Source organism: Streptomyces qaidamensis (assembly GCF_001611795.1).
In the GTDB taxonomy this organism is placed as follows: Bacteria; Actinomycetota; Actinomycetes; order Streptomycetales; family Streptomycetaceae; genus Streptomyces; species Streptomyces qaidamensis.
In genome coordinates this window covers 6,666,315-6,779,098 of record NZ_CP015098.1, presented here as the reverse complement: position 1 = coordinate 6,779,098, position 112,784 = coordinate 6,666,315, and the positions used below count along the sequence as shown (strand labels likewise).

The 112,784-nt window shown below is 69.8% G+C and carries 113 protein-coding genes, 3 pseudogenes and 1 riboswitch (1 of these 117 only partly in view); of the genes and pseudogenes, 57 read left to right on the top strand and 59 right to left on the bottom strand.

Translation table 11 applies throughout. From position 1 onward, the window contains the following. The 6 genes and pseudogenes from A4E84_RS30195 to A4E84_RS30170 form a co-directional block, all read right to left on the bottom strand. On the bottom strand, positions 1 to 562 hold the 5' portion of the coding sequence (locus A4E84_RS30195) for a TetR/AcrR family transcriptional regulator (protein WP_062929559.1). It extends 32 nt beyond the left edge of the window; 562 of the gene's 594 nt are visible here — the first part of the coding sequence; it begins with the start codon at positions 560 to 562; its stop codon lies beyond the left edge, outside the window. A gap of 322 nt (positions 563 to 884) precedes the next feature. Next, a complete protein-coding gene (locus tag A4E84_RS30190; protein ID WP_062929558.1) occupies positions 885 to 1,277 on the bottom strand; it encodes a type II toxin-antitoxin system death-on-curing family toxin in 393 nt (130 codons plus the stop codon). Continuing rightward, positions 1,274 to 1,468, bottom strand: coding sequence for a ribbon-helix-helix protein, CopG family (locus tag A4E84_RS30185; protein ID WP_062929557.1), 195 nt, complete (start codon positions 1,466 to 1,468; stop codon positions 1,274 to 1,276). The genes A4E84_RS30190 and A4E84_RS30185 overlap by 4 nt, the downstream gene beginning before the upstream one ends. 283 nt (positions 1,469 to 1,751) lie before the next feature. Further along, the gene (locus A4E84_RS30180) at positions 1,752 to 3,080 is read right to left on the bottom strand and encodes a class I SAM-dependent RNA methyltransferase (RefSeq protein ID WP_062929556.1); all 1,329 of its coding nucleotides are present in this window, start codon (positions 3,078 to 3,080) and stop codon (positions 1,752 to 1,754) included. A 122-nt stretch (positions 3,081 to 3,202) separates the two neighbouring features. Then, positions 3,203 to 5,254, bottom strand: a complete 2,052-nt coding sequence (locus A4E84_RS30175; RefSeq protein WP_062929555.1) for an APC family permease — start codon at positions 5,252 to 5,254, stop codon at positions 3,203 to 3,205. 264 nt (positions 5,255 to 5,518) lie between these two features. Further along, positions 5,519 to 6,016: pseudogene (locus A4E84_RS30170) on the bottom strand (PfkB family carbohydrate kinase); the annotation flags it as partial. 132 nt (positions 6,017 to 6,148) lie between these two features. Between A4E84_RS30170 and A4E84_RS41355 the strand changes: the two are divergent. The 3 genes from A4E84_RS41355 to A4E84_RS30160 all read left to right on the top strand — a co-directional run bounded on the left by A4E84_RS41355 (position 6,149) and on the right by A4E84_RS30160 (position 8,111). After that, positions 6,149 to 6,412, top strand: coding sequence for a hypothetical protein (locus tag A4E84_RS41355; protein WP_237305173.1), 264 nt, complete (start codon positions 6,149 to 6,151; stop codon positions 6,410 to 6,412). A gap of 353 nt (positions 6,413 to 6,765) precedes the next feature. Next, positions 6,766 to 7,437: a potassium channel family protein gene (locus tag A4E84_RS30165; RefSeq protein ID WP_062929554.1), complete on the top strand. Its 672-nt coding sequence runs from the start codon at positions 6,766 to 6,768 to the stop codon at positions 7,435 to 7,437. Beyond that, positions 7,437 to 8,111, top strand: a complete 675-nt coding sequence (locus A4E84_RS30160; protein WP_062929553.1) for a potassium channel family protein — start codon at positions 7,437 to 7,439, stop codon at positions 8,109 to 8,111. The genes A4E84_RS30165 and A4E84_RS30160 overlap by 1 nt, the downstream gene beginning before the upstream one ends. A 74-nt stretch (positions 8,112 to 8,185) precedes the next feature. Here A4E84_RS30160 and A4E84_RS30155 read toward each other — a convergent pair whose 3' ends face one another. The 8 genes from A4E84_RS30155 to A4E84_RS30120 form a co-directional block, all read right to left on the bottom strand. Next, positions 8,186 to 8,917, bottom strand: coding sequence for a DUF3159 domain-containing protein (locus tag A4E84_RS30155; RefSeq protein ID WP_062929552.1), 732 nt, complete (start codon positions 8,915 to 8,917; stop codon positions 8,186 to 8,188). A gap of 3 nt (positions 8,918 to 8,920) precedes the next feature. Continuing rightward, complete coding sequence (locus A4E84_RS30150; RefSeq protein WP_078899176.1) at positions 8,921 to 9,319, bottom strand: OB-fold nucleic acid binding domain-containing protein; 399 nt, start codon at positions 9,317 to 9,319, stop codon at positions 8,921 to 8,923. Between the two features lie 63 nt (positions 9,320 to 9,382). Then, positions 9,383 to 10,066 carry a response regulator gene (locus A4E84_RS30145; protein WP_062929551.1) on the bottom strand — a complete coding sequence of 228 codons (684 nt, stop codon included), beginning with the start codon at positions 10,064 to 10,066 and terminating at the stop codon, positions 9,383 to 9,385. After that, positions 10,063 to 12,606, bottom strand: coding sequence for a sensor histidine kinase (locus A4E84_RS30140; RefSeq protein WP_062929550.1), 2,544 nt, complete (start codon positions 12,604 to 12,606; stop codon positions 10,063 to 10,065). Before A4E84_RS30140 ends, A4E84_RS30145 begins: the two co-directional genes overlap by 4 nt. Positions 12,607 to 12,735: 129 nt before the next feature. After that, positions 12,736 to 13,911, bottom strand: a complete 1,176-nt coding sequence (locus tag A4E84_RS30135; RefSeq protein WP_062929549.1) for an alginate lyase family protein — start codon at positions 13,909 to 13,911, stop codon at positions 12,736 to 12,738. A 158-nt stretch (positions 13,912 to 14,069) separates the two neighbouring features. Next, positions 14,070 to 14,822 carry a DUF3710 domain-containing protein gene (locus A4E84_RS30130; RefSeq protein ID WP_062929548.1) on the bottom strand — a complete coding sequence of 251 codons (753 nt, stop codon included), beginning with the start codon at positions 14,820 to 14,822 and terminating at the stop codon, positions 14,070 to 14,072. Between the two features lies 1 nt (position 14,823). After that, positions 14,824 to 15,384, bottom strand: coding sequence for a dUTP diphosphatase (dut, locus tag A4E84_RS30125; RefSeq protein WP_062931663.1), 561 nt, complete (start codon positions 15,382 to 15,384; stop codon positions 14,824 to 14,826). Positions 15,385 to 15,470: 86 nt separating this feature from the next. Next, positions 15,471 to 16,055: a PaaI family thioesterase gene (locus A4E84_RS30120; protein WP_062929547.1), complete on the bottom strand. Its 585-nt coding sequence runs from the start codon at positions 16,053 to 16,055 to the stop codon at positions 15,471 to 15,473. A 57-nt stretch (positions 16,056 to 16,112) separates the two neighbouring features. On the opposite strand from A4E84_RS30120, the gene A4E84_RS30115 reads away from it, so the two are divergent. Beyond that, entirely contained in the window at positions 16,113 to 16,571 is a 459-nt protein-coding gene (locus A4E84_RS30115) for a DUF3093 domain-containing protein (RefSeq protein WP_062929546.1), read from the top strand. A gap of 45 nt (positions 16,572 to 16,616) precedes the next feature. On the opposite strand, the gene A4E84_RS30110 is transcribed toward A4E84_RS30115, so the two are convergent. The 4 genes from A4E84_RS30110 to A4E84_RS30095 all read right to left on the bottom strand — a co-directional run bounded on the left by A4E84_RS30110 (position 16,617) and on the right by A4E84_RS30095 (position 20,173). Further along, positions 16,617 to 17,564: a hypothetical protein gene (locus A4E84_RS30110; protein ID WP_062929545.1), complete on the bottom strand. Its 948-nt coding sequence runs from the start codon at positions 17,562 to 17,564 to the stop codon at positions 16,617 to 16,619. A 13-nt stretch (positions 17,565 to 17,577) separates the two neighbouring features. After that, positions 17,578 to 17,874: a DUF4193 domain-containing protein gene (locus tag A4E84_RS30105; protein WP_003993510.1), complete on the bottom strand. Its 297-nt coding sequence runs from the start codon at positions 17,872 to 17,874 to the stop codon at positions 17,578 to 17,580. A gap of 406 nt (positions 17,875 to 18,280) precedes the next feature. Further along, complete coding sequence (locus A4E84_RS30100; protein WP_062929544.1) at positions 18,281 to 19,513, bottom strand: sensor histidine kinase; 1,233 nt, start codon at positions 19,511 to 19,513, stop codon at positions 18,281 to 18,283. A gap of 6 nt (positions 19,514 to 19,519) precedes the next feature. Then, positions 19,520 to 20,173, bottom strand: a complete 654-nt coding sequence (locus A4E84_RS30095; protein WP_003993508.1) for a response regulator transcription factor — start codon at positions 20,171 to 20,173, stop codon at positions 19,520 to 19,522. Between the two features lie 415 nt (positions 20,174 to 20,588). Between A4E84_RS30095 and A4E84_RS43550 the strand changes: the two genes are divergently transcribed. Continuing rightward, entirely contained in the window at positions 20,589 to 20,762 is a 174-nt protein-coding gene (locus A4E84_RS43550; RefSeq protein ID WP_167455422.1) for a hypothetical protein, read from the top strand. Between the two features lie 62 nt (positions 20,763 to 20,824). Here A4E84_RS43550 and A4E84_RS30090 read toward each other — a convergent pair whose 3' ends face one another. Together A4E84_RS30090 and A4E84_RS30085 are read right to left on the bottom strand one after the other, a co-directional pair. Continuing rightward, positions 20,825 to 21,640, bottom strand: coding sequence for an inositol monophosphatase family protein (locus tag A4E84_RS30090; RefSeq protein ID WP_062929543.1), 816 nt, complete (start codon positions 21,638 to 21,640; stop codon positions 20,825 to 20,827). A gap of 8 nt (positions 21,641 to 21,648) precedes the next feature. Beyond that, positions 21,649 to 22,776, bottom strand: a complete 1,128-nt coding sequence (locus tag A4E84_RS30085; protein WP_062929542.1) for a ferrochelatase — start codon at positions 22,774 to 22,776, stop codon at positions 21,649 to 21,651. 155 nt (positions 22,777 to 22,931) lie between these two features. Here A4E84_RS30085 and A4E84_RS30080 point away from each other — a divergent pair, with 155 nt between their 5' ends. The 3 genes from A4E84_RS30080 (at position 22,932) to sepH (ending at position 26,984) form a co-directional block, all read left to right on the top strand. After that, on the top strand, positions 22,932 to 24,170 hold the full coding sequence (locus A4E84_RS30080) for an MFS transporter (protein ID WP_062929541.1): 1,239 nt from the start codon (positions 22,932 to 22,934) through the stop codon (positions 24,168 to 24,170). Beyond that, a complete protein-coding gene (locus A4E84_RS30075) occupies positions 24,130 to 25,449 on the top strand; it encodes a D-arabinono-1,4-lactone oxidase (RefSeq protein ID WP_062929540.1) in 1,320 nt (439 codons plus the stop codon). Before A4E84_RS30080 ends, A4E84_RS30075 begins: the two co-directional genes overlap by 41 nt. Positions 25,450 to 25,955: 506 nt before the next feature. After that, positions 25,956 to 26,984, top strand: coding sequence for a septation protein SepH (sepH, locus tag A4E84_RS30070; protein WP_062929539.1), 1,029 nt, complete (start codon positions 25,956 to 25,958; stop codon positions 26,982 to 26,984). A 64-nt stretch (positions 26,985 to 27,048) separates the two neighbouring features. On the opposite strand, the gene A4E84_RS30065 is transcribed toward sepH, so the two are convergent. Then, positions 27,049 to 27,900, bottom strand: a complete 852-nt coding sequence (locus A4E84_RS30065; protein WP_062929538.1) for a sulfurtransferase — start codon at positions 27,898 to 27,900, stop codon at positions 27,049 to 27,051. A 250-nt stretch (positions 27,901 to 28,150) separates the two neighbouring features. Between A4E84_RS30065 and A4E84_RS30060 the strand changes: the two genes are divergently transcribed. Next, positions 28,151 to 28,954 (top strand): VOC family protein, encoded by an 804-nt coding sequence (locus A4E84_RS30060; RefSeq protein ID WP_062929537.1) that lies wholly within the window; start codon positions 28,151 to 28,153, stop codon positions 28,952 to 28,954. Between the two features lie 22 nt (positions 28,955 to 28,976). Here the strand turns inward: A4E84_RS30060 and A4E84_RS30055 are convergent, their stop codons facing one another. From A4E84_RS30055 to A4E84_RS30040, 4 genes are read right to left on the bottom strand one after another with little or no spacing between them, the layout of a single operon-like run. Next, positions 28,977 to 29,627, bottom strand: coding sequence for a thymidine kinase (locus A4E84_RS30055; protein WP_062929536.1), 651 nt, complete (start codon positions 29,625 to 29,627; stop codon positions 28,977 to 28,979). 45 nt (positions 29,628 to 29,672) lie between these two features. Further along, positions 29,673 to 30,869, bottom strand: a complete 1,197-nt coding sequence (locus A4E84_RS30050) for an alkaline phosphatase family protein (protein WP_062929535.1) — start codon at positions 30,867 to 30,869, stop codon at positions 29,673 to 29,675. Beyond that, entirely contained in the window at positions 30,869 to 31,456 is a 588-nt protein-coding gene (locus A4E84_RS30045; protein WP_174569471.1) for a DUF5998 family protein, read from the bottom strand. Before A4E84_RS30045 ends, A4E84_RS30050 begins: the two co-directional genes overlap by 1 nt. A 51-nt stretch (positions 31,457 to 31,507) precedes the next feature. Further along, complete coding sequence (locus A4E84_RS30040) at positions 31,508 to 34,381, bottom strand: bifunctional acetate--CoA ligase family protein/GNAT family N-acetyltransferase (RefSeq protein WP_062929533.1); 2,874 nt, start codon at positions 34,379 to 34,381, stop codon at positions 31,508 to 31,510. A gap of 179 nt (positions 34,382 to 34,560) precedes the next feature. On the opposite strand from A4E84_RS30040, the gene A4E84_RS30035 reads away from it, so the two are divergent. Continuing rightward, positions 34,561 to 34,842: an HPr family phosphocarrier protein gene (locus tag A4E84_RS30035; protein ID WP_030235221.1), complete on the top strand. Its 282-nt coding sequence runs from the start codon at positions 34,561 to 34,563 to the stop codon at positions 34,840 to 34,842. A 168-nt stretch (positions 34,843 to 35,010) separates the two neighbouring features. On the opposite strand, the gene A4E84_RS30030 is transcribed toward A4E84_RS30035, so the two are convergent. The 4 genes from A4E84_RS30030 to A4E84_RS30015 form a co-directional block, all read right to left on the bottom strand. Next, complete coding sequence (locus A4E84_RS30030; RefSeq protein WP_062929532.1) at positions 35,011 to 35,706, bottom strand: GntR family transcriptional regulator; 696 nt, start codon at positions 35,704 to 35,706, stop codon at positions 35,011 to 35,013. Positions 35,707 to 35,894: 188 nt separating this feature from the next. Beyond that, entirely contained in the window at positions 35,895 to 36,683 is a 789-nt protein-coding gene (locus A4E84_RS30025; protein ID WP_062929531.1) for a M23 family metallopeptidase, read from the bottom strand. Between the two features lie 12 nt (positions 36,684 to 36,695). Next, a riboswitch (cyclic di-AMP (ydaO/yuaA leader) is annotated at positions 36,696 to 36,860 on the bottom strand. Positions 36,861 to 37,052: 192 nt separating this feature from the next. Next, complete coding sequence (locus A4E84_RS30020; protein ID WP_062929530.1) at positions 37,053 to 38,441, bottom strand: M16 family metallopeptidase; 1,389 nt, start codon at positions 38,439 to 38,441, stop codon at positions 37,053 to 37,055. Beyond that, positions 38,438 to 39,799, bottom strand: coding sequence for a M16 family metallopeptidase (locus A4E84_RS30015; protein WP_079129170.1), 1,362 nt, complete (start codon positions 39,797 to 39,799; stop codon positions 38,438 to 38,440). The genes A4E84_RS30020 and A4E84_RS30015 overlap by 4 nt, the downstream gene beginning before the upstream one ends. A 382-nt stretch (positions 39,800 to 40,181) precedes the next feature. Between A4E84_RS30015 and A4E84_RS30010 the strand changes: the two genes are divergently transcribed. Next, a complete protein-coding gene (locus tag A4E84_RS30010; protein WP_062929528.1) occupies positions 40,182 to 42,635 on the top strand; it encodes a DNA gyrase/topoisomerase IV subunit A in 2,454 nt (817 codons plus the stop codon). Here the strand turns inward: A4E84_RS30010 and A4E84_RS30005 are convergent. Next, entirely contained in the window at positions 42,632 to 43,696 is a 1,065-nt protein-coding gene (locus tag A4E84_RS30005; RefSeq protein WP_062929527.1) for a CobW family GTP-binding protein, read from the bottom strand. The genes A4E84_RS30010 and A4E84_RS30005 overlap by 4 nt on opposite strands. 294 nt (positions 43,697 to 43,990) lie before the next feature. Continuing rightward, a complete protein-coding gene (locus A4E84_RS30000; protein WP_062929526.1) occupies positions 43,991 to 45,151 on the bottom strand; it encodes a citrate synthase/methylcitrate synthase in 1,161 nt (386 codons plus the stop codon). Positions 45,152 to 45,260: 109 nt separating this feature from the next. On the opposite strand from A4E84_RS30000, the gene A4E84_RS29995 reads away from it, so the two are divergent. The 4 genes from A4E84_RS29995 (at position 45,261) to A4E84_RS29980 (ending at position 49,983) form a co-directional block, all read left to right on the top strand. Further along, on the top strand, positions 45,261 to 46,520 hold the full coding sequence (locus A4E84_RS29995) for a citrate synthase (RefSeq protein WP_062929525.1): 1,260 nt from the start codon (positions 45,261 to 45,263) through the stop codon (positions 46,518 to 46,520). Positions 46,521 to 46,573: 53 nt separating this feature from the next. Then, a complete protein-coding gene (locus A4E84_RS29990) occupies positions 46,574 to 47,518 on the top strand; it encodes a sucrase ferredoxin (protein ID WP_062929524.1) in 945 nt (314 codons plus the stop codon). Positions 47,519 to 47,629: 111 nt separating this feature from the next. Beyond that, positions 47,630 to 49,303, top strand: a complete 1,674-nt coding sequence (locus A4E84_RS29985; RefSeq protein WP_062929523.1) for an ATP-binding protein — start codon at positions 47,630 to 47,632, stop codon at positions 49,301 to 49,303. Further along, positions 49,303 to 49,983 (top strand): response regulator, encoded by a 681-nt coding sequence (locus A4E84_RS29980; protein ID WP_062929522.1) that lies wholly within the window; start codon positions 49,303 to 49,305, stop codon positions 49,981 to 49,983. The genes A4E84_RS29985 and A4E84_RS29980 overlap by 1 nt, the downstream gene beginning before the upstream one ends. A gap of 73 nt (positions 49,984 to 50,056) precedes the next feature. Here A4E84_RS29980 and A4E84_RS29975 read toward each other — a convergent pair whose 3' ends face one another. The 6 genes and pseudogenes from A4E84_RS29975 to A4E84_RS29965 form a co-directional block, all read right to left on the bottom strand. Continuing rightward, positions 50,057 to 51,649 (bottom strand): solute symporter family protein, encoded by a 1,593-nt coding sequence (locus tag A4E84_RS29975; protein WP_062929521.1) that lies wholly within the window; start codon positions 51,647 to 51,649, stop codon positions 50,057 to 50,059. Then, the gene (locus A4E84_RS29970) at positions 51,646 to 52,200 is read right to left on the bottom strand and encodes a DUF485 domain-containing protein (RefSeq protein WP_062931662.1); all 555 of its coding nucleotides are present in this window, start codon (positions 52,198 to 52,200) and stop codon (positions 51,646 to 51,648) included. The genes A4E84_RS29975 and A4E84_RS29970 overlap by 4 nt, the downstream gene beginning before the upstream one ends. Before the next feature lie 68 nt (positions 52,201 to 52,268). Continuing rightward, positions 52,269 to 52,346 (bottom strand): annotated as a pseudogene (locus A4E84_RS44785) (DNA-binding response regulator); the annotation flags it as partial. A 44-nt stretch (positions 52,347 to 52,390) separates the two neighbouring features. Then, positions 52,391 to 52,567, bottom strand: a complete 177-nt coding sequence (locus A4E84_RS43070) for a hypothetical protein (protein WP_159029637.1) — start codon at positions 52,565 to 52,567, stop codon at positions 52,391 to 52,393. Between the two features lie 138 nt (positions 52,568 to 52,705). Beyond that, positions 52,706 to 52,879, bottom strand: a complete 174-nt coding sequence (locus tag A4E84_RS41345) for a hypothetical protein (protein ID WP_335340839.1) — start codon at positions 52,877 to 52,879, stop codon at positions 52,706 to 52,708. 88 nt (positions 52,880 to 52,967) lie between these two features. Continuing rightward, positions 52,968 to 55,091 carry a DNA gyrase/topoisomerase IV subunit B gene (locus A4E84_RS29965; protein WP_062929520.1) on the bottom strand — a complete coding sequence of 708 codons (2,124 nt, stop codon included), beginning with the start codon at positions 55,089 to 55,091 and terminating at the stop codon, positions 52,968 to 52,970. Between the two features lie 442 nt (positions 55,092 to 55,533). Between A4E84_RS29965 and A4E84_RS29960 the strand changes: the two genes are divergently transcribed. Next, positions 55,534 to 55,764 (top strand): DUF7455 domain-containing protein, encoded by a 231-nt coding sequence (locus tag A4E84_RS29960; RefSeq protein ID WP_031134785.1) that lies wholly within the window; start codon positions 55,534 to 55,536, stop codon positions 55,762 to 55,764. 120 nt (positions 55,765 to 55,884) lie between these two features. On the opposite strand, the gene A4E84_RS29955 is transcribed toward A4E84_RS29960, so the two are convergent. From A4E84_RS29955 to A4E84_RS29925, 7 genes are all read right to left on the bottom strand, one after another. Next, positions 55,885 to 56,733: a serine protease gene (locus A4E84_RS29955; RefSeq protein WP_062929519.1), complete on the bottom strand. Its 849-nt coding sequence runs from the start codon at positions 56,731 to 56,733 to the stop codon at positions 55,885 to 55,887. Between the two features lie 137 nt (positions 56,734 to 56,870). Then, positions 56,871 to 58,409 carry an RNA polymerase sigma factor gene (locus tag A4E84_RS29950; RefSeq protein ID WP_062931661.1) on the bottom strand — a complete coding sequence of 513 codons (1,539 nt, stop codon included), beginning with the start codon at positions 58,407 to 58,409 and terminating at the stop codon, positions 56,871 to 56,873. A 426-nt stretch (positions 58,410 to 58,835) separates the two neighbouring features. Next, the gene (locus tag A4E84_RS29945) at positions 58,836 to 59,723 is read right to left on the bottom strand and encodes a FadR/GntR family transcriptional regulator (protein ID WP_079129169.1); all 888 of its coding nucleotides are present in this window, start codon (positions 59,721 to 59,723) and stop codon (positions 58,836 to 58,838) included. Between the two features lie 161 nt (positions 59,724 to 59,884). Continuing rightward, entirely contained in the window at positions 59,885 to 62,269 is a 2,385-nt protein-coding gene (locus A4E84_RS29940) for an ABC transporter ATP-binding protein (RefSeq protein WP_063827521.1), read from the bottom strand. A gap of 130 nt (positions 62,270 to 62,399) precedes the next feature. Beyond that, positions 62,400 to 63,158, bottom strand: a complete 759-nt coding sequence (locus tag A4E84_RS29935) for an NUDIX hydrolase (protein ID WP_062929516.1) — start codon at positions 63,156 to 63,158, stop codon at positions 62,400 to 62,402. Positions 63,159 to 63,287: 129 nt separating this feature from the next. Continuing rightward, positions 63,288 to 65,207 (bottom strand): glycogen debranching N-terminal domain-containing protein, encoded by a 1,920-nt coding sequence (locus tag A4E84_RS29930; protein WP_062929515.1) that lies wholly within the window; start codon positions 65,205 to 65,207, stop codon positions 63,288 to 63,290. Between the two features lie 622 nt (positions 65,208 to 65,829). Further along, positions 65,830 to 67,512 (bottom strand): DUF4192 domain-containing protein, encoded by a 1,683-nt coding sequence (locus A4E84_RS29925; protein ID WP_062929514.1) that lies wholly within the window; start codon positions 67,510 to 67,512, stop codon positions 65,830 to 65,832. A gap of 142 nt (positions 67,513 to 67,654) precedes the next feature. Between A4E84_RS29925 and A4E84_RS29920 the strand changes: the two genes are divergently transcribed. Next, positions 67,655 to 69,820 carry a RecQ family ATP-dependent DNA helicase gene (locus tag A4E84_RS29920; RefSeq protein WP_062929513.1) on the top strand — a complete coding sequence of 722 codons (2,166 nt, stop codon included), beginning with the start codon at positions 67,655 to 67,657 and terminating at the stop codon, positions 69,818 to 69,820. Positions 69,821 to 70,132: 312 nt separating this feature from the next. After that, positions 70,133 to 70,744 (top strand): hypothetical protein, encoded by a 612-nt coding sequence (locus A4E84_RS29915; protein ID WP_062929512.1) that lies wholly within the window; start codon positions 70,133 to 70,135, stop codon positions 70,742 to 70,744. Between the two features lie 295 nt (positions 70,745 to 71,039). Here A4E84_RS29915 and A4E84_RS29910 read toward each other — a convergent pair whose 3' ends face one another. From A4E84_RS29910 to A4E84_RS29900, 3 genes are all read right to left on the bottom strand, one after another. Further along, a complete protein-coding gene (locus A4E84_RS29910; protein ID WP_079129168.1) occupies positions 71,040 to 71,669 on the bottom strand; it encodes a hypothetical protein in 630 nt (209 codons plus the stop codon). 68 nt (positions 71,670 to 71,737) lie between these two features. Further along, positions 71,738 to 72,439 (bottom strand): ribonuclease HII, encoded by a 702-nt coding sequence (locus tag A4E84_RS29905; protein WP_062929510.1) that lies wholly within the window; start codon positions 72,437 to 72,439, stop codon positions 71,738 to 71,740. A gap of 139 nt (positions 72,440 to 72,578) precedes the next feature. Next, positions 72,579 to 73,199 carry a TetR/AcrR family transcriptional regulator gene (locus tag A4E84_RS29900; RefSeq protein ID WP_062929509.1) on the bottom strand — a complete coding sequence of 207 codons (621 nt, stop codon included), beginning with the start codon at positions 73,197 to 73,199 and terminating at the stop codon, positions 72,579 to 72,581. A 125-nt stretch (positions 73,200 to 73,324) separates the two neighbouring features. Here A4E84_RS29900 and A4E84_RS29895 point away from each other — a divergent pair. Then, positions 73,325 to 74,488: pseudogene (locus A4E84_RS29895) on the top strand (MFS transporter); the annotation flags it as partial. Between the two features lie 351 nt (positions 74,489 to 74,839). Here the strand turns inward: A4E84_RS29895 and A4E84_RS29890 are convergent. The 7 genes from A4E84_RS29890 to A4E84_RS29865 all read right to left on the bottom strand — a co-directional run bounded on the left by A4E84_RS29890 (position 74,840) and on the right by A4E84_RS29865 (position 81,209). Next, a complete protein-coding gene (locus A4E84_RS29890) occupies positions 74,840 to 75,745 on the bottom strand; it encodes an ADP-ribosylglycohydrolase family protein (protein WP_062929508.1) in 906 nt (301 codons plus the stop codon). Then, complete coding sequence (locus tag A4E84_RS29885; protein WP_062929507.1) at positions 75,742 to 77,856, bottom strand: recombinase family protein; 2,115 nt, start codon at positions 77,854 to 77,856, stop codon at positions 75,742 to 75,744. The genes A4E84_RS29890 and A4E84_RS29885 overlap by 4 nt, the downstream gene beginning before the upstream one ends. 25 nt (positions 77,857 to 77,881) lie before the next feature. Continuing rightward, on the bottom strand, positions 77,882 to 78,049 hold the full coding sequence (locus A4E84_RS43065) for a hypothetical protein (protein ID WP_159029636.1): 168 nt from the start codon (positions 78,047 to 78,049) through the stop codon (positions 77,882 to 77,884). A gap of 211 nt (positions 78,050 to 78,260) precedes the next feature. Continuing rightward, positions 78,261 to 78,866 carry a hypothetical protein gene (locus A4E84_RS29880; RefSeq protein ID WP_062929506.1) on the bottom strand — a complete coding sequence of 202 codons (606 nt, stop codon included), beginning with the start codon at positions 78,864 to 78,866 and terminating at the stop codon, positions 78,261 to 78,263. A gap of 196 nt (positions 78,867 to 79,062) precedes the next feature. Beyond that, positions 79,063 to 79,308 (bottom strand): hypothetical protein, encoded by a 246-nt coding sequence (locus A4E84_RS29875; RefSeq protein ID WP_062929505.1) that lies wholly within the window; start codon positions 79,306 to 79,308, stop codon positions 79,063 to 79,065. Continuing rightward, on the bottom strand, positions 79,305 to 79,694 hold the full coding sequence (locus A4E84_RS29870; protein WP_237305019.1) for a DUF6221 family protein: 390 nt from the start codon (positions 79,692 to 79,694) through the stop codon (positions 79,305 to 79,307). Before A4E84_RS29870 ends, A4E84_RS29875 begins: the two co-directional genes overlap by 4 nt. A 297-nt stretch (positions 79,695 to 79,991) precedes the next feature. After that, entirely contained in the window at positions 79,992 to 81,209 is a 1,218-nt protein-coding gene (locus A4E84_RS29865) for a hypothetical protein (protein ID WP_062929503.1), read from the bottom strand. Between the two features lie 441 nt (positions 81,210 to 81,650). Between A4E84_RS29865 and A4E84_RS29860 the strand changes: the two genes are divergently transcribed. From A4E84_RS29860 to A4E84_RS45845, 9 genes are all read left to right on the top strand, one after another. Further along, a complete protein-coding gene (locus A4E84_RS29860; RefSeq protein WP_062929502.1) occupies positions 81,651 to 82,595 on the top strand; it encodes a BRO-N domain-containing protein in 945 nt (314 codons plus the stop codon). Then, on the top strand, positions 82,595 to 82,846 hold the full coding sequence (locus A4E84_RS29855) for a helix-turn-helix domain-containing protein (RefSeq protein ID WP_062929501.1): 252 nt from the start codon (positions 82,595 to 82,597) through the stop codon (positions 82,844 to 82,846). The genes A4E84_RS29860 and A4E84_RS29855 overlap by 1 nt, the downstream gene beginning before the upstream one ends. Next, positions 82,843 to 83,094, top strand: a complete 252-nt coding sequence (locus A4E84_RS29850; RefSeq protein WP_062929500.1) for a hypothetical protein — start codon at positions 82,843 to 82,845, stop codon at positions 83,092 to 83,094. The genes A4E84_RS29855 and A4E84_RS29850 overlap by 4 nt, the downstream gene beginning before the upstream one ends. Continuing rightward, entirely contained in the window at positions 83,091 to 83,471 is a 381-nt protein-coding gene (locus A4E84_RS29845) for a hypothetical protein (protein ID WP_062929499.1), read from the top strand. The genes A4E84_RS29850 and A4E84_RS29845 overlap by 4 nt, the downstream gene beginning before the upstream one ends. A 103-nt stretch (positions 83,472 to 83,574) precedes the next feature. Continuing rightward, positions 83,575 to 84,231 carry a hypothetical protein gene (locus A4E84_RS29840; protein ID WP_062929498.1) on the top strand — a complete coding sequence of 219 codons (657 nt, stop codon included), beginning with the start codon at positions 83,575 to 83,577 and terminating at the stop codon, positions 84,229 to 84,231. Between the two features lie 5 nt (positions 84,232 to 84,236). Beyond that, entirely contained in the window at positions 84,237 to 85,067 is an 831-nt protein-coding gene (locus tag A4E84_RS29835; RefSeq protein WP_063827520.1) for a hypothetical protein, read from the top strand. Between the two features lie 73 nt (positions 85,068 to 85,140). Then, entirely contained in the window at positions 85,141 to 85,716 is a 576-nt protein-coding gene (locus A4E84_RS29830) for a hypothetical protein (protein ID WP_159029635.1), read from the top strand. A gap of 43 nt (positions 85,717 to 85,759) precedes the next feature. Beyond that, the gene (locus A4E84_RS29825; protein WP_159029634.1) at positions 85,760 to 86,281 is read left to right on the top strand and encodes a hypothetical protein; all 522 of its coding nucleotides are present in this window, start codon (positions 85,760 to 85,762) and stop codon (positions 86,279 to 86,281) included. Positions 86,282 to 86,396: 115 nt separating this feature from the next. After that, on the top strand, positions 86,397 to 86,663 hold the full coding sequence (locus tag A4E84_RS45845) for a helix-turn-helix domain-containing protein (RefSeq protein WP_079129167.1): 267 nt from the start codon (positions 86,397 to 86,399) through the stop codon (positions 86,661 to 86,663). Here A4E84_RS45845 and A4E84_RS29820 read toward each other — a convergent pair. Further along, positions 86,623 to 87,264, bottom strand: coding sequence for a TRADD-N-associated membrane domain-containing protein (locus tag A4E84_RS29820; protein ID WP_062929494.1), 642 nt, complete (start codon positions 87,262 to 87,264; stop codon positions 86,623 to 86,625). The genes A4E84_RS45845 and A4E84_RS29820 overlap by 41 nt on opposite strands. 97 nt (positions 87,265 to 87,361) lie before the next feature. Between A4E84_RS29820 and A4E84_RS29815 the strand changes: the two genes are divergently transcribed. The 26 genes from A4E84_RS29815 to A4E84_RS29700 all read left to right on the top strand — a co-directional run bounded on the left by A4E84_RS29815 (position 87,362) and on the right by A4E84_RS29700 (position 108,885). Next, a complete protein-coding gene (locus A4E84_RS29815) occupies positions 87,362 to 87,883 on the top strand; it encodes a hypothetical protein (RefSeq protein ID WP_062929493.1) in 522 nt (173 codons plus the stop codon). Beyond that, complete coding sequence (locus A4E84_RS29810) at positions 87,861 to 89,135, top strand: PBSX family phage terminase large subunit (protein ID WP_062929492.1); 1,275 nt, start codon at positions 87,861 to 87,863, stop codon at positions 89,133 to 89,135. The genes A4E84_RS29815 and A4E84_RS29810 overlap by 23 nt, the downstream gene beginning before the upstream one ends. Positions 89,136 to 89,161: 26 nt before the next feature. Then, positions 89,162 to 90,697 (top strand): phage portal protein, encoded by a 1,536-nt coding sequence (locus A4E84_RS29805; protein ID WP_062929491.1) that lies wholly within the window; start codon positions 89,162 to 89,164, stop codon positions 90,695 to 90,697. 64 nt (positions 90,698 to 90,761) lie between these two features. Next, positions 90,762 to 91,469 (top strand): hypothetical protein, encoded by a 708-nt coding sequence (locus tag A4E84_RS29800; RefSeq protein ID WP_159029633.1) that lies wholly within the window; start codon positions 90,762 to 90,764, stop codon positions 91,467 to 91,469. 107 nt (positions 91,470 to 91,576) lie between these two features. After that, the gene (locus tag A4E84_RS29795; protein ID WP_062929489.1) at positions 91,577 to 92,410 is read left to right on the top strand and encodes a phage major capsid protein; all 834 of its coding nucleotides are present in this window, start codon (positions 91,577 to 91,579) and stop codon (positions 92,408 to 92,410) included. Between the two features lie 33 nt (positions 92,411 to 92,443). Next, the gene (locus tag A4E84_RS29790; RefSeq protein ID WP_062929488.1) at positions 92,444 to 92,821 is read left to right on the top strand and encodes a hypothetical protein; all 378 of its coding nucleotides are present in this window, start codon (positions 92,444 to 92,446) and stop codon (positions 92,819 to 92,821) included. A 2-nt stretch (positions 92,822 to 92,823) separates the two neighbouring features. Continuing rightward, complete coding sequence (locus tag A4E84_RS29785; RefSeq protein ID WP_062929487.1) at positions 92,824 to 93,135, top strand: hypothetical protein; 312 nt, start codon at positions 92,824 to 92,826, stop codon at positions 93,133 to 93,135. A gap of 10 nt (positions 93,136 to 93,145) precedes the next feature. Continuing rightward, positions 93,146 to 93,526 (top strand): hypothetical protein, encoded by a 381-nt coding sequence (locus A4E84_RS29780; RefSeq protein WP_062929486.1) that lies wholly within the window; start codon positions 93,146 to 93,148, stop codon positions 93,524 to 93,526. Next, positions 93,520 to 94,140: a hypothetical protein gene (locus A4E84_RS29775; RefSeq protein WP_062929485.1), complete on the top strand. Its 621-nt coding sequence runs from the start codon at positions 93,520 to 93,522 to the stop codon at positions 94,138 to 94,140. The genes A4E84_RS29780 and A4E84_RS29775 overlap by 7 nt, the downstream gene beginning before the upstream one ends. A 9-nt stretch (positions 94,141 to 94,149) precedes the next feature. Then, entirely contained in the window at positions 94,150 to 94,419 is a 270-nt protein-coding gene (locus A4E84_RS29770) for an HK97-gp10 family putative phage morphogenesis protein (protein WP_062929484.1), read from the top strand. Continuing rightward, positions 94,419 to 94,847, top strand: a complete 429-nt coding sequence (locus A4E84_RS29765; RefSeq protein WP_062929483.1) for a hypothetical protein — start codon at positions 94,419 to 94,421, stop codon at positions 94,845 to 94,847. Before A4E84_RS29770 ends, A4E84_RS29765 begins: the two co-directional genes overlap by 1 nt. A 58-nt stretch (positions 94,848 to 94,905) precedes the next feature. Further along, positions 94,906 to 95,076, top strand: coding sequence for a hypothetical protein (locus tag A4E84_RS43060; RefSeq protein ID WP_159029632.1), 171 nt, complete (start codon positions 94,906 to 94,908; stop codon positions 95,074 to 95,076). A 1-nt stretch (position 95,077) separates the two neighbouring features. Next, positions 95,078 to 95,635, top strand: a complete 558-nt coding sequence (locus A4E84_RS29760; RefSeq protein ID WP_062929482.1) for a phage tail tube protein — start codon at positions 95,078 to 95,080, stop codon at positions 95,633 to 95,635. 22 nt (positions 95,636 to 95,657) lie between these two features. After that, positions 95,658 to 96,065 (top strand): hypothetical protein, encoded by a 408-nt coding sequence (locus A4E84_RS29755; RefSeq protein WP_062929481.1) that lies wholly within the window; start codon positions 95,658 to 95,660, stop codon positions 96,063 to 96,065. Positions 96,066 to 96,220: 155 nt separating this feature from the next. After that, positions 96,221 to 96,346 carry a hypothetical protein gene (locus tag A4E84_RS45275; protein ID WP_257784353.1) on the top strand — a complete coding sequence of 42 codons (126 nt, stop codon included), beginning with the start codon at positions 96,221 to 96,223 and terminating at the stop codon, positions 96,344 to 96,346. Between the two features lie 4 nt (positions 96,347 to 96,350). Then, complete coding sequence (locus tag A4E84_RS29750) at positions 96,351 to 98,531, top strand: phage tail protein (RefSeq protein ID WP_062929480.1); 2,181 nt, start codon at positions 96,351 to 96,353, stop codon at positions 98,529 to 98,531. Further along, the gene (locus A4E84_RS29745) at positions 98,531 to 100,180 is read left to right on the top strand and encodes a hypothetical protein (protein ID WP_062929479.1); all 1,650 of its coding nucleotides are present in this window, start codon (positions 98,531 to 98,533) and stop codon (positions 100,178 to 100,180) included. Before A4E84_RS29750 ends, A4E84_RS29745 begins: the two co-directional genes overlap by 1 nt. A 4-nt stretch (positions 100,181 to 100,184) precedes the next feature. Beyond that, complete coding sequence (locus A4E84_RS29740) at positions 100,185 to 103,490, top strand: fibronectin type III domain-containing protein (RefSeq protein ID WP_062929478.1); 3,306 nt, start codon at positions 100,185 to 100,187, stop codon at positions 103,488 to 103,490. A gap of 52 nt (positions 103,491 to 103,542) precedes the next feature. After that, positions 103,543 to 105,063: a hypothetical protein gene (locus A4E84_RS29735; RefSeq protein ID WP_062929477.1), complete on the top strand. Its 1,521-nt coding sequence runs from the start codon at positions 103,543 to 103,545 to the stop codon at positions 105,061 to 105,063. Positions 105,064 to 105,094: 31 nt separating this feature from the next. Next, positions 105,095 to 105,283 (top strand): hypothetical protein, encoded by a 189-nt coding sequence (locus A4E84_RS29730; protein ID WP_062929476.1) that lies wholly within the window; start codon positions 105,095 to 105,097, stop codon positions 105,281 to 105,283. Positions 105,284 to 105,386: 103 nt separating this feature from the next. Continuing rightward, positions 105,387 to 106,289, top strand: coding sequence for a hypothetical protein (locus A4E84_RS29725; protein WP_062929475.1), 903 nt, complete (start codon positions 105,387 to 105,389; stop codon positions 106,287 to 106,289). Between the two features lie 95 nt (positions 106,290 to 106,384). After that, positions 106,385 to 106,732: a hypothetical protein gene (locus A4E84_RS29720; protein ID WP_062929474.1), complete on the top strand. Its 348-nt coding sequence runs from the start codon at positions 106,385 to 106,387 to the stop codon at positions 106,730 to 106,732. Next, positions 106,732 to 106,959 (top strand): DUF7620 family protein, encoded by a 228-nt coding sequence (locus A4E84_RS29715; RefSeq protein WP_062929473.1) that lies wholly within the window; start codon positions 106,732 to 106,734, stop codon positions 106,957 to 106,959. Before A4E84_RS29720 ends, A4E84_RS29715 begins: the two co-directional genes overlap by 1 nt. Before the next feature lie 10 nt (positions 106,960 to 106,969). Continuing rightward, entirely contained in the window at positions 106,970 to 107,284 is a 315-nt protein-coding gene (locus A4E84_RS29710; RefSeq protein ID WP_062929472.1) for a hypothetical protein, read from the top strand. Positions 107,285 to 107,370: 86 nt separating this feature from the next. After that, positions 107,371 to 108,240 (top strand): peptidoglycan-binding protein, encoded by an 870-nt coding sequence (locus A4E84_RS43765; protein ID WP_062929471.1) that lies wholly within the window; start codon positions 107,371 to 107,373, stop codon positions 108,238 to 108,240. 132 nt (positions 108,241 to 108,372) lie between these two features. Continuing rightward, entirely contained in the window at positions 108,373 to 108,885 is a 513-nt protein-coding gene (locus tag A4E84_RS29700; RefSeq protein ID WP_062929470.1) for a hypothetical protein, read from the top strand. Here the strand turns inward: A4E84_RS29700 and A4E84_RS29695 are convergent. After that, the gene (locus A4E84_RS29695) at positions 108,857 to 109,402 is read right to left on the bottom strand and encodes a GNAT family N-acetyltransferase (protein ID WP_062929469.1); all 546 of its coding nucleotides are present in this window, start codon (positions 109,400 to 109,402) and stop codon (positions 108,857 to 108,859) included. The genes A4E84_RS29700 and A4E84_RS29695 overlap by 29 nt on opposite strands. After that, positions 109,387 to 110,250, bottom strand: a complete 864-nt coding sequence (locus A4E84_RS29690) for a hypothetical protein (protein WP_335340838.1) — start codon at positions 110,248 to 110,250, stop codon at positions 109,387 to 109,389. Before A4E84_RS29690 ends, A4E84_RS29695 begins: the two co-directional genes overlap by 16 nt. Positions 110,251 to 110,804: 554 nt before the next feature. Here A4E84_RS29690 and A4E84_RS29685 point away from each other — a divergent pair. From A4E84_RS29685 to A4E84_RS29675, 3 genes are read left to right on the top strand one after another with little or no spacing between them, the layout of a single operon-like run. Next, positions 110,805 to 111,227: an ATP-binding protein gene (locus A4E84_RS29685; RefSeq protein ID WP_062929468.1), complete on the top strand. Its 423-nt coding sequence runs from the start codon at positions 110,805 to 110,807 to the stop codon at positions 111,225 to 111,227. Then, positions 111,224 to 111,433, top strand: a complete 210-nt coding sequence (locus tag A4E84_RS29680) for a hypothetical protein (RefSeq protein WP_062929467.1) — start codon at positions 111,224 to 111,226, stop codon at positions 111,431 to 111,433. Before A4E84_RS29685 ends, A4E84_RS29680 begins: the two co-directional genes overlap by 4 nt. Positions 111,434 to 111,435: 2 nt before the next feature. Further along, entirely contained in the window at positions 111,436 to 111,618 is a 183-nt protein-coding gene (locus A4E84_RS29675; protein WP_062929466.1) for a hypothetical protein, read from the top strand. A 66-nt stretch (positions 111,619 to 111,684) separates the two neighbouring features. On the opposite strand, the gene A4E84_RS29670 is transcribed toward A4E84_RS29675, so the two are convergent. Then, complete coding sequence (locus A4E84_RS29670) at positions 111,685 to 112,233, bottom strand: hypothetical protein (RefSeq protein ID WP_159029631.1); 549 nt, start codon at positions 112,231 to 112,233, stop codon at positions 111,685 to 111,687. A 250-nt stretch (positions 112,234 to 112,483) separates the two neighbouring features. Next, a complete protein-coding gene (locus A4E84_RS29665) occupies positions 112,484 to 112,762 on the bottom strand; it encodes a hypothetical protein (RefSeq protein ID WP_062929464.1) in 279 nt (92 codons plus the stop codon). Between the last annotated feature and the right edge of the window lie 22 nt (positions 112,763 to 112,784).

Sequence of the window (112,784 nt, the reverse complement as noted above, 5' to 3'; positions counted from 1 at the left end):
TCGCGATGAGCGTGCGGAGCCGGTCGAGCGACTCCTTTTCGGCGCCGTTGCCTTTGATCCAGGCAATGGAACAGGCCGCGAGGAACAGGTCGTACCCCCGCACCGACGGGCGCACGCGCCCCGCGAGCTGCGCGGCTCGCACGTATTGATCGGTGGCGGAGATGAGGATGTCGCAGGGAATCGTGAGCGGGTTGTCCGGCTCCTGCGCCCGAGCCGCGGCCATGAGCGGGTCGGGCAGCCCGCTGAAGGCGCTGAAGTACTCCTCCATCGCCCGCAGCCACTGCTCCAGCGCCTCGGCCGGGTCGCCGAGTTGCTCGATCTCCGCCTGGCGGGCCACCAGTTCTTCGGAGCGCGTCTGCAGCACAGCCGCCAGCAGCGCTTCACGGGTGGGGAAGTGCCGATACAGGGTGGCGGGCCCGACTCCCGCCTCCTTGGCCACCGCCTCGAGGGAGGTTCCGACCCCGTGCCGCAGGAAGTGACGCTGCGCGGTCTCCAGGAGGGCAGCGCGGTTGCGCTGGACGTCCGCGCGGGGCTTGCGTCCCCGCAGTTCACCGGCGCTCATGCGCCCTCCTACCTGCCATGATCCTGCGGCCGCACCAAAACGGATGCTGCCTCCGTACACGTTCGAGAGTAAAACGGAGGGAGCCTCCGGTCAAACGCGCGGCCCGACCGCGGTGCCAGGACAGAGCAGGGGGCCGACATGTCCGGCCGCAGAGCGCAGGGCACAAGCCGTGCGGAAAGCATGCAACTGCTGTCCGGTATTCCACGCCGAAAGGGAGCCACGCATTCCAGTACACAGCGCCCCATTCCGGCCTGACCTGAGCAGGGCCGGACCGCGCGTGAGGGCGGGGCACGCGCGTGCCCCGCCCTCACGTCGTCGAACGTCAGGAAGCAGGGAACCAGGCCGCCAGGCGCTTGGCGATGACCGGTACATCGATGTTGTCCTGCGCGACTTCCTCGACGAACGGGCCGGCAATGGAGACGGGCGGTGGGACGGTACTGGCGCTGACGCCGTTGAACCGCAGGAAGACGCGCATGGCCAGCCAGGCAGTGCGCTTGTTGCCGTCGATCAGTGCGTGATTGCGGGCGACGGAGTGCAGCAATGCCGCAGCCTTCTCGTGCAGCGTGGGATACAGCTCGGCTCCGAACACGTTCGTCCGGGGTCGCTCGATCGCTGACACCAGAAGGCCCATGTCACGCACGCTGTGCTCCGTACCGTTGACCGTACGGGCGATGGCCAGGATTTCGTCGATCTGGATGTAGCGCACGTCGGTCACTTCAGGTAGTCCAGGATCTCCGCATCACTGTCCATGAGCTCGACCAAGACGTCATTGACCTTCAGCTCGGCCCGGTTCTGGGCGTCCCGGATGGCCTCGATGGCGAGTTCCTGCTTGCTGCGGCCCTCCCGACGAGCCCGCTCGGTGAGCTTCGCGTCAAGGTCGTCGGGGAGTCGAAGTGTCATCGCCATACGACCATGATACCAGGCAGGTATCAATGGCGCTCTCAGCTCCGCGAGCGCGGAGCCAAGCGGTCGCTGGCACCACTAAACGTGATGGCGCGGTAGAGACGCCATTATGAGCGTCGTCCGAGCGTCAAGAATCCCCGAAGAGACATCTGAAGGCGTCGCCCTGGTGCAGCGCATTCCTCACGAACTCGCAGATCAGAGAGCTCTCAAGGATCGATCCGCCCGATTGAACCGCTGCGCGGAGGGAAACAGGTCGAGCAACCCACTAGAGCAACAAAACCGCAGGTCAAGCACCCTTATCCGCAGGCTCAAGAATCGCCACGCACTCCACGTGATGCGTCATCGGAAACAGATCGAACGCCCGAAGCGTCCGCACCCGATACCCACCGTCCCGGAAATACCCCAAGTCCCGCGCCAACGCAGCCGGATCGCACGCCACGTACGCGATCCGCCGCGCGCCCAGCGAGGCCAGGTGCTGGACCGTCTTGCGGCCAGCCCCCGCCCGAGGCGGGTCCAGGACGATCAGGTCGACCTCCGAGATGCCGGTGCGCGGGAGGACCGCCTCGACCTTGCCCTGCTCGATCCGTACGCGCTCGAAGTCCGCGAGGTTGTGCCGTGCGTCCTCCACCGCGCGCTTGCCGGACTCGATGCCGAGGACCGCGCCCTGGTCGCCGACGCGGTCGGCGAGGGCGCCGGCGAAGAGGCCGACGCCGCAGTACAGATCGAGGGCCATGTCGCCCTTGCGCGGGAGCAGGCCCTGCATCACAGCCGTGACCAGCGTGTCGGCCGCCTTCGGGTGGACCTGCCAGAAGCCGCCGTTGCCGACACGGTGCGTGCGGCCGTCGGCGCGTTCGCGGACGAAGGGGCGGCCGTGGACGCGGTGGACACCGCCGGAGCGCTCGTCCACGCGCAGGACGGAGACCGGGCGGTCGAGTTCGACCAGCGGAAGGCGCGCGCCCGGCTTCGGGGTGAGGATCACCTGGCGGTCCTGGGAGCCCGTCGCCGCGATCGCCTCGACGGAGTCCATGCCCGTCCAGACCCGCTTCTCGATGCCCAGCTCGCTGACGCCCTCCGCGGCGATCATGCAGTGGTCGATCGGCTCCACCTCGTGCGAGCGGTGCCGGCGCAGGCCCGCCCGGCCGTCGGCGGTGACGGCGTACTGGACGCGGGTGCGCCACGCGGGGACCTGGCCCGCGGGCACCTTGTCGCCCTCGGCGGGCAACACCGTGCCGTCCCAGCCGGCCTCCTCCGGGGTGAGCCCGGCGAGGTGCTGGAGCTGTTCGGCGATGACGTCGGCCTTCAGGCGGCGCTGCGCGCCCGGCTTGGCGTGCTGCCAGTCGCAGCCACCGCAGCGGCCGGGACCGGCGAACGGGCAGGGCTCGTCGATCCGGTCCTTGGAGGCGTCGAGCACCGTCACGGCGTCCGCGCGCAGGAACCGTGCGCCCTCTTCGCCCTCCGTCACCCGCGCCACGACCCGCTCACCGGGCAGCGCGTGCCGTACGAACAGCACCTGCCCCTCGGACGTACGGGCGACGCAGTGACCGCCGTGGGCGACGGGGCCGACCTCGACCTCGTACTCCTCCCCCACCAGCGACTTCCTCGGTTCTGCCTGCATGGCGGGGTGACTCCATAACGCGTGAGGGGGAAGGGCCGAACGAAAAACGGCCGGACAACAGCCCACCAGTCTACGTGGCTGCCACCCGGCCGCTTCACACGAGCCGTCGCATCGGGAAATCGTCAGGACTTGCGCTCGGAGGACTCCTTCGACGGCACCTGGGCGGGACCCCGGCGCACCGACCCCGGCGCGTTCCAGTCCTGCTGCCTGCGGGCCCGCCGCTTGGCCGCCTCGGAGGACTGCAGCTGGTACGGCACCGAGGTCACCATGATCCCGGGCGTGAACAGCAGCCGTCCCTTCAGCCGCAGGGCGCTCTGGTTGTGCAGCAGGTGCTCGTACCAGTGGCCGACGACATACTCGGGGATGATCACGGACACCGCGTCCCGCGGCGATTCCTTGCGCAGGCTCTTGACGTACTCGATGATCGGCCGGGTGATCTCGCGGTAGGGCGAGTCCAAAACCTTCAGCGGTACGTCGATGCCGCGCCGCTCCCACTCCTCGCGCAGGGCCTTGATCTCCGCCGGGTCGACGTTGACGCTGAGGGCCTCCAGCGTGTCCGAGCGCATCAGCTTGGCGTAGGCCAGGGCGCGCAGTGCCGGGCGGTGGATCTTGGAGATCAGTACGACCGAGTGGACGCGGGAGGGCCGTACGCTGTCGTCGCTCGGGCCCTCGGGGGCCGCGATCTCGGCGGCGACCCGGTCGTAGTGCTTACGGATGGCCGTCATCGTCGCGTAGAAGATCACCATGCCGAGCAGGGCGACCCAGGCGCCGTGCGTGAACTTGGTGACGAGGACGACCACCAGCACCAGGCCGGTGAAGAACGCGCCGAAGGCGTTGATGGCGCGGGAGCGGATCATGTGACGGCGCTTGGCCTGGTCCTTCTCGGTGGCCAGGTGGCGGTTCCAGTGCCGGACCATGCCGGTCTGGCTGAGCGTGAAGGACACGAACACGCCGACGATGTAGAGCTGGATCAGGCGCGTGGAGTCGGCGCCGTAGATCCCGACCAGCAGTCCGGCGGCGCCGGCGAGGAGCACGATGCCGTTGGAGAAGGCCAGCCGGTCGCCGCGGGTGTGCAGCTGGCGGGGCAGGTAGCGGTCCTGGGCGAGGATCGAGCCGAGCAGCGGGAAACCGTTGTAGGCGGTGTTGGCGGCGAGGAACAGGACCAGCGCGGTGGCGGCGGCCAGGATGATGAACAGGAAGCTGCCCTTGCCGAAAACCGCCTCGGCGACCTGGGAGATCACCGGGTTCTGGACGTAGTCGCCGCCGAGCGGGACACCGTTGTGGAACAGGTCCTTGGCCGGGTTCTCGGCCATGCGGACGTCGGTCGCGGCGGCCAGCGCGATGATGCCGCAGAACATGGTGACGGCCAGCAGGCCCATCATGGCGAGGGTGGTCGCGGCGTTCTTCGACTTGGGCTTGCGGAAGGCCGGGACGCCGTTGGAGATCGCCTCGACGCCGGTGAGGGCGGCGCAGCCGGAGGAGAAGGCGCGCAGCAGCAGGAAGACCAGGGCGAATCCGGCCAGGCCCTGGTGCTCGGGCTTGATGACGTAGTCCGCGGTCGGTGCCCGCATGGTGTCGTCCAGGACCAGTCCGCGGAAGGCGCCCCACGCGATCATGGTGAAGACGCCCGCGACGAAGACGTACGTCGGGATCGCGAACAGCGAGCCGGACTCCTTCACCCCGCGCAGGTTCATCAAGGTCAGCAGCACGATCACGCCGATCGCGCAGAACACCTTGTGCTCGACGACGAACGGGATCGCGGAGCCGAGGTTCTCGATGCCGGAGGAGATCGACACGGCCACGGTGAGGACGTAGTCGACGAGCAGCGCGCTGGCGACGGTGAGGCCGGCCTTGGGGCCGAGGTTGGTGGTGGCCACCTCGTAGTCGCCGCCGCCGCTGGGGTAGGCGTGCACGTTCTGCCGGTACGACGCCACCACGGTGAACATCAGCACGACGACCGCGACGGCGATCCAGGGGCTGAAGTGGTACGCCGTCACGCCCGCGATCGACAGGACCAGCAGGACCTCACCGGGCGCGTACGCCACGGAGGAGAGCGGGTCGGAGGCGAAGACGGGGAGTGCGATGCGCTTCGGCAGGAGCGTTTCGCCCAGCCGGTCGCTGCGCAGTGCGCGCCCGATCAGGATCCGTTTGGGCACGTCGGTCAGTTTGGACACAACAGAGGATCGTAGGCGTTCGATTGCGGGGGCGCCCACCCGCCACCCCCCATCGGCGTTCCCTCTGCTCTCCGAGTGAATTCAGAGGCCTGTGCGGCTGGGGATTCCGCAGGTCACCCGCTTCCCATGCCTATATGACTGAGCCCTGTCCGTCTCCCGGCCGTTGCCCCCCTGGAGGTCCCATGCACACGCCCGCCCAGCTGATCGGCGCCGCGGCCACCCTCGTCGCCCTCGGAATCCTGACGCTGGCGAGCGTCCGCAGCATCAGCCGCCGCAAGGACGCGCCGCCGGACACCCCCTAGGAGCAGGCTCGGACCGCTCCAGCCCCGCCACCCGCGCGCGCAGTTCCTCCCGTCCGATGGCGGCGGCCCGGGTCGACGGGATCGTGCAGGCGTAGGCACCGGCCACGGTGCCGTGCAGGGCGCTGCGCAGGGGTGGGGCGCCGTTCAGCCAGGCGTAGAGGAACGCGGCGGCGAAGGCGTCGCCCGCGCCGTTGGAGTCGACGACCGGAACCGGGGGCGGGGCGGCGGGTACGTGGGTGAGTTCATCGTCGGCCGGCAGGTAGGCGCCGTCCGCCCCGGCCGTGGCGACGACGATCCGGGCCCTGCCCCGCTCGGCGATCCGCCGCATGGTCCGCTCCGGGTCGCTCAGAGCCGTGCTGGACAGGAAGACCAGGTCGGCCTGACGGGCGAAGGGCTCGTGGTAGGGGTTGGAGCCGTCCCAGTCGTGCAGGTCGGTGGAGATCGTGAGGCCCGCCTCGCGCGGGCGCGAGCGCGGAAGGGCCTTCGGCGTGTTCGCCGGTGTCGGCGCGGGCGGAGCGGCCCTCGGGTCGTGGCGGGCGGGCTGCTCACCGAGTACGCCAGCTGGCGCTGGTGTCTTTGCATCAACATCCCCATGACCGCGATCGCCCTCTTCGACGTCCCGCTCATCCTGCGCGACCGCCCGGGCGGCAACCTGCGCAACCTGGACGTCCCCGGGGTGCTGCTCAGCGCCACCGGCCTCGTCTCTCTGGTCTACGGCTTCACCCGGGCCGAGCCCCACGGCTGGACCGACCCGACGGTGCTCGCCCTGCTCATCGGCGGTGCGCTGCTGCCGGCCCTGTTCGTGCTGGTGGAGGCCAGACCATCCTCGGCTCCTCGCCGGTCAAGGCGGGCATGACGCTGCTGGTGCTCCTGGCCGGCCTGCTCGCACGAGGCGGACGGCGAACTCCCCGTCCGGAAGCGGTGGTCGAGGCGCCGGCTGAGTCCGGCCCACCGGCCACGCCGACGCCCACCGGCCCCCGCCACACCCGAGGGTCCTGGTGGGCTGACTGGGCCTTGCCGATACGTTGGACACGGGCGATCGGCCGGGCGGGCGGACACCGAAGGGGATCACACCCGGCGTTCCCCGGCATGATGGTGCCTGGCGGCCCGCACAGAAGGCCGCGAAGTGCTGCCCGGCGAGCCGAGAGAGAGACATGAGCAGAACACTGACGCAGGCCGGAAGGTCTGCGGGAAGCGTGGTGTGAGGCCATGCACATCGTCATCATGGGTTGCGGAAGGGTGGGTTCCGCGCTGGCCCAGAACCTGGAGCAACAGGGGCACACGGTCGCCGTGGTCGACCAGGACCCCACCGCCTTCCGCCGGCTGGGCTCGGGGTTCGGCGGCCGTCGCGTCACGGGCGTCGGCTTCGACCAGGACACCCTGCGCGAGGCGGGCATCGAGGAGGCCGGCGCCTTCGCCGCCGTCTCCAGCGGTGACAACTCCAACATCATCGCCGCTCGCGTGGCCCGCGAGATGTTCGGCATCGAGAACGTCGCCGCCCGCATCTACGACCCCCGCCGCGCGGAGGTCTACCAGCGCCTGGGCATCCCCACCGTCGCGACCGTCCGCTGGACGGCCGACCAGATGCTGCGCCGTCTGCTCCCCTCCGGCGCGGAGCCGCTGTGGCGCGACCCCACGGGCGGGGTCCAGCTCGCCGAGGTGCACACCTCCACCGCCTGGGTCGGCCACAAGATCAGCCGGATCCAGGAGGAGACGGGTGTGCGCGTGGCGTTCCTGACCCGGCTCGGCGAGGCGGTCCTGCCCACCTCGCAGACGGTGCTGCAGGAGGGCGACCTGGTGCACGTGATGATGCGCACCGACGAGGTCGACAAGGTCGAGGCGGCGTTCGCCAAGGGTCCCGAACAGGAGGGCGGTCACTGATGAGGGTCGCCATTGCCGGAGCCGGCGCCGTCGGCCGCTCGATCGCGGGCGAACTGCTGGAGAACGGCCACGAGGTCCTGCTGATCGACAAGGCGCCGACCGCCATCTCGGTCGAGCGCGTCCCGCAGGCGGAGTGGCTGCTCGCCGACGCCTGCGAGATCACGTCCCTGGACGAGGCGGCGCTCCAGCGCTGCAACGTCGTGATCGCCGCGACCGGCGACGACAAGGTGAACCTGGTCGTCTCGCTCCTCGCCAAGACGGAGTACGGCGTCCCGCGCGTCGTCGCCCGTGTGAACAATCCCAAGAACGAGTGGTTGTTCAACGAGTCCTGGGGCGTGGACGTGGCCGTCTCCACCCCGCGCCTGATGTCGGCCCTGGTCGAGGAGGCGGTGAGCGTGGGCGACCTGGTCCGCCTGCTCCGCTTCAGCCACGGCGACGCCAACCTGGTCGAGCTGACCCTGCCGGAGGAGTCGGCCCTGGCCGGCACGCAGGTCGGCGACGTCGAGTGGCCGCAGGACACGTCCCTGGTGACGATCATCCGCGGCAACCGTGTGCTGACGCCCTCGCGGGAGGACTCCCTGGAGGCCGGCGACGAACTCCTCTTCGTGGCGGCACAGGCCCGTGAGGAACAGCTGGAGGACCTGCTGTCGGTGCGGCGGACCACGGCGGGCTGAGCGGTCTCCGAGCAAGCGGAAGGGGCGTCCCGAGTACTCGGGACGCCCCTTCCGTTTCCGTCAGCGCCTCAGGTTCACTGCTCCGCGGACCGGGCGGCAGCCTGCCGCTCGCGTTCCTCGGCCGCCTTCTCCTCGGCCTCCATCTCGGCGAACACGTCGATCGGCGCGGGCGCCTTCGCGAGGAACAGCCACGTCAGGTACACCGCGAGCAGGAACGGCGGGATCTTCAGGGCCACCAGGACCCAGCCCAGCTGGGTGGTGTCGGCCCACCAGTACAGCGGGAAGAGGATCGCGCACTTGGCGAGCAGGATCGCTCCCCACGCGTAGCTGGCCTTCGCGTAGGCCTTCTTGCGGCCGGGGTTGCGCGTGCGCCAGGAGAGGTTCTCCTTGAAGACCGGTCCGAGGATCAGCCCGATCAGCGGCACCCCGCACAGCGTGGTGATGATGTAGGCGAGGCCCAGTCCCAGCGTGTAGAGCATGCCGGGCAGGTAGAAGTCCTTGGCGTTGCCGGTCATCATCGCGAAGACGACACCGAAGGCCACGCCGAAGACACCGCTGAAGGCGTGCTTGACGGTGTCCTTCATCACCAGCCGGACCACGACCAGCACCAGCGACACCGCCAGCGCCGCGATCGCCGAGAGGTGCAGGTCCTTGTTGATCGTGTAGATGGTGACGAAGAGGAGGCCGGGCAGGACCGTCTCCACCATGCCCCGCACGCCGCCGAACGCCTCGAACAGGGCGGCCTCGGTCACCGCCCGGGCGTCGTCCGCAGATGTCTCTTCGGTCGGCTTGTCGAGCGACGTCACCGGCTACTCCCGTCCGAGGGGTCTCAGTTCGTACTTGGGATTGAACAGCACCCGGCGGCCCCGGCTCATCGAGATCCGGCCCGACGCGATCAGTTTGCGTCCCGGCTCTATCCCCACGATGGAGCGCCTGCCGAGCCAGACCACGTCCAGCGCGGCGGAGCCGTCGAACAGCTCGGCCTCCAGGGCCGGGACTCCCGCACGCGGCCGAAGGGTGACCGTGCGCAAGGTACCAGTAACCGTCACTATCTGGCGGTCCTGGCAGTCTCCGATCCGGATGCAGCCGGCCGTCTCGCTGTCTTCTCGCAGTTCCTCGGACTCCAGGTCCTCCTGCGACGAGGAGAGCCGGTCGAGCATGCGCCGGAAACGGCCCGCCGGCTTTTCGGAACGAGGGACAGCACTCATATCTGAAGCGTACCGGGGCCCGCTGACGAAGGGCGAGGAGCCTGTTTCCCGGCCCGAGACCCCTCACTTCTCGAAGCGGTAGCCCATCCCCGGCTCGGTGACGAAGTGCTTCGGGTGCGAGGGGTCCGCTTCCAGCTTCCGTCGCAACTGCGCCATGTACACGCGCAGATAGTTCGTCTCCGTCCCGTACGCGGGCCCCCACACCTCCTGGAGCAGTTGCCTCTGCCCGACCAGGCGTCCGCTGTTGCGCACGAGGACCTCCAGCAGGTGCCACTCCGTGGGGGTCAGCCGTACGTCCTTGCCGGCCCGGTTGACCTTCTTCGCGGCCAGGTCGACGGTGAACTCGCCGGTGTCGACGATCATGTCGCCCGGGCCGTCGCCGGCCGGTTCGGCCCGGCGTACGGCGGCCCGCAGCCGGGCCAGCAGCTCGTCCATGCCGAACGGCTTGGTGACGTAGTCGTCGGCGCCCGCGTCCAGCGCCTCGACCTTCTCGTCGGAGGTGTGCCGGGCGGACAGCACCAGGATCGGCACCCGGGTCCAGCCGCGCAGTCCCCTGATCACCTCGACGCCGTCGATGTCGGGCAGTCCGAGGTCGAGGACGACCACGTCGGGGTGGCGGGCGGCGGCGAGCCGCAGGGCGGTGGCACCGTCGTGGGCCGCGTCGACCTCGTACGCGCGTGCCTTCAGGTTGATCACGAGGGCGCGCACGATCTGCGGCTCGTCGTCGACCACGAGGACGCGGGTCATGAGGCCTGCCTTTCCGGTTGTGCCGCGGGACGGCGCTCCGGGCGGGTTCCCGCCGAGCGGAGGGTGAGGACCATGGTGAGCCCGCCGCCGGGGGTGTCCTCGGCGTCCAGGGTGCCGCCCATGGCCTCGGCGAAGCCGCGTGCCACCGCGAGGCCCAGACCCACGCCCGCGCCGCGTGGGGCGTCGCCGTGGCGCTGGAAGGGCTCGAAGATGCGCTCCTTGGCCTCGTCGGGCACGCCCGGCCCCTGGTCGACGATCCGCACCTCGACCCGGTCGGCGAGCGCGCTGCCGGCGACCAGCACGGGCGCACCGGGCGGACTGTACTTGACGGCGTTCTCCACGAGGTTGGCCATCGCCCGCTCCAGCAGCCCGGGGTCGACGGCGACCATGGGCAGCGTCTCGGGCACGTCCAGGCAGGCGCTGCCCTCGGGCACGCCGCCGAGCGCCACCGGCACCACCTCGTCGAGGTCGATCTCACGGATCAGCGGGGTGACGGTGCCCGTCTGGAGCCGGGACATGTCGAGCAGGTTGCCGACGAGGTGGTCGAGCCGGTCGGCGCCCTCCTCGATGCCCGCCAGCAGCTCGGCCCGGTCCTCCTCGGACCACTCGACGTCCTCGGAGCGCAGGGAGGTCACCGCCGCCTTGATCCCGGCGAGGGGGGTGCGCAGATCGTGGCTGACGGCGGCCAGCAGGGCCGTGCGGATGCGGTTGCCCTCGGCGAGCGTGCGGGCCCGGTCGGCCTCCTCCCGGAGCCGGCGGCGGTCCAGGACGACGGCGGCCTGGGCGGCGAAGGCGGCCAGCACCCGGCGGTCCTCGGCGGGCAGCACGCGGCCGGTGAGCGCCAGGGCCATGTGGTCGCCGACGGGCATGTCCACGTCCGCCTGATCGGGCCGGTCGACCGGGCGTCCGGGGCCCACGCGGCCGGCACAGGTCCATGGCTCGACGTCGCTCGCCCGTTCCAGCAGGGCCGCCGACTCCATGCCGAAGGTCTCCCGGACCCGTTCCAGCAGGTCCTCCAGGCCCGTCTCGCCGCGCAGCACGTTGCCGGCGAGGAAGGACAGGATCTCGGACTCGGCCCGCAGCCGGGCCGCTTGATGCGTACGGCGGGCGGCGAGGTCGACCACGGAGGCCACCGCCACACCGACCGCGACGAAGATCACGAGGGCCACGATGTTCTTCGGGTCCGCGATGGTCCAGCGGTGCAGGGGCGGTGTGTAGAAGTAGTTCAGCAGCAGGGAGCCCACCGCCGCCGAGGCCAGGGCGGGCAGCAGCCCGCCGAGCAGGGCTGCCGCCACCGTCAGCGCCAGGAACAGCAGCATGTCGTTGGCGAGGCCGAGGTCGACGGCGTTGAGCAGCGCGGCCAGCAGCGGTGGTCCGGCGACACCGGTGATCCAGCCCCACACCCGACGGGAGCGTCCGAGCCGCGCGCCCCGGGCGACCGGCAGTCCGCGGCCCTTGGCGACCTCGTCGTGGGTGACGATGTGCACGTCGAGGTCGGGTCCGGACTCCCGGGCGACCGTCGCTCCGACACCGGGCCCGAAGACGTACTGCCAGGTCTTGCGGCGCGAGGAGCCCAGCACGATCTGGGTGGCGTTCACGCCGCGGGCGAAGGCGAGCAGCGCGGCCGGTATGTCGTCGCCGACGACATGGTGGAACGTTCCGCCCAGGTCTTCGACCAGGGTCCGCTGCACCGCCAGTTCCTTGGGCGAGGCCGAGGTCGGTCCGTCGCTGCGGGCTATGTAGACGGCCAGCACCTCGCCGCCGGCGCCCTTCTCGGCCAGCCTGGCGCCCCGGCGGATGAGCGTGCGGCCCTCGGGTCCACCTGTCAGACCGACCACGATCCGCTCGCGCGAGCCCCAGATCTTCGACACCCGGTGCTCGCTGCGGTACCGGGTGAGGTAGGCGTCGGCCCGGTCGGCCACCCACAGCAGGGCCAGTTCGCGCAGGGCGGTCAGGTTGCCGGGGCGGAAGTGGTTCGACAGGGCGGCGTCGATCTTGTCGGGCCGGTAGATGTTGCCGTGCGCCATCCGCCGCCGCAGCGCCTGGGGCGTCATGTCGACCAGCTCGACCTGGTCGGCCCGGCGTACCACCTCGTCCGGCACGGTCTCCAGCTGCCGCACCCCGGTGATCGACTCGACGACGTCACCGAGGGACTCCAAGTGCTGGATGTTGACGGTCGAGACCACGTCGATCCCGGCGGCGAGCAGTTCCTCCACGTCCTGCCAGCGCTTGGCGTTGCGGGAGCCGGCGATGTTGGTGTGGGCGAGTTCGTCCACGAGCGCGACCCGGGGGCGGCGGGCGAGGACGGCGTCGAGGTCCATCTCGGGGAAGACGCCGCCGCGGTACTCCAGTTCCCTGCGCGGCACCTGCTCCAGCCCGTGCAGCAGCACTTCGGTGCGGGGCCGCCCGTGGTGCTCGACGACGGCCACCACACAGTCGGTGCCCCGCTCGACGCGGCGGTGCGCCTCGGCCAGCATCGCGTACGTCTTGCCGACGCCCGGTGCCGCGCCGAGGTGGATCCGAAGCTTGCCGCGTGCCATGGCCTCATTGTCTTCCGGTGGTCTGCCGACTGCGCAGCGTCGACCCTACGGCCGGAAAGCGCGGCAGCCGGGCGCCGGGCACGCCCGGATGCGCACTTTGACGGAACTCTGACGCGGCCGGTCGAGGGGTCAGGCGGGGTTGTCGCCGTGGGTGAGGGTCTCCCAGGCGACGAAGAGGTTGTTGCTCCCTGCCGGGCGGCCCCGCAGGGTCAGTGTCCCGGTGTTGGTCATGGCGTGGCCGAGCCGGTTGGCGAGGGCGTTGTGCCCGACCTCGGAGACCGGCCCGAGCCCGAGTTTCAGCGAGCCGCCGCACAGCCAGCCCTCGGCACCGGCGCCGAGCTGGTACCTGGCATGGAAGCCGAGCCCGTGCCGCAGCCGCTCGCCCACGTCGGTGCCGTAGAGGTCCTGCCCCTGGATGCGGCTGGTCTCGGCGACATGCGAGATGGCCGAGAGTCCGTAGCCGGTGTGCGTGAAGTCGCGGCAGGTCTCCTGGCTGAGTCCGTTGACGAAGGTCGTCTGCCCCTGCCAGTACTTGACGATCTTCTCGCGGCTGTTCAGGTTCTGGCTCGGCACGGTCTTCGGCAGGGCCCCGTCTGACTCCAGGTAGACGTAGGCGGCCGTCCGGGTCCGGAACGTCGCCATGGCCTTGTCGTACGAGGCCTTGTCCTCCAGGAAGACGGAGATGCCGACGGCGGCCTCCGTCATCGACAGCTCCCAGTTCCCGTTGGAGTTCGAGCCGTTGATGATCTCGGGCAGGTAGACGGTGCGGAGTATCGTGGCGAAGCGGCCGGAGTTCGCCCAGTTCCCGGTGTAGCTGTGCTTGATGATCTCGGCGGCCCGGGACCAGGAGGAGCCGGCCCAGCCGGTCTGCAGGGGCGCGTTGCTGTTGGTGTGATCGCGGATCACGGCGGACCAGGCGTCCATCAGCTCGATGGCCTTGCGAGCGTGCCGTTCGTCGCGGGTGATGTACCAGGCGAGCGCGTGGGTGTACGCGGCGATGGCGTCCTCGCGCTCGTCGGTGCAGCCGAGGTCGGGGTTGGAGTACGAACCGCATTCGACGACCGCCCGGGGCCTGGGCGCGCGGTTCAGGTCGGCGTACTTGCTCGCCGTCATCCGGTCGAAGGCGCCCTTCCAGGGCTGGGCACCGGCGTTGACCTTGGACCGGGTGAAGTCCAACTGGCCTTTGGATACGGTGACTCCGGGGTGGGTGAAGGCGGCGGGGGCGCTGGGAGCGGCGTCGGCGGGCCAGGCGAGAACACCCGCGACGAGGGTGGCCGAGGCCGCAAAGAGAGCGGTTCTGCGCATGCGTGGGGGCCTTCCGTTCTCGTATATGAACGTGAAGCGCCTTTATGAACAGACGCGTTGGACGGAGACGGTAGGTACAGACCAATGCACCGTCAAGGTTCCGCGCACGAGAAAGGGCCGCACCCCCGGCGGGGTGCGGCCCTGGTGTCTCTGGGGGTTCAGCGGACCTCGGTGATCTCCGGCCCGCGCTGGAGCTGGCCCATTCCGCCCGCGAAACGGGAGCCCTCCTCCTGCTGGACGCCCTCGGGGACCATCTGGGCGTCGTTGGGCAGCTTCAGGACGATCGGGTCGCGGGGCGCCATCGGGCCCTCCCCGCGGACCACGACCGTGTCCCGGAAGATCTGCTCCAGCAGCCCGGCGGCCTGCGGCTGCACCGCGCCCTGGCCCGAGATGACCCCGCGCAGGAACCAGCGGGGGCCGTCCACACCGACGAACCGCACGACCTGGAAGCCGCCGGTGCCGTCCGGCAGCTGTACGGGCACCTGGGCGCGCAGCTCCCAGCCCAGCGGCCCCTCGACCTCGTCGACGATGCCGCCCTGCTGGGTGATGCCGGTGCCGATCTCCTCGCGCACCTCGCCCCAGATGCCCTCACGCTTGGGGGCCGCGAAGCCCTGCAGCTGGATGGCGCTGTCGCGCAGCACGACCGTCGCCGCCACGATCGCGTCGCCCGCGACCTCGACCCTGAGCTCCATGCCGTCGACGCCCGGCACGAACAGACCGCCCAGGTCGACCCGGCCTTCGCTCGGGTCACGCACCTCGGAGCTGTCCCAGGGCCCGTCGGGGCGCGGCGCCGGCTCGAGCCTCAGGCGCCCGCCCTCGTCGTCCGCCTGACTGTCGACACCGTCGACGACCTGCTCGGCCTCGCCGGCCGCGTCCTCGGCGGCATCCCTCTTCTTGCGACGTCCGAACACGTCACTGTCCTTCCCGGTCGGATACGACCGAAGCGTATCGATTCCCACCCGCCTGACCGCCGACGGCGGCCTGACCGCTTGTGCCGCTCGTCCCGTCCACCGCCGCATGGCCTCCGGTGGACCCGAAGCCCCCCTCGGCCCGCGCGGAGCCGGGAAGCTCCGCCACCTCCTGGAAGCGGACCCTCTCGACCTGCTGGACTACCAGTTGGGCAATCCGGTCGAAGCGCTCGAACCGCACGGCCTCGCGCGGGTCGAGATTCACCACGATCACCTTGATCTCCCCACGGTACCCGGCATCAACCGTCCCCGGGGCATTCACCAGCGCGACGCCGCAGCGGGCGGCCAGGCCGGATCGCGGGTGCACGAAGGCCGCGTACCCCTCCGGCAGCGCCACAGACACCCCCGTGGGCAGCACGGCCCGCTCGCCCGGCCCCAGTTGGCACGCCTCGGTGGTGCGCAGATCGGCCCCGGCGTCACCGGGCTGCGCGTACGACGGAAGCGGCACGTCGGGGTCGACGCGCCGGATCAGCACGTCCAGCGGCTGCCGGCTCCCGGGAGGCATGGGGCTCGTGGGAGTCGCGGGGCTCATGGGACCTTCCGGGCTGACGGAGCTGGTGGGGCTTGCCGGTTGCAAGGGACGGCCCGTGCTCACGGGTTCACCTCGAACGCGCGGGCGCGCCGGACCTGGTCCGGGTCGCTCATGGCGGCCCGGATCTCCTCCTGGCGGCCGTGGTCGACGAAGTGGTCGACCTTCACCTCGATGAAGAGCGCGTTCGCGCGCACGGCGACGGGCCCGTCGGGGCCGCCGACGCGTCCGGTCGCGGTGGAGTAGATCTTCCGCCCGGCGACCGCCGTCACCTCCGCCTCCAGGTACAGCGTGGTGCCGACGGGCACGGGCCGCTCGAAGTCGGTCTCCAGCCGCCCGGTCACCGCGATCGTGCGCAGCAGCCAGTTCAGCGAGCCGAGGGTCTCGTCCAGGGCGGAGGTGAGCACGCCCCCGTGCGCGAGGCCCGGAGCGCCCTGGTGGGCGGGCTGGACGGTGAACTCGGCGGTGAGCGACACGCCCTCGCCCGCCCGCGCCTGAAGATGCAGCCCGTGCGGCTGGTCGTCGCCACAGCCGAAACACGCCCCGTAGTGCGCGCCGAGGAGCTCGCCGGGCGCGGGCGCGTCCGGGTGCCGCACCGGCTGCACGGCGTCGGCCGGAGGCTGAAGAGCTGCGGAAGTACGACTCACAGCCGGAGACCTTACCCGCGCGTCGGCCCCTTTCGGACACCGTGTCAAGCTTGGCCCATGCAGCTCTCCGCCGCCCCGTACGAAGAACGCCTCACCGCCCCGCGGACCTGGTGGCTGATCTCGTTCCTCGTGGGCGTCTCCATGGCCCTGATCCTGCTCCCGTTCGGCACGCTGCCGATGCTCGGCGGCCTGGCCGGGGGCACCGCGGTCGCGGCCGTCGCCGCGAGCTCGTACGGCTCGCTCCGCATCCGCGTGGTCGGCGACTGCCTGATCGCGGGAGAGGCGAAGATCCCGCTGGCGGCACTGGGCGAGGCGGAGGTGCTGGACGCGGAGGAGGCCCGCGCCTGGCGCACCTACAAGGCCGATCCGCGCGCCTTCCTCCTGCTGCGCGCGTACATCCCTACGGCCCTGCGGGTGGAGGTCACGGACCCGCAGGACCCGACTCCGTACCTGTACCTGTCCACGCGCGAGCCGGAGCGCCTGGCGGAGGCGCTGCGGACGGCGAAGCCGGCGTAGCACTCCTGAGCGGGACGTCACCCGGCCGCTGATCGACGCCCGGTCTCAGCGCCCGTCGCCGCCGTGGTGGCCCTCGTGACGGCCCAGGGGGTCATGGGTGATCTCGCCCATCTCCAGGGCGTCCGCCGGACGTTCCAGGCCGGGGAGTGCCTCCAGGGCCTCCCAGGGCACCTGGATCTTGCGCAGGTCCCCGCGGATCCGGCCGGCGAGCTTTCTCGTCTCGCCGCGGTTCATGACCGCGCCCACGGCGGCGCCCACCAGGAACGGCATCAGGTTCGGCATGCTGCGGACCATGCGCTTCATGATCCGCTGCCGCAGTTCGCGCTTCATGCGGCTGTTCAGCGCCGCGCTGAGGGTCGACGGCCTGGACGGGTCGACGCCGCGCTCCCCCGACCACGAATCGAGGTACGCGGTGCTGCGCTGCTTGAGATTGCCGGGCGGCCGTACGCCGTAGACCTCGTGGAGTTCGGCGATCAGCTTCAGCTCGATCACCGCGACGCCGGTGATCTCGGCGGCCAGTTCCGTCGGCATCGCCGGGGGCACGGGGAGCATCGCGGCCGCGCCGACACCGGCTCCGACCGTCGCCGTCGCCTTGGCGGCGCCCGCCACGAGCTTGTCGGCGAGTTCCTCGGGCCCCAGGCCCGGGAACTGCCTGCGCAGCGTCGCCAGGTCCCGTACGGGCACGCGCGGGGCCAGTTCGATGATGCGGTCGGCCAGGTAGGCCAGTCCGGCCCGGGCCCGGTCCCCGCCCTTGCGGGCGCCTTCCCTGGCCCGCTGCCGGAGCGTCCCCGCCCGCCGTCTCGCGACGGGTGCGGGGACGTCCACGGACGCCGGGAGGTCACCCCGGTCCGCTGCCGGTTCGAGCGAGGCCGCCCCCGTACCGGATGAGCCTCGCTCGTCGTCACGCGCGCCGTACCGCGGGCCGTCCGTCGGCCCTTCGTCCGCTGTCCGCTTGGAGAAGCGGCGCTTCCAGGGAGGGGTCGAACCGGTCACGGCCGACCCGCCCTCAGTCGCAGTCGCGGCAGATCGGCTGACCGTTCTTCTCCCGGGCCAGCTGACTGCGGTGGTGCACCAGGAAGCAGCTCATGCACGTGAACTCGTCCTGCTGCTTCGGGAGCACCCGGACGGCCAGTTCCTCGTTCGAGAGGTCGGCTCCGGGCAGCTCGAGGCCTTCGGCGGCCTCGAACTCGTCGACGTCCACGGCGGAGGCCGACTTGTCGTTCCTCCGAGCCTTCAGCTCTTCGAGACTGTCCGAGTCGACGTCGTCGTCGGTCTTGCGTGGAGTGTCGTAATCGGTTGCCATGGTCGCTCTCCCCCTCTGGGTGTCTGCGGTGTCTCCAGCGCACGTAACGCGTGAGAGGCCGGACTTGTGCCCGACCTGAGGCGGAGATTTTGCCTCACATCAAGGTCTGTTACTCAATCGACACCCAACCGGACCCCTCATGAGTGATCGGCTTGGATGGCGATGGGGACCGTACACGGTCCGAATGCTGCACGCCAAAGGCGTCTCACCGTGTACTTCCCGTGATCAAGACCCCCGAAAACCGGGATTATCCCGGCTTTCCGACAACGGGCATGATCACGGAGAGTAGATGTCTGGAAAGGCGTCCCTGTGATCGATCACACACAGTGCACGCGCGGTGAAGCTTCGAAAATTCCGCGCAAAGCGAACATCCCCGTGTGACGCCGAGTGGATCGGCGACATGATCTCAGATCGGCAGCGTGACGCGCATGACGAGTCCACCCCCCTCGCGCGGCTGGGCGTAGATGTGCCCGCCGTGTGCCCGGGCCACCGACCGGACGATGGACAGCCCGAGCCCCACGCCCTTGTCGCTGCCCGTCCGCTCCGTGCGCAGCCGCCGGAACGGCTCGAAGAGATTGTCGATCTCGTACGCCGGCACGACCGGGCCCGTGTTGGCGACGACGAGGACCGCCTGGCCGTGCTGGACGTCGGTGGTGACCTCGACCCAGCCGTCCTCCGCCACGTTGTAGCGCACGGCGTTCTGCACGAGGTTGAGCGCGATCCGCTCCAGCAGCACGCCGTTGCCCTGGACGACCGCGGGCTTCTGCTCGCCGCGGATGCTCACGCCCCTGCCGGCGGCCTCCCCGCGGACCTGGTCGATGGCCTGCTCGGCGACCTCGGCGAGGTCCACCGGCCCCCGCTCGACGATCTGGTTGTCGCTGCGGGCGAGCAGCAGCAGGCCCTCCACCAGCTGCTCGCTGCGCTCGTTGGTGGCCAGCAGCGTCTTGCCGAGCTGCTGGAGTTCGGTGGGGGCGCCCGGGTCGGACAGGTGCACCTCGAGGAGCGTGCGGTTGATCGCCAACGGCGTTCTCAGTTCGTGCGAGGCGTTGCCGACGAAGCGCTGCTGGGCGGTGAAGGCGCGCTGGAGGCGCTCCAGCATGTCGTCGAAGGTGTCCGCCAGCTCCTTCAGCTCGTCGTCCGGCCCGTCCAGCTCGATCCGCCGGGAGAGGTCGGAGCCGGCCACCGCGCGGGCGGTACGGGTGATCCGGCCCAGCGGGGACAGGACGCGGCCGGCCATGGCGTAGCCGAAGGCGAACGCGATGACCGCCAGGCCCAGCAGGGCCAGCAGCGAGCGGCTGAGCAGGTTGTCCAGGGCGTTCTGGCGCTGCTCGTTGACGCAGTGGTTCATGGCGTTGTTGAACTCGGCGGGCGATGCCTGGTCGGGCAGGTTGCAGATGTCGCTGGTGACCTTGCCCTCGACGATCTTGAACGGCAGCTCGCTGCCCACGTTCAGGGCCTGTGCCGCCAGCAGGTAGATGATCGACAGCAGCAGGATGCCCGCGATCAGGAACATGCCGCCGTAGAGCAGCGTGAGCCTTATGCGGATGGTCGGGCGCAGCCAGGGGAAGGGCGGCACGGGCCTTCTGGGGTCCCAGGTGGGCTTGGGAGGCGCCTGCGGGGGCGCGGGGGTAGCTGCCACGGGGTATCAGATCCGGTAGCCGGAGCCGGGGACGGTGACGATGACGGGCGGCTCGCCCAGCTTGCGGCGCAGGGTCATGACCGTCACGCGCACGACGTTGGTGAACGGGTCGGTGTTCTCGTCCCAGGCCTTCTCCAAGAGCTGCTCCGCGGAGACGACGGCGCCCTCGCTGCGCATCAGCACCTCCAGGACGGCGAACTCCTTGGGGGCGAGCTGGACCTCCTTGCCGTCGCGGAAGACCTCGCGGCGGTTGGGGTCGAGCTTGATCCCGGCGCGCTCCAGGACGGGCGGCAGGGGCACGCTGGTGCGCCGGCCGAGGGCGCGCACGCGCGCGATGAGCTCACTGAACGCGAACGGCTTGGGCAGGTAGTCGTCGGCGCCGATCTCCAGCCCTTCGACCCGGTCACTGACGTCGCCGGAGGCCGTCAGCATCAGCACCCGGGTGGGCATGCCCAGTTCGACGATCTTGCGGCAGACGTCGTCGCCGTGCACGAGGGGCAGGTCGCGGTCGAGGACGACCACGTCGTAGTCGTTGACCCCGATGCGTTCCAGGGCGGCCGCGCCGTCGTACACGACGTCGACGGCCATGGCCTCCCGGCGCAGTCCGGTGGCCACCGCATCGGCGAGCAGTTGCTCGTCCTCGACGACGAGTACGCGCACGTTCGTGGTCCTTCCTCATGTCCACCCGCGTAGCCCTCCACCGGGCGCACGCGGGCAGGGGGCTTCGACGGTGCCTTGGTGTGTTGCCCTCCATCCTGCCCTTTTCGGCCATAAGTCGGAGGTAAGGCGGGTGAGAGGGCGGTGACCCGAGGGGGAATACGAGATTTTCTCCTCCGGTTAGGTTTCCACGGAAGGGAGCTTGGGGAGGACGGCTTTACATCCCACGATCACGCTCTGCTGGCGCCGCACCACCATGCGGTGCGCATCAATCCGCTTTCCGCAGGGCGGGCATGGGTGTCCGGCACCGTCGCCGCCCGGCCGAGCGGCGCTGGGCATCCGCAGGCGGCGTGATCGTCCCTTCCGAACGGCACACCCCCGTGCCATCGACCCACGACCCAGGACGAGGGGGCGCAGCATGGACGCATTCACCGCAGGACTTCTGCAGCGCATAAGGGCGACCGAGTCCGATCTGTCCCGGGCTCGCGACGAGGGCGACGACTTCCTCGTCGATGTGGAGCAGGGCGAGCTCGACGACCTGCGCCGTCTCGCCGCCGAGCACGGTGTGGAGGTCAGCGCGACGAGCGTCTGATCCTGCCGCAGGAAGCGGGCCCCGGCGAATCCAGCGCCGGGGCCCGCTTCGTTGTCTCCCACTCAGTCGTGCCAGGCTCCGAAGTCCTCCAGGATGCGCTGGAGGGGCTCGAAGACGCCGGGGGTCCCCGCCACTGCCAGATCACCCGACGGACGCTCTCCGGGGCGTCCACCGGTCAGCGCGCCCGCCTCCCGGGCGATCAGGTCCCCCGCCGCGAGGTCCCAGGGGTGCAGACCGCGCTCGTAGTAGCCGTCGAGGCGTCCGGCGGCCACGTCGCACAGGTCGACCGCGGCCGAGCCGCCGCGCCGGATGTCGCGCAGCAGCGGGATCAGCCGCTGGGCCACATCGGCCTGGTGGGCGCGGACGTCGGCGACGTAGTTGAAGCCCGTGGAGACCAGCGCCTGGTCCAGGGGCGGCGCGGGGCGGCAGGCCAGCCCGCGCTCGCCGTCCCAGGCGCCGGTGGCCCAGGCACCCCGGCCGCGCACGGCGTGGAAGGTCTCGCCGCGCATCGGGGCCGCGACGACGCCGACGACGGTCTCGCCGTCCTGCTCGGCGGCGATGGAGACGGCCCAGGTGGGCAGCCCGTACAGGTAGTTCACGGTGCCGTCGAGCGGGTCGATCACCCAGCGGACGCCGCTCGTGCCCTCCGTGGCGGCGCCCTCCTCGCCGAGGATCCCGTCGTCCGGGCGGCGCTCGGCGATCAGGTCCGTGATCAGCTTCTCCGCCGCGATGTCCATCTCGGTGACGACGTCGATGGGGCTGGACTTCGTCGCGGCGACCGCGAGGTCGGCCGGGCGTCCGTCCCGCAGCAGCGCCCCGGCGCGGCGGGCGGCCTCCCGGGCCAGTTCGAGCAGGTCCGTGTGCAGGGGGTCGGTCACGGGGCTCCTCACGCGTAGGTGCTGTCGGCGCCCGCGGCGGCGGGCCGGGGGGCGCGGGCCGGGCAGCAGCCGACCGGGCAGAGGTCGTGGCTCGCCCCGAGGGCGCCCAGGGCGCACGGTGTGACGTCCTGCCCGCGTTCGGCGGCGGCACGCTCCACGACCAGCTCGCGGATCGCGGCGGCGAACCTCGGGTCCGCGCCGACGGTGGCCGAGCGCCGCATCGGCAGTCCGAGCTCCTCCGCCCTGGCCTTGGCCTCCGTGTCGAGGTCGTACAGGACCTCCATGTGGTCGGAGACGAAGCCGATGGGGGCGATGACGACGGCCGGGACGCCGGCCGCGTGCCGCTCGTCGAGGTGGTCGCAGATGTCGGGCTCCAGCCACGGGATGTGCGGGGCGCCGGAGCGGGACTGGTAGACGAGCTGCCAGGGGTGGTCGACGCCGGTGCGCTCCCGGACGGCGTCGGCGATCTGCTGCGCCACGTCCAGGTGCTGCTTCACGTAGGCGCCGCCGTCGCCGTGCTCCTCGACGGGGCCGGAGGTGTCGGCGGAGGCCGTCGGGATCGAGTGCGTCGAGAAGGCGAGGTGTGCTCCGTCCCGGACGTCGTCGGGCAGCTCGGCGAGGGACCGGAGCACCCCGTCGATCATGGGCTCCAGGAAGCCGGGGTGGTTGAAGTAGTGCCGCAGCTTGTCGACCTTGGGCAGCTCCAGGCCCTCCGCCTCAAGGGCCGCGAGCGCGTCGGCGAGGTTCTCGCGGTACTGGCGGCAGCCCGAGTACGAGGCGTAGGCGCTGGTGGCGAGGACCAGGACGCGGCGACGGCCGTCGCGGACCATCTCCCGCAGCGTGTCCGTCAGGTACGGTGCCCAGTTGCGGTTGCCCCAGTACACCGGCAGGTCCAGGCCGTGGTCGGCGAAGTCCTTGCGCAGGGCGTCCAGCAGGGCGCGGTTCTGGTCGTTGATCGGGCTGACCCCGCCGAACAGGAAGTAGTGCTGCCCGACTTCCTTGAGGCGTTCCTTGGGGATGCCGCGCCCACGCGTCACGTTCTCCAGGAACGGGACCACGTCGTCCGGGCCTTCCGGGCCGCCGAACGAGAGCAGGAGCAGGGCGTCGTAGGGGCTGGCATCGCGCGCGTCTGGCATGAGTCGATCCTGCCACCCTGCACTGACAGCCGGGAAACGGCGGGTGACCCCCGCGCGGCGACCGATCCGGGACGGGGCCGGACGGGTGCTGCCGGGCATTCCAGACGTAAGCTGTGTCGACTGCGTTCGCAGCTTACTGAGCCCTCGGAGACCTCGTGCCCAGCCCTTACCGCGCCCTGTTCGCAGCCCCAGGCTCCAAGGGTTTCTCCGTCGCGGGCTTCTTCGGTCGCATCCCCATCTCGATGATGGGCATCGGCGTGGTCACGATGATCTCCCAGCTCACCGGGAGGTACGGCCTGGCCGGTGCCCTGTCGGCCACCATCGCGCTGTCCGCCGCGGTGGCCGGACCGCAGGTCTCGCGGCTGGTCGACCAGTACGGGCAGCGGCGGGTGCTGCGCCCGGCGACGCTGGTCTCGCTGGCCGCGGCGGTGCTCCTGCTGTGCGCGGCGCACTACGGGTGGCCCGACTGGGTGCTGTTCGCGGCGTGCGTGGGCATCGGCTGCGTCCCGAGCGTCGGCGCGATGATCCGGGCCCGCTGGGCGGCCCTGTACCGGGGGACGCCGCAGCTGCACACCGCGTACTCCTTCGAGTCCGTGGTGGACGAGGTGTGCTTCATCTTCGGGCCGATCATCTCCATCGGCCTGTCCACGGCCTGGTTCCCGGAGGCCGGTCCGCTGCTCGCCGCCTGTTTCCTGGCGGTCGGCGTCTTCTCGCTGACCGCGCAGCGCGCCACCGAGCCCGCACCCCACCCGCGTGAGCGGCGGGGCGGCGGCACGGCGATGCGCTCGCGGGGCCTTCAGGTCCTGGTGGCCACCTTCGTGGCGACCGGGGCGATCTTCGGGGCGGTCGACGTGGTGACCGTGGCCTTCGCCGAGGAGGAGGGGCACAAGGCCGCCGCCAGCGTCGTCCTCGCGGTGTACGCGGCGGGTTCCTGTGTGGCGGGCATGGTCTACGGGCTGCTGCACTTCGCCGGGCCGCCGGAACGCCGGTGGCTGCTGGGCGTGTGTGCCATGGCCGTGAGTATGATCCCCCTCCTACTGGTCGGAAACTTGCCGTTTCTGGCCGTGGCGCTGTTCGTTGCGGGTCTGTCCATCGCTCCGACGATGATCACGACCATGTCCCTCATCGAAGAGCACGTACCACGCGCGCAGCTCACCGAGGGCATGACCTGGGTGAGCACCGGGCTCGCGGCGGGTGTCGCACTCGGCTCCTCCGTGGCCGGCTGGGTGATCGACGCGGCCGGGGCGCGTGCCGGGTACGGGGTTCCGGCGGTGGCCGGGGCCGTCGCGGTCGCGGTGGGTTTCCTCGGGTTCCGCCGGCTCAAGCGACCGGCACCGGGTCGGGGAGGCTCCGTTGAGCAGCACAGCGAACGGAAAGAACGGCACGTGGCGTAACTGGGGCGGCAACGTCTCGGCCCGTCCCGCGCGGGAGGTCACCCCTGCTTCCGTCGACGAGCTGGCCGCCGCGGTGCGGCGGGCCGCCGAGGACGGTCTGAAGGTGAAGGCCGTCGGCGCCGGGCACTCCTTCACCTCCATAGCCGCGACGGACGGCATGTTGATCCGCCCTCAACTGCTGACCGGCATACGCAAGGTCGACCGCGAGAACATGACGGTCACGGTGGAGGCCGGCACCCCGCTCAAGAGGCTCAACATGGCCCTCGCCCGCGAGGGCCTGTCGCTCACGAACATGGGCGACATCATGGAGCAGACGGTCTCCGGCGCCACCAGTACCGGCACGCACGGCACGGGCCGTGACTCCGGCTCGATCGCCGCCCAGATCAAGGGCCTGGAGCTGGTCACCGCCGACGGTTCCGTCCTCACGTGCTGCGAGAAGGAGAACCCGGAGGTCTTCGCCGCCGCCCGCATCGGCCTCGGCGCCCTGGGCATCGTCACCGCGATCACCTTCGCCGTCGAGCCGGTCTTCCTGCTCACGGCCCGCGAGGAGCCGATGCCGTTCGACAAGGTCCTCTCCGACTTCGAGGAACTCTGGGCCGAGAACGAGCACTTCGAGTTCTACTGGTTCCCGCACACCGGCAGCACCAACACCAAGCGCAACAACCGCAGCGCGGGTCCGGAGAAGCCGGTGCCGCAGCTCAAGAGCTGGTTCGAGGACGAGTTCCTCTCCAACGGCGTCTTCCAGGTGGCCAACTGGGTCGGCCGCGCGGTGCCCGCCACGATTCCCGCGATCGCCCAGATCTCCAGCAAGGCCCTGTCCGCACGGACCTACACGGACATTCCTTACAAGGTCTTCACGTCCCCGCGCCGGGTGCGCTTCGTGGAGATGGAGTACGCCGTTCCGCGCGCGGCCGTCGTCGAGACGCTGCGCGAGCTGAAGGCGATGGTCGACCGCTCCGGCCTGCGGGTCAGCTTCCCCGTCGAGGTGCGCACCGCCCCCGCCGACGACATCGCGCTGTCCACCGCCTCCGGCCGGGACAGCGCGTACATCGCCGTCCACATGTTCCAGGGCACCCCCTACCAGCGGTACTTCACGGCGGCCGAGCGCATCTTCACCGCCCACGAGGGCCGTCCGCACTGGGGCAAGGTCCACACGCGGGACGCCGAGTACTTCTCCCGGGTGTATCCGCGCTTCGGTGAGTTCACGGCGCTGCGGGACCGCCTCGATCCTGATCGGCTGTTCCAGAACGACTACTTGCGGAGGGTTCTGGGGGCGTAGACGACACACTGGGGTGGTGTACCCGGCGTCTTCACGCCCGCCGGCGCTCGGGGCGGGATCGTCGCTCACGTCTGAGCACGTCGATCCGCTGCGGCTTCTCCATAACCCTTAGTTCCGATTCTGGTGATTACGTGAAGTTCCCCACGTTCAAGATCACACAACGGGGGAATGGGCGTCCAAGTCCCACCCCTCGCCAGAAGTTGGGCGGCGCGCCAATCCACGCACGTGGCCCGAATGGAGTACTGTTGCGAACCCTGGGTCCGGTCTCCCATGTGGGTGTACAGGGCCTTTAAGGACCGCCGGGAGGGGGCTAGTTGCACAGGGTGATGGAGTTCGTCACTTAGCGTTGCGAATAGGTAACCGTGCCATAACGGCGATCCAGGGCCCGCGCCCGACACGCCGGGCAACTCGGCAAGGTTGTGGCAGGCTGCACCCGGGCAGGCCACACTCGACTAGCGGAAGCAGCGACGCACGTGACGTCGGCAGGCACCACCCGGGAGGTCCCCATGCCCGAACTGCGTGTCGTGGCCGTCTCGAATGACGGCACACGGCTGGTGCTGAAGGCTGCCGACTCTACGGAGTACACGCTTCCGATCGACGAACGCCTGCGCGCTGCCGTGCGCGGCGACCGTCCCCGTCTCGGCCAGATCGAGATCGAGGTCGAGAGCCACCTCCGCCCCCGCGACATCCAGGCGCGTATACGTGCGGGCGCGACCGCGGAAGAGGTCGCGCAGATGGCCGGCATCCCCGTCGACCGGGTCCGCCGCTTCGAGGGCCCCGTGCTCGCCGAGCGCGCCTTCATGGCCGAGCGGGCCCGCAAGACCCCGGTCCGCCGCCCCGGCGAGAACTCCGGTCCGCCGCTGGGCGAAGCGGTGCAGGAACGACTGCTGCTGCGGGGCGCCGACAAGGACACCGTCCAGTGGGACTCATGGCGTCGCGACGACGGCACCTGGGAAGTCCTGCTGGTCTACCGCGTCGCGAGCGAGCCCCACTCGGCGAGCTGGACGTACGACCCGCCCCGGCGGCTCGTCCAGGCCGTCGACGACGAGGCGCGCTCCCTGATCGGCGAGTCCGACGACCTGGCCGCCCCGGAGCCCAGCTTCCCGTTCGTCCCGCGGATCGCCCGGCTGCCGCGCGACAGACCGCTGGACCGCCCCGAGCGGCCCAGCCTGCCCGCGCAGGCGTCCGAGCCGGACGAGGAGATCACCGGCGAGCGGGATTCCCTGACCAGTCTGCTGGAGGCGGTGCCGAGCTTCCGCGGCGACCTCGTCGTCCCGGAACTGCCCCCGGCGGAGCCCGAGGAGGAGCCCGTCGTCGCCGAGGTCGAGGAGGAGGAGCCCCCGGCTCCCGCCGCCTCGGCCGGATCCGCCTACGCGGACGTGCTCATGCCGCGATCGGTGGGCAGCCACCGCGACCGGCTCATCGGTGCCACCGACCGCCAGGCCGAGGCGGACGGCGTACGCCCGGGCCGCAGAGCGGCCGTCCCGAGCTGGGACGAGATCGTGTTCGGGACGCGACGCAAGAAGCAGGAGTAGCCGGGTCAGCCGTCGGACGACGAGGGGCCGTGCCTTCCGGGCCCGGCCCTCTCCCCGTGTCAGGTCACTGCGGATCCGGCCCGACGGCGACCGGCCGGTCCGGGTCCGAGGACCACTCCGACCACGACCCCACGTACAGCTCGGCCGGAATGCCCGCGGCCGCCAGCGCCAGGACCTCGTGGGCGGCGGACACCCCCGACCCGCAGTACACACCGACCCGCGAACCCTCCCTCACGCCGAGTCCCTCGAAGCGCGCCCGCAGTTCCCCGGCGGGCAGGAAGCGCCCGTCGGCCCCCACGTTCTCCGTGGTGGGTGCCGACACCGCGCCCGGGATGTGCCCGGCCACCGGGTCGATCGGCTCCACCTCGCCCCGGTACCGCTCCCCCGCCCGCGCGTCCAGCAGCACACCGGACCGCGCCAGAGCCGCGGCGGCATCCGCGTCGAGCAGCCCCGTCACCCCCGGCTCGGGCACGAAGTCGCCCTCGGCCGGGGCCGGCACGGACTTCTCCAACGGCCCCTCCCAGGACGGCAACCCGCCGTCGAGGGCCCGCACGTCCGGGTGACCCGTCCAGCGCAGCAGCCACCACGCCCGGGCCGCCGCCCAGCCCTGGCCGCCGTCGTAGACGACCACCGGGGTGCCGGCCGACACGCCCGCCCGGCGCATCGCGGCACCGAAGCGCGCGAGGTCCGGCAGCGGATGCCGGCCGCCCTTGCCCGGCGCGGAGGCCAACTCCCGGTCCAGGTCGACGTAGACGGCCCCGGGCAGGTGCCCTGCCTCGTACGCGGCCCGGCCGTCGAACGGCGGCTCGCCGGCCGTCCTGGCGGCGGTGAGCTGCCAGCGGACATCGAGCAGGACCGGCGGGTGGGCGCTGTCGAGGTCCTTCGCGAGGTCGGATGCGGAGATGATGGCGTTCATGGTCCCCATCCTCGCGCACGGGGGTGGCCGAGCCGTCCGTGTCCGGCTACTCTGCTCGGCCGGAGCGGGTCGATCACACGGTGTACGGGAACAAGCACATGCTGTACAGCTGAACGACACCTTCCGACAAGCGCGCCGCGAGGGGCGAGGCCCGCACATCGGGCATTCTCCCGGACAGGGGACGCCCCACAGGGCTGACCCACCAGGCTGCGGAGAGCACGGCCACCGCGAGGCCGAGAAGAGAGTGACGATGACCGACGCACGGGGGTCCGCCGGGCCGAACGGTGACCCACCCGCCCGGCACGTGCCCGGCGCGCCCTGCTGGGTGAGCCTGATGGTGCACGGACTGGACGCGACCGAGGAGTTCTACGGAGCGCTGTTCGGCTGGGAGTTCCAGCCGGGCCCCCAGCAGCTCGGCCCGTATGTGCGCGCGCTGCTCGACGGGCGCGAGGTGGCCGGCCTCGGCCGACTGCCACCGGACCGTCACCTGCCCATCGCCTGGACGCCCTACTTCGCATCGAGGAACGCGGATCTGACGGCCGAAACGGTGCGCAGCCGCGGCGGAACGATCGGTGTGGGTCCGCTGGACGCCGCCGACGCCGGCCGCCTGGCGATCTGCTCGGACCCCTCGGGCGCGGTGTTCGGCATCTGGCAGGCCGCCGCGCACCTGGGCACCGCCGTCTCGGGCGTCCCCGGCACACCCGCCTGGAACGAGCTGCTGACCTTCGAGTCGGCGAGTGTCGCCAAGTTCTACCGGACGGTGTTCGGCTACGAGGAGGAGCCGGTGGTCTCCGCCGACTTCGACTACGTGGCCCTGCACCTGGGCGGCGAACCCGTCGCCGGCATCCACGGTGTGGGGCACGCCCTGCCCCGCGACCGGGGGCCGCACTGGGTCACGTACTTCCAGGTCGCCGATGTCGACGACGCCGTGGACCATCTCCTCCACCTGGGCGGGCAGGTCCTCAAGCCGGTGCACGACACCGCCCACGGGCGGGTGGCGGGGGTGGCGGACCCGGAAGGGGCACGGTTCGCGCTGGTGCAGCGGCCGGACTGACGGCCGGAGCGCCGGACGCGGGTCAGGCGGACGTCACCGGCAGCACGTCCGGGGACAGGGCCGCCGCATGGGAGGTCGCCGCGGTCATCCGGCGACGGTGGTGACGGCGGCACAGCACCTCGTACCCGACCTCGTCGACGGAGTGGGTGACGTCGCCGACGACCACCTGGGCTCCCTCGACGACCATCACCCCGCCTATCGTGCGGGCGTTGTGCGTGGCACGGGCTCCGCACCAGCACAGGGCCTCGACCTGGAGCACCTCGACCCGGTCGGCCAGTTCCACCAGCCGCTGCGAGCCGGGGAACAGCTTGGAGCGGAAGTCGGTCGTGATGCCGAAGGCGTAGACGTCCAGGCTCAGGTCGTCGACCACACGCGCGAGTTGGTCGATCTGCTCCGGCGCGAGGAACTGCGCCTCGTCGGCGATCACGTAGTCGGCGCGGCCGCCCTGCGAGAGATGGTCGACGAGGTAGCCGTAGAGATCCTGCCCGTCGCCGACCTCCACCGCGTCCGTCACCAGGCCGAGGCGCGAGGACAGCTTGCCCTCGCCGGCCCGGTCGTCGCGCGAGAAGATCATGCCCTGCAAGCCGCGCGCCGAGCGGTTGTGCTCGATCTGGAGAGCCAGCGTCGACTTTCCGCAGTCCATGGTTCCGCAGAAGAACACCAGCTCGGGCATGGGGAGTTGAGCACCTTTCGGCGTGGAGGTCGGCGTGGGGCTGTGTCAGGAGCGTACTTCGAGCAGGGGGACCAGCTGCTCGGCGGGGGTCATCGAACCGTGGTTGCCGACCATGGCCGACTCCTTCGGCTCCCGCTCGGAGGCGATGAGCAGGACGTCGTCCCGCGCGGCCGCGACCACGTCACCGATCCTGCCGTACACCCGTTCGTCGATCTGCGGGCCGAACCAGCCCGCCGCGATGGCCTCGTCGCGTGAGGCCACCCAGAACTGCTCGCCGAGCACCTCGCGCCAGCAGGTCAGGACGTCGTTCGCCGCGCCGGGCACCGCGTAGACGTGGCGGGCGCGGCCTTCGCCGCCGAGCAGGGCGACACCCGCGCTCAACTCCCAGTCCTCGTCGAAGTCGATGCGGTGCTGCTCGTCGAACGGCACGTCGATCATGCCGTGGTCGGCGGTGACGTAGAGGGCGCTGCGCGGCGGCAGTTGTTCGGCCAGGCGCTGGACCAGGCGGTCGGCGTACATGAGCTGGCCGCGCCAGGCGTCGGAGTCGACGCCGAAGCGGTGACCGGCGCCGTCCACCTCGGCGAAGTACGTGTACACCAGGGAGCGGTCGCCCGCAGCCAGTTGCTCGGCCGCCAGGTCCATGCGGTCCTCGCCGGTGAGCCGCCCCAGGAACGTTCCGCCACTGAGCGCGACCCTGGTCAGCGGGGTGTTCTGGAAGGTCGGGGACGACACCTGCGCGGCGTGCACCCCGGCCGCGTGCGCCAGCTGGAAGACCGTGGGGTACGGCTGCCAGGCGCCGGGCTGCGTCCAGGGCTGCCAGCGCAGCTGGTTCATCAGCTCGCCGGTGTCCGGGTTGCGGACGGTGTAGCCGGGCAGGCCGTGCGCGCCGGGCGGCAGGCCCGTGCCGACGGAGGCGAGGGAGGTCGCTGTGGTCGCCGGGTAGCCGGCGGTGAGCGGACGCCCGGTGCCGCCGCGGGAGGTGGCGAGGAGGGACGTCATGAAGGGCGCGTCCTCGGGGTGCGCCTTCAGCTGCTCCCAGCCGAGACCGTCGATCAGGAACACGCAGTTCCGGTCGGCGGGGGTCAGCTCGGTGATCGCGGCGTTCATGTCCGGGACGCCGAGACCGGCGGCCAGGGTGGGCAGGAGGTCGGCGAGCGATCCGCTGCCGTACTCAGGGGCAGGTGCGGAGGCGACGGTCAGCGGTTCGGGGTGGGGGTCCCAGGCCGTCTCGGGCTGTGCCATCAGCGGGTCGTGTCCGCGGTCGCCTCGGAGAGGGCCTGCGCGAACGCGAGCGCCTCACGCACGGTCTCCGGTCCGTCCCCGGCCTCGCTGACGCGCAGGCTGAGGTCGTCCGCCGTCGAGTTGCCCGTGTAGCCGTGGTCCGCCTCGCAGTTGGGGTCGCCGCAGGCGGCCGGCTCCAGGTCGATGCGGGAGACGGCGCCCCAGCCGATGGTGAGGACGACCTCACGGGGCAGGGTGCCCGGCTTGTAGGACTCGGGGTTGGCGACCACCCGGCTGACCACGATCGACGAGATGCGGCCGATCTTCACGGACTCCGTCGACGTCGTGGCGTACGGCGTCGGGGAGGTGCTGTCGGCGGCCTGTTCGTCGGTGTGGCTGACGATGAAGCGGTTGTCCGTGAGGACGAGCACCGTCACGTGCCGCCGCACCTCGTTCTGGTCGAACGTCGTCTCCTGGTGGACCAGGAACGACCGCATGGGCTCACCGCCCACGGCGGCCTCCACCGCCTCGGCCACGAGGGCCGGGTAGTAGCCGCTGCGCTCGATCGCCGCCCGCAGCCCCTGGGTCGTCGTACTGGTCTTGGCCATGACGCCCATCCTACGGGGGACCACTGACTGCGAGGGACAGGTCGCCCCCTGTCAGTAGGCGGGAAGGGTCCGCGGGCCGAGGTCGTCGCGGGCGGGCGGGGGCGCGAGGCGGACGGAGGCGCCGAGGACGCTCAGGCCGTGCGAGGCGACGACCACCGGCTCCAGGGTGACCGCGACGACCTCGGGATGGTCGTCGACCAGCCGGGACACCCGCAGCAGCAGCTCCTCCAGGGCCCGGGTGTCCGCGGGTGCGGAGCCGCGCCAGCCGAACAGCAGGGGGGCGGTGCGGATCGAGCGCACCAGCGAGGTCGCCTCCCGGTCGGTGACCGGGATCAGCCGGTGCGCGGTGTCCCCGAGCAGCTGCGAGGCGGCCCCGGCGAGCCCGAAGGAGAGCACCGCTCCGGCCGCGGGGTCGATGACGGCCCGTACGACGACGTCCACGCCGCGCGGTGCCATCCGCTGCACCACCGGCCGCAGCTCCTCCGGCGCGCCGAACAGCTCGGTCAACTCGGCGTACGAGCGGCGCAGTTGGTCCTCGTCGGCGAGGTCGAGGCGGACGCCGCCCAGGTCGGCTCGGTGCCTGAGGTGCGGGGCGGTGGCCTTGAGCGCCACGGGGTAGCCGAGGGTGCGGGCGGCCTCGACGGCGGCGTCGGGAGTCGGGGCGGGCAGGGCGCGGTGGACCTGGACGCCGTAGTGGCCGAGGAGGTCGCAGGTCTCGTCCGTGCCGAGTGTGAGTCCCTGCCCGCGCGCGAGCAGGCCGTCGATCAGTGCCGCGGCACCCCTTTCGTCGATGTCGTCGTACTCGGGCACCTTGCCGGGGTCGGCGGCGTCGCGCCGCCACTGCGCGTAGGCGACGGCCTGGCCGAGGGCGCGGACGGCACGCTCGGCGGCGGGGTAGGCGGGGATGAGGTGGGCGCCTTCGGGAGCCTCGGTGGCGGGGAGGCGGTCCTCGGCGGGTGTCGAGCCGGTTGCGCTTTGAGGCTGTTTGCCCGACTCTGCGCGTGATGCCCGGCCGGGAGCTGATGGCCGGGTTCTGCCCGAGCCGGTCTGCGGTGCCGTGCTCGACGCCGCCGACAGGGCCTCCGCCAGGCCGCCGAGCTCCACGTGGACCACCAGGACCGGCTTGCCCGGGGCCGCGGCCGAGGCGGAGCGCAGGGCCTCTGCGAGGGCCGCGTCACGGACCGAGCCCTCCCCCACCGCCGGTATGGCGGTGACGACGACGGCGTCGCACCGGTCGTCGGCGAGCGCGCGGGACAGGGCGGCGTGGAAGTCCGCCGCGGAGGCCGCGGTGGTCAGGTCCTGCGGGGGGTGCGGCCGCAGGCCCTCGGCGAGGCACGCGTCGTACGTCAGCAGGCCGAGCGACTCCGAGTTGCCCAGGATCGCCACCCTGGGGCCCGCGGGCAGGGGCTGGCGGGCGAGCAGCAGGCCCGCGTCCACCAGCTCGGTGATGGTGTCGACGCGGATGACGCCGGCCTGGCGCAGCAGCGCCGACACGGTCGCGTGCGGCAGCCGGGTCGCCCGTACGGCGTGCCCCTGGGGGGCGGCGCCGTGCCGCGCGCCCTGGACGACGACCAGGGGCTTGGCCGCGGCGGTCCGGCGGGCGAGGCGGGTGAACTTGCGTGGATTGCCGATGGACTCCAGGTACATGAGGACGACGTCGGTGTCGGGATCCTCGTACCAGTACTGCAGGACATCGTTGCCGGAGACGTCGGCGCGGTTGCCGGAGGAGACGAAGGTGGAGACGCCGGTCACGCCCGTGACGCCGCCGCCGCGCCGGTGCAGCCGGGACAGCAGGGCGATGCCGATGGCACCGGACTGGGCGAACAGGCCGATCCGGCCGGGGCGCGGCACCTCGGGGGCGAGGGAGGCGTTGAGCCGTACCTGCGGGGAGGTGTTGATGATGCCGAAGGCGTTGGGGCCGATGATGCGCATGCCGTACGTGCGCGCGTGCCGGACGAGGGCGCGCTGACGTTCGCGCCCCTCGTGGCCGCCGCCCTCGGCGTACCCGGCGGAGACCACGACGAGTCCCTGCACGCCGTGTTCGCCGCACTCGGTGACGACCTCGGTGACCTGCTCGGCCGGTACGGCGACGACGGCGAGGTCGACCGGACCGTCGATGTCCCGCACCGAGCGGTGCGCGGGCACGCCGTCGAGCTCCTTCCGCCCCTCGGGGAGAGCCTTGTTCACGGCGTACAGGCGGCCGGTGAACCCGGCGTCGCGGATGTTGCCGAGGACGCTGCGGCCCACTCCGCCCGGGGTGCGCCCGGCGCCGATGACGGCGACCGAGCCGGGGGCGAGGAGCCGCTGCACGGAGCGTGCCTCGGCGCGGTGTTCGCGGGCGTACTGCACGGCGAGGGAGCGGTCGGTTGGTTCGAGGTCGAACTCCAGACGGACGACGCCGTCCTCGAAGCTGCGCTTCTGGGTGTAGCCGGCGTCCGTGAACACCTTGATCATCTTGGTGTTGGCGGGCAGCACCTCGGCGGCGAAGCGGCGGATGCCGCGCTCGCGGGCGACGGCACCGATGTGTTCGAGCAGGGCGGAGGCGACCCCGCGGCCCTGGTGGGCGTCCTGCACGAGGAAGGCGACCTCGGCCTCGTCGGCGGGTGCGGACGCGGGCGTTCCGTCCGGGCCGATCCGGTCGTAGCGTACGGTGGCGATGAACTCGCCGCCGACCGTGGCCGCGAGTCCCACCCGGTCCACAAAGTCGTGGTGCGTGAAGCGGTGGACGTCCTTGGCGGACAGGCGAGGGTACGGCGCGAAGAAGCGGTAGTACTTCGACTCGTCGGAGACCTGCTCGTAGAAGCTGACCAGGCGATCGGCGTCATCAACGGTGATGGGCCGGATGCGCGCGGTGCCCCCGTCGCGCAGCACCACGTCGGCTTCCCAGTGGGCGGGATACTCGTGCCGGTCCGGCGAGGTCTGCATGGGCCCCAGAGTACGGCTAGCGCCTGACAACGGCGCGAGGCAGTCTGTGGAGGGCATCAGTCGGGTCGAGGCCGCGATCCGACGGCGCCCCTGGAGTGGAACGCGAGAACCGCTCCTGGTGGGCTTCACGATATGGGAAACTGGTCTAGACAACCCTGAACACCGAAGGGCAGCAACACATGGCTGAGCGCCGCGTCAACGTCGGCTGGGCCGAGGGTCTCCACGCCCGCCCCGCCTCCATCTTCGTCCGAGCCGCCACGGCCGCAGGCGTCCCGGTGACGATCGCCAAGGCTGGCGGCACCCCCGTCAACGCGGCCTCGATGCTGGCCGTCCTGGGCCTCGGCGCCCAGGGTGGCGAGGAGATCGTCCTCGCCTCCGACGCCGAGGGCGCGGACGCCGCCCTGGACCGGCTGGCCAAGCTGGTCTCCGAGGGTCTCGAGGAACTGCCCGAGACCGTCTGATGTCCCGTGCGCCCTTTCCGGCGCACACCGAAGGGCTCGTCCGAATTCACCGGGCGGGCCCTTCGTCATTCCCGGTCGCCACGGGGCGGGAATTCTAGAATTCCCCGTTTCCAGGCAGGGGGAAATAGGCCGTCACGAATTGCCTGCTCTTTGTATACGGCCGTCGTGTTAATGCCGCGGGCTCGCCGTGTTTACGGGATGTTGCGAGTTCCTCACACGGTCGGCGGACTCCCTGCCCGAGCCGAATCGCAGACGGTGCGCGCCCGTCGCACGCTCGGCGTGCAGCGCCGTGACCGCCCGCGCGCGCTCGCCGTCCCCGCGCGCCACCGCGTCCACGATCGCGCCGTGCTCCGTCCAGGACTCCACGGGGCTGGCCGGCGCGTCCACGGCGTACATCCACGCGATCTTGTGGCGGAGCTGGGTGAGCATCGAGGTCAGTGCGGGGCTGCCGGAGGCCTGGGCGAGTGTTTCGTGGAACCAGCCGCCGAGGGAGCGCAGGTCGTCGCTGCTGCCGCGGCGGGCCCGCTCCTGGCCCAGCCGGACCAGTCCGCGCAGGACCTTCAGATGCGCCTCGGTGCGGCGCTGGGCGGCGCGGGCCGCACCGAGCGGCTCCAGGAGCATGCGCATCTCCAGCAGGTCGCCCGCCTCCTGCTCGGTGGGTTCGGCCACGCAGGCGCCGGCGTGCCGTCGGGTCACCACGAAGCCCTCGGCCTCCAGGGTGCGCAGCGCCTCCCGGACGGGCACCCGCGAGACGCCGTAGCGGCGTGCGAGGAGTTCCTCGGTGAGCCGGCTGCCGCGTGCGTGGACGCCCGCGACGATGTCGTCCCGGATGGCCGTGCACACCGAGTGCGCGGGAATACGCATGACCGACCTCCCCTTAATCCCCGAGAAACGCCGGCGAGCGGCGTCCGTTCCGTGACTCTATTGCAATGAGCCGGAATTTCCGACGGCCATCGGGAATCCAGGGATATTTTTTGGACAGGCTGCCGCCGTAAACGCCGAAAGCCCCGGCTCGGGGAGCCGGGGCTTCGGGAACAGCGCGGGGGTTCCCGTCAGACGCTCACGCCGTGCGAGCGGAGGTAGGCGACCGGGTCGATGTCCGAGCCGTACTCCTGGCTCGTACGGGCCTCGAAGTGCAGGTGCGGGCCGGTGACGTTGCCGGTCGCGCCGGACAGGCCGATCTGCTGGCCGGGGGTGACCTGCTGGCCCACCGAGACGCCGACGGAGGACAGGTGTCCGTACTGGGTGTACGTCCCGTCGTTCATCTTGATCACGATCTGGTTGCCGTACGAGCCGCCCCAGCCGGCCTCGACGACGGTGCCCGCGCCGACCGCGTGGACGGAGGTGCCGGTGGCGGCGTGGAAGTCGACGCCGGTGTGGCTGCCGGAGGACCACAGGCCGCTGCTGGCCTTGTAGCCGGTGGAGACGTACGAGCCGGAGATCGGGGCCAGGTAGGCGTTGAGGCGCTTGCGCTCGGCCTCGCGGGCGGCGCGCTCCTTGGCCTCGCGGTCCTTCTCGGCCGCTTCCTTGGCCCTCTCGGCCAACTCCGCGGCCTGCTTGCGCGCGGTCTCCTCGGCCTTCTGCTTGGCGGCGGCCTCGTCGGCGGCCTGCTGCTGCGCGATCGCCTGGGCGTCGATCTGCTGGGCCACGGTGTCGCCCATGGTGACGACCGGGGTGAGGCCGGTCTGCTCGGGGCTGGGCTCGGCGGCGAAGGCAGCGGGGGCCGCCACGGTGCCGATCACGCCGGTGGTGGCGAGGGCCGCGACGCCCGCCGCGCGGGCGGTGCCGCGCTGGATCCTGCTGGGACGACGGTGCTTCCCGGTGGCGCGAGTGAACGCCATGTAGTGGCTGGTCCTTTCCTTCCCTCTCGCCTACCGGGTTAGCTGACGGGTTCGGAGCAGGAAGGTCTCCTACGGACTCCCTCGCGACTCGCGCGGGCGCCCGATTCACCCCAGGGACTGCGATGGGTCCCCGGCTCCCCTGGCTCGCGCCGTACGGGGACTCGGCGATGACTGTCCGGTGCCGCGGGTGCGGCGCACTGCCTGACGAACAGCCCGGATGACGCTAAGCGGCGCCGCTTTCAATTCCCAAACGAATCCCGGTGTTTGTAGCGCATCCCACAGGGCAGACAGGCAACCTCCGTACCAATTCGGGCATAAAGGAGCCCTGGTGCCTTGGAAGACAACCAGGGCTCCTCCGCGCGCGTGCCGCTACTCGGCGGCGACGACGGTGACTTCGCCGATGCCCAGGGCCTCGACAGGCGCCTTGATCTGCGCCGCGTCACCGACGAGTACGGTCACCAGACGGTCCACCGGGAAGGCGCTCACGGCCGCCGCGGTGGCCTCCACGGTGCCGGTCGCGGCGAGCTGACGGTACAGCGTGGCCTGGTAGTCGTCGGGCAGGTGCTGCTCGACCTGGTCGGCCAGCGTGCTCGCGACCGCCGCGGCCGTCTCGTACTTGAGCGGAGCCACGCCGACCAGGTTCTGCACGGCGACGTCCCGCTCGGCGTCGGTCAGTCCCTCGGCGGCGAGGGTGCGCAGCACCGTCCAGAGGTCCTCCAGAGCGGGGCCTGTGTTGGGCGTGTCGACGGAACCGCTGATGGCGAGCATCGCGGCACCCGTGCCGTCCGGGGCGGACCTGAGGACCTGGCCGAACGCCCGTACGCCGTAGGTGTAGCCCTTCTCCTCGCGCAGGACGCGGTCCAGACGGGAGGTGAGGGTGCCGCCGAGGCAGTACGTGCCGAGCACCTGCGCGGGCCACACGCGGTCGTGCCGGTCCGGGCCGACCCGGCCGATCAGCAGCTGCGTCTGGACGGCGCCGGGGCGGTCCACGATGACGACCCGGCCGGTGTCGTCGGCGGTCACCGGCGGCACGGGGCGGGGCTCGGCCGAGGAGCCCGTCCAGGCGCCCAGGGTGTCCCCGAGCAGGGTGTCGAGGTCGATGCCGGTGAGGTCACCGACGACCACGGCGGTGGCCGTGGCGGGGCGGACGTGCTTCTCGTAGAAGCCGCGAACGGCCGCGGAGTCGATCGCGGCGACCGTCTCCTCGGTGCCCTGCCGTGGCCGCGACATGCGCGCGTCCGACGGGAACAGCTCCTTGGAGAGCTCCTTGGCGGCGCGGCGGGAGGGGTTGGCCAGTTCGTGCGGGATCTCGTCGAGGCGGTTGGTGACCAGCCGCTCGACCTCGCTGTCGGCGAACGCGGGCGCCCTCAGCGCGTCGGCGATCAGGTTCAGCCCCTTGGCGAGCCGGGAGGCCGGCACCTCCAGGCTGAGCCGGACGCCGGGGTGGTCGGCGTGCGCGTCGAGGGTGGCACCCGCGCGCTCCAGCTCGGCGGCGAACTCCTCGGCGGAGTGCTTGTCGGTGCCCTCGGAGAACGCCCGGGCCATGATCGTGGCCACACCGTCGAGACCGCCCGGCTCCGCGTCCAGGGGGGCGTCCAGCAACACCTCCACGGCGACGACCTGCTGGCCGGGGCGGTGGCAGCGCAGCACCGTCAGGCCGTTGTCGAGCGTGCCGCGCTCGGGGGCGGGGAAGGCCCACGGCCGGGCGTCGCCCGCCTGCGGCCGGGGGTGGAATTCCATCGTGGCGAGCTCGGTCACTTGGCCGCCTCCTCGTTCTCGTCGCCGGCCGCGGCTGCGGTGTCCTCGGTGGTGTCCTCGTCGGTGACGGGCTCGTACACGAGCACCGCGCGGTTGTCGGGCCGCAGGCGGGCCTTGGCGACCTCCTGGACCTCCTCCGCCGTGATCTCCAGCACACGCTGGACGGCGGTCAGGGCGAGCTGCGGGTCGCCGAACAGCACGGCGTACCGGCACAGTTCGTCGGCGCGGCCGGCGACCGTGCCGAGCCGGTCCAGCCACTCGCGCTCCAGCTGGGCCTGGGCGCGCTCCATCTCCTCGGCCGTGGGGCCCTCCTCGGCGAACCGGGCGAGCTCCTCGTCGATGGCGGTCTCGATGACCGGAACCTCCACGTCACCGGACGTCTTCACGTCCAGCCACCCCAGGGAGGGAGCCCCGGCGAGCCGCAGCAGGCCGAAGCCGGCCGCCACGGCCGTACGGTCGCGCCGCACCAGCCGGTTGTAGAGGCGGGAGGACTCGCCGCCGCCGAGGACGGTGAGGGCCAGGTCGGCCGCGTCGCACGCGCGCGTGCCGTCGTGCGGCAGCCGGTAGGCGGCCATCAGGGCGCGCGCCGGGACCTCCTCCTCGACGACCTCGCGCAGCTGCTCTCCGATGGTCTCCGGCAGCGAGCCGTCGCGCGGAGCGGGCTTGCCGTCGTGACCGGGGATGGAGCCGAAGTACTTCTCGACCCAGGCGAGGGTCTGCTCCGGGTCGATGTCGCCGACCACGGAGAGCACGGCGTTGTTCGGCGCGTAGTAGGTGCGGAAGAACGCGCGTGCGTCCTCCAGGGTCGCCGCGTCCAGGTCGGCCATGGAGCCGATCGGAGTGTGGTGGTAGGGGTGGCCCTCCGGGTAGGCGAGCGCGGTCAGCTTCTCGAAAGCGGTGCCGTAGGGGACGTTGTCGTAGCGCTGGCGGCGCTCGTTCTTGACGACGTCCCGCTGGTTCTCCATCGACTCGTCGTCGAGCGCGGTCAGCAGCGAGCCCATGCGGTCGGCCTCCAGCCAGAGGGCGAGCTCCAGCTCGTGGGCGGGCATGGTCTCGAAATAGTTGGTCCGCTCGAAGCTGGTCGTGCCGTTCAGCGAGCCGCCCGCGCCCTGGACGAGCTCGAAGTGGCCGTTGCCCTTGACCTGGGCGGAACCCTGGAACATCAGGTGCTCGAAAAGGTGAGCCAGGCCGGTGCGTCCCTTGACTTCGTGGCGCGAGCCGACGTCGTACCAGAGGCACACCGCCGCGACCGGGGTCAGGTGGTCCTCGGAGAGCACCACGCGCAGGCCGTTGGCCAGGCGGTGCTCGGTCGCTGTCAGGCCCCCGGAGCCTGCCTGGGCTGTGGCCGTGTGACCCATGGGCATGTACGTCCCTTCGATCGCGGAGCGGTCTTCACAACCGCGGATTCCTGCCGGTCCTGCCACTGTATGCAAGCGTGCGAAGCCCTGGTGAAGTTCCCGGGCGGCATACGCCGAGAGCGAGCACGGACGACCGTTCCCGACGGGCTGTCGGACGGCCCGGCAGGCGTCGGAGACCGGGCCCTGGTCCCGGTTGTCAGTGCGGCGGTCCACAATGGTCGGCGTCAGATCCGGATCGCAGCAACATGAGCGAGCCGCAGGGGCGGTCGGTGACGAGTGGGCGAGCGCGCGCAGGGCCCGAAGGGCCGGGCACGGTCGACGTCTCCTCACCGGCAGGAACGCCCCGTAGGCGAGCGACCAGTAACAGGAGGAGCCGGCAGCGATGGCCCGCCGCAGCACGAAGACGCCGCCCGACGACTCGTACGAGGAGCGGATCCTCGACATCGACGTCGTCGACGAGATGCAGGGCTCCTTCCTCGAGTACGCGTACTCGGTCATCTACTCCCGCGCCCTGCCCGACGCACGCGACGGACTCAAGCCCGTGCACCGCCGCATCGTCTACCAGATGAACGAGATGGGCCTGCGCCCCGAGCGCGGGTACGTCAAGTGCGCCCGTGTCGTCGGCGAGGTGATGGGCAAGCTGCACCCGCACGGCGACGCGTCGATCTACGACGCCCTCGTGCGCATGGCCCAGCCCTTCTCGATGCGGGTTCCCCTGGTCGACGGCCACGGCAACTTCGGCTCGCTGGGCAACGACGACCCGCCGGCCGCCATGCGGTACACCGAGTGCCGGATGGCCGAGGCGACGAGCCTGATGACGGAGTCGATCGACGAGGACACCGTCGACTTCAACCCCAACTACGACGGCCAGGAACAGGAACCGGTGGCCCTGCCCGCCGCCTTCCCGAACCTCCTGGTCAACGGCGCCTCGGGCATCGCGGTCGGCATGGCGACGAACATGGCGCCGCACAACCTGCGCGAGGTCATCGCGGCCGCCCGCCACCTGATCAGGTACCCGAACGCCGATCTCGACGCCCTGATGAAGCACGTCCCGGGCCCCGACCTGCCCACCGGCGGCCGCATCGTCGGCCTGTCGGGCATCCGGGACGCCTACGAGTCCGGCCGCGGCACGTTCAAGATCCGGGCGACGGTGTCGGTGGAGCCCGTGACGGCCCGCCGCAAGGGCCTCGTGGTCACGGAGCTGCCCTTCACGGTCGGCCCCGAGAAGGTCATCGCCAAGATCAAGGACCTGGTCGGTTCGAAGAAGATCCAGGGCATCGCCGACGTCAAGGACCTGACCGACCGCGCGCACGGCCTGCGCCTGGTCATCGAGATCAAGAACGGCTTCGTGCCGGAGGCGGTCCTGGAGCAGCTCTACAAGCTGACGCCGATGGAGGAGTCCTTCGGCATCAACAACGTGGCCCTGGTCGACGGCCAGCCGCTCACCCTGGGTCTGAAGGAACTCCTGGAGGTCTACCTCGACCACCGCTTCAACGTCGTCCGGCGGCGCTCGGAGTTCCGCCGCGGCAAGAAGCGCGACCGGCTGCACCTGGTCGAGGGCCTGCTGACGGCCCTGCTGGACATCGACGAGGTCATCCGCCTCATCCGCTCCAGCGAGAACTCCGCGCAGGCCAAGCAGCGCCTGATGGAGCAGTTCTCGCTGAGCGAGGTGCAGACGCAGTACATCCTCGACACGCCGCTGCGCCGTCTGACCAAGTTCGACCGCATCGAGCTGGAGTCCGAGAAGGACCGGCTCACCACGGAGATCGAGGAGCTGACCCGGATCCTCGATTCGGACGCGGAGCTGCGCAAGCTGGTCTCCTCCGAACTGGCCACGGTCGCCAAGAAGTTCGGCACCGACCGGCGTACGGTCCTGCTGGAGTCGGGCGGCGCGCCGGTCGCTGCCGTGCCGCTCCAGGTGGCCGACGACCCGTGCCGGGTGCTGCTGTCCTCTACGGGCCTTCTGGCCCGTACCGCGAACGGCGAGCCGTTCGCGGAGGAAGCCGGTGCCCAGCGCGTGAAGCACGACGTGATCGTCTCGGCGGTGCCGGCCACCGCCCGCGGCGAGGTGGGCGTGGTCACCTCGGCGGGCAGGCTGCTGCGGCTGAACGTGGTCGACCTGCCCCAGCTCCCGGAGTCGCTGACCGCACCGAACCTCGCGGGGGGCGCGCCGCTGGCGGAGTTCGTCTCCCTGGAGGACGACGAGACGGTGGTCTGCCTGACCACGCTCGACGAGTCGTCGCCGGGCCTGGCGCTCGGCACGGCACAGGGCGTCGTCAAGCGCGTGGTCCCGGACTATCCGGCCAACAAGGACGAGCTGGAGGTGATCACTCTCAAGGAGGGTGACCGGATCGTCGGCGCGGTCGAGCTGCGCACCGGCGAGGAGGACCTGGTCTTCGTCACCGACGACGCGCAGTTGCTGCGCTTCCAGGCGTCCCAGGTCCGCGCGCAGGGCCGTCCGGCCGGCGGTGTGGCCGGCATCAAGCTGACCGAGGGCGCGAAGGTCATCTCCTTCACCGCGGTGGACCCGGCGGTGGACGCCGTGGTCTTCACCGTCGCGGGCTCGCGGGGCACGCTGGACGACTCCGTCCAGACGACGGCCAAGCTGACCCCGTTCGACCAGTACCCGCGCAAGGGCCGCGCCACGGGCGGCGTCCGCTGCCAGCGGTTCCTGAAGGGCGAGGACTGCCTGTCCCTGGCCTGGGCGGGCCCCGTCCCCGCTCTGGCGGCGCAGAAGAACGGCACCCCGGCCGACCTGCCGGACATCGACCCGCGCCGCGACGGCTCGGGAGTGTCCCTGGCGAAGACGGTGGCCGTGGTGGCCGGGCCGGTCTAGGCCGGGTCCGCGAGATCCGCCTCGGGATCGCGCACGTACCGCAGGACGCCCCACATGCCGTGCTCGTCAGCGTGTGGGGCCTCGCTCCTGCAGGCCTCCAGCTCCTTGCCGAGGGCGGGGGCGTCGATCCCGGAGCCGATGAGGACCAGCTGGGTGAGGCGCTCACCGCCGCCCGGCCAGGGCTCCGGGTAGAAGCGCAGGAACCGCCCGACGGCGTGGACGGCGTAACGGTTGCGGACGTCGTGCGGCCCGAAGTCGATGTAACCCTTGATCCGGTACAGCCCCTCGGGCCTGCTGTCGAGGAACGTCATCAGCCGGCGCGGGTCGAGGGGCTCCCGGGAGACGAACGACAGGCTGTCGTACGCGGCGTGCAGGTGGCCGGTGTGGCCGTCGTCGTCACTGCCGTGCTCGTGCAGGTCGTCGAAGGACAGCTGCCCGATGCGCTCCTCGCTCGGGCGGCAGTCGAAGAGGAACTCGGGGTCGATCCGGCCGTAGGTGGCCGGGACGACGGCGGCGCGGTCGACGAGGGACCGGACCAGCCCGAGGACGCGTTCGCCGTCCGCCGTCCGGTCGAGCTTGTTGACCACGACGAGGTCGGCCAGCGCGAGATGCCGGTCGATCTCGGGATGCCGGGCACGGGTGTCGTCGAACTCGACGGCGTCGACGACCTCGACGAGCCCTCCGTACACGACCCCCGGATGCTCGCTGGCCAGCAGCATCCGCACGAGTTCCTGCGGCTCGGCCAGCCCGCTGGCCTCGATGACGATGACGTCGATGCCGAGGGAGGGCTCCGCGAGCCTCTTCAGGTACTGGTCCAGTTCGCTCGCGTCGACGGCACAGCACAGACAGCCGTTGCCGAGGGAGACCGTCGAGTCGCCGAGCGCTCCCGCCACCGCCATGGCGTCGATCTCGATCGCCCCGAAGTCGTTGACGATGGCGCCGATACGGCTGCCGCCGCTGCGGTGCAGGAGGTGGTTGAGCAGAGTGGTCTTTCCCGAGCCGAGGAATCCGGCCAGGACGACGACCGGGATCTGCTGCGGTTTCGGGCTCGGCTGGCTCACCGTGCGACCTCTCTCGCGCCGACGCGTGCACCGGCTCGCGTTCCCGGCACACGTGGGAAATGGGGATGCCGCACCAGGATACGAGCCGGAAGATCCACACCGAGTGAACGGCCGTCAGCAGCGCTCGCGGGGCAGACTCGGGCAGGGCCCGATGTGGGCGGCCCTCGCTTCCCTCTGTGCGCCCTCTCTCCGTCTTCCCGCCGATCAGAGCCGCTCGGATGGCCGTTTCACGCGTGGCACGCCTGAGGACGATCGCCTCGTATCGTCAAGCCCCCCACCCGGCGGCGCTTTCCCTCAGACCGGCACAGGCACCGGCGCCTCCGGCCCCACATACCGCGCCACGGGCCTGATGATCTTCGTGTCCTCCGCCTGCTCCAGGATGTTGGCGCTCCAGCCCACCGCCCGGCCGGCGGCAAAGGTCGGGGTGAACATCTCGCGAGGCAGACCGCAGAGTTCCATGACCACGCCCGCGTAGTACTCGACGTTGGTGTGCAGCTCCCGCCCGGGCTTCAGCTCCGCCAGAATCGCCTCGATGCGACGCTCGACCTCGACGGCGAAGTCCACCCGCGGCCCGCCGAACCCCTGTGCGACCTCGCGCAGCAGCCGGGACCGCGGGTCCTCCGTGCGGTAGATCGCGTGCCCGAACCCCATGATGCGCTCACCGGCGAGCACCCGCTGACGCACCCAGGGATCGATACGGTCCGGGGTGCCGATCGCGTCCAGCGTGTCCAGAGCCCGGCTGGGCGCACCCCCGTGCAACGGACCCGAGAGCGCCGCCACCGCCCCGGCCAGGCATGCCGCCACGTCCGCGCCCGTCGACGCGATGACCCGGGCCGTGAAGGTGGATGCGTTGAATCCGTGATCAATGGTTGAGATCAAGTATTGCTCGATCGCCCGCGCATGCCGCTCGGTCGGCACCGAACCGGTCAGCATGTACAGGTAGTTCGCCGCGTAGGTCAGGCCCTCGCACGGCTCCACCGGTTCCAGCCCCTTGCCCAGCCGGTGCAGCGCGGTGAGCAGCGTCGGTACGGCCGCGGCCGCCTCGATCGTGTCCCTCCGGCGCCGCTCGGCGTCGATGTCGTACACGGGGCGGAACCCCTTCGCGGCACCCAACAGCGACAGAGCGGTACGCATCCCGGCCAGTGGCCCGGAGCGCCCACCGGCCGCGGCGATGGCCGGCAGCGCCGCCCGCACGCCGTCGGGCAGGCGTCGCAGCGCGGCGGTCTCGGCGCTGAAGGCCGCACTCAGCTCGGCGTCCGGCAGTTCGCCGTGCACGAGCAGGTGCCAGACGTCCTCGAAGCCGCGGGTCCGCGCGAGGTCGACGGCGGAGTACTGGCGGTAGTGGTAGAAGCCCTCGCGGCCGCGTACATCACCGATCCGGGTGTCGGTGACTACGACACCGGCAAGCCCCCGAGGCGCTTCGACAAGAGTGGCTGCTGACCTGTTAACGGACATGACTTCCTCCCTGGACTTGATTTGACTGTCCATGATTGACTAAAGCCCTGTCAATATTGATTGAATCAATACGTCAGTCAATGGTCCGCTGGACGGATACGGTGACCCCATGCGCGATCAAGAGCCCGCCCCCCAGGACACGGAACGGCGGCTGAGCACCAAGGAGGCCGCCGAGCTGCTCGGTGTGAAGCCGGAGACCGTGTACGCGTACGTGAGCCGCGGCCAGCTCAGCAGCCGGCGGGTGAGCGGCGGCCGGGGCAGCACCTTCGACGCCGGTGAGGTCGAGGCCCTCGCCCGGCGCAACAGGCGGGAGAGCGTCGGCGGTTCCGGCTCCGGCGGCGAGCTGTCCGTCCGCACCCGCCTCACGCTCATCGGGAGCGACCGCTACTTCTTCCGCGGTGTAGACGCGGTCGACCTGGCCACCCGGCACACCTACGAGGAGGTCGCCGAGTGGCTGTGGACGGGCCGGATGCTCCCGGGCAGCACGTTCACCGCACCGTCCGCTTCCGTCGCCGTAGCCCGTCGCGCCGTCGCCGCCCTGCCCGAACACGCCGCTCCCGCCGACCTGTTGAGGGTCGCGACGATCGCCGCCGCGACCGCCGACCCCCTGCGGTTCGACCTCTCGGAGGGCGCCGTACCCGGCACCGCTCGCACCCTCATCCCCACGCTCGTGGCCGCTCTGCCCCCGGCGGGCCACCGGCGCCGCGACGAAGGCCCCCTGGCCCACCGCCTGTGGTCCCGGCTGTCGGTGCACAAGGACCCCGACGAGGCCTCCCTGCGCGCCCTGGACACCGCCCTCGCCCTCCTCGTCGACCACGACCTGGCCGCCTCCACCCTCGCGGTGCGCCTCGCCGCGTCCGCCCGTGCCCACGCCTACGCCGCGGTCTCCGCCGGGCTGGGCGTGATCGAGGGCCCGCTGCACGGCGCGGCCAGCGGGCTCGCCCACCGGCTGCTGCAGGACGTGCTCGACCAGGGCGACGCGGCACCCGTGATCGCGGACGAACTGCGGGCCGGCCGTCGTATCCCGGGCCTCGGACACCGGCTCTACCCCGGCGAGGACCCACGCGCGCGTGCCCTGTTCGCCCTCCTGGAGCAGATCCCGCGCGCGGAGCCCGCACTCCTCGCGGCCCGCGACATCGTCGAGACGACCGCCCGTCACGCCCCCCTGCACGCCAACGTGGACCTGGCCCTGGCCGTGCTCACCGCGTCCTGCGGCATGGCCCCGAGCGCCGGCGAGACGATCTTCGCCGTGGCCCGGACGGCGGGCTGGATCGCCCATGCCCTGGAGGAGTACGGCGAGCGCCCGCTGCGAATGCGCCCGAGCGGTCTCTACACAGGTCCGAAACCGCCGCAGCCACTGCCGGAGTAGCGCCGGCAGGGCCCGGACGTCGCCGCGGCGGAGGTCAGGTTAGGCTCACCTCTGTGAGTACGTGCTCAAGCGTCTCCCGGGACTTCGGCGAGCCCATTTCGGGAACCGCGGCCACAGCGACGACCTGGCTGTTGCTGGAACAGCCCGGTCCGTGGGGTGCCAAGGCGCTCACTTCGAGTCACCTGGACCCCGCACTGGGGCGTGCCCTGGAGGCGGCCGCCAAGGACACGGGCGTACGGATCGCGCTCATCCGCCGCCCCGGGCGCCACGCGGACCGCCGCATGCCCGCAGCGCGCCGGGTGTACGCCGCGCACGTCGTCCCGGGCAACGTATGGCTGTACAGCGCCTCTACCCCGGACCCCGGGGAGCTGCTCGGCCTCGACTTCGCCGCGCTCGGCCGGGGCGACCACCGCTCGTTCGGTGCGCTGCTCGGCGGCCGGCCCCACGACGGTGACCCGCTCGCCCTCGTCTGCACCAACGGCAAGCGCGACCGCTGCTGTGCCCTCCTGGGCCGGCCTCTCGCGGCCGAGCTGGCGACGTCGGGGGTCGAGGGCGTCTGGGAGGTCACCCATCTGGGTGGTCACCGCTTCTCCCCCACGGTGCTCGTGCTGCCGTACGGATACGTCTACGGCCGGGCCGAGGCCCATTCCCTCAAGGAGGTCCTGCACGGCGCCCGTGAGGGGCGGATCGTCGTGGAGGGGTGCCGGGGCAGCTCGGCCTGGGACCGGCCCGGTCAGGCCGCCGAGCTCGCCGTGCGTACCAGGGCCGGCGAATACGGCGCTCAGGCTCTGAGTGTCGTCCGCACGTCCGGCGCGGCCCCGCGCTGGGAGGTGACCGTCGACCACGCAGACGGACGCCGCTGGCAGGTCGACGTGGCCCAGGGCGCGGCCCTGCCGCCCCGCCCCGAGAGCTGCGGGGCGTCCGTCCTCGGCACCCCCGCCCGCATGGACGTGGTGGCGGTGCACGAGGTGAGGGTGACAACCTCATTGGCCAGCTGACCGTCCGGCTGACCTCGGGCACACATTGAGGCCGCCTCTGTACACATTGATCTGGAGATCCACGCCACACCCGTCTAGGGCAGGCGGCCGGCCGCACGTACGGTCTTGGGTATGAGCCCCACTCCCCCCCCACGCCGCCTGCGCCTCGGCCTGCCCCGGCGGGTGTTCTCGCAGGTGCTGCTGATGCAGGTGGCGATCGCCGCGGGAGTCGCTGTGCTCGCGACCGGATTGTTCCTCGCCCCCCTCAGCAACCAGCTCGACGACCAGGCCATGCGCCGCGCGCTCGCGATCGCGCAGACGACCGCGCAGCTGCCGGATCTCGCGAAGGACCTGCGGGACACACCGCCCTCGCCGGACGGCCCGGTGCAGCGGGAGGCGGAGCGGATCCGAAAGGCCACCAAGGCCGAGTACATCGTGGTGATGGACTGGCGGGGCGTGCGCTGGTCGCACACGGACCCGAAGCAGATCGGCGGCACCGTCTCGACCGACCCCGGCCAGGCCCTGGCCGGCAGGGAGGTCATGGAGATCGACAGCGGCACCCTGGGCCGCTCCGCCCGGGGCAAGGTGCCGCTGCGCGACAGCGACGGCACCGTCGTCGGCGCGGTCTCGGTCGGCATCGCCTACGACAGCGTCCGGGCCCGGCTGATCCACGCGATCCCGGGGCTGCTCGCGTACGCCGGCGGTGCCCTGGCCGTGGGCGCGCTGGCGGCGTGGCTCATCTCCCGGCGGGTCCACCGGCAGACCAGGGACCTGGCGTTCTCGGACATCGCGGCGCTCCTGTCGGAGCGTGAGGCGATGCTCCACGGCATCCGCGAGGGGGTCGTCGCCCTGGACCGCACCGGCCGCATCCGTCTCGTGAACGACGAGGCACAGCGTCTGCTGGGCATCGGGGAAGCGGTGGTGGGCCGTTCACCCGACGAGGCGCTCGGGGCGGGCCGGACGGCCGATGTGCTGGCCGGACGCGTCACCGGCACGGATCTGCTCACCGTGCGTGGCCAGCGGGTGCTGGTCGCCAACCGCATGCCCACCGACGACGGCGGCGCCGTGGCCACCCTGCGCGACCGCACCGAGCTGGAGCAGCTGGGCCGCGAACTGGACTCCACCCGCGGTCTGATCGACGCCCTGCGCGCCCAGGACCACGAGCACGCCAACCGTATGCACACGCTTCTGGGGCTGCTCGAACTGGAGATGTACGACGACGCCGTCGACTTCGTCGGCGAGGTCGTCGGTGACCACCGGGCCACGGCGGAGCAGGTCACCGAGCGGATCGAGGACCCGCTGCTCGCCGCCCTGCTGGTCGGCAAGGCGACCGTCGCGGCCGAGCGGGGCGTCGCCCTGGGGGTGTCGGACCGGACCCGGCTGCCCGACCGGCTGGTCGACCCGCAGGGGCTCGTCACCGTCCTGGGGAACCTGGTGGACAACGCCCTCGACGCCGTCGCCGGCAAGCCGCACGCGCGCGTGGAGGTCGAACTGCGCGCCGAGGGGCGTACGGCGATCCTCAGGGTGCGCGACACGGGGCCGGGAATCCCGCCGGAGCACCGGGAGTTGATCTTCACCACGGGATGGTCCACGAAGAAGCCGCCGGCTCACCGCGAGCGGGGCATCGGGCTCTCCCTGGTGCGCAGGCTGGCGGAGCGGCAGGGTGGCAGCGCTACGGTCGGCGAGGCGCACGGCGGAGGCGCGGAGTTCACCGTCGTCCTGCCCGAGGCACTGGCCGGGCCGCGTCCCGAACCGGCCGTATCGACCGTGCCGTCCGCACCGCAGACCGCCGAGGAGGGGTCGTGATGATCGAAGTCCTGGTCGTGGACGACGACATGAGAGTCGCGCGGGTCAACGCCGCCTACGTCGAGAAGGTACCGGGCTTCCATGTCGCCGGAGAGGCCCACAGCGCCGCGGAGGCGCTGCACCGGCTGGAGACGCTGCCCCGGCTGGACCTGGTGCTCCTGGACCACTACCTGCCGGACGCGACGGGGCTCGCGGTCGTCCAGGAGATGCGGCGGCGCGGCGACCAGACCGACGTGATCATGGTGACGGCGGCCCGGGACGTCTCCACCGTGCAGGCGGCGATGCGGCACGGCGCACTGCAGTACCTGGTCAAGCCGTTCGCCTTCGCCGGCCTGCGCGCCAAGCTGGAGGCCTACGCGGAGCTGCGCCGCACTCTGGACGGCGGTGGAGAGGCGGAACAGGCCGAGGTGGACCGCATCTTCGGGGCCCTGTCGGCATCCTCGGAACCCGACCTGCCCAAAGGCCACTCCCCCACCACCGCGGAGCTGGTCCGCCAGTCCCTGATGCACGCGGACGGGCCCCTGTCCGCCCAGGAGATCGCCGAGCGGACCGGAGTGAGCCGCCAGACCGCCCAGCGCTACCTGAAGCTCCTGGAACGCACGGGACGGGCCAGGCTGACCCTCAAGTACGGCGACGCGGGCCGCCCGGAACACCGCTATGTGTGGGCGACCCGCGCCTGAGGCGACATCCCGCCGGCGTTTCCACGATCTGGCGATGGCTGCCGCCCCGACCGTGGCATCGACGGCACCCCCGCTACGCCGCTCCCGCACCCGTCAGCGACCGCACCTCTGTCTCCGCGTGCTTGACCTCGTCCGGTACCTCCGCGGAGGTGACCGTGCCCAGCCAGCCCGCGAGAAAGCCGAGGGGGATCGAGACCAGACCCGGGTTCTGCAGGGGGAAGTACTGGAGGTCGATGCCCGGGAACAGCGAGTCGGGGCTGCCCGAGACCACCGGTGACAGCACCACGAGCACCACCGCCGGGACCAGGCCGCCGTAGACCGCCCACACGGCACCCCGTGTGGTGAAGCCGCGCCAGAACAGCGAGTAGAGCAGCACCGGCAGGTTCGCCGACGCGGCGACGGCGAACGCCAGGCCCACCAGGAACGCCACGTTGAGATCCCGCGCCAGCAGTCCGAGCGCGATCGCCACCGCACCGACACCGACGGCCGCGACCCGGGCCACCGTCACCTCGCTGCGCGGCTTCCCGCCCCGGCGCCGCAGGGACGCGTACAGGTCGTGGGCCACGGACGCCGAGGACGCGAGCGTGATGCCCGCGACCACGGCGAGGATCGTGGCGAAGGCGACCGCGGCGACGATCGCGAAGAGAACCGTCCCGCCGGTGGATCCCGCACCACCGCCCAGGTCGAGCGCCAGCAGCGGAACCGCCGTGTTCCCGGCCGTGTTCGAAGCGCGCACCGTGTCCGGCCCCAGGATGGCGGCCGCACCGAATCCGAGCACGATCGTCATCAGGTAGAAGCCGCCGATGAGGCCGACGGCCCAGACGACCGAGCGGCGCGCGGCGCGCGCGGTGGGCACGGTGTAGAAGCGGGACAGGATGTGCGGCAGCCCTGCCGTGCCCAGCACCAGAGCCAGCCCCAGACTGATGAAGTCGAAGCGGGCGGTCCAGTCCCCGCCGTACTTCAGTCCCGGCGCGAGAAACGCCCCGCCGTGCCCACTGCGCTCGGCTGCGGTGAGCAACAGCCGGTTCAGGTCGCCGTGGAAGCGCATCAGGACGAGCACCGTCAGTGCGATGGTGCCGCCGAGCAGCAGAACGGCCTTGACGATCTGGATCCACGTGGTCGCGCGCATCCCTCCCAACGACACGTAGATCACCATGAGCGCGCCCACACCGATGACGGTCCAAGCTCGGGCCGCGTCGCTCGTGCCCCCGAGCAGCAGCGCCACCAGGCTGCCCGCGCCGACCATCTGCGCCACCAGATACAGAACGGACACCGTGACCGAGGAGGTTCCCGCCGCGATCCGGACCGGCCGTTCCCTCATCCGGGCCGCCACGACGTCGGCGAGCGTGAACCGGCCGCAGTTGCGGACCAGTTCGGCGACCAGGAACAGCACCACCAGCCACGCCACGAGGAAGCCCACGACATACAGCAGCCCGTCGTAGCCGAACAGCGCGATGAGCCCGGTGACCCCGAGGAAGGACGCGGCCGACATGTAGTCACCGGCGATGGCAAAACCATTCTCCATGGGTGAGAAGAGCCGCCCGCCCGCGTAGAACTCCTCCGCCGAGCCACGCCGGTTGCGGCTGACCCAGGTGGTGATCCCCAACGTGACCGCGACGAACGCGCTGAAGAGCAGCAGCGCAAGCGTCTGATGTTCTTCCGTCATGACCCACCGCCGCTCACGCCGCGCGTCAGTTCCTGTGTGTCCCACCGCAGTTCGAGGGCGGCTCGGTCCCTGCGCAGCCGCGCGTGCCGCGCGTAGGCCCAAGTGAGAAGGAAGGTGGACAGGAACTGCCCGAGCCCCGCCACCATCGCGACGTTCACCGCTCCCGCCACGGGCCGCGCCATCAGCTCCGGTGCCGTCGTGGCAGTCACCACGTAACCCACGTACCAGGCGAAGAACGCCACGGATGCCGGCACCACGAACTTCCGGTACCGCCGCCGCACCTCCTGAAAAGCCGCACTGCGCTGCACTTCCAGGTACACGTCGGCCGCCGCGGCCCCCGTCTCGCCCTGCGTCCGTGCCGACGGAACCATCGGTTGAGCCTGCGCCCCGTCGCTGGACGACTCGCCCCAGCCGGAGGCAAGGGCGTCGTACCAGGGATCGTCGTACCTGAGCTGTCCGGCGGCCGGGACCGGATCATGACCGTCGAGAGGCTCGGTCCGGCTCTCCTGGTCGGCCCCGCCGCCGTGGGGACGGCCCTTGCTTGGCTGCATGCCCAAGGATGGACAGAACGGGAAGATCCCCGACTCTCCTTCCCTTCACACTTCACCCCATCAGGTGACTAACCCGCTGATGGCCGCACAAGTCCCTTTCTGTAGGCGTAACGCACCGCCTGCGCACGGTCCTTGAATCCGGTCTTGGTGACTGGGCACTGCCACGGACCTCGGCGTCGAGGCACAGGGTCTATCCGGCAAGGCCGAGGCCTACTTCGTTGACGGTGATCGTCAGCAGGTCGGCGTCGATGAGGGACCTGTAGGAGCCCAACGCCAGGTCCGCGAGCGCGACCGCGGGGTTCCAGCCGTGCCCGTGACCGCCGGCGAAGGCGCCCCACAGCAGTATGCACAGGACCAGGCCATGCACCGACCAGGCCAGTACGCACCGGGGGTCGGGAGTCCCTCGCGGCTGAGCGCTTCCCGGGAGGGCCAGTGGGCCCAGGCGTTCCCCTTCACGCGCATACCCTCCCCACGGGCCGGGGCGCGCCGTCACCGTACGCCCCGCTCAACGACGCGCCAGGGCGCAGGGACTGCCCGCGCCGGGCCAGGATTCCGGCCTGACGACCAGGGTGCCGGCGAGCCCCAGCAGCAACGCGGAGCTGTCCTGGTGCACACCCACCGCCGTGCCGAGCGCGAAGAGGCCGACGCGCAGACCGATACCGACGGCCCAGACGGCCACGCTCGCCGTGCTGCTCCTGCTCCGAGGCCGGACCCTGCCGACCGGGTGCGAGACCCCGGCCGGACCCGGCAACAGCCCGGCGCTCCGGCTAGGCGTCGATCCGCGACCGGTCCAGCGTCGCCGCCGAGTTGGAGATGAATTCCTTGCGCGGCGCCACGTCGTTGCCCATGAGCAGATCGAAGACCTGCTCGGCGGCCTCCAGGTCGGAGAGATTGATCCGGCGCAGGGTGCGGTGGCGCGGGTCCATCGTCGTCTCGGCCAGCTGGTCGGCGTCCATCTCACCGAGGCCCTTGTAGCGCTGGATCGAGTCCTTGTAGCGGATGCCCTTGCTCTGGAACTCCATGAGCGTGTCACGCAGTTCGCGGTCCGAGTACGTGTAGACGTACTTGTCCTGCCCCTTCTTCGGCTGGACGATCTCGATGCGGTGCAGCGGCGGCACCGCCGCGAAGACCCGGCCGGACTCGACCATGGGCCGCATGTAGCGGTGGAACAGCGTCAGCAGCAGGGTGCGGATGTGCGAGCCGTCGACATCGGCGTCGGTCATCATGATGATCTTGCCGTAACGGGCTGTGTCGATGTCGAAGGTCCGGCCCGAGCCGGCCCCTATGACCTGGATGATCGCGCCGCACTCGGCGTTCTTCAGCATGTCCGTCACAGACGACTTCTGGACGTTGAGGATCTTGCCGCGGATCGGCAGCAGCGCCTGGAACTCGGAGTTCCGGGCGAGCTTCGCCGTGCCGAGCGCGGAGTCTCCCTCGACGATGAACAGCTCACTGCGGTCGACGTCGTCGCTGCGGCAGTCCGCCAGCTTGGCGGGCAGCGAGGAGGACTCCAGGGCCGTCTTGCGGCGCTGCGCGTCCTTGTGCTGCCGGGCGGCGATACGCGTGCGTGCGGCGGCGACGGCCTTCTCCAGCACGACCCGGGCCTGCTGGGCGGCATCCCGCTTGGTGGACGTCAAGAACGCCTTGAGTTCCTTCGTGACCACGTTGTTCACGATGCGGCGGGCCGCCGAGGTCCCGAGGACCTCCTTGGTCTGGCCTTCGAACTGCGGCTCGGCGAGACGCACGGTGACGACCGCGGTCAGGCCCTCGAGGGCGTCGTCCTTGACGATGTCGTCCTCGGCGACGCGCAGGAGCTTCTTGGCGCGCAGCACCTCGTTCATCGTCTTGGCCACGGCCTGCTCGAAGCCCGCGACGTGGGTGCCGCCCTTGGGCGTGGCGATGATGTTGACGAACGACCGGAGCGTCGTGTCGTAGCCCGTCCCCCAGCGCAGTGCGACGTCGACACCGAGTTCGCGGGTGACCTCGGTGGGCGTCATCTGGCCGTGGTCGTCGAGGACGGGGACGGTCTCCTTGAAGGTGCCCTGCCCGGAGAAGCGGAGGACGTCGCAGACCGGCTTGTCGTTCGCCAGGTACTCGCAGAACTCGCTGATTCCGCCGTCGAAGCGGAAGGACTCCTCGCCCTTGCTGCCGCCCTCGCCGAGCCCGTACTCGTCGCGCACGACGATGGTCAGGCCGGGCACCAGGAACGCGGTCTGGCGGGCGCGCTGGTGCAGCGTCTCCAGATTGAGCTTGGCGTCCTTGAGGAAGATCTGGCGATCGGCCCAGTACCGCACGCGCGTGCCGGTGCGGGTCTTCGGGATCTTCTTGGCCTTGCGCAGGCCGCTCTTGGCCTCGAACTTCGCCTCGGAGCCGTTCCCGGCGAAGGCGCCGGGGACACCGCGCCGGAAGCTGATCGCGTGGGTGTGCCCACCGCGGTCCACCTCGACGTCCAGCCGGGCGGACAGGGCGTTCACCACGGAGGCGCCGACGCCGTGCAGACCGCCGGAGGCGGCGTAGGAGCCGCCGCCGAACTTGCCGCCGGCGTGCAGCTTGGTCATGACGACCTCGACACCGGAGAGGCCGGTCTTGGGCTCGACGTCGATCGGGATGCCGCGGCCGTTGTCCCGGACCTCGACGGAGCCGTCGTCCTGGAGGATCACCTCGATGTGGTCGCAGTACCCGCCCAGGGCCTCGTCGACGGAGTTGTCGATGATCTCCCAGACGCAATGCATCAAGCCACGGCTGTCGGTCGACCCGATGTACATACCCGGGCGCTTGCGCACGGCCTCGAGCCCCTCGAGGACGAGCAGGTGCCGCGCGGTGTAGTTGGAACCGTCCCGGTCGGCTCCTGCCAGCAGAGCTGTGGACGGCACGGACGTCTCGGCGGTCACGCGGTTCGCTCCTCGCTGAATTTCAGATGGGGCCCTCATGGGTAAGGGCGCGGCTTCGGTCACCGGTGAGAGGGTACCGAGGCCTGGTAGAGCCGTTGTAACGCCACCCTCGTCGGAAACTCACACTAGTCCACACTCGCATGCATGTTCGATCCCTCGATGGAGTGAAGTACACATCACGTTCCCTTCCAGGCATGAACCATTTAGGCTCCGGGCACGTCCTCATGAACAACCGGCAACCCAGCCGGGAGGACCGACCACCGATACAACGCGAAGCCCCGTAAGACACATAGACACGCAATACGGCACATTCGCCGCCAACCGGCAGCAGACAGCCGCCTCGCAAAGATTCTTTCGAGGAAAAGCCACGAGCGGGAACGTTTTGGGGCTGGTTGGATGTTGACCCTGGTACGACAGCTCGTCGAGCTAGAGAAGAGGCGACGTGACTACTGTTCTGACCCCTGCGAGCCAGTTGACGGCCGCTGATCGCTGCGACCGCTGCGGCGCCCAGGCGTACCTGCGCGTCGTCCTGCTCAGCGGCGGAGAGCTGCTCTTCTGCGCCCACCACGGGCGCAAGTTCGAGCCGGAACTCAAGAAGATCGCCGCTGAGATACAGGACGAGACGGAGCGGCTCACGTCCGTTCCCGAGAACGCCTCCGAAGAAGAGCGCTGACACCTCGCGTCCGACGACGAGCCAGCCCGGCACAGGCCGGTGAACGGGCGGCTGCCTCTGGTGACCAGAGACAGCCGCCCTTTCTCGTCCTCCGAACCGGTCCAGACTCCGCCGGACGCCTCACACACCTTCCGAGGCTCGTGTCCAGCCGAGCGTCCGCATGAGGTGGGACACCCGCATGTACACACCAGGGTTGCCGGCCCGGCCACAGCCGATTCCCCAGGACACGAGCCCGATCAACCGCCCCTGGGCCACCAGCGGCCCTCCACTGTCGCCCTGGCAGGCGTCCCGGCCCCCCTCGGCCTCCCCGGCGCACAGCATGCTCGCGGCGTCGTAGGTGCCGTCCATACCGCCCGGATACGCGTCCTCGCACAGCGCGTCGGGAAGCACGCGCACGCGTGCCGCCCGCAGACCGTCCGGGTACTCACCGGTGCCTGAGATATCCCCCCATCCGTACACCGTTGCGGTCTCACCGGCCGTGTACGCGGGGTCGCCGTCGGCCGCCATGCCGATGACCGAGTCACCCTGGAGCGGTTCGGCCAAGGTGAGCACGGCGAAGTCCCCGGCGTTGCTGCCACCGTCGTAGGCCGGGTTCACCCATGTACGGCGCACGGCGATCTCCTGGCCCCCACGGTCGGAGAGCAGGTCCGTGCGTCCGGCTATGACCTTGAGATCCCGTACGCGCTCCGGGGGCCCGCCCAGGACGTCCTCGTCCAGGCAGTGGGCCGCGGTGAGCACGGTGGTGGGGCCGACCGCCGCTCCTCCGCAGAACTGCCCCGCGCGCGTACCCCCGAACCGGTCACGACTCGACAGGGCCACCGTCCACGGGCTCTGGGACGCCTCGACGGGAAAGCCCCCTATGACCACGCTGTCGGCGGCCACAGGGGCACTGAAGCCCATGGACAGGGCAGGCATCGCGGCCGCCAGGGCCAGCGGCAGGACCAGAGCTCGAGCCAGTCGACGACGCATACGCACTCCTCACTCCGTGGTGTCGGTGGGACACCCAGAGTGATCCAACCCGTGGAACACCGCACCCGCGGCGGCACGGCACTGCGAAGGCCCGGTCCCCTCGGGGGAACCGGGCCTTCCGTGTCGTACGGCCTCGCTCAGTCGAGGTAGTCGCGCAGCACCTGCGAGCGGGACGGGTGGCGCAGCTTCGACATGGTCTTGGACTCGATCTGACGGATTCGCTCACGCGTGACGCCGTAGACCTTGCCGATCTCGTCGAGGGTCTTCGGCTGGCCGTCGGTGAGGCCGAAGCGCATCGAGACGACGCCCGCCTCACGCTCGGACAGGGTGTCCAGGACGGAGTGCAGCTGCTCCTGCAGGAGCGTGAAGCTGACCGCGTCGGCCGGGACGACCGCCTCGGAGTCCTCGATGAGGTCACCGAACTCGCTGTCGCCGTCCTCGCCCAGCGGGGTGTGCAGCGAGATGGGCTCACGGCCGTACTTCTGGACCTCGATGACCTTCTCGGGGGTCATGTCGAGCTCCTTGGCCAGCTCCTCCGGGGTGGGCTCACGGCCCAGGTCCTGGAGCATCTGGCGCTGCACGCGCGCGAGCTTGTTGATGACCTCGACCATGTGCACCGGGATACGGATGGTGCGGGCCTGGTCGGCCATGGCGCGGGTGATCGCCTGACGGATCCACCAGGTGGCGTACGTGGAGAACTTGTAGCCCTTGGTGTAGTCGAACTTCTCGACCGCGCGGATCAGACCGAGGTTGCCCTCCTGAATGAGGTCCAGGAAGAGCATGCCGCGGCCCGTGTAGCGCTTGGCCAGGGAGACCACCAGACGGAGGTTGGCCTCCAGGAGGTGGTTCTTGGCGCGGCGGCCGTCCTCGGCGATGATCTCCAGCTCGCGCTTGAGCTTCGGCGCCAGCTTGTCGGCGTTCGCCAGCTTGTCCTCGGCGAACAGCCCGGCCTCGATGCGCTTGGCGAGCTCGACCTCCTGCTCGGCGTTGAGGAGGGGAACCTTGCCGATCTGCTTGAGGTAGTCCTTGACCGGGTCGGCGGTGGCGCCGGCGGCCGCGACCTGCTGGGCGGGCGCGTCGTCCTCGTCCTCGTCGGAGAGCACGAAGCCCGCGTTCTCGGTGGTGCCCTCGGGCTCCTCACCGGCCTTGCCGGGGACTGCTTCCTCGAGCACCTCCTCCTCGAGGACCTCGGCGTCGTCCTTCTTGGCGCTGGTCTTCTTGGCCGCCGTCTTCTTGGCGACGGTCTTCTTCGTGGCCGCCTTCTTGGCGGTCGTCTTCTTGGCAGCCGCCTTCTTGGCGGGTGCCTCCTCCTCGACAGCGGGCTCGGCGGCCGGCGCCGGCGTGGCGGTGGCGGTGGCCTTCCGGGTGGTCACCGCCTTGGCCGCGACCGTCTTGGTGGCGGTGCGCTTGGCGGGACTCTTCGCTGCGACGCTCTTTCGGGTGCGCTTGGGCTCTGCGGCACTGACCATCAGCGTCACACCCTCTTCCTCGAGGATCTGGTTGAGGCTGCGCAGTACGTTCTTCCACTGAGTGGCCGGAATCTGGTCAGCTTCGAAGGCCCGACGCACGTCATCGCCGGCGATCTGCCCCTCAGCCTTTCCCCGCTCGATGAGCGCCATGACAGAGACGGACTCGGCGATCTCCGGCGGGAGCGTACGGGATGTGCTGGCCGACACGAACAACCTCTCGGAACGTTGGAAAACGGCTTCCGGCCCCGTCCATAGTGGACAGGAGCCGACCGCCGGCTTGGGGATGGGCCGACGGCGCGGGCTGGGGCCGGGAAGATGCACAGCGCCGTGAACGGCGTCCGTATTCCCTCCGCGGCTGTCACCTCTTAGGTCATCGCGTTCTTCCCGCGAGCGTTACGCCCAATCCGCGTGGCCCGAGTCACACCCCGTAAGCGAACGAAAACCGTCAGACGCTGACATAACAGGTCACATACGCTACCGACTCGGCCACCCCCACCGGGTTCGACCCCTTCGCGCCGTCGGACCCCGCAGGATCACTGGGATCCCACGAGGTCCGACGGGAGGCGGATCACCGATCAGGCACTGCCACAGGAGGGGGGTGGCGCACCCGGCCGCGCCGCCCGTGGAACTCGGTCAGTGCTCGCGCGGTGCGGGCACGACCCGTTCCACCTCGGGATGGACCGTGAGGAGTTGGCGCATGGCCGCCTCGGCCGCCGTCCCGTCACCGGCGGCGAGGGCGTCGCAGATACGGCCGTGGTGCGCCAGGGACGCCTCGTTCGGCCGGTCACAGCCCGTGACCGGGTTGCCCGAGACCTGGAGGGCCGCGGACACGATCCCGGAGAGATGCTCCAGCATGCGGTTGCCCGCGACCTGGATGAGCAGCGAGTGGAACTCCGAGTCGGCGCGGGAGAAGGTGAGCGCATCACCCTGGGCCATCGCGTGCCCCATGATTTCGACCATGTCCGCAAGGCGCTGCTGGACGTCCTCGCGCCCGTGCCCGGCGGCGAGGCGGGCGGCGAGCGGCTCGATCGTCCACCGCAGCTCGCTCAGCTCGCGGCGCTGGTCGTCGCGCTGCGGCCCGAAGGCCCGCCACTCGATGATGTCCGGGTCGAGGAGGTTCCAGTCGCTGACCGGACGCACGCGTGTGCCGACATTCGGACGGGCGCTCACCAGGCCCTTGGCCTCCAGGACGCGGAGCGACTCACGGACGACGGTGCGGGAGACCTCGAAGCGCTGGCCGATCTCCTCGGGCACCAGCGGGCGGTCGGCACCCAGGTCGCCGGAGACGATCATCTGACCGAGTTGCTGAACGAGCTGGCCGTGCAGCCCGCGTCCGCGGCTGCCCGCGGCGCGTCGGCCCACGCGGCCCAGCTCGGGGTCCCCGCCGTCCCAGACAGGGACCCCGATGCGGTCGACGGCGGGCGCCTCGGCGTACGGGTAGCGGTCGAGTTCGCCCGGGCTCGCGAGGCCGGAGTCAGCGGAGCGGGCGGCGGTCATCATGGTGTGCGCAAGGGTACTCACGCATCCTTTGTCGGCCTCCTCTCCAACTCCCTTGAGGTCTTTGGTGAAAAGCACACGAAAGGGTGATCGCTCACCCCGTCGCAATTGACGCCTTATCGGAAAGAAATGGGCGTTCTGCGGGGAGTTGTGGGCATGGCTGGACCAAGGGTTACGGACAGTCGTCACCGGATTCGGCTGCGCAGGCCGGTCAGCAGATACGCGCAGAGCAGCGCGGTCAGCGACAACGTCAGTGCCCCGCCCACGGGTTGGGAGATCACCTTGAACACGGCTTCCAGGTAGCGCTCTCCCCCGAAGGGCCATCGCGGCAGGAGCGCCTCTCGCAGCCGCATGGGCAGTCCGGCCGCGGTTCGCACGGACGGTCCGTTCACGAGCTGGTGCACGACGGGTACGACGAGGAGGGGGACGGCCGCGACGGCGGCGAGTCCGGCGGTGGTGGACCGGAATACACCGGCGGCGAGTACGCCGGCCCAGGCGCAGCCGACCACGAGTCCGATCCAACTCGCACTCATGGGAAGCCAGTCGGCGGGAACCTGTGCGAGCTCTTGTCCGTAGACGAGATAGAGCACTTCGGCGTCGCAGCCGACGGTCAGGACGGCCAGCACCAGCGCGGTGGCCGAGGAGACGAGCAGTTTGGCGGCCAGCAGCCCCAGCCGGCGGGGCACGGTGCCGCGGTCCGCCGCCAGCGCGGGATGGCGGAACTCGTCGCCGAAGGCCAGCGCTCCGAGCAGTCCCGCGCCGAGTGCCGCGGGTGGCAGGGGCAGCTCCCGCGGCCATGCGGCCAGCAGGCGCGGTTGAGGCGTGTGGCCGATGCGTGCGAGCACGACGGCGATCACCGCGGACACGGCGAGCACGACGGCCCCGGTCAGGAACCCGGTGCCGATCCCGGCGGCACGGCGGATCTCGTAGCGGAGGGGGCGGAGGGGGCTCGGTGCGGGGCGGACGGAGATGGGGGGGGGCAGAGGGGGCAGCGCGTCGAGCGTGCGGGCGGCGCGGGTGCCGGCAGGGAGCAGCGTTCGGGGCGGGAAGGGCGTGGTCTCCGCCAGAGGTCCGCGGCTTGACTGGCTGGTCTCGGAGGCGTCCAGGAGTTCTTGCGGCTCGGCGGCAGGGTGCGGGTGCCCGGAGGAAGGCGATGGCTCGTCCTGGCCCGGTTCCTGCGCGCCCATGCCGGATCGCGGCTCCAGCGTGGGCCGCGGCTCGGTGGAGAGGACCGCAGGGTCTGCGGAGGAGGGCGACGGCTCTGCGGTTTGCTTGGGTGCGGCTTGCTCTGCTGCGCCTTGTTTTGACGTGCCTTGTTCGGACGTGCCTGGTTCTCGCGCGCCGTGCTCTGGCGCGCCGTGCCCTGGTGCGCCGTGCCCTGGTGCGCCGTGCCCTGGTGCGCCGTGCTCTGGCGCACCGTGCTCTGGCGCGCCGTGCTCTGGCGCGCCGTGCTCTGGCGCGCCGTGCTCTGGTGCGCCGTGCTCTGGTGCGCCTGACAACGATCCCGGCTCAAGCGTGGACCGCGACCCAGTCGCAAAGGCCGTGCGATCGGTCACGAGCACTCTCGACGGGTCGAGAGACGACGCTGCTTCTGCGGGCCGCGGCGTACGGTCCGTCCGGTGCGTTCCGGTGACGTGCCGTGCTGCGGCGAGAGCCCGGTCACGCGGCCCACCTGTCCGAGGGGAGCCCGCCCCGGGCCCCATGTCTCCGATCTCGTCGGCGAGTTGGTGAACCACGATGCCGTTGCGGAAGGCGACCTCGCCGACGTCCGCGCAGGTACCGCCGTACACCGAGAGACGGTTGCCGCCCTCTCGGACGACCTCGACCGAACGCTGTGAGGTGCGGGCCTGCTTGGCGAGGAGAGCCGCCAGACGGGCCGCGTGCGGGCTGCGTACGGCGACCCGGGGGCGGAGGCGGGTGCGTGAGAACTCCGCGACGTCCTGGTCGGCCACGAGCCTGCCCTGTTCGAGAGTGACGACGTGATCGGCGGTGCGCGCGGCCTCCTTGGGTTCGGTCGTGGTGAAAAGGACCGTGCCGCCCTGGGCGGCGTGGGCGCGCAACATGCCGTGCAGCCAGGTGCTCTCGCGAGTGGACAGTCCGCCGGCCGGATCGTCGAGGACGAGGGTGTGCGGGTCGGCCAGGAGGACACAGGCCAGGCCCAGGCGCCGGTCCATGCCGCGGGAGAGGGTGCCTAGGCGTTCGTCGCGCAAGCTCACGAGCCCGACCGCCTCAAGGACTTCATCGGCACGCCGAACCGGGACCCCGGCGGCAGAGCACAGCATGCGCAGATGCCCGCGGACCGTGCGGGCGGGGTGCCCCGGCACGTCGCCCAGCAGCACACCGACCTCACGCGAGGGATGAGCGATCCGGTGCAGGGGACGGCCCCGGAAGTGGGTGACGCCGCGACCCTGTTGCAGTTCGAGCATGAGTCTGAGAACCGTCGTCTTGCCGGAGCCCGGCGCTCCGAGCAGCGCGGTGATGCGGCCCGCCCTCGCCTCGAAGGAGACGTCGTCGGCTGCGGGCGGAAGCTCCTTGCGGGGGTTGCTGGTCAGTCCGAAGGCGTGGATCACTCGCAGCAAGATAGCGCGCTATGTCCGTTTTTTCGGGCATGCAAGGCCTGCCTCAGGCTTGCCTCTCACCGTGACCGGGCTGCGGGCAGGTCGAGTTCCGGGGCCGGCGCAGCACGCGCCGGCCCGCCGCTCACACCTCGGGGCGCAGCATCGGGGGGTTGAGCAGCGTCGCGCCACCGGCTCGGAAGAGCTGGGCCGGGCGTCCGCCCTGGCGGGTGGTCGTCCCGCCGGTGGGAACGAGGAATCCGGGTGTACCCGTGACCTTGCGGTGGAAGTTGCGCGGGTCGAGCGCCACGCCCCACACCGCCTCGTAGACACGGCGCAGTTCCCCGACGGTGAACTCGGGCGGGCAGAAGGCGGTGGCCAGCGACGAGTACTCGATCTTGGAGCGGGCTCGCTCCACTCCGTCCGCGAGGATCTGTGCGTGGTCGAAGGCGAGCGGCGCGACCGTCTCGGTGTCCCGCCCGTAGCCGCCCTGCTGCAACAGTTCCTCGACCGGGGCCCACCGCGCGTTGCTGGCGTCCCCGCCGGCTCTGGGCGCGGGCAGGTCGGGGGCGAGAGCGAGGTGCGCGACACTGACGACCCGCATCCTGGGGTCCCGCTTGGGATCTCCGTAGGTGGCGAGCTGCTCCAGATGTGCGCCGTTGTCCTGCGCCGGGACGGACGGGTCGTGGACGCGCAGTCCGGTCTCCTCGGCCAGCTCGCGTTCCGCGGCCTGCGCCAGGTCTTCATCAGCCCGTACGAAACCGCCGGGCAGCGCCCAGCGCCCCTGGAACGGCGGTTCGCCCCTGCGTACCGCCAGCGCGCACAGGGCATGGCGGCGCACGGTCAGCACGACCAGGTCCACGGTGACGGCGAAGGGAGGAAACGCTGACGGGTCGTAGGGCATGCGGCGATCATAGTCGTCTGCCTGACGATAAACACAGCCTTCGCCAGTCCCGTCGCTTACTGATCCACTTCGGTCCGGTAGGGACCACAGCGCCTGCCATCCGGTCCGGAAATGGCACGTCGTCGCACGTCACACCCCCAGTTGCAGCTCGTCGGCAGCCTCCTCGACCATGGCGAGCCCCAGCCGGCTGACCCGTACGGAGAACGGAGCGCCCGCCACGCGCAGTCCCGTGAAGCCGACCTCCCCGAGGGGCGCACTGCGCACGGGACGCAGGGTGACCGTCCCGGCCGGGGCGTCGGGGCGGATGCCGGCGAGGGTGGTCAGCAGCAGGACTCCCGCAGCCGCCGCTGTGGCTGCGGGGCGGCAGGCTGCCGGGTGCGGGAGCGGGGCGCCGCCTTCCGTACGCTGCTCCCCCGCGTACATCTCGGGCAGCCGGTAGGAGAAGGTCTCGGCAGCCACGAGTACGCCGCGCAGAAGCGAGCTCGCTTCCTTCTCGTAGCCGGCGGCGGCCAGTCCCGCTACGGCGAGTGCGGTCTCCTGGATGCGTACGGCTCCTGCACGGTGGCCGAACGGATTGAATCCCGGTTCCTTCGCGCCCAGTCCGCGCAAACCCCACCCCGAGTCCATGACCGGGCTGCCGAGCAACCGCGCGAGATGCTCGGTCCGGACCTTGTCGAGCAGGCCGGGTGCCGGCTCGCCTCCGCCCAGCAGACCCGTGTCGAGAAGGTGCACGGCGGCCGCGCCCAGGTGGGGTACCGGGCTGCCGTCCGGCCTGCGGGCCGCCGCGGGTCGGCCGCCCCCGCGATCCTCGACCCAGAAGTCCTCTCGGAATGCGGTCCGTAGGGTTTGCGCCCGCTGCCGGAGTGCCGCTCCCCCTTCCCGGCCGCAGGCGTCGAGGAGGTCGGCGCCGAGCAGCGCGGCACGGTGAGCGTGGGCTTGTGTCTCGCAGCGGACGGACCCGCCCTCGTTCACATCGCGCAGGTACGGGCCGTCGCCCAAGGTGGTTCGCAGCCAGGCCAGGCAGCGCTCGGCGGCGGGCAGCAGCTCTTCCGTCTCCTGGTCGGGAAGACCCCAGCGGCGGGCCTCGGCGAGCAGAGCGGGAAAGAGCAGGGTGGCCTCTGTGCCGGTGCACTGCGGCGGAAGGTGCGGCCCGGCGTCCCGTCGAGGGCCTGGGATCATTCCGGCCTGTGCCCCAGAGCCGGGGAGTTGGGTCCGGGCGAGGGTCCTCAGCGTTCCCGCGGCGAGGCCGGTGCCGAGCGGCAGTGCCATCCGGGCGGCGGCGAGCGCGTCGGCGGGGGCCAGACCGCAGCGCCAGGGGGCCCCGGCTGCGAGATGAGTGTCGGCGGGGTTCGCGGAGTCACGCAGGAGGAGCGCTTGGAGGTCCTCGACGCTCGTCCGCAGGAGGGCGGGGACTCTCAGGTCGTCGCCCTCCGCATGCGCGGCGGCCAGCGGGCTGGTCGCTGCTCGTCCCACGGCTCGGAGGGGCCCTGCGCCGTCCGGCCGCACCCGCAGTTCGACGGTTCTGCTGCCGCCGGGTGGCAGGTCGAGCTCCCACCGCAGCAGCCCCGTCGAGGCAAGGGCGTCCGCGGGAGGCGGTTCGGCCGTGACGGACGCGTTGCCGGTGGCGCAGGACCAGCGCAGGCCGGAGCCGTGGACACTGGCGGGGAGTTCGGGCCCTGCACGCCCGGAGGCGATCGCCCCGAGATCGGCGAGGTCCGTGCCCAGGACGATCTCGACCGGCAGCCGCAAGGGGCGGGAAGCCGCACTGTGCAGGGTGATCCGCTCCGTGCCGTCAGCGAAGCGGTTGCGTTCCACGATCACGTCCGGGTCCGGGCCTGCCTGGGGTGACGTGCGGAGTGTGCCCACGAACCTGGCGCGGTCGGCCGTGACCATCCGGGCCTGGACCGCGAGGGGTTCTCGTCCGGCGACGCGGAGCTCGCACCGGGAGAGCACGCGCCGGCCGGCCCGGTAGAACCCCTCCAGCCCGCGGCCGGTCAGCTGCCCTTCCTCGGTCGAGATGGCGAGGCCGGGAAGGGCGACACAGATCATCGCGGTGTGGGCGGGGGGCAGGTCGGCAGACCAGCGCAGTCCGGGGATCGTGGCTCCCCGGGGCGAGGACGCAGACGGGTGCCCCCCGGGTGAGGGAGTCCGTCCTTGAGCAAAGGGCGGTGCGACTGAGCCATGTCCCGACCCCGCACCGGGGCGCCGGTTCTGGCCCGCCCACCGGGGAGACGATCGACCCGGGCCGGGCGACGAGGGCGGCCGCGAGTCGGGGCCGGTGGGTGCAGAGGGGAAGGACGTGCTGCCGGGGAACCGTGGTCCGTATCCGTCGAGACGTGCCGCCGGCCGTGGAGGGACGACCTGGTCCCCCGCCCTCGGCGCCCCGGCCCCCGGCGGGCCGAGACCCGATCCGAGAGGCGGTGGGGGGCCTCCTTGGGGGCGACGGTCGTCGGCGGCGGAGGGCGGAGTCGGCTGTTGCATGGGATGGCTTCCTCTGCGCTCGGTGCGCCTGGATCAGGTTCGGCGCCGGTGCCGGAGGGATCCGACGGGGCAGGGGCAGTGCGGCGTCATGGCCCGTCCGGCCGTTCCGCCACTCAGGTGAACGGTGGGACCGTCCTCCGAGTCACGCCCTGGGACCGGCCCATGAACCTCGAAGGCTCCGGACGAGGGCTCACTCCTCGCCGTCCTTGCCGTGGCCGGGCTGTGGACCTTCCTGGCCCGTGTCCCGGCCGGGCACGGCCGCCTTCTTCGACGTACGCGCCCGCGTGCCGCCCGTTCGCACGCTTCCCGATCGCGCGGTACTCGCCCTGGTCGCACGGCCGGGACGAGGACCGGTTTCGGTGGCCCCGGCAGGGTGTGTGGTGCGCACGGATGGACGCCGCCGGGGAGCCCGGGCACCCGTGTCACGGTCTTCCGCCCCGGTACGGCCGGAGGCTGAGCCGGCGGAATCGGCAGGAAGAGAGCGGCGGCGACGGCGTGACGGCATCGCTGCCGGTGAGGGCTTGTCGTGTGGCTCGACTTCACGCGCCACCGTCGTCTCGCGGCCGTCCGGCGCGTCACCGGCCGCCCGTGTTTCCATGAGATCGGCCACCGCGGATCCACGGCCTTTCCGCTCCGCTCGCAGGCAGTTGCGGATCGACTCCGGGTCGAGACCTTCGTTGCAGGCCTGGTGCAGAAGCCGGGCGAAGAGGTAGTCGGGATCGGCGCCCAGGGCCATGGCGAGGGCTTCGCGGGCCTCCAGTTCGTCGCCGGTGGACCAGGAGACCCAGCCGGCGAGGGTGAGCGGCGCAGCGGCATGCTCTCCGTAGGGTCCGACGCAGCGCCGAGCCAGTGTCCGCCAGAGGCGAAGGGCGTGTCCGGCTTCATCGCCCTCCATCCACTCGGCCGCGCGGTCACGGGTCGCTCGGTCCTGGAGGCCGAGGATCAGCCGGGCGGCCTCGTCGTACCCGAGCAGTTCGTCGTCGCGGAGATCCGCCAGGAGCATGCCGGTCACGGGCTGTGCCTCGGCGAAGCGGTCCAGGATCTTCCCAGCCAGTTCCAGCGTCTCGTCGGCCACGGCGGCACGGCCGGCGTCGTCCAGGATTTTCGGCACCAGGGCCATGCTGGCGGCGTCCAGGGCGGCCTCCTGCTCAAGGGCCGCGGCGTTCTCCCAGGGCAGCAGCCGGGCCCGGAGCTCCCGCAGTGTGCCGCGAACCTGGATACCGGCGTAGGTGGCCGCCGCGGCCAGCACGGAGGTGCCGGGCAGGCCCATGGCGGCTCCCTCGGGGGTGCAGCATGTCGCGTTGTCACAGCAGTACGACCAGTACCGGCCCTCGGAGATGCACAGCGCCTCGACCACCACCACATCGAGGGAACCGCACTCGACGCGCAGCCTCTGGGCCAGGGGCCTCAGCCGCTCCATCACCTGCCGGCCGGTCTGGCCCTTCTCCGGTTCCTGGCACAGGAAGGCGACCATCGACTCGGGCCGTGCGCCTCGGCGCTCGCTGCCCGTCACGAGGCCATGGGACAGTTGCCGCGCCGCGGACGGCCAGTCGTCAGCGTTCGCGGGGATACCGAGACGGGCCCGGCCTCCGAACCGCCCGCGTCCGTCGCTGTCGTGCAGAGCGACCAGGACGATGCTGTCCTCAGGGCGGTACCCGAGCAGGTACGGCAGAGCGTCGGCCAGTTCGGCCGGAGTGCGCAGTGTGACCTGGTGCTCGCCGCCGTGGCTGTCGTACGCGGGGGTGGAGGCGTGCAGCCGGGACGTGTCGCTTGCCTTCTTCTCCTCTTCACCGTTCTTCCGCCCGCTCTGCGCTTCGGGCCCGGTGATGTCGCCGTTCTCGGGGGATCCGGTCGTTTCGCTGTGGTTCGTCATGCGAAGACGATCTCGCGGAACCCAAACCTCCGCTTGACCCTGTGGATAAGTTCGATCAGGAACACGTCAGCTCAGGCCGGCGCGTCCACAAGCTCGCGGTGCGCCGCTCCGGATGTCAGTGCGGTCCTGTTGTATGGAACGCATGGAGCACACGAGCAACGCGGAACTCCGGGCGGCGGCCGACGCTGTCCTCACCCGTCTCGTCGGGGACGTCTCGGGGGAGGCCCGGCTGCGCGAGGACCAGTGGCGGGCGATCGAGGCGCTGGTCGCAGAAAGACGCCGTGCCCTGGTCGTCCAGCGCACGGGCTGGGGCAAGTCCGCGGTCTACTTCGTGGCGACCTCGCTGCTGCGGGCCCGGGGCAGTGGCCCGACCGTGATCGTGTCCCCACTGCTCGCGCTCATGCGGAACCAGGTCGAGGCGGCAGCTCGGGCCGGCATTCACGCCCGGACCATCAACTCCTCCAACACCGAGGAGTGGGAAGCCGTTCAGGACGAGATCGCCGCGGGCGAGGTGGACGTTCTGCTGGTGAGTCCCGAACGGCTCAACAACCCGGACTTCCGCGACCAGGTCCTGCCCCGGCTCGCTGCAGCCACCGGGCTCCTGGTGGTGGACGAGGCCCATTGCATCTCCGACTGGGGCCACGACTTCCGGCCGGACTACCGCCGGCTGCGCACCATGCTCGCCGATCTCCCACCCGGTGTTCCGGTGCTCGCTACCACCGCTACGGCCAACGCGCGCGTGACGGCCGACGTCGCGGAGCAACTCGGAACCGGCGGCAGCTCGGACGCCCTCGTGCTCCGGGGCCCGCTCGACCGGGACAGCCTGAGCCTGAGCGTCCTGCGGCTGTCGGACGCCGCGCACCGTATGGCCTGGCTGGCCGAGCACCTCGACGAACTGCCGGGGTCCGGAATCATCTACACCCTTACCGTGGCCGCCGCCGAGGAGGTCACCGCCTTTCTGCGACAGCGGGGGCACACGGTCGCGTCGTACACGGGCAAGACGGAGAACGCCGACCGCCAGCAGGCCGAGGAAGATCTGCTCGGCAACAAGGTGAAGGCGCTGGTCGCCACGTCAGCGCTCGGGATGGGCTTCGACAAGCCCGACCTGGGCTTCGTGGTGCACCTGGGTTCGCCCTCCTCCCCCATCGCCTATTACCAGCAGGTGGGCCGCGCGGGGCGAGGCGTCAAGCATGCCGAGGTGCTCCTGCTCCCGGGCAAGGAGGACGAGGCGATCTGGAAGTACTTCGCATCGCTCGCCTTCCCCTCCGAAGACCTGGTGCGCCGCACGCTCGACATCCTCGCGCACGCGGAGAAGCCCCTGTCGCTGCCCGCCCTGGAGCCACTGGTGGAGCTCCGCCGGTCCCGCCTGGAGACCATGCTCAAGGTCCTCGACGTGGACGGGGCGGTCAAGCGCGTCAAGGGCGGCTGGATCGCGACCGGGCAGCCGTGGACGTATGACGCCGAGCGGTACGCGTGGGTGGCACGTCAGCGCGACGCCGAGCAGCAGGCCATGCGCGCGTACGCGTCGACAGACGACTGCCGTATGGAGTTCCTGCAGCGCCAGTTGGACGACGAGGCCGCCAAACCGTGCGGTCGCTGCGACAACTGCGCCGGTCCGCGCTTCACCGCCGACACGTCCGAGGAGGCGCTCGACGCCGCGCGCGTGGACCTCGGCCGGGCAGGTGTCGAAGTGGAGCCCCGACGCATGTGGCCCACTGGACTGCCGGCGATCGGAGTGGACCTCAAGGGCCGCATCCCGGCAGGCGAACAGGCCGCGTCGGGACGCGCGCTGGGAAGGCTGTCGGACATCGGGTGGGGGAACCGGCTGCGGCCCATGCTTGCGCCCCAGGCCCCCGACGGGCCCGTGCCCGACGACGTGGCGAAGGCCGTGGTCGACGTACTGGCCGACTGGGCCAGGGGGCCCGGCGGCTGGGCCCCGGGCGCCCCGGAGGCCGGGCCTCGCCCGGCCGGCGTCGTCACCATCGCCTCGCGCACGCGGCCGCAGCTGATCGGCTCCCTCGGGGCGCGCATCGCCGAGATCGGGCGGCTGCCGCTGCTGGGCGCCGTCGAGTACACCGGCGACGCGCACTCGGGCTCCCGGAGCAACAGCGCCCAGCGACTGAAGGCACTGGACGGGGCTCTGGCCGTGCCGCCCGCCCTCGCCGCCGCCCTCGCCGAGGCCCAGGGCCCGGTCCTCCTCGTGGACGACTACACGGAGACCGGCTGGACCCTCGCGGTCGCGGCGCGCATGCTCCGACGCTCCGGCGCGCAGGGGGTGTTGCCACTGGTGCTGGCCGTGCAGGGCTGACGTCGACCCCGGGCCGGGGCGGCTGCCCCGGTGCACGCCTCTGGACGCCGTACACCCCCATGGCGTACGAACGTGTCGTGCTCGAACGCCCCATGGGTGGTCCGGCGACACATACGGTGGGGATATTAGCCGCGCATCATCTGATAACGGTCGGCTGCCTCAATTGCTCGTTGCCGCATTCAAGTTCGACAGGAAGAATTGAGGTCTGCTCCCGCACGGCTCGCCGGCCGCTCCGGTAGGGCTTCGCTGCGGTGCGCGCTCCCAGGAATCCGACCCCGCCCGCAGTGTGGGCGCGTAGCCGAAGGGAGGACCGTGACCTTCGGATTCGCTCCGGCCTCGGCAGCGGCGTCGACGTCCGCTGCTTCCGCCAACCGCTTGCTCGAACCCGCGGAATGGGCCGCCGCCGGGATCCCACTCCTGCGCAACCCTCGTGAGATCGTCAGCGGACTGCATGCCCGTCACCACCCGCAGCCCGCGACCGCTGTCGTCGCCGTGCTCGACCCGGACGAGCGGCTGCGGGCGAGCGCCTCGTTCGTGCGCCGTCCGGCCCCGGCCGACGGCTGGATGTTCCGCAACGCACTCCTTGCGCAGTTGCGCCGGGTCATCCCGCACGACCTGCGCCGCCGCACGCCGGTGCGCACCGCGGTACTGCTCTACTGCCGTGAGGGCGACGCGCGTTGGACGGAGGAGGACGGCGCGTGGATGTGGGGGCTGCGCGACGCGTGCACCCTGCACGGTCTGCGCTGCGGGGCGTACATCACGCTGACTCGTGACGGCTGGCAGGTCCTGGGCGAGGACCGGGGCGGACGCCGCCCTCACTCGGCCTCGGCACCGGAGCCGTTCGCCACGTCGGAGGCACCGCCACCCATACCGCGCACCGGCGGCGCCTCCGAGGTGCTGCGCCGCGCGGCGGCGGCACGCTGAGTCCCGGGCGGACCGTTCCGCACCGATCCGGGCTGTCGGCCGGTCGACCGCGCCCCCTCGCACGCACACGACGACGGCTGGGCGGGCGGCCGGAACCAGCACATCTGAACCCTGACCCGGCCGAACCGCCCGCACGGCGGTCTGCCGCAGCAACGGAAGCGCTTCCCCGACCGCCAGGCCTCACGCGAGCACGGCCTCCCGCCCGCCGGGCACGGTGAACAGCCCGCCGTGCGGCGCCGCCGCAGCGGCGCCTGAAGTCAGCCCCCAGCGCCCTACCGGGCGCCGTGGCATGGACTCAAACGCCCGCGCCCAGCACCGAGTTGATCCGCTGCGGGTCACCGCAAACGATCAGCAGGGCGCCGGCCCGGGAGTGAGCCGCGGACAGGGCACTCGCGGCTGCGTCCTCGGGACCGCCGTTGACGGCGACCACGACCACCGGACGCGACGCGGCACGGGCCGCGATGGTGACATCCGTGTAGAAGACGTCGTCGCCGGCGTCGTGCTGAGCCCAGTAGGAGGCTTCACCGAAGGACAGCTCGTGGGCGGCCCACGGGTGCTGCTCCCCGGTCGTGATCACCAGCACGTCACCGGGGGCACGACCGGAGTCCAGCAGCAGGTCCACGGCTTCCTCGGCGGCGTCGAGCGCCCCCTCCACGGAAGCCGGAATCAGCTGGATCTGCGGGGTGACCGGAGCGGTCGCGCCAGCGGCGGGACCCGACGGAGCGGGCTTGGCGGCCACGTCGCGCGGCGTGCGTTGCATCGGCGGCGCCGGCCGGAGAGGGCCGGGGCGACCGGGACGCGACGGAGCCGCGGGACGGGGGCCGGGTACGGGACGGGGGGTCGGCGCGGTACGGCCGCTGGCCGGCGTGGCGCGGGGACCCTGGGCACTCTCGTGAATCTGAGGCTCCTCGGGAATGAGAGGCATGAGTTGATATTTATCAAACGTTGGTACGGCCCGCGTCGGCGGGTGGCGCATGCGTGCGAACGAAACCGTCAGAAATCGAAGCCGAGCTGACCCTCGATCTCCGGAACACTTCCATCCGCCCAGTTGCGGACCTTCTTGAGGTGCCGCCACTGGGGCAGCGCATCAAGATACGCCCACGACAACCGGTGGTAGGGGGTGGGGCCCCGCTCCGCCAGTGCGGCCTTGTGCACGGGTGATGGATACCCGGCGTTGTCCGCAAAACCGAAGTCTGCATGGTCGATACCCAGTTCGGCCATCATTTTGTCGCGCTGGACCTTGGCGATCACCGAGGCCGCCGCGACCGCCACACAGGACTGGTCACCCTTGATCACCGTACGGACCCGCCAGGGCGCACCGAGGTAGTCGTGCTTGCCGTCGAGGATGACCGCGTCGGGACGCACCGGCAGTGCGTCCAGCGCACGCCCCGCCGCGAGCCGCAGCGCGGCCGTCATCCCCAGGGCGTCTATCTCCTCCGGGGAGGCATGCCCCAGCGCGTACGACGTCACCCAGGTCCGAAGTTCCTCGGCGAGGACGGTACGTCGCTTGATGGTGAGCAGCTTCGAGTCCGTGAGCCCCTCGGGGGGACGGCGCAGTCCGGTGATCGCCGCGCAGACGGTGACGGGACCGGCCCACGCGCCGCGCCCCACCTCGTCGACACCTGCAACGATCTTCGCTCCGGTCGTGGCTCGAAGGGAGCGCTCGACGGTGTGAGTAGGCGGTTCGTACGGCATGGCGCCCCTAGATTACGCCGCCCGGAACCGCCCGCGACACCCCGGTCCGCCGCGGCCCGCGAACAACCCGGCCTCGGGCATCGGCCGACCGGAGCGCGGGGCACGTCCGGCCGCGACGCAAGGCCCCTCGGCCCCGGCCTCAGGAACTGTGCGGCCGCAGCAGCGGAACCATCAACTTGTCGATCATTTCCTCGACTTCACGATCCTGCCATTCACAGCCGCACATTTTCGAGCGATACATCATCATCGCCGGTATGGCGTCGAAGACGTAACCGTTCGCAGCTTCGGGGCGCACCTCACCACGCTCGATCCCCCGCTCGACGACCTCCCGCAACATCCTCATGGTGGGCTCCACGACACCCTCGAAGATCACACCGTGGAAGCGTTCGACCTGCGCCGTGTCGCACTCGTGAATCACCGAGCGAAGTGCGAAACCAGGGCGGGAGAACATGGCGTCACGAGCTCGCATGCACAGCGCCAAGAGGTCCTCGCGCACGCCCCCTTCGTCCGGCGTGGCGTCGAACTCCGGCAGCCCTGCGCGCAGGGCATCGGCGACAAGGTCCTCCTTGGACGGCCAGCGCCGGTAGACCGCGGCCTTGCCGGTCTGGGCGCCGGCGGCGACGCCTTCCATCGTCAGGCCGTTCCAGCCGACCGTGCTGAGTTGATCCAGCACGGCCTCGAGGATGGCGCGTTCGAGTACCACGCCGCGGCGGCGGGCGGCTGTCCGAGCGGGGGCGTCCGCCCAGCCGGGGGTAACCATCTGACTCTCTCCAACGAGCAGAGGAAGCGGGCATTCCGGGGATGAGGCCACATCGGGCGGCCACACAAAGGGGACGTGCCGCACGACGACGTCGCAAGTGAACGCTTGCGTTCACTGTTCGGGGCGCCTCGCCCACCTTGCTGGCGCTCATCACCACCACGTTCCCCGAGGGTCCGGAGCGCAACCGGGCCTTCGGTGTCTTCGCCGCGGTCTCGGCGGGCGGTGGCGCCATCGGCCTGCTCGCGGGCGGCATGCTCACCGAGTGGCTCGACTGGCGCTGGGTGCTCTTCGTGAACGTGCCGATCGGCGTGCTGATAGCCGTGCTCACTCCGCTCTACATCAGCGAGTCCGAACGTCACACCGGCCGCTTCGACATCGCTGGTGCGGTGACCTCGACCGCGGGCATGGCGTCTCTCGTCTACGGCTTCATACGCTCTGCGGACGAGGGATGGCGGGACAGCCTCACCATCGGGTCCTTCGCCGCCGCTGTGGTGCTGCTGCTGGCCTTCGCGATCATCGAGGCGGGCCAAGGAGCCGATCACCCCGCTGCGGATGTTCGCCGACCGCAACCGCTCGGGCACGTACGTGATCATGCTGAGTCTGGCCGCGGCGATGTTCGGCATGTTCTTCTACATCGTGCTGTTCGTGCAGAACGTGCTCGGGTACAGCCCGATCGAGGCCGGGCTGGCCTTCCTGCCCGTGACGGTCGTGATCGCCCTGGGCGCGGGTCTGTCGCAGCGCTTCCTGCCGGTGCTGGGCCCCAAGCCCTTCATGCTCGTGGGCTCCGCGCTCGCGATGATCGGACTGGCCTGGCAGGCTCTCATCAGCTCCGACAGCACGTACGTCGGCGGGGTCCTCGGCCCGATGCTGGTGTTCGGCTTCGGCATGGGGCTGAACTTCGTCACGCTCACGCTGACCGCCGTCTCCGGTGTCGCTCCGCACGAGGCGGGTGCCGCGTCCGGGCTGCTCAACACGACACAGCACTGGGCGGATCGCTGGGCCTGTCCATCCTGACGACGGTCTTCGGCACGGCCACCAAGGACGAGGCGGAGAAGCAGCTACCGCAGTTCATGGCCGACGGGTCCGCGGAACAGAAGGCGGAGTTAGCCAGGACCCAGCAGTTGCCCGCGCCGTGGGGGCACGAGGTGTTGGCCCAGGGCATCTCGACGGCCTTCATCCCGGCCGCCGCGATGGCCGTACTCGCCCTGGCCACTGCATGGCTGGTGATCCGGGTCCGCAAGAGCGATCTGGAGGTGCTCTCCGGCTCGGCCGGACCGGGGCTCGGCTGACGCAAGAGCGCCGCGAACCGGCGCCGGCGGCCCGTCGGCGGGCACGACGCAGGACCGCCGACGGGCGCCGGGCCGGTTCGCCTCCGACTGCGGACGGCCGGGCTGCAGCAGGGAGCGCAACGGTGTGGGCGGCAGCGCGATCAAGCGTGCCCGTCCCCTACGACGGACGACAGCGCCCCACCAGCGGAGCAGAACGGCGAGCACAGCCTCCGTGACCACCCGCCACCCCCTTCACGCTCCCGGCCCGTACGCGCCCCGACGGCTCGCACAGCGGATGTCAGGACAACGGGCGGCCGGTCACGGAGAGTTCCCGAGTTGCACGGAGAGTTCCCGAAGCGGAGAGCATGGCCGTCAGACCGACGTGGGCACCCAGTCCGGAAGCGGCTCCGTCCGTTCCACCCACTCGGTGGGCGGAGTCCCCGCCTTGCCCGCGGCGATCACGCCACCGACGATGGCGCATGTGGTGTCGACATCCCCGCCCACCTGCGCGGTCGTCCAGAACGCCTGCTCGTAGTCGCCGAGACTTCTCGCGGCCGACCAGAGAGCGAAGGGCACCGTGTCATGGGCGGTCGTACGCCGCCCGCAGCCCAGCACGGCCGCGACCGTACCCGGGTCACCGTAGTCGAGCATGTCCCGGGCCCGGCGAAGCCCCGCGCCCACGGCGCTCTTGGGCACCAGGTCGATGACACCGTCGAGGAGGGCTTCGGCGCCGGGCGGTCCGTCGGGAGCGGCGGCGAACGCGGCAGCAGCGGCGACGGCCATGGCCCCGACGACGCCCTCGCGGTGCTGGTGGGTGGTGTACGCGGAGATCTCCGCCTGGTGGGTCGCCTGTTCCGGATCATCCGCGTACCAGGCGCCCAGCGGGGCGATCCGCATCGCCGCACCGTTGCCCCAGGAGCCCTGCCCCTTGAAGAGGGCCGCGGCGAGCTCCCGCCAGTCGCCACCCTCCCGGACGAGGCGCAGCAGGCGGTTGACCGCAGGGCCGTAGCCCCGGTCGAAGTCGTGGTGCTCGGCGAAGGAGCGGGCCAGGGCGTCCTGGTCGATGCGGTGGTGGGCGGCCAGGACGGCGACGACCGAGCCGGCCATCTCCGTGTCGTCCGTCCACTGCCAGGGCCCGGACGGCACCTCGCGGCGCTTCAGCAGCGGGTAGTTCACCGGCACGAAGTACTGGGAGCCGAGGGCGTCCCCGACGGACAGTCCACGCAGGCAGGCCAAGGCGCGGTCCAGGCGCACGTCGGGGGAGGAATCAGCGGTCATCGCCCTGCCACTCTATCCGGTGATCCCGTACGGCTCGGGATCTCGCCAACGATCGAACCGTCGCTGGAGGTAAGGGCACCGTTACCGTCTTCCCCCTGCTCCGCGAGAAGCACTTCCGGCAGGACGGTGCAGCGAACCTTGACCGTGACGGCGTCGTGGTCAGGGGGCGGTGTCCCCGGCATGCCCGCCAGACGCTCCATAACGGCCTCCAGACCACCTGCGGCGCCCCAGCGGATCCAGTGGTTCATGAGCGTGGTGTGCGGCACCCCGGCGTCCAGCTTCTTCCACGAGACCCCTGTGCGGGCCTTCGCCAGGAACGCCGCCAGGATGTCCCGGGAAGGGAAACGGGGCGAGAACACGGAAACGATGTCCGCAACCCTCGACCACGCCTCATCGGTCAGGCACGGCACCGTCAGACCGCGCTGCACGAAGAAGGCCCCAGCCTGACAAGGGCGACCCAACGGGCGACACGGTACGTTCCCCACGATCTCGACCTCGGCTTGCAGAAGGTCGAAGAGTTCCGCCTGCTCCTCAAGCGTCTTCTCGCCGAGTCGCACCTGCGCCTTCCCTGCCAGCGCCGCCAACTGTTCGGCGGTGTCCTCCACGGCCTCGGCCTCCTCCTTCCAGCTTTCGATGTCCATGCGCTGCTTCTGGAGGTCCGCCAGCTCCGCGTTCGGTTGAGCGGTCATTCTGGCGAGGTACTTCTCCGCCTCCGCCCGGCCCATGCTCCGCGCCGCCGCCTGCCGGGCGGCAGCCATCAGCATCAAGTCGATGGACTCTTCCAGCTCGGCAATGCGCTTGGTGAGATCCTTCAGCCGACTGTCGAAGTCGACACCGGTCTCGGGCCTGGCCTGTAGGGCTTCGGTCGCCAGGCGGTGAAGCTCCTCCGGGTCCTGAAGGAGCTTCTTCACCAGACGCCAGCTCTCGCGCTCCACGGGTTCCGCCCGGATGATGGGGCAATCACAGCGCTCGGTCTTGAGGATAGAGCCGGATGCGCCACTGCATCGCATGGCCTTGAAGGGGCTGCGGCCGTGCTTGTCGCCCTGGCGAGACTTTCCGTTGCCGACGTAGACGTGCCCGCAGGGACTCACGATCCGTCCGGCCAGGCTGTAAACGAATCTCTTCGGCGCCCGGCGGCGGGGGCGCTTCGCCTTCGCCTCGGCGAGGTCGGCCAGCTCCCGGGGTGTCAGGATCGGCTTCAGTTTGATCTCTACCGGCTTGCCGTAGCGGGGCTTGCCCGCCTTGTCCAGGACGACGTCCTTGGATCCGCGGTGGACCATCACGGCCTCCAGGGTGGTCCTGGAGTTCAGCAGGTTCCAGACGGACCCGTGGTCCCAGAGGGCGCCGTTCTTGCGCCGGAATCCGGCCTGGTTCAGGTCTTCCCCCGCCTTGTCGTAGGAGAGCGTGGCGACGAATCGCTCCACGGCCAGATGCATGCAGTCTGTCTCATGGTTCGTGGCGCATTCGCCCGCGCACTCACAGTCATCGGGGACGAGGTGGCTTTCGCCCGTCATGCCCTTGTTCTTGATCCGGTATCCGAAGGGGACGTTGCCGCCAAGGTAGGCGCCTTCACCGCCCATGAATTCGGCCTTCTCCTGAAGGCCGCCCTGGGTGCGGTTCCGAATGGTGACCAGCTCGTCCTCAGCCCGGTCTGCGGCCTTGCGCATCCGGGACTCGCCCTCTTCGGTTGTGTTGTCGTAGTCCCCCGCCACCACGGCCGTGAAGATGCCAAGGTCTTGCAGCTCCCAGACCCATGGCCAAAAGGCGCGGCCCTTGCGGCCGATAGCTCGGTCTTCGTACACCGCCACGACGTCAAACGGCTTGGGCGTCATGCGGGCCTGGCGCATCAGCTCCTTCACGTCCGGCCGCTGCGTGTGATCCAAGCTCCCGCTGAAGCCCTCATCGGCGAAGATGTTCGTCAGAGCCCAGCCTTTGTCGGCGATGTGCTTCACAACCCGCTTGCCGGTGTAGGCGATGCCGTACCCCTTCCGCTGGTCCTCGGTGCTCACCCGGGTGTACACAACGGCTCGGAGTTGTCCGGGCTTTGCCACCTGCGCCACAGCATCCAGAGCGCGGAAGAGCGCCTCGCGCCTCACCTGGTCATCGGTCATGTTCCCCCCTGGCCGCTCGGCAGTTCTACGGGAGCCGCCCGAACAGAATCTCCCTCAGCCGTTCGCGCGACCGGACATCCATGGCCTCGTCACTGCGGATGATCAGCTCACTCCGCCGCTCCGCCGCGTCCGTCATCGTCCTCCGGAGCCACTCGCCGGCCTCCTCGGCCCGTATCGCGCTGCCGTCCTGCATGGGGTGCTCCTCACCTGCCCGCACCGCGACCCTTGACCCACAGGGCCGGTCTGCCGACGCTTGATGGAACTTCACGAGGCCCGTCATCGCGTGGACTGCTGGCCGTGAACGGCAATGCGTCTGACGAACAATAGAAATGCTGCCACCCAATCGGGTGACAGCACAACTTTCGTTTGACTTCTTGGATTCCCTCCAGGATTTCTTGGAGGGATTAAGCGGACTGCTCAGCCCGCTTCGGCAGCTCTATCGTCAGGATCTGGTTGATAACGTCGCCCGGATTGAAGTCCCGGCGCTTCGGGTCGAACGTCACGAACGCGCAGTTGAGCTTGTCCTCGATGAGGACCCGCCTCCAAAACTCGGCCTCCCGGTCGAACCGCGAATCACTCAGCCGGTCGTACTCGATGACGACGCCAAGGCCGGGGCAGTAGGCGCTCACGACGTAGTCGCCGACCTTGCACTCTTCCTCAACCTCGATCGGCGCCAGAGCAGCTCTGACGATCCGGATGACCTCGGATTCCGAGGTGGGGACGACACACAACTCCATGCCGAGTTCCACCGCCAGGTCCCGGGCGGCAGCCCGCTTCGAGTTCGCCACCAGATGGCGCAGCCCGATGTCATTCACAGCAGTGGTCAGGGTCCGCGCCCGGGGCCCCTCCTCACCGAAGACCGCCCAGGGGACCCGTTTCCTGGCCTGCCGAGGGATCTTGCGGTGGGCCACGGCGTAGGAGTTGTAGCCCAGCACGCGAGTGGCGTCCCACAAGGAGTAGTGCTTCTCATCGTCTAGCTCTACCGTGCGAATACGGCTAAGATCGCCCACAGGTTTCCCCATATCAGGTGTTACAGCACCCGATCCGTCTCTCCCCAGAGATATTTAAATTCGAAGGCCCGCCTCTCCCCAGAGGCGGGCCTTCGTTCGTGCGGCCTCGACTATGTTAGCCGTTTGAAGTGACGGGAAGCGACCGCTCCGTTACTCGGGAATGCGTTCGCTCCAGCATTCCCGAGGGGTGAGGAATTTAAATTCCTGACTGGCGCACATCGGCGGTGAACGCATCGATCGCGAGGCACCGGGCGTACTCCCAGCGGCGCGGGTCAGAGGAGGCCAAGGCCAGTATCTGGATCGCCTCAGGGTCACCCTGGTCCCGGAGGATCAGCGCTCGCCGGGAGGCCTTCTGGTAGCCCGCCAGCGTCAGCTCGAAGCCGTCCTCGGTCTCCCCCAGGCCGTGGCGCCTCAGGGCCTCCTGGCGGGCTTCAGGGTTCACCGACGCTTCTCGTGGTCGGCGGGCTCGTACTCATCCTCAACCTCGACCAGCTTCCACTCGGGCTGGAAGTCGGGGTGGTCTTCGTACGCCGTAAGGAGTCTGGCGATCACCGGGCTACGGAAATACTCAGGGACAGCGGCGATCACGTCCACGATCCCCTTCTGCCAGAAGTTGAGGCCCTGGGCCTCCGCGTTCGCCTTCCATGTCGTCCCCTGGTTCGCCTCCACCCAGGCCACGAGTCGGCGCTTGGCCTTGACATCGGCCAGGGCCCGGTCCCGCAACACTGCCACGCCCTCGTCCTTGCCGGGCTTCACTGCGCGAGCAGCAGTTTCGTCCTCGCGAAGACGGGCCTTGAGGAACACCATCGCGGTCGCGAGATCTCTCATCGCCTACCCCCCCTTGTCGGCATTGCTGGAGGGCCATCATCCACCTGGATCACGGCACTTCAAATCTCTGCCCTGAGGTTCCTGTCTGCTGCGGACCTCACACCAGTAGGGGACGAAGGAAGACCATCCCCCGGAGGCATCGATGAACATCGCGCAGCACACCTGGCCCCTCTACTACCCGGGCTCCGACGAGCCGGTGCTCCCCGAGCTGCTGGAGGAAGCCCGCAAGGCCCGGGAGGAGGGCGGTGTCGTCGCCCTCCTCGGCTGCGAGACCTCCTGGCACATCCTCCGCGCGCGTCAGGCCGAGCCGACCCCGGACATCCTCCGACGCATGGCGGCCAGAGTCTCCTGCCGGTCCTGCTCGGAGAGGGCCATGAAGCGCTGGGCCCCCAAGAACTCCTGAGCCGGCCGGGATACCGCGGCCTCCTCCACGAGAACGGCCGGGGAGTCCGGAACGGGCCCCGCCTCGACCTCCTGGGCTTTGAAGTACTCGAAGAGCGCCATCTCATTGCCCTCGGCCACCAGGGCCTTGAACTCCTCGGAGGCGCTCTCGGGCAGCGGGCGGTCCGCGAGGTACTGCTCCCGCTTGGCGTTGGCCGTGGAGTGCAGGTACGCGATGTACCCGGGGCCGGTCCCCCGACGGGCCGAGGTCTCCTGGACCGCCTTGTCTTGGGCGGCCCGACGGTTCCGGATGTCGTGGCGGGCCACGCGCTCGTCGTACCGTTCCCCCAGGGCCTCGTCGAAGACCTGGGCCCAAGCGATCTCGTAGACGAAGGAACGGCCCTGACGGATCTTCTGGACCAGTCCGGGGAGCGCCTTGGTCATCCTGGCCACGAGGGCCTGGGCGCCCCGCTTCGAGAGCCCGGTCAGGTCCTGGATGTCGGCGACTGAGAGGGTCACGTCCCGCAGGCCGCACAGCACCGCGAGCTTCCACCCCTGACGCCCCAGGGCGAAGTCGGGGGCGTCCTGACCTTGCGTCTCACTCCAGACGTCCAGGGAGGCGTCGAGAGCCCGCAGGATCCTCGCCCCTTCCCCCATGCCCTTCATCGTGTCCAGTCGGGCGAGGGTCTTCAGGCCGTTGGCCAGGGCCTCCTGACCCCTCTCACTGATACGCGCACTCACTACCGCATTACCCTCCAAGATCTTCTCCTCTCCCTCCCCAAGGGCCAGGGCACCCCCCAGGGGGCCAGGGGCCTGAAGGTTCTTAGGTGAAGTACTGCGGTAGTCGGTGCGCGTATTGGAGTGGAACCGGAGCTGCATCTCCTCGCGCTCATCCACGGTGGCGGAGGAGTGGCCCCGGGTCCTGGTCCAGAGGAATTTAAATTCGGAGAGGCCACCGGTGGGACCTGCGACCTCCCGAACCGTCTTGTCGGAGAGGTTGGACCAGCGGGCGATTCCCCGAGAGCCGTCCAGGTACGGGCGAGTGACGAGCTGCCAGGAGATGACGGCCTCGGTGAGGGCCTGCGATTCGCGGGCCATGCGCTGGGCGATCTCGACGAGGTGGGCGGAGTTCACGGACTCCGAAGATTCCTGGGGAGCGATTCGACCCGAAGGCATCTGGCCGGTAGAATCGACGATAGCTTTCATTGGCGCTCCGAATGTGTAGAGGCGGACGGAGTACTGGTCTCGGAGGGGTGATGGCCTCTTGGACCAACCCGGCTTTTTAAATAAGCCGCTGACGAGCCCCGGTTCCTAGGCCGGGGCTTCGTCGTGTCTATGGGTCAGCATAGGCACGCAGATAGCACATCTGCCAAGGTCTGCGCTTACCCCAAGGATTCCCGTAGAGAGCATTACTACAAGAAATCCAGTAGTAAGCCTGCGCCCTCAATCACCTGACCCATACATTCCCCCAAGTGGGAATTCACTGCTATCATTGAGGCATCGCCGCAGAGGCGATACGACTCCGCTGGAGGCCCGCATAGGGACCTCCCTTATGCGTGAGTCGAAAGGGCTCCCGTGAGCACCGTTCAGCTCCCGAGCATCTTCCGGGCGATCCAGGAGATCTTCCCTGGCACCCCGCTCCGGATGGGATTCAGCACCCGCGAGCAGGCTTCCTTCATGGCCGCAGCCGATCTTCGGAAGGGCGTCGGCTACAAGGCCAACACTGAGGCGTTCGTCCGAGCCCTCGTCGAGACGCAGGCGAAGGAGGCGGGAAATTCCCGCCCCCTTTACGTCGGTGAGGAAGTCATCCAGACTCCCGGCGGCCCGCAGACCATGAAGGTCATCTACAAGCGCGGGGTCTTCCACCTGCTGATGCTGTCCCGTCTCCCCAAGGCGGTTGAGTTCCGCGACCAGATCTTCGACCTCCTGGAGGAGGTCGAGCGCGAGGGCTTCGTGATCAACGCGAGCGCTCCGGTCGAGCAGCTCAAGGCGATGAAGCCGCGTATCGAGCGAGACATCGACGAGTTGCTGGAAGCCCGCCTCCAGGAGAAGAAGGACTACCGCTCGATCGTCCGTGCCGTGAAGGAGGCCGGAGGCTACGATCGCGACTTCGCGGACGTCCAGAACATCATCTACCTCGGGCTGTTCGGCATGACGGCCAAGACCGTCCGGGACCGCCAGCCGCAGGTCAGCGGCGAGCGCTACAAGCGGGACTACCAGGGCAAGAAGGCCGGTGAGCTGCGGCCCTCCCGGTCCGCCAAGGACTACCTGACTGAGGAGCAGCTCAAGACCCTGGACAACGGGGTCCTGTTCATCACCTCGAAGCTCGCCCTGCGCCACCCCGACGGCCTGATGACCCTGGACGACATCAAGAGTGCGGCCATGGAGGTCGGCGCCGAGCTGCTCATCTCCCGGGCTCGCCTGACCGAGCCGGCCAACGTGGTGGAACTCTCCTCCCCGCTCGACCTCCGGACGCGCATCGAGGCCCTTCGCACGAAGCTCCAGAAGGGTGCCGCCTGATGACGCGCCTGAACCCCGAGCCGGTGAGCGCGAAGGAGATCCACGCGGTTCTGACGGACCCGGACTTCACCCACACCGCCAAGGTCGTCTGGGCGTACACCCGGGCCGTCGCCGACCCGCAGCGCATTAAACCGATGGCCGAGGTCCTCGGCATGGCCGAGAACACCGTCTGGAGGTCCCTGTCCGCCCTGGAGGCCAGGGGCCTGGTCCGCAAGGTCAGCGGCGTCTGGCTGGCCGAGGAGGCCCAGTGAGCATCTTCGACGACGTGATCGTGGGCTACGGCCCGGAGCAGATCGAGGACATCGAAGTCCACGAGCGGCCCGACGGGTCCTCCGTGATCGAGACGGTCACCTGCCGGCCCGTCCGGGTCTGGGAGAAGCGCCGCGACGGCTCCCTGGTGGAGCTGCACGACGAGGCCGCAGACGCCGCCTTGGATGCCTTCTGGGCGGCGGTCGACAACGACGAGATCAACGACGACGACATGGAGAACGACCGGTGACCATCTCGATCAACATCAACGACCTGATCGCGACCCGGCTGACGGAGATCGCCCGAGACGCCTGGCAGGCCCACCGCGTCATGCCCGTCTCCGACTGCGGAGGCCGCGTGCTCGATCTCGGTACGGCCGCCGTCCGGGAGTTCTGGTACTGCCAGGCCGATCACGGGACCGGCATCTGCGGTGAGCCGATGTTGACCTCCGACCAGGCCAACAGCCTCTTGGGCATGTACTCGGTCGACGAGCCGGTGCCCGACCCGCAACTCCCCATCGTGGAAGTCGAACTGCTCGACGAGGGCTTGGGCGGCTTCTTTCCCGGCTCCTTGATCCACTTCTCCGATGTCCGCCACGAGTTCCAGAAGACGCAGGAGGACCGGTGAGGTCCACCACGATCGACTACGTCAACTACGGCTTCCACCTTCTCGCCTTGGGCATCGTCACGGGCCTGATCGTCGCGGTCCTCCGACGGATCCGGAGGGCCCGATGACCGAATCCACCACGTGCGTGGTGTGCGACCGGACCGCTGAAACTCGCACCTGTGTCTCGTGCCAGGCCCGGCTCCGCGGGCTCCTCGCCCAGATCCCCGAGCAGTACGTCTTCCTCGCGATGTCCCGGCAGCGGGAGCAGAGGGGCGGTGACGGCAGGTCCTCCACCCGCCTCCACGCCCCTCTGCCGGGCCGCCTGGACACCCTGAACCTCGTGGGTCCGTACGCCCGTCAGAGCGTCACTGACGCCGAGGACCAGATCGGCGAGGCGCCTGTCCTGGCAGTGTTGGAGACCTGGTGCCAGGTGGTCACAGAGGAGCGCCGCCTGACGCCCGTCAGGACTCACGTCAGCACTCTGACGAACCGGCTCCTGACGCACCTCGGCTGGATCTGCGACCAGGTCTGGGTCGTCGACTTCGAGCTGGAACTCCGGGAGCTGATGCGAGCCGTCAAGGCCATCACCCGCACCGACCCCCGACGGGTGCCCCTGCCGGTGCCGTGTCCGAGCTGCGAGATGCTGACGCTCGTCAGGGAGGACCACTCTGGCTGGGCAGCCGAGTGCGTGCTGTGCAGCTCTGTGAAGCTCGACGAGCGGGACTACCAGCAGCTTGTCCGGGAGGCCTACCAGGCCGTCAGCAAGCCCCAGGAGGCCTGACGCTCGTGAGTCCCCGCAAGAGCCCCGCGTCCCCCAAGGGCGCGGGGTCTTCCCCGTCTTCGACCTGGTTGGTCCGCACCGCCACGACAGCCGGCCGACCCGCCGTGCTCACCGCAGCCCTGGCACTGTCGGCGCCGGGCGAGTACCGCCTGGCCCTCCTGGCCGGGTGGACCCCTCCCTTCGCCGCCGTCATGCCGCTGGTGATGTCCCTCTATGCCGGAGTGGCCGCCGCCATTGCGTCCAGCCTCACGAAGGGCAGTCCGGAGAGGCGTCAGGCCAACGTGGGTGCCGTGCTGGCCTTGCTGTTGGCGATGACGGCCCAGGTGATCGCCCACCTGATCGAGGCTGGGTATCTCGTCAAGGGCCCCGCCGTGGTGGTGGCCGTCAGTGCCGTCCCTCCGCTGGTCGCCGCGCACACCCTGCACTTGGCGGGCGTGACCGTCATGAGGCCTGTCGTCAGTCCCGAGCCGGTGCCGCCGACGGTGAACCTCAGCAGGACCAGTGCTCCCCCGTGGAAGCCCGCCGTGATCAAGGCGATGCCCGCTCTCCCACCGCCTACCGTCAAGGCCGTCAGCACTGCTCTGACACCCCGCCCCGAGGTCGTCACGGCCCGCGTCCCCGAGGAGCCGGAGAAGGCCTCCGAGAGTCCGCAGAAGCCCTCGGCGGATGAGATCGTCCGGCGGCTCTACGACGAGTTGAGAGGGAGGCCCGCGACCCGCCACATCCGTCAGGCCCTGGCTGACGCCAGCCTCCCCAACTCCGACGGCTCATGCCGACAGGCCCGGCTGAGGGTCGAGCAGAAGGAGCCGGAGCTGAAGGAGCTGCCGCCCGCCTGACGGCCGGAAGCACCCACAGGGACTTGACGGGATTAGCCCCATGCGGGTTGGTCCCGTCGGCATGATGATCTGTATGGAACCAGAGGTAGTGGCTGCTCTGTGGGGCTTCGGCGGTGCCGCCATGGGCGCGGGCGGAGCTTTCTTGGGCACATGGGTTCAGCAACGGCACCAGGCGCAGATGGAGCAGAAGAGGCGGGAGGAGGCCCGAGCCGACCTTCTGGAGGAGCGCGGTAGGACCGCAGCCGACAAGGCCCTCACCGAGCTGTACGACCTGCGAAGACATGTCTCCACGTGGAAGGTCGGCATGTCCGCTGAAGAGAGAAATCAGTGGTACCAAACGGGCTACGACCACACGTATAGCGCGGAGCTGAATGCCGCCCTCATCCCGGAGGCCAACGAGCTGAGGGAGCGCCTCCGGGACGCTCTGGAAGTTGTCCGTACATCTATGGACGTCGATGCATGGCAGTCGGAGCATGAGCCGTACTTGAGCCACTTCGATGCAGAACACTCGATCGCACTGCTCTCGGCCTACATGCGTGGAGACTCCCTGCCCACGCCCACATCCAGGGAGAAGAGGGAGACCACGCAGCGGGAGATGCGGGAAGAGGGGTGGGCGGAGGAGGATCGCCGTCGTTCGAATCCGTCATGACGCCCGTCACCTCGACTACTCGTGCGCCTTGGAGGGGGACGTCATGCAGACGGAAACACTGGTGGGGCTGATCGGTCTCGGGGGTGCGGTCTTAGGCGCCGGAGGAGCAGTCCTGGGCGGATGGCTCCAGTCGAGGACCGCAAAGACCGAGCGACTGGAGGGCTACCGGCGTGAAGCGGCCCAGGCCGCCCTGAGCGAACTGGTCCAGCTCCGGCACGAGTTGATGGTTCACTACCAGGAGCACCCCGCCGCGGACCACCAGTACGGCTTCAGCGGGCCCTTCCAGGACTTCATGCACGCCGGGCAGCGACGCCTCATGGCCATGAACGCCTCTGTCCTGCTGATCCCCCACTCGCAGCTCCGGGAGCGCCTGGAGGCCGTGTACGAGGTCGGCAATGCGTGGCTCCTGGTTCCCGGGCTCCGTGCTGGTGGCCAGATCCAATGGATGCAGTCCGCAGCGCGAGAGGGGACGGAGATCCTCGGGGCCTTCTTACGTGGCGATCCCCTTCCCCCCGATAGCCCGGGGTTCGCGGGCATGCGTCAGCACGTCGCGGAGCGGAACTGACGCCCATCAGAGCCAGTACTTGCTTTCCCTAACGAACGACCGCATAATCGAACGCAGCAGGCGAGGTGCGTCCTCGTGCAGGCCCCGACGCCATTGGCGGACCGGGGCCTTTCGCATGTGCGGGAGGGCCTCAGTGGAGGACGAAATCTGGCTGACGGCCCGAGAGGCCGCCGAGCTGACGGGCGTCAGCGTCGTGACGGTCTACTCGTGGGTCAACAGGGGCCATTTGAAAGTCGGGGGCCTCGATCACCGAGGCCAGAGGCTCTTCCGCCATCTCGACGTCGCGAGGGCCGAGAAGGCCACCCGGGCCAAGGCCAAGCGCCTCTTGGCCCTAGCGTCCCCTAGTTCAGTGACGTCGGAACAGTCGCTTCCGATCCGTTAGCCGTCGTCGCGCCATTCAGGTTGACACCGTTCAGGACAGGGATCTCTGCCTGGGCAAACTTCAGAATTAGCGCAGCCTGTAGCTGGGATTTCAGGGCTGAGTTCTGGACGTCGTCAAGGAGGGCAACGGCCTGCCGAGCATCACGCTCCGTCGCCATATCCGCCCTGAGATTCCTAGTCTGGTCCGTCAGATGCTCAAGCGCCTTGTCGGCACGGCGATGAAAGAGTGTCGCAACCACGGACATCACCAGACCCGCCACGCTGGTGACGATCGCGGCGTAGAACTCACCAGTCGTCTCTGCCTTCCAGATGGCAAGTCCAACGCCTCCCAGCAGTACAAGGCCGCCGAGAACCGAGAAGCTGACACTCGTCACTTGGTTGATGCGCGCCTGCGAGAGTCCATGTGCGTAGTACTTGCGCAGCATCTTCGTGAAGTCCTTTTCGAGCGTACGCGTACGCGAGTCTCCGCTCGAAGGCTCCGTCTCCGGCTCCATATCGAGCTGATCGACCTCTTTCTTGATCGAACGGTCGACGAGCCAGGACGAGATGCCGGAAACACCCATGGCGCTCACGGCGGCCAACAGGACCTGAACAATCTGCATGGCGCTGATGTTGTCAGGGCAACCGGGGCACCGTCAGCCGTTCTCGCTGACTGACCGGTCACCCGTCACCACACGCGTGCGAGGGGGTGAGCCGGCCGTGTCGTCCCGAACCTTCTCCGCACTGGACGAAGAGACCCTCCGTCAGCTCCACGCTGACGGCGTCAGCCGGAACGAGATCGCCCGTCAGATGGAGTGGTCCGTCGGCACCATCACGAACCACGCTCAGCGCCTCGGCCTCTCCTTCGACAGGGAGGCCGTCAGGGCCGCCACTGACGCCCGTCAGGTCGATCTGAAGGACAGGCGCCAGCGGCTCCAGGAGCAGTTCCTCGATCTCGCCGAGCACACGATGACGCGAGCCCGGAGCCGGTACCTCCTGACGGGCTTCAGCCACACCGGCGAGATCACCACCGAGTCCGTCCCGGAACCCCCGGCGAAGGAGACCAAGGACTTCACGCTGGCCGCCTCCAGTGCCATCACGAGCGCACTGAAGCTCGCCCAGGTCGACGCCGGGGACACGGGGCGGGAGAACGCCCGAGGGCTCCTCCAGAGCCTCAGTGATGCCATGGCGACCGCAGCCCGGGAGCTTGGGGGCGACGATGCCGACGAGTACGGCTCGTAGCACCCAGTTCCTCCTGGAGCGCTTCAGCCCGAAGCAGATCCGCAGCATCGCGGCAGCCAACCGACGGGTGAACCTCTGGGAAGGTGCGGTCTCCTCGGGCAAGACCATCGCCTCGGCGTGGGCCTGGATGATGTTCGTCCCCCAGGCGTCCACCACGGGCGAGCTGGTCATGATCGGCAAGACCCGGGACTCCCTGTACCGCAACGTCCTCCAGCCGCTGATGAACCCGGAGATCTTCGGGGAGCTGGCGGAGCAGGTCGACTACACCCCCGGTGCGCCTACCTGCCGGATCTTCGGCCGGCTGGTCCACGTGATCGGCGCGAACGACATCAAGGCCGAGAACAAGATCCGGGGCATGACGTGCGCCGGTGCGTACGTGGACGAGGCCACCCTGCTCCCGGAGGTCTTCTGGGAGATGCTCCGGACCCGCATGCGTGTAGCCGGGGCGAGGGTGTACGCCTCCACGAACCCCGACTCGCCCACGCACTGGTTGAAGGTCCGGAACATCGACGACCCGGAGCGCCGGGCCGCCATGAAGGTCTTCAGCTTCACGCTGGACGACAACACGCACCTGGACCCCGAGTACGTCTCCGACATCAAGCGGAGCAACGTCGGGCTCTTCTACAAGCGCTTCGTCCTCGGTCAGTGGGTCGCCGCCCAGGGCGCGATCTACGACATGTTCGACTCGACCACCCAGGTCGTCGACATCCTCCCGCAGATCCGCAAGTGGATCTCGGTGGGCATCGACTACGGCGCGACCAACCCGACCCACGCGGTCCTGATCGGACTGGGCGAGGACCGGCGGCTCTACGTCGCCTCCGAGTACCGGTATGCCAAGGACTCCGGGAGCCTCTCCCTGACCCAGGCGGAGGCATCCCGGCGGGTGGTTGGGTGGCTGGACAACGTGCCTCAGCACGGCCGTGTACGGCCTCAGTACGTCGTGGTGGACCCCAGCGCGGCGAGCTTCATCTCCCAGCTCCGTACGGACGGTCTGAACCCCACGGCGGCCGACAACGCGGTGATCGACGGCATCCGCCTCGTCTCCAACCTCCTGGCCAACCGTCAGCTCCTGATCCACAGCTCGTGCCGCGAGCTGCTGAAGGAGATGGATTCGTACACCTGGGACCCCAAGGCCGCTCTGGAAGGCCAGGACGCACCGCTGAAGCAGAACGACCACGGCGTGGACGCCTTGCGCTACGCCCTGCGGACCACCCGCCTCCTGTGGCAGCACCAGATCCGGCGGGCCGCCTGACGACATGAGGACGGGGGTGACCCCGGATGCCTCTGCCTGTCGGCGGGAAGACCCTCTGGCCCCCGCCCGAGCTGGACCCGGTGGCCCGCAAGCTGACCGAGTGGACCGCCTGGTACTCCGGTGATTCGGATGCCCTGACGAGCGTGTACGGGGGCACGAGCGGGCTCACGAGCCCGACGGCCCAGGCGTACTTCGCGAGCGACAAGGCCCGTGGAGCAGCGCCTACGGTCGTCCCCCGGACCTTCTGGGGCCAGACGCTGACGCCGGGCACCCTGCGGACCAAGCTCCACGTCCCTGTGGCCGCCGACATCGCCGAGCTGAGCGCCAGCCTCCTCTTCGCGGAGATGCCGAAGTTCACCTCCACGGACAGCACGACCCAGAAGGAACTGGACGCCTTCCAGACGGACGGGATGCACGCCGCCCTCCAGCAGGCCGCCGAGATCTGTGCGGCCATGGGAGGCGTCTTCCTGAAGGTCGTCTGGGATCAGAGCATGGGGGACCGCTCGTGGCTCGTCCCTGAGTCCCCCGAGCGTGCGGTGTGCTCCTGGGCCTGGGACCGCCTCCAGGGCGTGACCTTCTGGGACGTGAAGTACCAGGACGACGAGTGCACGCTCCGGCTCCTGGAGCTGCACGAGCGCGGCTCGATCTCCTACGGCCTGTACAAGGGCACGGCCGCCGAGCTGGGCGAACGCATCCCCCTGAGCGCCTTCGAGGGCACCGCGGACCTCGCCGAGCTGTACGGCGACGACGGTGTGGTCCTCACCAACATCCCCTGGATGACGGCCGCGTACGTGCCGAACGTCAGGCCCAACCGCATCTGGGCCGGCTGCCGGGCAGCGGTGAACCTCGGACGCTCCGACCTCGCCGGGGTCGAGCTGCTGATGGACGCCCTGGACGAGACGTACACGAGCCTGATGCGAGACCTCCGCCTCGGCAAGAGCCGGATCATCGTTCCGGAAGCGGCCCTTGAGATCGAGGGCCCCGGCAAGGCCGCGCGCTTCGACATGGAGCGCGAGGCGTTCGTGGGCATCCAGTCGCTGGACGCCACGGTCACGATGAACCAGTTCGACATCCGCGTGGAGCAGCACCTCGCCACGGCGGAGGCCCTGTTCGAGCAGATCGTCTCCAGCGCGGGCTACTCGGTGCAGAGCTTCGGCGGCAAGGGCGACGTGGCAGCCGTGACGGCTACCGAGGTCCAGGCCCGCAAGGAGCAGAGCCTGAGCACCCGGGGCCAGAAGATCCTGTACTGGCGTCCGGCCCTCCAGGGCCTCTTCCAGGCGCTCCTGGGCATCGACCGCGAGGTGTTCGGCACCCGGTCCGCCCCGGAGGCCGGGATCGACGTGGCGTTCCCCACGGCCGTCCAGCCCTCCCTGAAGGAACTGGCCGAGACCCTCACGGTCCTCGTCTCGGCGAAGGCCATGTCCCTGAAGCTCCGGGTGCAGACTCTGCACCCGACGTGGACCAAGACGCAGGTGGACCAGGAGGTCGCCGCGATCTTGGCCGAGGAGAGGCCGGCACCGGCGGCAAGGCCCGTCGTGGAGCCCGCTCCCCTCCCCCAGTGATTCCCCGCTCGGTCGCCAAGGCGTGGCCGGGCCCTTCGACGAGCGTCACAAGGAGGACGACGTCATGGCCACTCCCACCGAACCGCAGAACCCGCAGCAGGGCGCTGGAGACCCGGGCAAGGCCCCGGAGACCCAGAACCCGCAGGAGCCCGCGAGCGGCCCCACGGCCGGCTCACAGGGCCAGGGTGACGGCGGTACCGGCAAGGCCCCGAAGTTCGAAGGCGAGTTCGACCCCGCGAAGGCCCAGCGCCTCGTGGAGAACCTCCGTGCGGAGGTCGACTCCGAGAAGACCAAGCGCACTGCCCTGGAGACCCAGTTCTCCGAGTTCATGGGCAAGTTCGGCTCTCTCTTCGGCGGCGGTGAGGAGAAGAAGCTCACCCCCGAGCAGATCGCCCAGAAGGCCCAGGAGTCCGACCAGCAGGCCCGAGCGGCCACCGTGAAGCTCGCGGTGTTCCACACGGCCTCGAAGCATGGTGCGGACCCCGAAGCCCTCCTGGATTCAGCCTCGTTCGAGCGCGCGATCAACAAGCTCGACCCGACGTCCGACACCTTCGCGGCGAACGTCGAGGCGGCCATCAAGAAGGCCGTGGAGGCCAACCCCCGGCTGAAGGCCCAGGGCGCTCCCCCGGTGCCCGCGCGGGGCGGTGTCGACATGGCAGGCGGCACGAGCGGCAAGCGCCAGCTCACCGCTGCCGAGGTGGCCAAGCTCAGCCCCGAGGAGCTGGTCAAGGCCCGCGAGGACGGCCTCCTGAAGGACTACCTCGCCTCCTGACGAGACGCGATCAGGGCCCTGCGGCTGGGCCCGGCCTCGTCATCCCCGGCTGACGCACGAGGTGCGAGGCCGCGTCCACAAACCCCTCTGAGACCACAGGAGAACTCATGGTCTTCAAGCCCGAGGTGTGGGCCGCTCAGGCCCTCGTCTCCCTCCGCAAGTCCCTGGTCTACGCAGGCCCCGGAATCGTGAACCACGACTACGAGGGCGAGATCAAGAAGCAGGGCGACACCGTCCACATCAAGATGCTGGGCGACGTCTCCGTGTTCACGTACAACCGTGGCGACACGATCTCGTACGAGGACCTCGCCGACGCCGAGATGACCCTCAAGGTCGACCAGTCGGACGCCTTCGCGTTCAAGGTCGACGACATCGACAAGGCCCAGGCGGGCGACGAGATGGCGGCCCGCACCGACGCCGCGTCGTGGAACCTGAAGAACAAGGCCGACGCCTACGTGGCGAGCCTGTACACCCAGGTCCAGTCCTCGAACGTCAAGGCGGCCACCGCGATCACCGATGGCGACAAGGCGTACAACGGCCTGATCGACCTCGGTGTCCGGCTGGACGAGTGCAACGTCCCGGACCAGGACCGCTGGGTCGTCGTGCCGCCGTGGTACTACGGCCTGCTCCTCACCAACGACAAGTTCGTCCGCGTGGACGCCTCGGGCTCCTCGGCGGGCCTGCGCAACGGTGAGGTCGGCCAGGTCGACAACATGCGCGTCCTGAAGAGCAACAGCGTCCCGATCATCAGCGGCGACGACTACGCCGTCATGGCGGGCTACTCCGGCGCGATCTCCTTCGCGGACCAGGTCACCGAGGTTGAGGCCCTGCGCCTGGAGACCACCTTCGCCACCGGAGTCCGTGGCCTGCACCTCTACGGCGCGAAGGTCATCCGCCCCGACGGCCTGGCCGTTCTGACCGCGTCCAAGACCGCCGTCTGACGGCTCGTCCAGATCACCTGAGAGGTATCCACCATGGCGCGTACCGCCGTTCCGATCTCCAACCTGGTGGGCAACGGGTCCCTCGCGGACCCGGCCGGGACCACCCTGGACGCCACCAACGACCACGTCATCAGCCTCTCCTCGGTCCACGCCGAGGAGCTGGTGATCCGGGTGACCAACACCCACACCTCGGCCCACACCGTCACCCTCAAGGCCGGTGGGACCAACCCGCCCGCCTGGCGCGGCGGTCAGGGCGACATCACCGCCTCGGTCGCGGCCAACACCGGCGTGACCTGGATCGGTCCGGTCTCCAGCTCTCGCTTCCAGCAGGCGGGCAGCAACCTGTACGTCGACATCGAGTCGGGTCACACCGGCACGATCACGGCGTTCAAGGTTCCCCGGGGCGTCTGAGCATGGCCGAGACCGGGTTCTTTCGGGGCGAGGGCGGCCACGTGTGGGAGCTGGACCTCCCGCTGACCGAGTCCTTCGCCCGTCGTGAGCAGGAGGGAGGGCTCGTCCGCGTCAACGAGGACGGGTCCGCCTTCCAGGGTGAGGCCGAGGAGCCCGAGGCTCCCGGCACTGAGCCGGCCGCCCGGCCGAGCAAGAGCGCCTCGAAGAAGGACTGGGTGGCCTACGCGGTCTCCCAGGGCGCTGACGAGGCCGAGGCGGAGTCCCAGACCCGCGACGAGCTGGCCGAGGCGTACGGGGACACGGAGCCCCAGTAGGGGGTGTGCCGTGGCCTATGCGACGGAGCAGCAGCTCATCGACTATCTGGCCCCCGACCCGACACCGGCGAACGCCGCCAAGGTGCTCGACCGGGCCTCGGACGACATCGACGGCCTCCTGATCGGCGCCGTATACAACACGGACGTCAACGGGATGCCGACCGATCCGAAGGTCCAGACGGCCCTGCGTATGGCCACGCTGGCCCAGGCCGAGTACCTGGTGGCAACGGGCGATCTCACGTGTGCCCAGCGCCAGGGGGGCCGCGTCCAGGTCGGCGGAGTCGAGTACACGCGGGGCACCTCGGGAACCGAGCCGGGACGCATCGCTCCGGCAGCTCTCCAGGCGCTCCGGGTCTCTGGGGCCCTGAACCGCTGGGTGGTGACGTGGTGATCCCGATCCTCACGGGTTCCGTCACGATCACCCACCCGGACGGTGTGGATACCGGCACGTCCGTACAGGCGCATGTACAGCCGGAGACGGGCGGCAAACCGGCCGACGGGCAGGTGGACTCCAGCCCCACGTACCGGGTGTTCCTCCCCGCAGGGACGGACGTCCGCTTCAACGACCGCATCCGCTGGGACGGGCTGCTTCTCCAGGTACTGGAGCAGCCCGCTCGGTGGCCCTCACCGTTTGGCGGTGCTCACCACGTGGAGGCCATCGGCACCGTCATGCCGGAGGTCATCGTGGATGTCCTGCGCGGCTCCGTGGAGAACGAGTTCGGGGACCTGATCCCGGACACGACTCCCGTCCTGGCGAACGTCCCGGTGTGGCTCACCGAACAGTCCCAGACCACCTTCGTCCCCGCCGATCAGCGCACGACGGTGATCCGGAAGCTGATCGGCCTGGTGCCGCCCGACACCGACGTCAGGGAACGCGACCGCCTCCGCCTGGAGGACGGCGTCACGTACCTCGTGGAGGCCGTCACTCGGCCTCACAGCCCCGTAGAGCGGGCTGACCTCCGCCTGGATCTCCGCCTGGTCGAGCCGGGCCTCAACACCCCATAGGAGGCCGCGGTGACCCGAACACGCATCACCATCAACTCCGGCTGGGAGCTGGAGATCCAGCGGGAGGCCGACCGCAAGGCGGAGCAGATCACAGAAGAGGTGGCCGAGGATGCCCGGCGCCTGGCTCCGGTCGACACCGGGCACCTCCGGGCGTCCATCCGGCCCGAGGGCAACCGGGTCATTGCCGAGGCCGACTACGCGTCCCACGTGGAGCTGGGCACCGAGGAGCAGCGGGCACAGCCCTTCCTCCGGCCCGCGCTCTACCGGAAGCGGGCTTGATGCCCTACCCCTCCACCGAGCTGGTAGCCACCGCCTGGCTCCAGCAGGTCCCCGACATGCAGGCGGACGTGGGCACCGAGCTGCCCAAGGACCCAACGACCTGGCCTGACGGCTTCGTGCAGGTGATGACCGTCGGCGGCACCCCCGGCATCCATCTGCCCATGCGGCGCCCTGTCGTCCAGGTCGACTGCTGGGCGGCCACGCCCGGCAGTCCTGAGCCGCCCTGGGGCCTGGCGAGTCACCTCGGGGCGCTCATCCTCGCGGCCACGTACACAGCCGGCCAGCGCCTGACGGAGCTTCCCGACCTCTTCGGCACGGTGCGCGTGCAGTCCGCCTACGCGGTCTCCGAGCCCCGCCGCATCCCGTCGGACGAAGCCCGGTTCGCCCGGGTCCAGTTCGACCTGCAACTTCACTGGTCGGCGGCCTGACGCCCCGCAGTGCTTCCCGGGCCAGCGCGGCTGCCCGGCTGATGAAGGGACTTCCCCGATGAAGGTTCGCACCACCATGCAGCCGCACCTGGACATCGAGGTCACCGAGGCCGAGCGCCTGGACCTCCAACGTCAGGGCCTGCTGCTCCCCGACGAGGCCGAGGGCGACTCCGCCCAGGCCACCGACAAGACCACCGACGCCAAGGCGTCCCAGCGCAAGGGGGCCTGACATGGCCGTCACGACCACCGACCTGATCATGGGCCCGGCCGATCTCTACATCGGCGACTTCGGCGCCACCGAGCCCCTGGACACTGCGATCAACACCGCTCCCGGCGTGGCCTGGACGGATCTCGGCGGCACGCAGGACGGCGTGAAGCTCGTGATCGACCAGACGTACACCGAGCTGGAAGTCGACCAGATCGTCCAGGTCCCCGGAGCCCGGAAGACCAAGGAAGTCCTGACGGTCGAGACGAACCTCGCCCAGGCCACGCTGGACAACCTGAAGGTCGTGCTCAACGGCGGCACCACGGCCTCTGGCACGGGCTACAAGTCGTACGAGCCCGCCTACGCGACCTCGGCCACTCAGCCGACGTACCGAGCCCTGCTGATCGACGGCTACGCCCCGCAGGGCTTCCGTCGCCGCGTGATCGTCCGGAAGGTCCTCTCCAACGACAAGGTCGAGTCCACCTACAAGAAGGACGACCAAACCCTGTTCTCCGTGAAGTGGGCCTCCTTCTACGTCACCTCCTCCATCGCCCCGTACAAGGTCATCGACCAGACGGCCTGATCATCCAGAAGGAGCCACACCCATGGCTGCTGCCCGCACACCCCGGGCCAGTACCGCCAGGACCAAGGCGGTTCAGTACGAAGACAACGTCCAGGAGCCGGAGATCATCGAGATCTCCACCGGCCAGCGACAGGCCGAGGAGATCGAGCGCATCCCCGTCTTCTCGATCGACGGCACGGTGTACACGATCCCGAAGATCATCCCCCGCTGGATGACCATGCGGGTCCTCAAGGAGGCCCGAGCCCACGGCCAGGAGGTCGCCAGCCAGATGGGGATCGAATTGATCCTGGGCGAAGAGGCGCTGGAGGCTCTGAACGCCTGCAACGAGCAGGGCGAGGTCTCCGACGAGCAGTACGACGCGATCCTGGACAAGATCCAGAAGCGCGCCTTCGGCCAGGCCGCCCAGCAGGGAAAAGCCTCGAAGCGCTGAAGCGCTCGATCGTCGAGTGGGTCTGGGTCACCGAGCACGAGGAAGACCTCGATGCCGACTTCCTGGGCATCTACGGCATCGACCTTGAGCGGGACGAGATCAGCGGTCCCCGATTCCTCTCGCTGGCCCTTCGCACGCACGCCTTCCAGGGCGTGATGTCGGCCCGCGCGGCTCACGAGGAGCAGCGCAAGCAGGGCGTGAGCAGCACTTCCACCCCAGAGACGCACGTCGAGGACGTGAGCCTCCTGGACCCCGGCCTGGTCGAGAGGGTGGAGGTGTGAGCCCGTGTCGTTCCAGATCGCCAGCGCCTTCGTGGACGTCGATGCCGACACCACCGGCGCGATCCGTGGCGTCAACCAGTTCATCGCCAAGCTGACCCTCCTGGGCCCCACCGCCATGGCGGCCGGCTCAGGCGTGGCCATCGCGGCGGGCGGCATGGTTACGGCCTTCGCCTCCGCCGGTGCGGGACTGGCGGCCTTCACCCAAGCGGTGAAGCCGCAGTTCGAGGACGTCAGCGAAGCCGTCAAGCTCTACGACAAGGCACAGCAGGCAGCCGCCGAGGGTGGCGAGAAGGCTGCTGCCGCGCAGAAGGCGTACAACGACGCTCTGGCCAAGATGCCTCCGGCTACGAGGGACACCGCTCGGGCCTTCATCGGCCTGCGCGGAGACTTCGACAAGTGGTCGGACTCCCTGGCCAGCACCACGATGCCGATCTTCACCCAGGGGATCGGCATCCTGCGCAAGATCCTCCCCTCTCTCACGCCTCTGGTGAAGGCCACGGCCACCGCCTTGGGCGGCTTCATGGACGAGATCGAGGCCGCCGTGAACGGCGGGGCCGTCGACCGCTTCGCGAAGAAGCTCGCGGAGACGGCAGGCGGCAACCTCACGAACCTGCTGGAGGGCGCGAAGAACATCGCCAAGGGCGTGGGCGGCATCATCATGGCCTTCCTGCCCCTGAGTGGTCAGATGTCCGGCGGCTTCGCGGAGATGACAGCCCGCTTCGCCGAGTGGGGCCAGGGTCTCGGCCAGTCGCAGGGCTTCCAGAAGTTCGTCCAGTACGCCCAGGAAAACGGCCCTCGGCTGCTTGAGATCGTGGGCGACCTGGCCAAGGCCGTGGGCAACATCGTCATGGCCCTGGCGCCCTTCACTGGGGCGACCCTGCTCTTGGCCCAGAGCTTCGCGCAGATCATCGCGAACGTCCCGACGCCGGTCCTGTCCGCCCTGGCGGGCATCATCACCACGCTGGTCATCGCGATGAAGCTGTGGTCCGCAGCTCAGGCCATCGTCGCTCTGCGCAACGCCATCTGGACCACTTCCCAGTGGTCGCTGAACGCCGCTCTGTTCGCCAACCCGATGACATGGGTCGTCATCGGCATCGTGGCCCTCATCGCGGCGATCGTCCTGATCGCGACCAAGACCGACTGGTTCTCGAAGGCGTGGACAGCCGCCTGGAACTGGATCAAGGAGTCCACGGCCACCGTCTGGAACTTCATCCGCAACAACATCTTCCAGCCGGTCGCGGGCTTTTTCACCGAGACCATCCCGGGCTGGTTCAACACAGCCAAGGACGGCATCGCCAGCGCCTGGAACTCGGTGAAGACCAAGACCTCGCAGATCTGGAACGGGATCAAGGACTTCATCAGCAAGGCGATCGACTTCATCGTCAAGATCTTCCTGAACTTCACGGGCCCCGGCTTGATCATCAAGCACTGGGACAAGATCAAGAGCGCCACCAGCGCAGCCTGGACCTGGGTGAAGAACAAGGTCTCCGAGCTGATCAACGGCGTGAAGACCGTGATCTCCACCGTGACGGGAGCGATCTCCACGCGCATCTCATCGATCTGGGGAACGATCAAGAACGCCACGTCGACCGCCTGGAACTGGGTGAGGACGACGATCTCGAACGGCATCAACAACGCCAAGAACGCGGTGGTCAACGCCGTCGGCCGGATCGCCTCCACAGTCTCCGGGATCAAGGGCAAGGTCATGGGCGCGCTCTCCGGGGCGGCCTCGTGGCTGAGGGAGTCCGGCCGGAAGATCATCCAGGGCCTGATCGACGGCATCAAGAACATGGCGGGCAACGTCAAGGACGCCATCGGCGGCGTACTGAAGGACGCCCGCAACCTCCTGCCGTTCTCCCCGGCTAAGGAGGGCCCGTTCTCGGGCAAGGGCTGGACCCTGTACTCCGGCCAGTCGATGATGACCGGCCTGGCCGAGGGCATCGACCAGAAGGGCTACCAGGTCAAGCGGTCCATGGAGGGCGCTCTCGCGCCTGCCCAGGCCGCCGTGGGCCTCTCCGGTCCCGTCGGGGCCACGCCCAGGACCGGGACGCACATCGAGAACCTCTCCGTCCACGTCAGCGGCTCCTTCGACTTCACCAGCCCTGCCCAGCGCCGCAAGGTCGCCGAGCAGATGGTGGCGGAGATGAAGGAAGCGCTCCGGAAGTACGACAGGGAGCGTGTCTGATGCCCGAGTCCGGTGGATGGGGGACGCTCACGGTGGGCCGGCTGGCCCTCCGGGAGGTCTTCAAGGTCTCCGAGTCCGGAGGCGAGAAGCGCACGCTCTCCGTCTCCGGCCAGGAGGCGTCCCCGCCCCTCACGCGCCAGCAGCTCGTGGACCGTCATGACGACCTGCTGGCCCTGGAGGGCTCCGTCCTCCCGGTGACGTTCGAGGACAAGCCCGAGCGCAACGGCTTCTACCTCGTCACCGGGGTCACCGCGGATCTGACCGAGTGGAAGAACGAGGTCCTCCTCTCGGACTGGAAGCTCGACCTCACGAGGGCGGGCACCGAGAACGAGACGGACCTCCAGAGCCGCCTGACGGGTGCAGTGCGCCAGAACGACTTCTCCCTGACCGGAGAGCGCTGGCACGCCCCGCCCATCGGGCACTACGGGTACTTCACCGGCTCGACCGCTCCCAGCATCCTCACGAGGACCGGGGCCGACGGGGCGATCACCGTGTACCGGGGCATCCCCGCCAACGTCTCCCCGCGCTGGGGGTGCAGCCCCTCGGCCTACATGGCCGGACGGGTCCGCTTCACCACGAGCACGGGCCGGGAAGTCACCGGCACGGACCGCCTCCTGGCGGCCACCGGCTGGTCCCTGAGCAACGGCCTGGTCAGCGTCGGGCCGGGCTCCGGCTCGACCCTCGCCGTCCAGTCCTACGCGGGCGGATCGTGGTTCACGAAGCAGTGGAACGTGACGGCCGGCTCAGTGCTCACGGGCTGGGACAGCGCCTCCCTGCTCCGCAACGAGCCCGAACACGTCATCGTGCGGCTGGTGAAGTCCTCGGTGCCCGGCAGGGTGACCCTGGACCTCAGCCTCCGGCGCGGCTCCCGGCTGATCGAGGGCTTCCTGAAGACCGGGGCGTCCTCCACGCTCTCCGTGTCCCTGGCGACGCCGGAGGGGCCCACCTCCACGGCCTCCTCGGGGTACGTCTCGGCGGCCTCGGAGGACGCGGACGGCAACGCCTTCCTGGCGGGCTCTGCACGGACGTTCACGGGCCACGCGGACGGCGGGGTCACCCGGTCCTCCACAACGTCCCTGGACTTCTTCCTGGGGCTCGTGGGCGGCCAGCCCGTCCTGAACGCCAACCCGTACTTCGAGACGGACGCCTCCGGGTGGACGGCTTCGGGCGGGACCGGAGGACGCTCCACGGACTTCGCCCACCTGGGCGTGGCCTCGTACAAGCTCACCCCCGATGGCGTCACCGCCACCCCGCTGATCTCCATGACGGCCACCGGTTCCCCGGCCGTCACCGTGGGCCAGTCGTATACGGGCACCGGGTGGCTCTACTCGCCCGCCGGGCACGGCACGGTGAACCTGGCCATCGACTGGCTGGACGTGAGCAACGCCAACCTCCTGACCTCTCAGGGCACTGTCAGCGCCCTCGGGGCTGGGCTGTGGACCTTCTACTCGGTCACCGCCACGGCCCCCTCCAACGCGGTGAAGGCGAGCCTGAAGGCCCGGTTGCCCGGCACCCCGGCCTCCTCGGTCGTCCTGTACGCCGACGAGATGAAGCTCCGCACAGCGGTCCCGTCCGGCGAGGCGGCCACCGACCTTCGCAACCAGTACATCGCCTCCCTGCCGGAGGCGGTCTATCCCGTCCGGAGGTGAGCGGATGAGCGTCAAGGAAGTCCTCCAGGCCCCCGGCTCGTGGGAGCTGAACCTCTCCCCGGCCACTCCTCGGGACGTCCTGGACGCCATCCACTTCTTCGGCCACCTGGCGATCGTCCCGGGTCGGCTCGACCCCGCCCAGTACGGAGACGGCCTTCTGACGGCCGCGCGGTATGTCGGTGTGGTTCGGAACAAGGAGATCTCCGGCAACCGTGGCGCCCCCACGGACGGCCTGAACGCCTACCGGATCTCCGGTGCGAGCATGGCCATCTGGCTCGGGGACGAGGACGGCAAGGGAGCCGTCTACGAGGCTCCCGTGGCCTTGACGGCCCAGACCTTCGCCAACTCAATCCGGGCGCTCCTGCCGTCCTCTGGGGCCGTGGAGGAGGGCACCCTCCACACGGTCGGCGGGACGTACACGGGCACGCACCGCTTCGAGGACCCCCGGACCGCGATCACGTACGTCTGCGGGGTCTTCACCACCGACCGGGACAACCCGGTGGAGTGGCGGGTCAACGGGGACGGCACGCTGGACGCGGGCAAGGTCAGCGACCTCTACGTCTCCGTGCCCACGTGCGTTGTCGCCTCCCTGGCGAGCGGCTACGACATGGATCTGACGTCCCTGGGAGGGGACTTCGAGACCCAGCGGGACGTGGAGGACTTCACGACCCGGGTCGTACTCCTCGCCGAGGGCGAGGGCGAGTCGATCGCCACGGGCTCGGCGGACATCATCGCCAACCCGTACCTGGACCTCCACGGCAACGCGGTCCAGATGACCCGCCTGGTCTCCGAGTCGGACACCTCCACGGGCAACGCGGACGCTCGGGCACAGCTCCAGCTCAACCGCTTCACGAGCCCTCGCGAGGCCCTGACGTTGTCCGCCGCGGATTACGACATCCGGGGATCGTTCGAGGTCGGGGACTACGTCTATGCGTACGACCCCGACTCGGGCCTGGTCGACCTGGACAACGAGATCACGTTCCGGGGCCAGCGGGTCAACCCGGTGGCCATCCGGGTCTCCGAGACCTCCTGGCCCATCACCCAGGGCCACACCGTGGCCTTCCGGGCCCAGGACGGCACCTGGTACGACCTCACGGACTACGTGGAGTTCGAGTCCCCGGGCTCGACCTCGATCACCGTGGGTGGCATCTCCCGGACCCTGACGTCCTCCAGCGGCCAGCCGATCGGCTCCCGGCCCAGCGTGGACACCTCGGTCCCCGGGGCCCCGCCGCTCAACACGCCCTTCTCCACCTCGAACTATCAGGACGCCCAGGGCCGTACCCGCTCGCGGATCATCGTGCAGTGGGACCAGCCGCTGAACACCGACGGCTCCACGGTCATCGACGGCGACCACTACGAGGTGCGCTGGAGGACCTCCGGCGGCACGGTCTTCCAGTCCGCGTACGCAGCCTGGGGCATCGAGCAGTTCGCCATCGAAGGCCTGGAGCCGGGCGTCTCGTACGTCATCTCGGTCCGGGCCGTGGACTCCAACGGCAACAACGGGGCCTGGTCGGCGGACGAGACCACGGTGGCCCAGGGAGACGTCACTCCGCCGTCGACTCCGGCGGCTCCCACGGTGGCCGGCTCAGCGCTCAACATTCAGGTCGTCCACACGCTGGGCAAGGCCAGCGGCGGCACCTACAACCTGGAGAACGACCTCGCGGCCCTGGAGGTCCACGACGGTACGTCCTCGGGGTTCACTGCCTCCTCGGCCACCCTCGTGGGCACCATGACGGCCAACTCCGGGATGCTCGTCAACAGCGTGGCGGCCGTGGGGACCTTCCCGGTGCCCGACGCCACCACTCGGTACGTCCGAGTCATCGCCGTCGACCGCTCGGGCAACAAGTCCCCGGCCAGCGCCTCGGCCTCGGTCACAGCGCTGCTGATCGACACGGCGAACATCGCGGACGCCGCGATCACCAACGCCAAGGTCGCCAACCTCTCGGCCTCCAAGCTCACGGCGGGCACGATCTCCTCCCAGGAGATCGTCATCGCGGGCGGCTCGGCCGGGATCATCCGCTCGGACAACTACACGAGCGGCACCACGGGCTGGCAGATCAGCGGTGACGGCAAGATCGTGGCCCGCAACTTCCGCACGGGCCAGGGTGGCTCCGGCGCTCCCGGCATCGCGGTGGGAGACGTCCCAGCACCCGAGGACGGAAGTGCTCCGGCGACGGCGTTCATGTGGTTCTACACGGGCGACTCCTCGGAGCAGCGCGGCGGGTACATCAACGTCAGCGCGGCCCCCACCGGAGCAGCGAACCGCAGGGCGTCCATGACGCTCCGCTCCCCTCGGTTCACCAGCTCCACCAACGGCTCGGCCGTGATCAACCTGCTCTCGGCCAACCAGGACGCCTCGGGGACCGCGCGCATCCAGTTCCAGACCAGCGACGGCACCGTGGGCCAGGCCGAGTTCCTGATGCCCCTGGTCAAGATGACCGACGCCGTCCTGGACATCGGCTCCAACGGGAAGCTGATGTGGAACGCCTCCACGAACTCGTACCTGAAGCACGCCACGTTGGTCGGGGACTCGCTTGGCCTCTTCAAGTTCTACGAGGCCGACACGGGCAACACCCAGGTCGAGGTCGGCAAGCTGTACGCCAACCAGCGCCAGGTGCACTTCCAGAGCCGTCAGAACGAGTTGGACAACAACTCGGAGATGATCGAGTACAACGAGTCGAACAACCGGTATGACTTCTATGCCGACGGCTCCCGGGACTACTCCTCGATCCGTGTGGGCCCCGGTCAGATCGGGACGCTCCCGGCCCGGGACGGCTCGATTGTGCTGGCGCACTCCGACAACTACACCAGCTCGGCGTACGCCCTCCAGCAGCTCGCCAATGGCACCACGCACGTCAACGCCAAGAGCGGTCAGGACCTGATCCTTCGAGTCGCTGACGTCGTGTGTGTCCGGATGAGCAAGCCCTCGGGCAACACGATCTGGGCGTTCGAGACGCCGCTCCCCACCGGCACCGGCGCGGCCGTCGTCTCATCTTCGGGCCAGCTCGTGAGGGAGACCTCCTCCATCCGCTGGAAGGAGAACGTCGCCGATCTGGACACCTCGCAGGGCATCCCCCTGTACGACCTCCGACCGGTCGCCTTCGACTGGAAGCAAGGGGTCGTGACCGCCCGGACCCGCCAGGCGGGCCTGATCGCGGAAGAGGTCCAGGAGCACATCCCGGACGCCGTGGTCCTGAACACCGACGGCGAGGTGGAGGGCCTGAACAACAACGTCCTGGTCTCCCACCTGATCGCCGCCGTGAAGGACCTGAACGGCCGTCTCGCAGCCCTGGAGCAGGGCGACCACTGACCAGCGCCCACAAGGGCCTCCACACCCGTACAGAAGGACAGGAGGCCCTTGCATGGCCCTGCCCAGCGACTTCGACACGGTCACCGTCACCGGCCGGTACATCGACCTGGCCGGTAACGCCCTCGCGGGCACGGTCACCTTCACCAGCTCGACCACGGTGGTCGACTCCTCGGTCCCGGTGACCATCGTCCCGGTGCCGCTCGTTGCGACCTTGGACCCCAACGGAGCGTTCTCGATCGCTCTGCCCGCCACCGATGACCCGGATATCTCCCCCAACGGATACACGTACAAGGTGGAGGAGCGCTTCGGGGGCAAGCTCCTGCGGACGTACAGCATCCAAGTGCCGTACGACACCGTGGGGAGCGTCGACCTCGCCACGATCGCTCCGGTCCAGCCGGTGACGGCCTCGGTCCAGCTCCTCCCACTCTCCGGCGGGACGATGACGGGGCCGCTGACTCTCAGCGGAGACCCGACGGCGGATCTGGGAGCGGCCACCAAGCAGTACGTGGATGCCGTGGACCTCACGAACGGCGGAGAGATCAACGGGCCGCTGACGGTCAACGCCACCGAGGGCTCCACCTCGCCTCCGCTCGGCGTGAGCGGTGCCCTTCATAAGGGGATCAACCTGATCTCCTCGTACGCGGGCGGGGACGACGACGGAACGGGCACTGACTCCACCGGCCGGCTCAACCTGTACTCGTACCAGCGGGCCAACGTGCGCTCGTACGGCGAGAACATCCGGCACTTCCTGATGCGGTCGGACGCCAAGACGATGCAAGCGTTCTACATCCCGGTGCAGTCCTCGAACAAGAAGGGCGGGTACGACGCCACCACGCGTGACCCGCTCTCCTCGGGCATCGGGTGGAAGCCCGTGGTCTGGCAGGGCGCGCACTACGAGGCGAACAACCACGCGTCGATCCACGGCCACTGGGAGCTGGAGATCGCGGACTCCACCGGTGCCCTCCAGGGCCGCCTGGAAATCCCATTCATCGACCAGGCCGTGGACGGCGCCAAGCCCCTGGACCAGGCGGTCATCGGCGTTGACTACACGAACATCAGGACCAATCTGGCCGACTTCTCGATCCGGGCCCAGAACATCACGTCCGGTCCGTACGCCGGTCAGACCACCTGCCTGCGAGTAGGCGGCGGCAACGACCGCAACAAGGAGATCCACCTCTCGATCTCCTCGGACATGGGCACCGCCTCTCGCCGGTGGGTGCTGCGGGCCACCTCCGAGACCGAGTCCGGCAGCAATGCGGGCACGAACTTCCAGATCGCCCGCTACGACGACTCGGGCGCTCTCCTGGACACCCCGCTGGTCATCTCCCGGTCCACCGGCAACGTCACCCTGACACCCGGCCTCGTAGTCCGGCGAGCCAGTTCCACGGTGACCAGCGTGTCCCTAAACACCACGTCCCTCGGCGGAGGCGTCGGCGTACTCGCCATCGGCAACGCCACCACGGCCCCCGCCTCGAACCCCACGGGCGGTGTCGTGCTGTACGTGTCCAACGGGCGCCTGAAGACCCGGCAGCCGGACGGCACTGACCAGTTCGTCGCACTCACCGCCACCTGATCACACCCCGAACCACACCCTGGAGATCGTCATGCAGATGACCCCTGAGCAGCTCGTCGCGGAGTTCAAGGACACCGTCCTGGACCTGCACTTCGCGCGGCGCACCATCGCCGCCTTGGAGGCCGAGAACACCTCCCTGCGAGCCCAGCTCGCCCCCGAGGAGGAGCACGGCCACAGCCACCCCCACGGCGAGGGGCACGGCCACTCCCACGACGACTGACACAAGCCCCCGGCCCCCGGGGAGTTCCTGGGTGTGGTTCGCCCTGGGGCCGGGTCTCTCAATTCGATCGCACCTGTGATACGGGGGCGGTTACCGTCCCTGTATGGACGATTCGCTCTCATTCGAGAGCTTCTTCAAGGGCGCCAAGAAGGCGGCACACCGGGCCATGGACGACCATGCTCGTCGCGAGTACGACGAGTTCGCCCTTCACGCGGGGGTCGCCATCGAGCGCCTCGCCAAGGCGATCCTGGTGAAGATGAACCCGCTGTACATCGCCAGCGGCAAGGTGGCAGTCGTGGCAGGACAGAAGCAGTTCGCGATCCACACAATCACCATGTCAGAGGCACTGAAGCGCCTGGCACACCTCGACATCGTCAAGATGACTCAGCCTCTGCAAACGCTGATCGAACAGCGAAACGGCACGGTCCACGCATCTGGCGACGATGCGGCAAAGAATCAGATCCCGACGCTCGTTACAACCATCGCGGCCATGCTCAAGCACCTCGGCACCCCGATAGACGACTTCTGGGGTCGCTGGACGAGCGCGGTCAACGTCGCCGTCGACAAGCAGCGAAACGAGATCCAACGGGACGTCGAGATCCGGATCAAGCAGGCCCGGCACCTCTTCGAGGATCGTTTCCAGCGTCTTCCTCCCGAACTCAAGGAGCACGCGGTCAGCCTTGAACCGCACGTCATCACTGCGGCGTTCGATTACCTCGTTGAGATCGACGGCAAAATGCATCCCTCGTCGATCATGACACCGGGCGGTCCGTGCCCGTCCTGTACCGCTCAGACCACACTCCTCTTCGGCATGGTCGACCGGAGCGCTGACCACACCCAATACGCTCCGGACGGGATCAGTTGCCATGTCTGTGGCCTGTCCCTGGGCGGGTTTGACGAGATGGCAGCCCTGCGGGACATCCTCGGCCCTTCGAACGAGGCCTACGAACAGCTTCGGACGGAAGCGCTCAGCGCCTTTTTCGGAAGGGACTCGGACACGGACTGAGAACCACCTATGAAGCCCCGGTCATATGGCCGGGGCTTTCGCATGTCCAGACCCGCGCCGGATCTTCCTGCGCACACCCTCGCAAGGAGGTCCCCTTGACCCACAACATGCTCTGGGTCATAGCCGCAGCCGAGGAGGCGAGCAGCGGCCCCGACATCGGGAAGATCCTCGGCCAGTTCGCCCAGTACGGCGTCGTCGGCCTGATCGTGGTGCTGCTGATCATCGGCGTGCTCGTCCCGAAGTACGTGATGAACAACCTCATCACCGACAAGGACGGCTGGCGCGCGGCATACGAAACCGAACGTGACGCCCACCAGGCGACACGTCAGCAGCTCTCAGCCGCTCAGGCCAGTGCCGAAGTCGCCAACGAGCAGGGCCAGGCCATGGTCCGGCTCCTCGAAGAGTTCGGGCACCGACCCCAGACCAGCACCCGGAGCGCCTGATGTGGCCCTTCACCCGACGTAGCCACGTCTCCACCGAGTCGGAGACCGCGAAGAGGGCCGCCGAGAAGTCCCTCCAGGAGGCTCAGGCCCGGACCCCCGAGTCCGAGGCCCAGCTCACCGAGAGCCGCCGGGTGAAGGAGCAGCTCAGAGCCCACAACAGGGCGAACGCCTACTCGGACTTCATCGAGGGCATCGTCCTCGGCCGGCTCAACGACGGCCGATCGTAAGGAGGCGCCTGTGTACTCCCTGATCCTCTACGTCCTGCTGGGCGTCGGGCTGGCCGCCTCAGTCGGGTTCCTCGCCCTGCACCGGCCCCGGCGCTTCTTCCGGATGGTCGAGATCAACGCGTCCTGGTGGGTCATCATCATCGGCCTGCTGTACGCACGCTCCCTCGTGCTCCTGGCAATCCGCGGTGCCCATCCAGGGAGCTTCTGGGACGCGGTCATTGGTATCGGCTTCCTGGCCGCCATCGACGGCCTCCTCCTGGTCCGGTTCTTCTCGTATCTCCGATACCTCCGGGAGCACCCCCAGGGCCCGCCCACGGCCTCCTGAGCCGTCCCCCTGACGCCCCTCCGGGTAACGCGTAACGGCACCGGAGGGGCTTCTTCGTGTCCGAACACACCCACTGGAGGCCCACCGTGTCCGACCTCTGGATGCCCGGTGCCGAGAGACTCTCGATCGGCAGCACCGCCCCCACCGACGGGGGCCCGGCGAAGGCGGTGGCCCACATCACGTGGGACCGCAACGCCACCAAGGCCAAGCCCCAGGGCCTCGTCCCGTACGCCAACCTGCGGACGTACTTCGGCTCGAACCCCTCCGGCCGGGCCGTAGCGCCTCACGTCCTCTGGGACCCGTTCACCGGCAAGTTCGTCCAGTTCTTCCCGGCGAACTCCCGCTCCCTGTGCCTGAAGGACGGCCCCGGCGGGACACGGACCAACCGGGCCGGCTCGGTGGTCATCCAGGTGGAGGCGCTCTTCTTCCCCTGGTGCCGCGTCAGCGGGAAGACGTACGAGTCCCTGGCGGAGACACCCTGCAAGGGGTGGGACGAGCTGAATGCCTGGGTGGCCTCCTGGGGCGTCGCCAACTCGTGGCCGATGGGCAAGCCCAATGGCTTCGCAGGGAAGCGCGACGAGCGCATCTGGCGGATGCGGAGCGGCTGGTACGCCCACGCCCACGCCCCGGAGAACGACCACACGGACCCGGGAACCTGGCCGGATTTCACCGTCATCACGAAGAAACCTGCATTGGAGCCCTACCCCGGCGCCCACTTCTTCATGAAGGGCTCCCGGCCCGCCCTGGGCAAGTCCTCGCCCATCTTCACGGCCATGGGCAAGCGCCTGGTCGCCGTGGGCTGCGGGCAGTACAAGGTGGGCCCCGGCCCCGTGCTCGGGCAGGCGGACGTCGACAGCTACGAAAAGTTCCAGCGCAAGCTGGGATTCACCGGATCGGATGCCAAGTGGCCTCCCGGGCCGACTTCCTGGGCGAAGCTCAAGGTCCCCAACGTCTGACTCGCATACCGTGCCCCATGGTGTCTCTCTGGCATGAAACACCAGCGCCCCCGGTCTCCCTCGCGGAGTCCGGGGGCGCTTTCGTCGTTTCCCGGGCAGAATGCCCCCGTGGATGCAGGAGTTGCGGCCGTCGTGGGTGCGGCCATCGGTGGTGGCCTGGCGGGACTGACCGCCGTCGGGACGGGTCTGTTCGGCCTTCGGCAAGCGCGCCTCCAACTGAAGCACCAGGAGTCGGAGGCAGCGCGCCAGCGACGCTTCGAGAGTCTCACTGAGAGGCGTGGCCCGCGCTCACAGGCGTACGCGGAGTTCGTCGCCGCTGGACAGGATCTGATCGACGCGCTGTACGGGCAGGAGCGGGAGTTCCACGAGCAGTTCGAAGGTCTCTGGGAGAACATCCGCAAGCGCCGTTCGACCGTCGCCATCGCGGGACCGGACCCCGTGGTGAAGGCGGCAGGCGAGTTCGCCGACGAGGTCCGGTCTTTCAGGAACGACCTCATGCACCGACTACGCAGGGGCCACCCTTTCAACGAGAAGCACCGCTTCGAACGTCGATTGGACGCCTTCACCAAGGCGGCACGTACAGCGCTGGAGGACGAAGGCCACCCACCCGGAGGACCTAGCGCAACGGCAGCTCCGCAAGCATGACGGCGTAGAGCGGGGAGTCCGGGAAGGGCTGACGCTCGCCGACCTTCCGGAAGCCCCAGGACTCGTACTTGGCCTGGACGCGAGGGTGTTCGGTGTCGACGAGCAGAACCACGAGATCCTCGTCCCGCTCGTCCAGCAGCGCCCGGCTAACCAGCTCGGACACGCCCATCTTCCGGTACTTCGTCCGGACGGCCAGCTCCGAGTAGGAGAAGGTGCGGTCCTTCCCCAGGTCGGGGGCGGGCTTCAGGTACTCGCGCCACCACTCGCGGTAGGGGGTTGACGGGGCTCCATAAGCGAAGGCCACCGCCTCGTCACCGTCGTACGCGATCACGCAGTCGAAGTCCGGGTTTTTGCCCCAGTGGTCTACGAACCAGGGAAAGCGCTGGTTGAACTCGTCATCCATGGCATCCACGTAGGCGTCCCGATGGATGTCGATCAGGGCCTGACGAATCTGCGGGAGGTCCTTATGGGTGAAGCGGCGGACCACCAGCTCGGCGGCGTTCAAGCTCGGCTCCATTCGGCTCGGAAGCGGTCTCCCCACTCTCGGGCGACCGCCGCGTCCGGCGCAAGGGTGATCAAGTCCCGGTAGTAGTCGCCGAGGAGGGACCGCATCCTTCCGGGGATCGGGTAGCCCTTCATCAGCTCGAACACCGTGGAGGCCGTGACGCACGCCTGGTCAATGTCCCGCTGGTGGAGCTGGGCCATGGCGAGCCGTGTGGTGGCCAGAGCCCGGTTCCTGCGGAACTGCTGAGGGATCGCCCCGAGGGCCTTGTGGGAGGCCGCCTCGGCATCGGCTGGGTCCCCGATGCGGTCTCGGACGATGGCGGTCATGGCGGACAGCTCAGCCGGCCCGTAGAAGGCCATCCAGCTCGGGCGGGGGTTGTCCGGCTCGGCCTTGCCAAGGGCCTCCTGGGCGTACCCCAGGGAGCGAATGGCGGCCTGTCGGTCACCGAGGTTCGAGTGGCCGATGGCCGCACGGGCGTGGGCCAGGGAGGCGAAGAGGGGGTCTCGCTTGGTGATCGAGGTGGACTGGGCGGCCTGGGCCGAGTCGACGGCCTCCACGTGCTCCCCGCGCTGGTGGGCCAGCATGGCGTAGGAGTTCCAGACCCTCAGCTCCGCCATGGGGTCCTGGCCCATCCCGGCCAAGTACAGGGCCTTGCCCAGCAGGGCGTACGCACGGTCCGACTGACGGGCGTCCAAGGCGCTCCAGGCCGCCGTGGCGGTGGAGTCGGCGGCCACCGAGAAGAGGCGGAGGCGGACCCGCTGGGTGGCCCCGAGCTTCTGCTTCTCCAAGGCCTCGGCGGCTCCGGCCAACGCCGCCCGCTCCAAGCCCTCGTGGCCTCCCCTGGTGTCGTCCAGTGCCATCAGGGCGTCCAGGCCGGACCGGAGCCGGAGCACGTCAGACGTGCCGACCCGGGTAGGTCGGGAGCCCGGGACCACGACGGCGGTAGCCGTTCCGGTGGTTGCGGTGAGGAAGTTCCTACGCCTCACGGGAGACTCCGGTTCGCTGGCGGGAGGCCTTGCCGCTGGCGGGCGGAAGCCCAGCTCTTCGGCCGTACATCCGAATACTGCCTCTAACGCCTCGCGCTGACGCGGGTGCGGCCACCGAGTTTTTCCGGTCAGCCAGTTCCGGACGGTCCTGTCACTCACAGTCCCGTCGTAGCCGGAGGCCCGCAGTCGGTCGTTGACGGCCTCGGCCAACTCGGCCTGCTTGAAGCCCGCTTCCTGCATGGCGCTGATGAGGCTCGCGTTCCCCTCCACGTACCCACGGTAGCCACTGATGCCCCATCAGTGACGGCAAGAGCCGGGAAATTTCCGGTTGGCCGTGATGCACGCCCGGCCGACTTTTCCTCCTCGGCGCGGACGAGCGGTCGTTGACTGAACCAAGGCAGTCGTACACCGACACCCCTGAGGTTCAGATGATCGTGTCAGCGAAGCCGCACCACACGGGACACCCCGGATACTCCGAGACACTCCCGGGTCTGGAGGAGAGCGCCGAGACCGCCCGCAAGCTCGTACGGACGGCCTTGGCCGTCTGGCACCTGGAGGAGCTGACGGACACCGCGTTACTGCTCGTCTCGGAGTTGGTGGCCAACGCGGTCAAGCACACGAACAGCCGCGTGATCCGGGTCGTCGTCACCCGGCCGAGCGAACGGTTCGTACGGATCGGCGTCGTCGACAGGGCCCGCGTGCTGCCGAAGCTGGCCAAGCCCGACGACGACCTCCTCACCAGCGGCCGGGGCCTCCTCCTGGTCGACGCCCTGGCCGAGCGCTGGGGCACCGACCTCTACCGATGGGGCAAGCAGGTCTGGGCCGAGGTGTTCTGTGAGTCGGCCCGGTGAGCGAGGAGAAGCCCACGGCGTGGGTCGGTGACCAGGTGTACGACTCCGACGCGGGCAGGGAGGGCGTCATCAGCGACGTGAGGAATGGGACGTACGTCCTGCGTGCGGTGGACTCGTGGGCCCGCACCTGGACGGCCCCGAGCGCCGAGAAGCTGAACGTCACCGTCCCGCGCCTGGAGCGGGTCAAGAAGGAGCGAGAGGTGTAGCCGTGCAGAGCAGCGCCTTCCCCTGGCTGAGCGACCTCACGGACGAGCAGGCGTACGAGTTCCTGGACGACGTGATCACGGCGGCTCAGGAGGCCGGGACCCACACGGCCTTCCTCCACTCACTGGACGTCCTCGTGGGCCAGCACGCTCCCACCCCCGCACTCCCTCACGGGGTCATGCCGTAGAGGCTCCCCCGTCCCCCGTGAGGGCGCAGAAGAGCCCCGGCCGTCCCGTGCGGTCGGGGCTCTTCGTCAGAGGACGATGATCGTCCCGTCCTTCGCCATCTTCGCGTTCCACGGGAGATTCGATCCGTCGAGGTCGTTGACCGATCCCGTCCAGGCGGGGGCGAGAGACCATTCGGTTCCACCCCCTTGAAGGTATTGCTGGGCGTACATCGTGGACGGGTTGGCGACCGTGATCAGGCACCTGTCCGGGAATACCGAACTGAACCCGACGTGCACATAGGCAGTCGGGTTTTCGGCCTGTGCGGCGGTAGCCATCGAGGCCACGTTGGCCTTGTTCGTGTTGCCGTCATTCCAACTTTCCGCACACGCCTGGAGAGGCTCTTCCGCCGACTCCACGACGTCGGCCTTGCCATCCTCGGAGACGGAAGCCGAGGCGTCCTCCCCGCCTGACTGAGCTGCGATGGCACCTCCCACAGCGCCAGCAGCGGCAACGCACAGGGCGATGGCTGCGAGCTTCTTCCGGCCCGACATCACCCGCCAGAAACCTGGCCTCTTCGGCACCTCCGGAGGCCGCTCAGGGAGCGGAGGGATGCCCGGTGGATTCGGGAATGACATGAGACAGACCCTAGGAGGAGAGAGCCGAGAGCCCACATCAACGTCACGAACCTGAGGGATATACGCGCATACTCAGATGGCGTGCAGCGCATCCCGATACCCTGATTCGCAAACCCTCATTCTGTTCGGGACGTCAGCGCGCCAGACTCTCAACACTCCCTCGCGAGGCCTTCCACTGAGGCACCCCCCGCCCCCTGTGAGGCCAGAGAAGAGCCCCGGCGTCCTCAGGCGGTCGGGGCTCTTCGTGTGATCAGTCCTCGTCCAGCCACTCGATCTCGTCGTCCGCGAAGTCTTCGAGGTCCGGGACCTCACCCTTCTCGTAGGTGATCGGTTCCGGGTCCCAGTGCCGGTACTCCCAGCGCGCGAGAGTAGTGATCTGTTCGATGCTGTCTGTCGGCATCTCGGCCCGAGCCGCCTCCATGGCAGCGATCACAACCTCCCCGTACGTGTTCTCCAGACGGCTATACCGGGTCACCTTCTCGTTGACCTCGATCTCCAGCTTGATCGTCAGAATTTTCTTGACGCCCATGCGCCCCTCCCTCGTCAGTGGA

Bases quoted from the DNA above. Each gene is read 5' to 3' on its own strand.
- A4E84_RS30140 (WP_062929550.1), bottom strand. From the start codon at position 12,606: ATGGCACGCGGCAAGCTTCGGATCCACCTCGGCGCGGCACCGGGCGTC.
- A4E84_RS30015 (WP_079129170.1), bottom strand. From the start codon at position 39,799: ATGGGTCACACGGCCACAGCCCAGGCAGGCTCCGGGGGCCTGACAGCG.
- A4E84_RS43550 (WP_167455422.1), top strand. From the start codon at position 20,589: ATGGACGCATTCACCGCAGGACTTCTGCAGCGCATAAGGGCGACCGAG.
- A4E84_RS29795 (WP_062929489.1), top strand. From the start codon at position 91,577: ATGGTCTTCAAGCCCGAGGTGTGGGCCGCTCAGGCCCTCGTCTCCCTC.
- A4E84_RS30045 (WP_174569471.1), bottom strand. From the start codon at position 31,456: ATGGCCAAGACCAGTACGACGACCCAGGGGCTGCGGGCGGCGATCGAG.
- A4E84_RS29920 (WP_062929513.1), top strand. From the start codon at position 67,655: ATGGAGCACACGAGCAACGCGGAACTCCGGGCGGCGGCCGACGCTGTC.
- A4E84_RS29670 (WP_159029631.1), bottom strand. From the start codon at position 112,233: ATGTCATTCCCGAATCCACCGGGCATCCCTCCGCTCCCTGAGCGGCCT.
- A4E84_RS29790 (WP_062929488.1), top strand. From the start codon at position 92,444: ATGGCGCGTACCGCCGTTCCGATCTCCAACCTGGTGGGCAACGGGTCC.
- A4E84_RS30035 (WP_030235221.1), top strand. From the start codon at position 34,561: ATGGCTGAGCGCCGCGTCAACGTCGGCTGGGCCGAGGGTCTCCACGCC.
- A4E84_RS30000 (WP_062929526.1), bottom strand. From the start codon at position 45,151: ATGTCCGTTAACAGGTCAGCAGCCACTCTTGTCGAAGCGCCTCGGGGG.
- A4E84_RS29900 (WP_062929509.1), bottom strand. From the start codon at position 73,199: ATGGTTACCCCCGGCTGGGCGGACGCCCCCGCTCGGACAGCCGCCCGC.
- A4E84_RS29955 (WP_062929519.1), bottom strand. From the start codon at position 56,733: ATGCGTCGTCGACTGGCTCGAGCTCTGGTCCTGCCGCTGGCCCTGGCG.
- A4E84_RS29755 (WP_062929481.1), top strand. From the start codon at position 95,658: ATGGCTGCTGCCCGCACACCCCGGGCCAGTACCGCCAGGACCAAGGCG.
- A4E84_RS30025 (WP_062929531.1), bottom strand. From the start codon at position 36,683: ATGGCGTTCACTCGCGCCACCGGGAAGCACCGTCGTCCCAGCAGGATC.
- A4E84_RS30055 (WP_062929536.1), bottom strand. From the start codon at position 29,627: ATGCCCGAGCTGGTGTTCTTCTGCGGAACCATGGACTGCGGAAAGTCG.
- A4E84_RS30085 (WP_062929542.1), bottom strand. From the start codon at position 22,776: ATGCCAGACGCGCGCGATGCCAGCCCCTACGACGCCCTGCTCCTGCTC.
- A4E84_RS29935 (WP_062929516.1), bottom strand. From the start codon at position 63,158: ATGCCCTACGACCCGTCAGCGTTTCCTCCCTTCGCCGTCACCGTGGAC.
- A4E84_RS29690 (WP_335340838.1), bottom strand. From the start codon at position 110,250: ATGGCACTGGACGACACCAGGGGAGGCCACGAGGGCTTGGAGCGGGCG.
- A4E84_RS41355 (WP_237305173.1), top strand. From the start codon at position 6,149: ATGACCGCGATCGCCCTCTTCGACGTCCCGCTCATCCTGCGCGACCGC.
- A4E84_RS30150 (WP_078899176.1), bottom strand. From the start codon at position 9,319: ATGAGTGCTGTCCCTCGTTCCGAAAAGCCGGCGGGCCGTTTCCGGCGC.
- A4E84_RS29910 (WP_079129168.1), bottom strand. From the start codon at position 71,669: ATGCCTCTCATTCCCGAGGAGCCTCAGATTCACGAGAGTGCCCAGGGT.
- A4E84_RS29800 (WP_159029633.1), top strand. From the start codon at position 90,762: ATGGCCACTCCCACCGAACCGCAGAACCCGCAGCAGGGCGCTGGAGAC.
- A4E84_RS30135 (WP_062929549.1), bottom strand. From the start codon at position 13,911: ATGCGCAGAACCGCTCTCTTTGCGGCCTCGGCCACCCTCGTCGCGGGT.
- A4E84_RS29745 (WP_062929479.1), top strand. From the start codon at position 98,531: ATGCCCGAGTCCGGTGGATGGGGGACGCTCACGGTGGGCCGGCTGGCC.
- A4E84_RS30145 (WP_062929551.1), bottom strand. From the start codon at position 10,066: ATGACCCGCGTCCTCGTGGTCGACGACGAGCCGCAGATCGTGCGCGCC.
- A4E84_RS30060 (WP_062929537.1), top strand. From the start codon at position 28,151: ATGACCGACGCACGGGGGTCCGCCGGGCCGAACGGTGACCCACCCGCC.
- A4E84_RS30165 (WP_062929554.1), top strand. From the start codon at position 6,766: ATGCACATCGTCATCATGGGTTGCGGAAGGGTGGGTTCCGCGCTGGCC.
- A4E84_RS29765 (WP_062929483.1), top strand. From the start codon at position 94,419: ATGCCCTACCCCTCCACCGAGCTGGTAGCCACCGCCTGGCTCCAGCAG.
- A4E84_RS45845 (WP_079129167.1), top strand. From the start codon at position 86,397: ATGTGCGGGAGGGCCTCAGTGGAGGACGAAATCTGGCTGACGGCCCGA.
- A4E84_RS43065 (WP_159029636.1), bottom strand. From the start codon at position 78,049: ATGCAGGACGGCAGCGCGATACGGGCCGAGGAGGCCGGCGAGTGGCTC.
- A4E84_RS29730 (WP_062929476.1), top strand. From the start codon at position 105,095: ATGCAGATGACCCCTGAGCAGCTCGTCGCGGAGTTCAAGGACACCGTC.
- A4E84_RS30185 (WP_062929557.1), bottom strand. From the start codon at position 1,468: ATGGCGATGACACTTCGACTCCCCGACGACCTTGACGCGAAGCTCACC.
- A4E84_RS29820 (WP_062929494.1), bottom strand. From the start codon at position 87,264: ATGCAGATTGTTCAGGTCCTGTTGGCCGCCGTGAGCGCCATGGGTGTT.
- sepH (WP_062929539.1), top strand. From the start codon at position 25,956: ATGCCCGAACTGCGTGTCGTGGCCGTCTCGAATGACGGCACACGGCTG.
- A4E84_RS30065 (WP_062929538.1), bottom strand. From the start codon at position 27,900: ATGAACGCCATCATCTCCGCATCCGACCTCGCGAAGGACCTCGACAGC.
- A4E84_RS29805 (WP_062929491.1), top strand. From the start codon at position 89,162: ATGCCTCTGCCTGTCGGCGGGAAGACCCTCTGGCCCCCGCCCGAGCTG.
- A4E84_RS30040 (WP_062929533.1), bottom strand. From the start codon at position 34,381: ATGCAGACCTCGCCGGACCGGCACGAGTATCCCGCCCACTGGGAAGCC.
- A4E84_RS29840 (WP_062929498.1), top strand. From the start codon at position 83,575: ATGACCGAATCCACCACGTGCGTGGTGTGCGACCGGACCGCTGAAACT.
- A4E84_RS29810 (WP_062929492.1), top strand. From the start codon at position 87,861: ATGCCGACGAGTACGGCTCGTAGCACCCAGTTCCTCCTGGAGCGCTTC.
- A4E84_RS45275 (WP_257784353.1), top strand. From the start codon at position 96,221: ATGTCGGCCCGCGCGGCTCACGAGGAGCAGCGCAAGCAGGGCGTGAGC.
- A4E84_RS29970 (WP_062931662.1), bottom strand. From the start codon at position 52,200: ATGCAGCCAAGCAAGGGCCGTCCCCACGGCGGCGGGGCCGACCAGGAG.
- A4E84_RS29870 (WP_237305019.1), bottom strand. From the start codon at position 79,694: ATGAGAGATCTCGCGACCGCGATGGTGTTCCTCAAGGCCCGTCTTCGC.
- A4E84_RS30160 (WP_062929553.1), top strand. From the start codon at position 7,437: ATGAGGGTCGCCATTGCCGGAGCCGGCGCCGTCGGCCGCTCGATCGCG.
- A4E84_RS30010 (WP_062929528.1), top strand. From the start codon at position 40,182: ATGGCCCGCCGCAGCACGAAGACGCCGCCCGACGACTCGTACGAGGAG.
- A4E84_RS29985 (WP_062929523.1), top strand. From the start codon at position 47,630: ATGAGCCCCACTCCCCCCCCACGCCGCCTGCGCCTCGGCCTGCCCCGG.
- A4E84_RS29885 (WP_062929507.1), bottom strand. From the start codon at position 77,856: ATGACCGATGACCAGGTGAGGCGCGAGGCGCTCTTCCGCGCTCTGGAT.
- dut (WP_062931663.1), bottom strand. From the start codon at position 15,384: ATGCCTCCCGGGAGCCGGCAGCCGCTGGACGTGCTGATCCGGCGCGTC.
- A4E84_RS29825 (WP_159029634.1), top strand. From the start codon at position 85,760: ATGCAGACGGAAACACTGGTGGGGCTGATCGGTCTCGGGGGTGCGGTC.
- A4E84_RS29925 (WP_062929514.1), bottom strand. From the start codon at position 67,512: ATGACGAACCACAGCGAAACGACCGGATCCCCCGAGAACGGCGACATC.
- A4E84_RS30105 (WP_003993510.1), bottom strand. From the start codon at position 17,874: ATGGCAACCGATTACGACACTCCACGCAAGACCGACGACGACGTCGAC.
- A4E84_RS29890 (WP_062929508.1), bottom strand. From the start codon at position 75,745: ATGACCGCTGATTCCTCCCCCGACGTGCGCCTGGACCGCGCCTTGGCC.
- A4E84_RS29930 (WP_062929515.1), bottom strand. From the start codon at position 65,207: ATGATCTGTGTCGCCCTTCCCGGCCTCGCCATCTCGACCGAGGAAGGG.
- A4E84_RS29785 (WP_062929487.1), top strand. From the start codon at position 92,824: ATGGCCGAGACCGGGTTCTTTCGGGGCGAGGGCGGCCACGTGTGGGAG.
- A4E84_RS29715 (WP_062929473.1), top strand. From the start codon at position 106,732: ATGTGGCCCTTCACCCGACGTAGCCACGTCTCCACCGAGTCGGAGACC.
- A4E84_RS29740 (WP_062929478.1), top strand. From the start codon at position 100,185: ATGAGCGTCAAGGAAGTCCTCCAGGCCCCCGGCTCGTGGGAGCTGAAC.
- A4E84_RS30030 (WP_062929532.1), bottom strand. From the start codon at position 35,706: ATGCGTATTCCCGCGCACTCGGTGTGCACGGCCATCCGGGACGACATC.
- A4E84_RS29725 (WP_062929475.1), top strand. From the start codon at position 105,387: ATGGACGATTCGCTCTCATTCGAGAGCTTCTTCAAGGGCGCCAAGAAG.
- A4E84_RS29975 (WP_062929521.1), bottom strand. From the start codon at position 51,649: ATGACGGAAGAACATCAGACGCTTGCGCTGCTGCTCTTCAGCGCGTTC.
- A4E84_RS29665 (WP_062929464.1), bottom strand. From the start codon at position 112,762: ATGGGCGTCAAGAAAATTCTGACGATCAAGCTGGAGATCGAGGTCAAC.
- A4E84_RS29905 (WP_062929510.1), bottom strand. From the start codon at position 72,439: ATGCCGTACGAACCGCCTACTCACACCGTCGAGCGCTCCCTTCGAGCC.
- A4E84_RS29855 (WP_062929501.1), top strand. From the start codon at position 82,595: ATGACGCGCCTGAACCCCGAGCCGGTGAGCGCGAAGGAGATCCACGCG.
- A4E84_RS29685 (WP_062929468.1), top strand. From the start codon at position 110,805: ATGATCGTGTCAGCGAAGCCGCACCACACGGGACACCCCGGATACTCC.
- A4E84_RS29735 (WP_062929477.1), top strand. From the start codon at position 103,543: ATGGCCCTGCCCAGCGACTTCGACACGGTCACCGTCACCGGCCGGTAC.
- A4E84_RS29695 (WP_062929469.1), bottom strand. From the start codon at position 109,402: ATGGAGCCGAGCTTGAACGCCGCCGAGCTGGTGGTCCGCCGCTTCACC.
- A4E84_RS30050 (WP_062929535.1), bottom strand. From the start codon at position 30,869: ATGGCACAGCCCGAGACGGCCTGGGACCCCCACCCCGAACCGCTGACC.
- A4E84_RS29980 (WP_062929522.1), top strand. From the start codon at position 49,303: ATGATCGAAGTCCTGGTCGTGGACGACGACATGAGAGTCGCGCGGGTC.
- A4E84_RS29760 (WP_062929482.1), top strand. From the start codon at position 95,078: ATGGCCGTCACGACCACCGACCTGATCATGGGCCCGGCCGATCTCTAC.
- A4E84_RS29830 (WP_159029635.1), top strand. From the start codon at position 85,141: ATGGAACCAGAGGTAGTGGCTGCTCTGTGGGGCTTCGGCGGTGCCGCC.
- A4E84_RS43060 (WP_159029632.1), top strand. From the start codon at position 94,906: ATGAAGGTTCGCACCACCATGCAGCCGCACCTGGACATCGAGGTCACC.
- A4E84_RS30180 (WP_062929556.1), bottom strand. From the start codon at position 3,080: ATGCAGGCAGAACCGAGGAAGTCGCTGGTGGGGGAGGAGTACGAGGTC.
- A4E84_RS30115 (WP_062929546.1), top strand. From the start codon at position 16,113: ATGCAGCTCTCCGCCGCCCCGTACGAAGAACGCCTCACCGCCCCGCGG.
- A4E84_RS29995 (WP_062929525.1), top strand. From the start codon at position 45,261: ATGCGCGATCAAGAGCCCGCCCCCCAGGACACGGAACGGCGGCTGAGC.